Source organism: Rhizobium terrae, from assembly GCF_003425685.1.
GTDB lineage: Bacteria > Pseudomonadota > Alphaproteobacteria > Rhizobiales > Rhizobiaceae > Neorhizobium > Neorhizobium terrae.
Genome location: NZ_QJKM01000001.1, coordinates 285606 through 400948, shown reverse-complemented (window position 1 = coordinate 400948; position 115343 = coordinate 285606). Strand labels below are relative to the sequence as shown.

104 protein-coding genes, 1 pseudogene and 1 riboswitch (2 of these 106 cut by a window edge) are annotated in these 115343 nt (G+C 61.0%); of the genes and pseudogenes, 54 read left to right on the top strand and 51 right to left on the bottom strand.

The features are described from left to right. From tssF to tssA, 7 genes are all read right to left on the bottom strand, one after another. Positions 1 to 1290, bottom strand: the 5' portion of a protein-coding gene (tssF, locus tag DMO26_RS01740) for a type VI secretion system baseplate subunit TssF (RefSeq protein ID WP_117190282.1). The gene continues 492 nt to the left of window position 1, outside the view; 1290 of the gene's 1782 nt are visible here — the first part of the coding sequence; the start codon lies at positions 1288 to 1290; the stop codon falls past the left edge of the window. Continuing rightward, positions 1283 to 1792, bottom strand: a complete 510-nt coding sequence (gene tssE / locus DMO26_RS01735; protein ID WP_117190281.1) for a type VI secretion system baseplate subunit TssE — start codon at positions 1790 to 1792, stop codon at positions 1283 to 1285. The genes tssF and tssE overlap by 8 nt, the downstream gene beginning before the upstream one ends. Continuing rightward, positions 1785 to 2615 (bottom strand): type VI secretion system accessory protein TagJ, encoded by an 831-nt coding sequence (locus DMO26_RS01730; RefSeq protein ID WP_117190280.1) that lies wholly within the window; start codon positions 2613 to 2615, stop codon positions 1785 to 1787. The genes tssE and DMO26_RS01730 overlap by 8 nt, the downstream gene beginning before the upstream one ends. Next, the gene (gene tssC / locus DMO26_RS01725; protein WP_117190522.1) at positions 2612 to 4000 is read right to left on the bottom strand and encodes a type VI secretion system contractile sheath large subunit; all 1389 of its coding nucleotides are present in this window, start codon (positions 3998 to 4000) and stop codon (positions 2612 to 2614) included. Before tssC (DMO26_RS01725) ends, DMO26_RS01730 begins: the two co-directional genes overlap by 4 nt. 124 nt (positions 4001 to 4124) lie before the next feature. Beyond that, the gene (gene tssC / locus DMO26_RS01720; RefSeq protein WP_117190279.1) at positions 4125 to 5606 is read right to left on the bottom strand and encodes a type VI secretion system contractile sheath large subunit; all 1482 of its coding nucleotides are present in this window, start codon (positions 5604 to 5606) and stop codon (positions 4125 to 4127) included. Between the two features lie 123 nt (positions 5607 to 5729). Beyond that, positions 5730 to 6254 (bottom strand): type VI secretion system contractile sheath small subunit, encoded by a 525-nt coding sequence (gene tssB, locus DMO26_RS01715; RefSeq protein WP_117190278.1) that lies wholly within the window; start codon positions 6252 to 6254, stop codon positions 5730 to 5732. Positions 6255 to 6345: 91 nt separating this feature from the next. Continuing rightward, entirely contained in the window at positions 6346 to 7356 is a 1011-nt protein-coding gene (gene tssA, locus DMO26_RS01710) for a type VI secretion system protein TssA (RefSeq protein ID WP_404947005.1), read from the bottom strand. A gap of 287 nt (positions 7357 to 7643) precedes the next feature. Here tssA and tssH point away from each other — a divergent pair, with 287 nt between their 5' ends. From tssH to DMO26_RS01645, 13 genes are all read left to right on the top strand, one after another. Then, positions 7644 to 10424 carry a type VI secretion system ATPase TssH gene (tssH, locus tag DMO26_RS01705; protein ID WP_117190276.1) on the top strand — a complete coding sequence of 927 codons (2781 nt, stop codon included), beginning with the start codon at positions 7644 to 7646 and terminating at the stop codon, positions 10422 to 10424. 42 nt (positions 10425 to 10466) lie between these two features. After that, the gene (locus DMO26_RS01700; protein WP_117190275.1) at positions 10467 to 10943 is read left to right on the top strand and encodes an Hcp family type VI secretion system effector; all 477 of its coding nucleotides are present in this window, start codon (positions 10467 to 10469) and stop codon (positions 10941 to 10943) included. 150 nt (positions 10944 to 11093) lie between these two features. Continuing rightward, complete coding sequence (locus DMO26_RS01695) at positions 11094 to 12170, top strand: hypothetical protein (RefSeq protein WP_117190521.1); 1077 nt, start codon at positions 11094 to 11096, stop codon at positions 12168 to 12170. A gap of 10 nt (positions 12171 to 12180) precedes the next feature. After that, the gene (locus DMO26_RS01690) at positions 12181 to 13110 is read left to right on the top strand and encodes a hypothetical protein (protein WP_117190274.1); all 930 of its coding nucleotides are present in this window, start codon (positions 12181 to 12183) and stop codon (positions 13108 to 13110) included. A gap of 30 nt (positions 13111 to 13140) precedes the next feature. Continuing rightward, complete coding sequence (tssI, locus tag DMO26_RS01685) at positions 13141 to 15588, top strand: type VI secretion system tip protein TssI/VgrG (RefSeq protein WP_117190273.1); 2448 nt, start codon at positions 13141 to 13143, stop codon at positions 15586 to 15588. A 5-nt stretch (positions 15589 to 15593) separates the two neighbouring features. Beyond that, entirely contained in the window at positions 15594 to 16556 is a 963-nt protein-coding gene (locus DMO26_RS01680) for a DUF4123 domain-containing protein (protein ID WP_162894665.1), read from the top strand. Then, positions 16553 to 17317 carry a hypothetical protein gene (locus DMO26_RS01675; RefSeq protein WP_117190271.1) on the top strand — a complete coding sequence of 255 codons (765 nt, stop codon included), beginning with the start codon at positions 16553 to 16555 and terminating at the stop codon, positions 17315 to 17317. The genes DMO26_RS01680 and DMO26_RS01675 overlap by 4 nt, the downstream gene beginning before the upstream one ends. Continuing rightward, positions 17314 to 18348 (top strand): type VI immunity family protein, encoded by a 1035-nt coding sequence (locus DMO26_RS01670; protein ID WP_117190270.1) that lies wholly within the window; start codon positions 17314 to 17316, stop codon positions 18346 to 18348. The genes DMO26_RS01675 and DMO26_RS01670 overlap by 4 nt, the downstream gene beginning before the upstream one ends. Next, entirely contained in the window at positions 18345 to 19157 is an 813-nt protein-coding gene (locus tag DMO26_RS01665; protein ID WP_117190269.1) for a hypothetical protein, read from the top strand. The genes DMO26_RS01670 and DMO26_RS01665 overlap by 4 nt, the downstream gene beginning before the upstream one ends. A 25-nt stretch (positions 19158 to 19182) precedes the next feature. Further along, positions 19183 to 19485, top strand: coding sequence for a PAAR domain-containing protein (locus DMO26_RS01660; RefSeq protein WP_117190268.1), 303 nt, complete (start codon positions 19183 to 19185; stop codon positions 19483 to 19485). A 43-nt stretch (positions 19486 to 19528) separates the two neighbouring features. Next, the gene (locus DMO26_RS01655; protein WP_117190267.1) at positions 19529 to 20563 is read left to right on the top strand and encodes a DUF4123 domain-containing protein; all 1035 of its coding nucleotides are present in this window, start codon (positions 19529 to 19531) and stop codon (positions 20561 to 20563) included. Between the two features lies 1 nt (position 20564). Further along, positions 20565 to 21167, top strand: coding sequence for a hypothetical protein (locus tag DMO26_RS01650; RefSeq protein WP_117190266.1), 603 nt, complete (start codon positions 20565 to 20567; stop codon positions 21165 to 21167). A gap of 12 nt (positions 21168 to 21179) precedes the next feature. Next, entirely contained in the window at positions 21180 to 21785 is a 606-nt protein-coding gene (locus tag DMO26_RS01645) for a hypothetical protein (protein WP_117190265.1), read from the top strand. Positions 21786 to 21943: 158 nt separating this feature from the next. Here the strand turns inward: DMO26_RS01645 and DMO26_RS01640 are convergent, their stop codons facing one another. After that, a complete protein-coding gene (locus DMO26_RS01640; RefSeq protein WP_117190264.1) occupies positions 21944 to 22213 on the bottom strand; it encodes a hypothetical protein in 270 nt (89 codons plus the stop codon). 160 nt (positions 22214 to 22373) lie between these two features. Here DMO26_RS01640 and DMO26_RS01635 point away from each other — a divergent pair, with 160 nt between their 5' ends. From DMO26_RS01635 to DMO26_RS01620, 4 genes are all read left to right on the top strand, one after another. Continuing rightward, on the top strand, positions 22374 to 22682 hold the full coding sequence (locus DMO26_RS01635; protein WP_117190263.1) for a hypothetical protein: 309 nt from the start codon (positions 22374 to 22376) through the stop codon (positions 22680 to 22682). A gap of 270 nt (positions 22683 to 22952) precedes the next feature. Next, the gene (locus DMO26_RS01630) at positions 22953 to 23906 is read left to right on the top strand and encodes a helix-turn-helix domain-containing protein (protein WP_117190262.1); all 954 of its coding nucleotides are present in this window, start codon (positions 22953 to 22955) and stop codon (positions 23904 to 23906) included. A 133-nt stretch (positions 23907 to 24039) separates the two neighbouring features. Further along, on the top strand, positions 24040 to 25548 hold the full coding sequence (gene adh / locus DMO26_RS01625; RefSeq protein ID WP_117190261.1) for an aldehyde dehydrogenase: 1509 nt from the start codon (positions 24040 to 24042) through the stop codon (positions 25546 to 25548). 77 nt (positions 25549 to 25625) lie between these two features. Then, the gene (locus tag DMO26_RS01620; protein ID WP_117190260.1) at positions 25626 to 26009 is read left to right on the top strand and encodes a DUF779 domain-containing protein; all 384 of its coding nucleotides are present in this window, start codon (positions 25626 to 25628) and stop codon (positions 26007 to 26009) included. A 68-nt stretch (positions 26010 to 26077) separates the two neighbouring features. Here the strand turns inward: DMO26_RS01620 and DMO26_RS01615 are convergent, their stop codons facing one another. The 6 genes from DMO26_RS01615 to DMO26_RS01590 form a co-directional block, all read right to left on the bottom strand. After that, positions 26078 to 27277, bottom strand: coding sequence for an ABC transporter permease (locus DMO26_RS01615; RefSeq protein WP_117190259.1), 1200 nt, complete (start codon positions 27275 to 27277; stop codon positions 26078 to 26080). A 4-nt stretch (positions 27278 to 27281) separates the two neighbouring features. Continuing rightward, positions 27282 to 28427, bottom strand: a complete 1146-nt coding sequence (locus DMO26_RS01610) for an ABC transporter permease (RefSeq protein ID WP_117190258.1) — start codon at positions 28425 to 28427, stop codon at positions 27282 to 27284. Then, positions 28424 to 29134, bottom strand: coding sequence for an ABC transporter ATP-binding protein (locus tag DMO26_RS01605; protein ID WP_117190257.1), 711 nt, complete (start codon positions 29132 to 29134; stop codon positions 28424 to 28426). The genes DMO26_RS01610 and DMO26_RS01605 overlap by 4 nt, the downstream gene beginning before the upstream one ends. Further along, positions 29131 to 30204 (bottom strand): efflux RND transporter periplasmic adaptor subunit, encoded by a 1074-nt coding sequence (locus DMO26_RS01600; RefSeq protein WP_226951153.1) that lies wholly within the window; start codon positions 30202 to 30204, stop codon positions 29131 to 29133. The genes DMO26_RS01605 and DMO26_RS01600 overlap by 4 nt, the downstream gene beginning before the upstream one ends. A 101-nt stretch (positions 30205 to 30305) precedes the next feature. After that, complete coding sequence (locus DMO26_RS01595) at positions 30306 to 31490, bottom strand: GGDEF domain-containing protein (protein WP_117190256.1); 1185 nt, start codon at positions 31488 to 31490, stop codon at positions 30306 to 30308. Positions 31491 to 31631: 141 nt separating this feature from the next. After that, positions 31632 to 32552, bottom strand: a complete 921-nt coding sequence (locus tag DMO26_RS01590) for a LysR substrate-binding domain-containing protein (RefSeq protein WP_117190255.1) — start codon at positions 32550 to 32552, stop codon at positions 31632 to 31634. Positions 32553 to 32683: 131 nt separating this feature from the next. Between DMO26_RS01590 and DMO26_RS01585 the strand changes: the two genes are divergently transcribed. Genes DMO26_RS01585 through DMO26_RS01555 form a run of 7 tightly spaced genes read left to right on the top strand, consistent with a single transcriptional unit; the run spans position 32684 to position 40832 of the window. Next, positions 32684 to 34234, top strand: a complete 1551-nt coding sequence (locus DMO26_RS01585; RefSeq protein WP_117190254.1) for an ABC transporter substrate-binding protein — start codon at positions 32684 to 32686, stop codon at positions 34232 to 34234. A gap of 20 nt (positions 34235 to 34254) precedes the next feature. Beyond that, on the top strand, positions 34255 to 35136 hold the full coding sequence (locus tag DMO26_RS01580; protein WP_117190253.1) for a dihydrodipicolinate synthase family protein: 882 nt from the start codon (positions 34255 to 34257) through the stop codon (positions 35134 to 35136). A 38-nt stretch (positions 35137 to 35174) separates the two neighbouring features. Continuing rightward, positions 35175 to 36134 (top strand): nucleoside hydrolase, encoded by a 960-nt coding sequence (locus tag DMO26_RS01575; RefSeq protein ID WP_117190252.1) that lies wholly within the window; start codon positions 35175 to 35177, stop codon positions 36132 to 36134. After that, positions 36131 to 37105, top strand: coding sequence for a nucleoside hydrolase (locus tag DMO26_RS01570; RefSeq protein WP_117190251.1), 975 nt, complete (start codon positions 36131 to 36133; stop codon positions 37103 to 37105). Before DMO26_RS01575 ends, DMO26_RS01570 begins: the two co-directional genes overlap by 4 nt. Before the next feature lie 5 nt (positions 37106 to 37110). Beyond that, positions 37111 to 38085 (top strand): ABC transporter permease, encoded by a 975-nt coding sequence (locus DMO26_RS01565; protein WP_117190250.1) that lies wholly within the window; start codon positions 37111 to 37113, stop codon positions 38083 to 38085. Next, positions 38085 to 39023, top strand: coding sequence for an ABC transporter permease (locus DMO26_RS01560; protein WP_205421162.1), 939 nt, complete (start codon positions 38085 to 38087; stop codon positions 39021 to 39023). Before DMO26_RS01565 ends, DMO26_RS01560 begins: the two co-directional genes overlap by 1 nt. 3 nt (positions 39024 to 39026) lie before the next feature. Continuing rightward, positions 39027 to 40832, top strand: a complete 1806-nt coding sequence (locus DMO26_RS01555; RefSeq protein ID WP_117190249.1) for an ABC transporter ATP-binding protein — start codon at positions 39027 to 39029, stop codon at positions 40830 to 40832. Between the two features lie 81 nt (positions 40833 to 40913). On the opposite strand, the gene DMO26_RS01550 is transcribed toward DMO26_RS01555, so the two are convergent. Together DMO26_RS01550 and DMO26_RS01545 are read right to left on the bottom strand one after the other, a co-directional pair. Further along, the gene (locus tag DMO26_RS01550) at positions 40914 to 41843 is read right to left on the bottom strand and encodes a BKACE family enzyme (protein ID WP_117190248.1); all 930 of its coding nucleotides are present in this window, start codon (positions 41841 to 41843) and stop codon (positions 40914 to 40916) included. Between the two features lie 186 nt (positions 41844 to 42029). After that, positions 42030 to 42962, bottom strand: coding sequence for a DUF6282 family protein (locus DMO26_RS01545; protein WP_117190247.1), 933 nt, complete (start codon positions 42960 to 42962; stop codon positions 42030 to 42032). Between the two features lie 453 nt (positions 42963 to 43415). Here DMO26_RS01545 and DMO26_RS01540 point away from each other — a divergent pair, with 453 nt between their 5' ends. From DMO26_RS01540 to DMO26_RS01500, 9 genes are all read left to right on the top strand, one after another. Next, positions 43416 to 44198, top strand: a complete 783-nt coding sequence (locus tag DMO26_RS01540) for an IclR family transcriptional regulator (RefSeq protein WP_117190246.1) — start codon at positions 43416 to 43418, stop codon at positions 44196 to 44198. A gap of 131 nt (positions 44199 to 44329) precedes the next feature. Continuing rightward, positions 44330 to 45469, top strand: a complete 1140-nt coding sequence (locus DMO26_RS01535; RefSeq protein WP_117190245.1) for an ABC transporter substrate-binding protein — start codon at positions 44330 to 44332, stop codon at positions 45467 to 45469. Next, positions 45466 to 46194 carry an ABC transporter ATP-binding protein gene (locus tag DMO26_RS01530; protein ID WP_117190244.1) on the top strand — a complete coding sequence of 243 codons (729 nt, stop codon included), beginning with the start codon at positions 45466 to 45468 and terminating at the stop codon, positions 46192 to 46194. The genes DMO26_RS01535 and DMO26_RS01530 overlap by 4 nt, the downstream gene beginning before the upstream one ends. Continuing rightward, on the top strand, positions 46166 to 47152 hold the full coding sequence (locus tag DMO26_RS01525) for a branched-chain amino acid ABC transporter permease (protein ID WP_117190243.1): 987 nt from the start codon (positions 46166 to 46168) through the stop codon (positions 47150 to 47152). Before DMO26_RS01530 ends, DMO26_RS01525 begins: the two co-directional genes overlap by 29 nt. Positions 47153 to 47154: 2 nt before the next feature. Continuing rightward, entirely contained in the window at positions 47155 to 47928 is a 774-nt protein-coding gene (locus DMO26_RS01520) for an ABC transporter ATP-binding protein (protein WP_117190242.1), read from the top strand. Continuing rightward, on the top strand, positions 47921 to 48817 hold the full coding sequence (locus DMO26_RS01515; protein ID WP_117190241.1) for a branched-chain amino acid ABC transporter permease: 897 nt from the start codon (positions 47921 to 47923) through the stop codon (positions 48815 to 48817). The genes DMO26_RS01520 and DMO26_RS01515 overlap by 8 nt, the downstream gene beginning before the upstream one ends. Before the next feature lie 50 nt (positions 48818 to 48867). After that, positions 48868 to 49785, top strand: a complete 918-nt coding sequence (locus tag DMO26_RS01510) for a cupin domain-containing protein (protein WP_117190240.1) — start codon at positions 48868 to 48870, stop codon at positions 49783 to 49785. Beyond that, positions 49782 to 50531 carry an SDR family NAD(P)-dependent oxidoreductase gene (locus tag DMO26_RS01505; RefSeq protein ID WP_117190239.1) on the top strand — a complete coding sequence of 250 codons (750 nt, stop codon included), beginning with the start codon at positions 49782 to 49784 and terminating at the stop codon, positions 50529 to 50531. Before DMO26_RS01510 ends, DMO26_RS01505 begins: the two co-directional genes overlap by 4 nt. Positions 50532 to 50655: 124 nt before the next feature. Continuing rightward, positions 50656 to 50946 carry a hypothetical protein gene (locus DMO26_RS01500; RefSeq protein WP_117190238.1) on the top strand — a complete coding sequence of 97 codons (291 nt, stop codon included), beginning with the start codon at positions 50656 to 50658 and terminating at the stop codon, positions 50944 to 50946. 154 nt (positions 50947 to 51100) lie between these two features. On the opposite strand, the gene DMO26_RS01495 is transcribed toward DMO26_RS01500, so the two are convergent. From DMO26_RS01495 to DMO26_RS01470, 6 genes are all read right to left on the bottom strand, one after another. Then, positions 51101 to 51871 (bottom strand): ABC transporter permease, encoded by a 771-nt coding sequence (locus DMO26_RS01495; protein ID WP_117190237.1) that lies wholly within the window; start codon positions 51869 to 51871, stop codon positions 51101 to 51103. After that, positions 51871 to 52785, bottom strand: coding sequence for an ABC transporter permease (locus tag DMO26_RS01490; RefSeq protein ID WP_226951152.1), 915 nt, complete (start codon positions 52783 to 52785; stop codon positions 51871 to 51873). The genes DMO26_RS01495 and DMO26_RS01490 overlap by 1 nt, the downstream gene beginning before the upstream one ends. Beyond that, on the bottom strand, positions 52782 to 54287 hold the full coding sequence (locus DMO26_RS01485; RefSeq protein WP_117190236.1) for an ABC transporter substrate-binding protein: 1506 nt from the start codon (positions 54285 to 54287) through the stop codon (positions 52782 to 52784). Before DMO26_RS01485 ends, DMO26_RS01490 begins: the two co-directional genes overlap by 4 nt. A 10-nt stretch (positions 54288 to 54297) precedes the next feature. Then, complete coding sequence (locus DMO26_RS01480; RefSeq protein ID WP_117190517.1) at positions 54298 to 55089, bottom strand: (2Fe-2S) ferredoxin domain-containing protein; 792 nt, start codon at positions 55087 to 55089, stop codon at positions 54298 to 54300. 108 nt (positions 55090 to 55197) lie between these two features. Further along, positions 55198 to 55391, bottom strand: a riboswitch (cobalamin riboswitch). 43 nt (positions 55392 to 55434) lie between these two features. After that, entirely contained in the window at positions 55435 to 56640 is a 1206-nt protein-coding gene (gene zigA, locus DMO26_RS01475; RefSeq protein WP_162894664.1) for a zinc metallochaperone GTPase ZigA, read from the bottom strand. Between the two features lie 259 nt (positions 56641 to 56899). Then, positions 56900 to 57454, bottom strand: coding sequence for a DUF3299 domain-containing protein (locus DMO26_RS01470; protein WP_117190234.1), 555 nt, complete (start codon positions 57452 to 57454; stop codon positions 56900 to 56902). Between the two features lie 388 nt (positions 57455 to 57842). On the opposite strand from DMO26_RS01470, the gene DMO26_RS01465 reads away from it, so the two are divergent. Continuing rightward, complete coding sequence (locus DMO26_RS01465; RefSeq protein ID WP_117190233.1) at positions 57843 to 58796, top strand: formylglycine-generating enzyme family protein; 954 nt, start codon at positions 57843 to 57845, stop codon at positions 58794 to 58796. 262 nt (positions 58797 to 59058) lie between these two features. On the opposite strand, the gene DMO26_RS01460 is transcribed toward DMO26_RS01465, so the two are convergent. Next, positions 59059 to 59730 (bottom strand): SDR family oxidoreductase, encoded by a 672-nt coding sequence (locus tag DMO26_RS01460; protein ID WP_117190516.1) that lies wholly within the window; start codon positions 59728 to 59730, stop codon positions 59059 to 59061. A gap of 140 nt (positions 59731 to 59870) precedes the next feature. On the opposite strand from DMO26_RS01460, the gene DMO26_RS01455 reads away from it, so the two are divergent. Both DMO26_RS01455 and DMO26_RS01450 read left to right on the top strand, forming a co-directional pair. Next, entirely contained in the window at positions 59871 to 60878 is a 1008-nt protein-coding gene (locus DMO26_RS01455; RefSeq protein WP_226951151.1) for a LacI family DNA-binding transcriptional regulator, read from the top strand. 43 nt (positions 60879 to 60921) lie between these two features. Next, entirely contained in the window at positions 60922 to 62418 is a 1497-nt protein-coding gene (locus DMO26_RS01450) for a sulfatase family protein (RefSeq protein ID WP_117190514.1), read from the top strand. Positions 62419 to 62558: 140 nt separating this feature from the next. Here DMO26_RS01450 and DMO26_RS01445 read toward each other — a convergent pair whose 3' ends face one another. Continuing rightward, positions 62559 to 63596 carry a LacI family DNA-binding transcriptional regulator gene (locus DMO26_RS01445; protein WP_117190232.1) on the bottom strand — a complete coding sequence of 346 codons (1038 nt, stop codon included), beginning with the start codon at positions 63594 to 63596 and terminating at the stop codon, positions 62559 to 62561. A 155-nt stretch (positions 63597 to 63751) separates the two neighbouring features. On the opposite strand from DMO26_RS01445, the gene DMO26_RS01440 reads away from it, so the two are divergent. From DMO26_RS01440 to DMO26_RS01425, 4 genes are all read left to right on the top strand, one after another. After that, positions 63752 to 65188 (top strand): sulfatase family protein, encoded by a 1437-nt coding sequence (locus tag DMO26_RS01440; protein ID WP_117190231.1) that lies wholly within the window; start codon positions 63752 to 63754, stop codon positions 65186 to 65188. Between the two features lie 121 nt (positions 65189 to 65309). Next, entirely contained in the window at positions 65310 to 66044 is a 735-nt protein-coding gene (locus tag DMO26_RS01435; RefSeq protein ID WP_205421168.1) for an ABC transporter permease, read from the top strand. Then, positions 66041 to 66811: an ABC transporter ATP-binding protein gene (locus DMO26_RS01430; RefSeq protein WP_117190229.1), complete on the top strand. Its 771-nt coding sequence runs from the start codon at positions 66041 to 66043 to the stop codon at positions 66809 to 66811. Before DMO26_RS01435 ends, DMO26_RS01430 begins: the two co-directional genes overlap by 4 nt. Positions 66812 to 66872: 61 nt before the next feature. Further along, positions 66873 to 67829, top strand: a complete 957-nt coding sequence (locus tag DMO26_RS01425; RefSeq protein WP_162894679.1) for an aliphatic sulfonate ABC transporter substrate-binding protein — start codon at positions 66873 to 66875, stop codon at positions 67827 to 67829. Positions 67830 to 67861: 32 nt separating this feature from the next. Here the strand turns inward: DMO26_RS01425 and DMO26_RS01420 are convergent, their stop codons facing one another. Together DMO26_RS01420 and DMO26_RS01415 are read right to left on the bottom strand one after the other, a co-directional pair. Further along, positions 67862 to 69523, bottom strand: a complete 1662-nt coding sequence (locus DMO26_RS01420; RefSeq protein WP_117190228.1) for a glycoside hydrolase family 3 protein — start codon at positions 69521 to 69523, stop codon at positions 67862 to 67864. Positions 69524 to 69556: 33 nt separating this feature from the next. Then, positions 69557 to 71407 (bottom strand): sulfatase family protein, encoded by a 1851-nt coding sequence (locus DMO26_RS01415; protein WP_117190227.1) that lies wholly within the window; start codon positions 71405 to 71407, stop codon positions 69557 to 69559. A gap of 248 nt (positions 71408 to 71655) precedes the next feature. Here DMO26_RS01415 and DMO26_RS01410 point away from each other — a divergent pair, with 248 nt between their 5' ends. Beyond that, complete coding sequence (locus tag DMO26_RS01410; protein WP_117190512.1) at positions 71656 to 73164, top strand: ABC transporter substrate-binding protein; 1509 nt, start codon at positions 71656 to 71658, stop codon at positions 73162 to 73164. Positions 73165 to 73255: 91 nt separating this feature from the next. On the opposite strand, the gene DMO26_RS01405 is transcribed toward DMO26_RS01410, so the two are convergent. After that, the gene (locus tag DMO26_RS01405) at positions 73256 to 74185 is read right to left on the bottom strand and encodes a LysR family transcriptional regulator (RefSeq protein WP_226951150.1); all 930 of its coding nucleotides are present in this window, start codon (positions 74183 to 74185) and stop codon (positions 73256 to 73258) included. 187 nt (positions 74186 to 74372) lie between these two features. On the opposite strand from DMO26_RS01405, the gene DMO26_RS01400 reads away from it, so the two are divergent. The 7 genes from DMO26_RS01400 to DMO26_RS01370 all read left to right on the top strand — a co-directional run bounded on the left by DMO26_RS01400 (position 74373) and on the right by DMO26_RS01370 (position 84953). Then, complete coding sequence (locus DMO26_RS01400) at positions 74373 to 75311, top strand: ABC transporter permease (RefSeq protein ID WP_117190226.1); 939 nt, start codon at positions 74373 to 74375, stop codon at positions 75309 to 75311. Next, entirely contained in the window at positions 75311 to 77077 is a 1767-nt protein-coding gene (locus tag DMO26_RS01395) for a dipeptide/oligopeptide/nickel ABC transporter permease/ATP-binding protein (RefSeq protein ID WP_226951149.1), read from the top strand. The genes DMO26_RS01400 and DMO26_RS01395 overlap by 1 nt, the downstream gene beginning before the upstream one ends. Next, positions 77074 to 77892, top strand: a complete 819-nt coding sequence (locus DMO26_RS01390; RefSeq protein WP_117190225.1) for an ATP-binding cassette domain-containing protein — start codon at positions 77074 to 77076, stop codon at positions 77890 to 77892. Before DMO26_RS01395 ends, DMO26_RS01390 begins: the two co-directional genes overlap by 4 nt. Next, the gene (locus tag DMO26_RS01385) at positions 77893 to 79674 is read left to right on the top strand and encodes a sulfatase (RefSeq protein ID WP_117190224.1); all 1782 of its coding nucleotides are present in this window, start codon (positions 77893 to 77895) and stop codon (positions 79672 to 79674) included. 25 nt (positions 79675 to 79699) lie between these two features. Further along, positions 79700 to 81238, top strand: a complete 1539-nt coding sequence (locus DMO26_RS01380) for a sulfatase family protein (RefSeq protein WP_117190223.1) — start codon at positions 79700 to 79702, stop codon at positions 81236 to 81238. Positions 81239 to 81240: 2 nt separating this feature from the next. After that, entirely contained in the window at positions 81241 to 83715 is a 2475-nt protein-coding gene (locus DMO26_RS01375) for a beta-glucosidase (protein WP_404947002.1), read from the top strand. Positions 83716 to 83912: 197 nt separating this feature from the next. Further along, the gene (locus DMO26_RS01370; protein WP_226951148.1) at positions 83913 to 84953 is read left to right on the top strand and encodes a LacI family DNA-binding transcriptional regulator; all 1041 of its coding nucleotides are present in this window, start codon (positions 83913 to 83915) and stop codon (positions 84951 to 84953) included. A gap of 2 nt (positions 84954 to 84955) precedes the next feature. Here DMO26_RS01370 and DMO26_RS01365 read toward each other — a convergent pair whose 3' ends face one another. From DMO26_RS01365 to DMO26_RS01340, 6 genes are read right to left on the bottom strand one after another with little or no spacing between them, the layout of a single operon-like run. Next, entirely contained in the window at positions 84956 to 86014 is a 1059-nt protein-coding gene (locus tag DMO26_RS01365) for a carbohydrate ABC transporter permease (RefSeq protein ID WP_117190221.1), read from the bottom strand. A 2-nt stretch (positions 86015 to 86016) separates the two neighbouring features. Continuing rightward, positions 86017 to 87012 (bottom strand): carbohydrate ABC transporter permease, encoded by a 996-nt coding sequence (locus DMO26_RS01360; RefSeq protein ID WP_117190220.1) that lies wholly within the window; start codon positions 87010 to 87012, stop codon positions 86017 to 86019. Beyond that, a complete protein-coding gene (locus DMO26_RS01355; RefSeq protein WP_117190219.1) occupies positions 86999 to 88117 on the bottom strand; it encodes an ABC transporter ATP-binding protein in 1119 nt (372 codons plus the stop codon). The genes DMO26_RS01360 and DMO26_RS01355 overlap by 14 nt, the downstream gene beginning before the upstream one ends. 18 nt (positions 88118 to 88135) lie before the next feature. Further along, positions 88136 to 89470 (bottom strand): polygalacturonase PglB, encoded by a 1335-nt coding sequence (gene pglB, locus DMO26_RS01350; RefSeq protein WP_117190218.1) that lies wholly within the window; start codon positions 89468 to 89470, stop codon positions 88136 to 88138. Then, the gene (gene bglB, locus DMO26_RS01345) at positions 89467 to 90561 is read right to left on the bottom strand and encodes a beta-galactosidase BglB (protein WP_117190217.1); all 1095 of its coding nucleotides are present in this window, start codon (positions 90559 to 90561) and stop codon (positions 89467 to 89469) included. The genes pglB and bglB overlap by 4 nt, the downstream gene beginning before the upstream one ends. A gap of 15 nt (positions 90562 to 90576) precedes the next feature. Further along, a complete protein-coding gene (locus DMO26_RS01340) occupies positions 90577 to 93096 on the bottom strand; it encodes a hypothetical protein (RefSeq protein ID WP_117190216.1) in 2520 nt (839 codons plus the stop codon). A gap of 195 nt (positions 93097 to 93291) precedes the next feature. Here DMO26_RS01340 and DMO26_RS01335 point away from each other — a divergent pair, with 195 nt between their 5' ends. After that, positions 93292 to 94569, top strand: a complete 1278-nt coding sequence (locus DMO26_RS01335) for an ABC transporter substrate-binding protein (protein ID WP_117190215.1) — start codon at positions 93292 to 93294, stop codon at positions 94567 to 94569. A gap of 219 nt (positions 94570 to 94788) precedes the next feature. Here DMO26_RS01335 and DMO26_RS01330 read toward each other — a convergent pair whose 3' ends face one another. From DMO26_RS01330 to DMO26_RS01315, 4 genes are all read right to left on the bottom strand, one after another. Further along, the gene (locus DMO26_RS01330) at positions 94789 to 95550 is read right to left on the bottom strand and encodes an ABC transporter ATP-binding protein (protein ID WP_117190214.1); all 762 of its coding nucleotides are present in this window, start codon (positions 95548 to 95550) and stop codon (positions 94789 to 94791) included. Beyond that, complete coding sequence (locus DMO26_RS01325) at positions 95547 to 96587, bottom strand: FecCD family ABC transporter permease (protein WP_117190213.1); 1041 nt, start codon at positions 96585 to 96587, stop codon at positions 95547 to 95549. Before DMO26_RS01325 ends, DMO26_RS01330 begins: the two co-directional genes overlap by 4 nt. Beyond that, positions 96584 to 97606: an ABC transporter substrate-binding protein gene (locus DMO26_RS01320; RefSeq protein ID WP_117190212.1), complete on the bottom strand. Its 1023-nt coding sequence runs from the start codon at positions 97604 to 97606 to the stop codon at positions 96584 to 96586. Before DMO26_RS01320 ends, DMO26_RS01325 begins: the two co-directional genes overlap by 4 nt. Positions 97607 to 97762: 156 nt before the next feature. After that, positions 97763 to 98983, bottom strand: a complete 1221-nt coding sequence (locus DMO26_RS01315) for an NnrS family protein (protein ID WP_117190211.1) — start codon at positions 98981 to 98983, stop codon at positions 97763 to 97765. Between the two features lie 29 nt (positions 98984 to 99012). Between DMO26_RS01315 and DMO26_RS34275 the strand changes: the two genes are divergently transcribed. Further along, positions 99013 to 99210 (top strand): hypothetical protein, encoded by a 198-nt coding sequence (locus tag DMO26_RS34275; protein WP_226951174.1) that lies wholly within the window; start codon positions 99013 to 99015, stop codon positions 99208 to 99210. A gap of 123 nt (positions 99211 to 99333) precedes the next feature. On the opposite strand, the pseudogene DMO26_RS34270 reads toward DMO26_RS34275, so the two are convergent. The 4 genes and pseudogenes from DMO26_RS34270 to DMO26_RS01295 form a co-directional block, all read right to left on the bottom strand. Continuing rightward, positions 99334 to 99729, bottom strand: a pseudogene (locus DMO26_RS34270) (ATP-binding cassette domain-containing protein); the annotation flags it as partial. Then, complete coding sequence (locus DMO26_RS01305) at positions 99726 to 100529, bottom strand: ABC transporter permease (protein ID WP_117190209.1); 804 nt, start codon at positions 100527 to 100529, stop codon at positions 99726 to 99728. The gene DMO26_RS01305 and the pseudogene DMO26_RS34270, both read right to left, overlap by 4 nt. A 13-nt stretch (positions 100530 to 100542) precedes the next feature. Further along, positions 100543 to 101583: an ABC transporter substrate-binding protein gene (locus DMO26_RS01300; protein ID WP_205421161.1), complete on the bottom strand. Its 1041-nt coding sequence runs from the start codon at positions 101581 to 101583 to the stop codon at positions 100543 to 100545. Between the two features lie 467 nt (positions 101584 to 102050). Continuing rightward, positions 102051 to 102620, bottom strand: coding sequence for a TetR/AcrR family transcriptional regulator (locus tag DMO26_RS01295; RefSeq protein ID WP_226951147.1), 570 nt, complete (start codon positions 102618 to 102620; stop codon positions 102051 to 102053). Between the two features lie 117 nt (positions 102621 to 102737). On the opposite strand from DMO26_RS01295, the gene DMO26_RS01290 reads away from it, so the two are divergent. Next, the gene (locus tag DMO26_RS01290; protein ID WP_117190206.1) at positions 102738 to 103226 is read left to right on the top strand and encodes an anthrone oxygenase family protein; all 489 of its coding nucleotides are present in this window, start codon (positions 102738 to 102740) and stop codon (positions 103224 to 103226) included. Positions 103227 to 103423: 197 nt separating this feature from the next. On the opposite strand, the gene DMO26_RS01285 is transcribed toward DMO26_RS01290, so the two are convergent. Beyond that, positions 103424 to 103645, bottom strand: coding sequence for a hypothetical protein (locus DMO26_RS01285; RefSeq protein ID WP_117190205.1), 222 nt, complete (start codon positions 103643 to 103645; stop codon positions 103424 to 103426). Positions 103646 to 103815: 170 nt separating this feature from the next. On the opposite strand from DMO26_RS01285, the gene DMO26_RS01280 reads away from it, so the two are divergent. After that, entirely contained in the window at positions 103816 to 104100 is a 285-nt protein-coding gene (locus tag DMO26_RS01280; RefSeq protein WP_117190204.1) for a WGR domain-containing protein, read from the top strand. 59 nt (positions 104101 to 104159) lie between these two features. Next, positions 104160 to 104438: an HU family DNA-binding protein gene (locus DMO26_RS01275; protein ID WP_117190203.1), complete on the top strand. Its 279-nt coding sequence runs from the start codon at positions 104160 to 104162 to the stop codon at positions 104436 to 104438. Positions 104439 to 104562: 124 nt separating this feature from the next. Here DMO26_RS01275 and DMO26_RS01270 read toward each other — a convergent pair whose 3' ends face one another. The 8 genes from DMO26_RS01270 to DMO26_RS01235 form a co-directional block, all read right to left on the bottom strand. Continuing rightward, positions 104563 to 105552: a Bug family tripartite tricarboxylate transporter substrate binding protein gene (locus DMO26_RS01270; RefSeq protein WP_162894678.1), complete on the bottom strand. Its 990-nt coding sequence runs from the start codon at positions 105550 to 105552 to the stop codon at positions 104563 to 104565. 49 nt (positions 105553 to 105601) lie between these two features. Further along, a complete protein-coding gene (locus DMO26_RS01265) occupies positions 105602 to 106456 on the bottom strand; it encodes an amidohydrolase family protein (protein WP_117190201.1) in 855 nt (284 codons plus the stop codon). Beyond that, on the bottom strand, positions 106453 to 107142 hold the full coding sequence (locus DMO26_RS01260; protein WP_117190200.1) for a TetR/AcrR family transcriptional regulator: 690 nt from the start codon (positions 107140 to 107142) through the stop codon (positions 106453 to 106455). The genes DMO26_RS01265 and DMO26_RS01260 overlap by 4 nt, the downstream gene beginning before the upstream one ends. Positions 107143 to 107465: 323 nt before the next feature. After that, on the bottom strand, positions 107466 to 108530 hold the full coding sequence (locus DMO26_RS01255) for a DUF2218 domain-containing protein (protein WP_117190199.1): 1065 nt from the start codon (positions 108528 to 108530) through the stop codon (positions 107466 to 107468). Beyond that, a complete protein-coding gene (locus tag DMO26_RS01250) occupies positions 108527 to 109354 on the bottom strand; it encodes an ABC transporter ATP-binding protein (RefSeq protein WP_117190198.1) in 828 nt (275 codons plus the stop codon). Before DMO26_RS01250 ends, DMO26_RS01255 begins: the two co-directional genes overlap by 4 nt. Further along, on the bottom strand, positions 109351 to 110385 hold the full coding sequence (locus tag DMO26_RS01245; protein ID WP_117190197.1) for a FecCD family ABC transporter permease: 1035 nt from the start codon (positions 110383 to 110385) through the stop codon (positions 109351 to 109353). Before DMO26_RS01245 ends, DMO26_RS01250 begins: the two co-directional genes overlap by 4 nt. Positions 110386 to 110387: 2 nt before the next feature. After that, positions 110388 to 111431, bottom strand: a complete 1044-nt coding sequence (locus DMO26_RS01240) for a FecCD family ABC transporter permease (RefSeq protein ID WP_162894663.1) — start codon at positions 111429 to 111431, stop codon at positions 110388 to 110390. Beyond that, positions 111428 to 112426, bottom strand: a complete 999-nt coding sequence (locus DMO26_RS01235; RefSeq protein WP_117190195.1) for an iron-siderophore ABC transporter substrate-binding protein — start codon at positions 112424 to 112426, stop codon at positions 111428 to 111430. Before DMO26_RS01235 ends, DMO26_RS01240 begins: the two co-directional genes overlap by 4 nt. Before the next feature lie 327 nt (positions 112427 to 112753). Here DMO26_RS01235 and DMO26_RS01230 point away from each other — a divergent pair, with 327 nt between their 5' ends. After that, positions 112754 to 114904 carry a TonB-dependent siderophore receptor gene (locus tag DMO26_RS01230; RefSeq protein ID WP_117190194.1) on the top strand — a complete coding sequence of 717 codons (2151 nt, stop codon included), beginning with the start codon at positions 112754 to 112756 and terminating at the stop codon, positions 114902 to 114904. A 48-nt stretch (positions 114905 to 114952) separates the two neighbouring features. Here the strand turns inward: DMO26_RS01230 and DMO26_RS01225 are convergent, their stop codons facing one another. Further along, positions 114953 to 115343, bottom strand: the 3' end of a protein-coding gene (locus tag DMO26_RS01225; RefSeq protein WP_205421160.1) for a helix-turn-helix domain-containing protein. It continues 500 nt past the right edge of the window; 391 of the gene's 891 nt are visible here — the last part of the coding sequence; the start codon falls outside the window, past its right edge; it ends in the stop codon at positions 114953 to 114955.

The window sequence follows — 115343 nt, the reverse complement described above, 5'->3', positions numbered from 1 at the left end:
GCCGCCCCCGAAAGGCAATTGTTCGGGCAGATCGCGATTAAGGCAGAGCGTGTCGATGCTGGCGATCGCATCGATCCGCCCGGCAAAACGGCGCTGGCGATCGACAAAGGCGATTTCCATGTCGCTCGTCCGGTCCTCCTCGTCGAAACGTCGATAGGCCTGCCAATATGTCGAGCTTGCTCCTGCCCGCTGCGAGCGGCCAAAAAACGGTTGGCAGAACTCCTCCTGGCCGCGTGCGCCGGTCAGAAGGACCCGGTCGATCGAATAGATCTCGCGGGTTTTCTGCCGCCGTGCGTCCGGCAGCAGACGATATTCGGTGCGTGTGCCGTCCACCGCGATCGGCTCGCAGGTCTGGCGAAAGAGATTGACGACCGGCGTCGCATGAAGCGTGAAATCGCGCGCGGAAATCGTCCGTTCCAATTTCGCGTCCGTTTCCCTGAGATAGACGAAGATATCAAGCGTCTCTCCACGCCATGCATCCAGGCCCTCGATATCGAGGAACAGGAATTTTTGCGGCAGCGCGAAGAATTCCGTCAGCAGCCGGTAGCCGACAAAACTCGGTGCAGGATAGGGCAGCATGGCCTGTTCCGGTTCGAAGCCGACCGGCCGCAGGTTGCGCGCCGTCAGGAACACCGGCGCGCGATCGTCGGCATGTTTGGCGAGCGCTATGCCGAGCGTGTGGTTGGCCATGAGTTCGTAGATCGCCGCGGCCTGCTGCCACGGCGACGGGATGTGCAGGCGCAACCGCGAAACGCCGAGTTCCCCGAAGGGCTTGCGGGGGTCGAGCGGGCGGATCGACAGCCGCAGGCATCCGGCAGCGCCGGAATAGGGTGAGAGCGGCGCGTTGATCGGCTGACCGGAAAGTGCCGCTGCGGCGATTTCGAGCGGCGCCATCTCCACATCCTGCGTGGTGCGGAAACGGCAGGCTTCGCCGCCGACCGGCTCGGCAAGGATTTCCGTATGACGCGGGACCGTCTGGACCGCGGCGAGCGTCTCAGCCGGCTCGAAGCGCACGATGCTCATGGAGGGCAGCGGCGCCAGATAATGCGGATAAAGGGTTTCGAGCAGGCCATCCGTGAGTTCTGGAAATTCATCATCCAGCTTCTGGCGCACGCGCGCCGCCGAATAGGCAAAACTCTGGATGAGCCGCTCCACATGCGGATCGTCCGCCACGTCGCCGGTCATGCGCAGGCGCCCGGCGATCTTCGGGAAGGCATCCGCAAAGCGGGAGGCCCGGCGTCGCAGCGCCATAAGTTCGTCATTGTAGCGGTTGAGGAAACCTTCAGCCATGCGGCACCTCCACGAGAAACCGCTGGGTGGACGGATCGATGGTCGATTCGAAGCTGATCGGCGGCATTCCCTCATGCAGGCGGAAGGTCGCCTGGATGCGCATGCGCAATGCCCGCTCGGTCATCGTCCGGCTTTTGAGGATGGTCACCCGCACGTCGGAAAGCCGCGTTTCGAACAGCACGATCCGCCGCTCGATCGCCTGTGCCAGCCTCAGTTTCGCCTCGTCTGTCACCAGATTGGCCGAGACGATGCCATCGACGCCGTAGCTCACCAGCGCATCCTTCAACTCTGCGAGCACGGCCGGCGGCGCCGTCGGGCAACGGCGCGTATTGAGCAGCGCTTCGAGATCGCGGCGGATCGATTCGCGCACCTCCCGGACCTGATCGACGAGACTGGTCGGCGGATCGAAGGTCCGGTCCGGAGCCTCGTCGATCAGCCTGTCGAGGATCGACCGGGCGAGCACCCGATCGCGCGGCCGGTAGCGTTCGAGCGGGTCAGCCATGCACAACCTTTCTGTCGGCTACCGTTGCCGGCGTAGTTTCAAGGCTTTCCGTCTCATGCAGGGAGACCAGGCCGTCGCCGGCGAGGAAGCAGCGCTGGCCGCGACCGGTGGTGATGCCGGTCGGTTCGTCCACCCAATCGGTCTGGCGGCCGAGCCTCAGCATGGCGTCTTTTCCGGTGCCGGGATAGATCGCCGGCAGGAGCACCGGCGCGACGGCGCCGTCGAGCAGAGAGAGTTCGGCGCGGCGGAAGGCGAGATCGCGCGGCCGCGCGATCGGCTCGACGGCGAGTGCGGCGATCTTGGCGAAGTCGACCCAGAGATAGGCGCCGCCGGTCATGATCACTTCCAGGGCATGCGGCGTGCGGTCATCGAGGTCGCGGAAATCGGTGACCGGTCTGCCGTTCCAAAGCATCGGCCGCTCGCCGCGCAGATCTTCCAACTCTGCGAGGGCGGTTTTGGTACCGTCCAAATCGCCGCCGCGCTGCGCGATGCCGAGCCGGAGAGCAAGCTTATCGAGCGGGCTTGGTCCCTGGGGGAAGTCTGGCGCCGCGCCGCTTTCGAACCAGGCGTCGCGCGCCGCCATGCCCCGCAGTTCGTTGCGCAGAAGCGCGAAACCCATCGCCGCGTCCGGCGCAAAAGTCACTGCGAGGCTGCATTGGCTGTCGGCGCGCTCGTAGTCGCCGGCGAGCACGAGCAGATCGATGTAGAGGTGCCGCGCTCCCTGGTCCGACGGGTTGGATTTCAGATGTGCCCTGGCCTGCGCGAGCGCTTCGTCGAGGGCGTTGTCGCCGAGCAACGCGGCGATGCTTTCGGAAAGCGTCATGCGGACATCCTTTCGGGCAGGGCGGCGGGGCGGCTGACGATCTGGCCGGTCGTCGCCGTCTCGGCGACGAGGTGGAAGCTCGTGGATACATCGTCGAGCTGGAAATGCGGCTGCAGCCGCACGGTGCAGGAAAAGGCGCCCGGCTTGCCGGGGATCTCGTGAACACCGATGCCGGCCGAACGCAGCGGAAAGCGGGTACGCAGTGAAAGGTCGGCGTCGTCGTTGCCGAGCGTATAGCCGGTGAGCCAGGTCTCCAGCTTTCGCTCGATCGAGATCGCATCGGAAAGCTGACCGATCTCGTCGCGCATGATCACCTTTAGATAGTGGGCGAAGCGCGAGGCGCAGAGGACGTATTGCAGCATGGCGGCAAGCCGCGCGTTCTGCCGCGCCTGCTCGCTGGAATAATGCGCAGGGGCGTGCAGCGACTGGTTGGAATTGAAGATCGCCGAGGCCGACAGATAGGTGGTTGCGACCGGAATGAGCCCGAGATCGCAGAGTTGCTGCTCCTGCGCGCTGGTCAGACGGATTTCCACCGGCGCCTGGGCGGAAAGCCCGTTGCTTTCGGTGCCGAAGTCGTATGGGCGCAGTTCGGTTGTGCCAAGCATCCCGCCATCCACGGCATCTTGTGTGACGCCGCGGATATCGGCAAACCACCCGGACTCTATGAAATTGCGGATGACGATGGTGGCGAACGCAAAGGCGCCGTTACCCCAGAGAAGCGAGCTGCCGTCCGCGGCGATGCTCTCGCGGAAGGGAAACCCGTCGTCGCGACGTCGCGCAAAGGGTTCGAGGGGCGAGCGCATCAGGATGCGCGGCGCCACAAGCCCGAGAAAACGCGAATCCTCGCGGGCGCGAAGAGCGTTCCAGCGGATGCGCGCCGGATCACCGTCCAGCCAGGAGAAATCGTGGATGCGATTGAGCTCGCGAAAGTCTTCAAGCCCGATCGCCTGTGGCGAAGCACCGGCGACGAACGGGCAGAAGGCGGCTGCCGCGACCATGCCGACCTGCGAGAGCGTGCTGATCGCATCGCCTCCCGCCGGCTCTCCGGGCGAGAAGTGGTAGTCGCCGATCAGCAGCCCGTAAGGTTCGCCGCCCGGCATGCCGAACTCGCGACTATAGACCAGTTCGAAGAGATGGCTTTGATCGAAATCGGTGGCGCGTTCCATGTCCCTGGCGAGTTCGCGCCAGCTCAAACCGAGGAGTTTGATCTTCACTTCGCCGCTGCGGCCAGCCTGACGCAGCAGCATGGCAATACCCCGCCACCGCGCTTCCATGGCCTGGAAGTCGGGATGGTGGAGGATCGCGTTCACCTGGCGGTTCAGCGCCTCGTCTATCAGCGCGATCAAATGGTCCGCCCGGCGCCGCCATTCTGTGCTCGAACCCATCGTCATCCTGGTCTCGAATCCGGAGCAATTCCAGGAAAAGGACCTTGCGGCTTTCCGTCGGGAATTGCGTGAAACAAAAGCGAGAGGTCACGCGCGGCGCCGGTGCGCCGCGCGCGTGGTCACATCAGGATTTGGAGGGGATCCTTGCGACCATCCGCAGAGAGGTCGTCAGTTCCTCCATCTGCAGCCAGGGGCGCATCCAGGCCACCGCATTGTAGGCCCCCGGCTTGCCGGGGATTTCCTGCACGGTGACTTTGGCGTCGCGCAGCGGATATTTGGCACGCGATTCCTCGCCGGCCTGATCATTGGCGTTGACGTAGTTGGAGATCCATCGATTGAGCCAGATCTCGCAATCCTCGGCTTCCATGAAGGAGCCGATCTTGTCGCGGCCCATCACCTTCAGATAATGAGCAAAACGAGAAGTCGCCATCATATAGGGCAGACGGGCTGACACGGCTGCGTTCGCGGTCGCTTCCGGCCGGTCGTAGAGTTTCGGTTTGTGCGCCGTCTGCGCCCCGAAGAACACGGCATAATCGGTGTTCTTGTAGTGGCACAGCGGCAGGAAGCCGAGCTTGCCGAGTTCGGCATCGCGGCGGTCGGTGATGCCGACTTCCGTCGGGCACTTGAGGTCGAGATCGCCGTCGTCGCTGGAGAAGATGTGCATCGGCAGGCCTTCGACCTTACCGCCGTTCTCCGCCCCGCGGATCGCCGTGCACCAGCCGCTCTTGGCGAAAGCCTCGGTCAACCGCGTGCCCATGACATAGGCCGCGTTCATCCAGCAATAGCTGTCATGCGGCAGTTCGCCGGTCTTCGAACCGCCCGTCTCGTCGTAGTTGAATTCATCGATTGGGCTGGTCTTGGGGCCGTAGGGCATGCGGGCGAGAACCCTGGGCATGGCGAGTGCGACGAAGCGGGAATCGTCGCTGTCACGCAGACCGCGCCATTTGGCATATTCCACCGTTTCGAAGATCTTTTCGAGGTCTCGCGGCTTTGCGAGCTCGCGAAAATCTTCAAAGCCGAACATGCGCGGGCTGGCGGCCGAGATGAACGGCGCGAAGGCGGCAGCGGCGATCATCGAGATGCCTTGCAGCGTTTGCACGTCGTCGAAGGAATTGTCGAACTCGTAATCGCCGATCAACGCGCCCATCGGTTCGCCGCCGGGCGTGCCGAACTCGTCTTCATAGACCGACTTGAAGAGCCGCGACTGGTCGAATTCGACGGCCTTGGACAGGTCCTTCGAGATATCGCGCTTGGAGGCGTTGAGGACCCGGATCTTCAGATTGACGCTCGTCTCGGTATTCTTGACCAGATAGTTGAGGCCGCGCCAAGTGCCCTCGAGCTTGGTGAATTCCGGTGCCTGCATGATCGCGGCAAGCTGTCTGGAAATCGTCTTGTCGATTTCGGCGATGGCGTTGTTCAGGGTGATCGTCAGGTTGCGGTCATAGGTGACCGTGCCTTTCAAGGCCTGGTCGGTGAGGGTGCGCAGCAGGTCCTGCGCGCGATCGGGTTCGGTCTGGCGGGTTGCGGCGACGACCTTCGTCAAAAGGTCCTGATCGGCGGCGAAGCCAACGTCTTCCTTCGTCTGCAATTGGGTATCTGCGCTCATGGCTCAGTCCTTTTCCTCTTGAAGCCGCGGCGGGAAGGGCGAAAGCCTCGAAAATCCGTGGCTCGAACAAACAGATGGTCCAGAATTCCGGCGCGGATGTCTCGACCCGCACTCGCATGGCACTCAGTTGATCGTGTCTTTCTTCTCGGCCGCCCTGTCGCCCCCAAGCTGGGCGACGAGCTGCGAGAGGTCGGCCTTGTTCTGCAGGATGTCTTCGAGCAGGCGTTCCAGCTCCTCGGAACGGTCGGCCTTGCTCATCAGGTCGCGCAATTCGTTGCGAGCGTCGAGAAGAGCCTTCAGCGCCGGTACCTGATTGACGATCGCGCCGGGCTCGAAATCGTCCATGCTCTCGAATTTCAATGAAACCGGCAGCTCTGTTCCGTCGTTCTGCAATGTGTTCTCGACGGAAATCTCGAGGCCCGGCGTCATGCGGCGCATCACGTCGTCGAAATTGTCGCGGTCGATCTGGACGAACTTGCGTTCGCCGAAGGGTTTGAGGGGCTGGGTCGGATTGCCGGAGAAATCGCCGAGCACACCAACGACGAAGGGCAGTTCCTTCACCACCATCGCGCCTTCGGTTTCCACTTCATATTTGATGTGGACCCGCGGTTTGCGAACTCTTTCCAGTTTCTCATGCACACTTGCCATCGGGATTCTCCTTCATGCCATCGGCAGATTACGAATTCGGTCTGTTGCAGATCGCTGTCGGGCCGGTGCCCGCATGCGTGTTCAGATGTCTTCAGCCTCCCCTATCGCTTGAAGGCTGAATGCCGGCTGCCGTCAGCACCGCGTTGCGCATCTGCTGTTCGGGCAGGAGTTCGGCCAGAAGCTCGGAAAAATCCATGCGGCCGCGGCGCACCAGCGTTTCGATCGACATGGAGATGGGAGAATGGGGTTCGGTGCGGCGGAAATACCGCGCCACGGTGGCCAGAAGTTCGAACGCCTCCTCCCGTGACCGGATGGTTTCGGCAGTCACAGGCCGGGGACGCAGAGCCTCGGTCTCAGCCTCGTTCGCGTTGGCGGGGTGCAGATCCGGCTTATGCGGAGGCGGCAGTTCGGATGCCGGAACAGCCGCCTCGATACCTGCCAGAACACGGATGGCGGATGCCGCCTCCTGCAAAACACTGCGTGTATTCGAGCTTGGCGGTGCTTGATCGCCGCAACGGGCGTCAAGTATTGCGACCAAACGGTCAAAAGCGGCAATGCATTCCGTGAGTACCTTCAGGTGGCCTGACATCTGTGCGACACCCGCTTCCGTCGCCGCCTGCTGCAATGCCTCCCGCCTGTCGCCTTCGCCTGCCCGCTGGGAAAGCTGAAAATCCCAAAGCGAAAACTGGGCGAACTTTCCGCCGGGAATCAACGAAGTCAGGCGGATCGCCTGGATGATCGTCCCTTCGCCGCCAACCCCGTTCAGGCCAGCGAGCGGCGCAAACCGCTCTTCGAAATCATCGTCACCGATCGAGTGCAGAGAATCGAAATAGTTGTCTAAAAGCGACGCTGCGCCTTCATAGACGTCCCTCAATCCTTCAAACCCGCGAAGCCGCAGCTGAGCCTCCGCAAGCCAGGCCAATACTTCTATGTCCTTGCTCTTCGAAGAAAGAATCTGCAATCCAAGATTGTTGACATCCTGCCACGCAGGTGAAAGCCCAATAGTTTCACCCGGAACTATACCACGTTCGGCTGTTCGCGCGGCACTCCTTGCGTCTTTAATTCTATAGTATATTTCACGCAGTATAGTATTGTTGCGGATGTTTTCTCCGCACGGCTGATCTTTTTCGAATGGATCGGCGATCTGACGAAAATTCACGCTGACATGATCTCCAAATTTTAGAGCATAATTCCGCGATGCATCATCTTGTTGGCCTTATATTGGCTTGTCAACCTCGTTGGCAAGGTGACAGATTTGTGACGACTGTCAAATGCGACTAATTTCGAAATAGAGCGGATTTTTTTCTGGACAAGGGTAGATAACCGCCCTAGTTGTTGCCTCGCATCTCGAAGCGCACTGAATTTCGACGTAAAGACAGGAACTGCCGGATGTCGCACATCGATCTCAACCGTCTGATCAGAACGCTTGAGCCAAATCTGCGTGTCGGTCTTGAGACAGCCGCCTCGCTCGCCGCGCGCCATCAGCAGCCGGTCGTCGAGGTTGTCCACTGGCTGCGTTCGCTGCTCGACATCCCTGAATTTTCTGCCGTTTTCGAGGATCTCAAGGTCCCCTCGGAAGGGCTTCGCGTAGAACTCGACGCGGCGGTTGCAGATATCCGGCGGGAAGACGGCGCCTCGCTGGTCCTTTCCCAGAATCTGCTTTCGCTGGCCCGCGAGGCGTGGCTTGTCGCATCGCTACAATTCGGCCGCAGCACGGTGACTCTGGCTGATTTGCTTGTTGCACTAACGACCGATCAGGCCCTGCGCGCCGTGGCTCGCGGCATTGCGCCTTCACTGCGTGGCCTCGACCGGACACGTCTTGATGGCATGCTTGAAAAAGCAAGACCCGTTCAAACGGATAACCCTACGGAGCCGGCGTTTTCGAAGCCGGCTTTTTCAATGCGGGAAAACGAATTCCTGCGCCTCTACACCCGCGACATGACTGCGGATGCCCGGGCCGGGAAGGTCGATCCGGTCATCGGTCGCGATCGTGAATTGCGTCAGCTCGTCGATATTCTCATGCGGCGCCGGCAGAACAACCCGATCCTGGTCGGCGAGGCGGGCGTCGGCAAGACGGCGGTCGCCGAAGCACTCGCGCTGGAGATCGCCGCCGGAACCGTGCCCGAGCGACTGAGGCAGGTGAAACTGCTGCTGCTCGATCTGAGCCTGCTGCAGGCGGGAGCCGGCGTGAAAGGCGAGTTCGAGCGACGTTTGCATGGGGTCGTCGATGCGGTGAAGGCTTCGCCCGAACCGGTCATCCTGTTCATCGACGAGGCACATGGCTTGATCGGTGCCGGCGGACAGGCAGGGCAGGGCGATGCGGCGAATATTTTGAAGCCGGCTCTGGCGCGTGGCGAATTGCGCACGATCGCAGCTACGACCTGGAGCGAATATAAGCGTTTCATTGAGAAGGATGCGGCGCTCACCCGGCGATTCCAGGTGGTTCACGTGCCGGAGCCCGACGAGGAAACCGCCGTCCGCATGCTGCGCGGTGTCGCCGAAAGCCTGAAGGCGCACCATAAGGTGCGAATTCGCGACGAGGCGATCGTCGCCGCCGTCCGGCTGTCGGCCCGTTACCTGCCGGCAAGACAACTTCCCGATAAGGCGATCAGCTTGATCGATACCGCCGCGGCGGCCGTCGCACTGGCGCGACAAACAACGCCCGAGGCGCTGAAGCTGCTCGCCAGCGAACATGCACTCCTTGAAACCGAGGCGATGTGGCTGGCCGGAGAGCCGGAAACGCCGGAATCGGCCGCTCGACTTGCCGAGATCGTCCGAAGGCGGGAGGAGATCGGCACCGAGATCGAGGCACTCCGAGCCAAGTTCGATGATGAAATGCGGCTTGCGCGCGAAGCGGACCGACTGGAAGAGTTCTTCTCCCACGACAGCGCCGTCGCGCCCCTGGCGTCAGCAGGGAGCCCGGCCGACGGCACGAACGTCGCGTCGTTTCCGCCGCAGGCGATGACTATCGAGACCGCCCGGGCTGCCTTTGCGACCACCGAGCGAAGCCTTGTAGTGGTCGCCGGCGAGACACCGCTCCTGCCGCGTGTCGTCGACAGGGAGATCGTCGCGGCTATCGTCGCTCGCTGGACCGGCATTCCGGTCGGCAAGCTTTTGTCCGACCAGGTCGAGACGGTGAAGACGCTCGACACGCGGTTGAGGGAACGCGTGCTTGGCCAGGACGTCGCGATCGAGCGGATCGCGTCGGCCATGCGCGCCGCCCGCGCCGGGCTGTCCGATCCGCGCCGGCCGCCGGCCGTCTTCCTGCTCGTCGGCATGTCCGGCACCGGCAAGACCGAGACTGCATTGTCGCTTGCCGACCTGCTCTATGGGGGCAGCCAGTATCTGACTACCATCAACATGTCCGAGTTCAAGGAGGAGCATAAGATTTCCATGCTGCTCGGCTCGCCTCCCGGCTATGTGGGTTACGGTGAGGGCGGCGTCCTCACGGAGGCCGTGCGCCGCCGTCCCTACGGCGTGCTGCTGCTCGACGAGATCGACAAGGCCCACCCGGGCGTCCAGGAGATCTTCTACCAGGTGTTCGACAAGGGAACGCTCCGCGACGGCGAGGGGCGCGACATCGATTTCAAGAACACGACGATCTTCATGACCGCGAACACGGGCTCGGAACTCATCGCGGCTCTTGCCGCCGATCCCTATACGATGCCGGAAGGCGAAGCGCTCGAGGCGCTTCTGCTTCCGGAACTGCAGAAACATTTCAAGCCGGCCTTTCTCGGCCGCACCACCGTGCTGCCCTTCATGCCGCTTGGCCGCGAAACGCTCTCCGGCATCGTCGATATCCAGATCGGCCGCATCCGCGAGCGGGTCGGCGCGGCCTACGGTACGAGGCTCGCCCTGTCTTCCGAGGCGCGGGATGGGCTGATCTCGCGCGCGAAGGCGAGCGAAATGGGCGCCCGCGCCATCGAGGTCATGATCGCCCGCGACCTGCTGCCGGTGCTTTCGACCTTTTTCCTCGACGCCGTCGCGGAAGGTCGGAAAGTCTCTGCGGTCACCATCAGTTTTGACGGCCAACGCTTCGGCATCGATGCCGGGCAATTGCCGGCCCAACCTCAATTCGCCGAACCGGATCATAGCCGGCAGGTGGATGAAGAACCCTCGGGCAGCAAACGCACCCGGGGAGGAGCAAGACGAAAGGCAAATACGCCTTAGACGCAACTAGGCACTCAATCCGACAACAGGAGAGCTGATAGCATGCCGATTTATCTGCAGATCGACGGTATTCAGGGTGACGCAACCCATGAGCAGCATCGGAAGTGGATGGATATCGAAGCCATCCATTGGAACGTCTCCCGCAACATGAACACGTCTGCCGGTTCCGCGGCAAACCGTGAAGCTTCCGAGCCGACCATCTCGGAAGTCATCCTGACAAAGGTCAGCGACTCTTCGTCGACCAAACTTTTCCAGGAAGCGTGCTCCGGCCGCACCGGCAAGCGCACTGTTATCCATCTCGTGACGACCGGTAACCCGGGCGACACGTTTATCGAATATGCGCTCACCAACACCCTGATCGCCAGCTACTCGATCGATTCCAATGGGGATCGCCCGATCGAAACGATCAAGCTGAACTTCACCAAGATGGAAGTGAAGTACACGCCGTATGACGAGAATCATGCGCCGCAGTCGCCGATGATCGCGTCTTACGACCTTTCCACGGCCAAGGCCGCTTGAGGCTTCTCAATATCTGCGGTGCCGGCCTTTTTCGGCCGGCGCCGTTCTCGTGCATCGGGTCACCGTTTCTGCTTGCGCCTGCAGATGAGAAACGCGGTTTTCGCAAACGAGTTGAGAGAACTCTTTCGGCTTTGGACAATGGAGATGATCGTGCCGTCAGCAACCGAACGCCTGAACGATATTCTTCTGGAACTTCCCAAGTACAAGTCCCAATGGCAATTGAACGTCGCCAATCCTTATGTACGCGCCTACGATCTTGCTGTCGAGAATTTCAATCGCGAAACCAAGGCGCAAGCCGAGCGCAACCGACTGGCGGCGGAACTTTTCGTATTCGCCGCATCCATATTGACGGGCAGCGTGATGATGGCGGCGTTCGCGACGACCTCCGTGCGCGTGCTGGCGGGACGCGCGATGCTGAGCATGGTCTGCAACAATAACCTCAACCGCACCTTCGAATTGATGCATGTCGCCGCCAACAACAAGGTCTTGATGTTTGCGCTCGGCGGCATTCTGGACGAAGCCAAGAAACTTGCCAACAAGCAGGTGACGAGCGCGGCGAAGAGTCTCACGGGCAGTGCGCCGATTGCAGCATCTCCGACCGCCCTCAACTATATGACTCGTCTCGACGACTTCATAAATGCCAACCATATCTGCGTGCATAACTTCATCCAGGGCGTGCGGGACGACCAATCGATCAACGAAGCGAACAAATCGAAGCTTGCCGATCTTGCCCGCGGCATCCCGTTCTGCAATCCACCCGCGGGCCGGCGTGTCGATGAGCAGAAGCTGTCGCAGAAGATGGAACTTCTCTTCTACATGACAGCCGTGCTCGACTCCGACAAGCTGGTGACCTACGCGCCGGCAACCGGAGGAACTGTAGGGGGCATGGGCCGGGACGTGGAATACGGCAGGAAGGCGATTCCGCAGATGCCTCGCGCCGGCGACTATCCGAAAGAGATTGCTCCCAAGTTCGTGGGGCGTCCTTTCGTGCCCTATGATCCCGGCCAGCGCATCGAATACGACAATATCGGGTCCGGCATCCGTGATCGCATCAACACGCTCAGCATGCAGACCGGTAACGGGCGGTTCTATCCGGCGCAGAACTTTGCCGAGAAAATCCTGATCGACCCGACCAGCCACGTGCAGATGGTGAAGGCGGAACAGGTCATCAACCGTCTTACGAATGATGCTCGTCCCAGGCAGCTTACCGATGTCCGGATGATCTGAGGGGCTTTGGATGAAGTTGATCGGTTTTTCTTCGTCATCGGTTCGGGCTGACATCGCCTTGTGCCGCCTGCGCAGTATGGGCCTGGCCCTTGCCATGACGGCATCGGCGCCCGCCCTTGCATTGGCTTCCGCCGAGGTCGATGACGCTCTTCTTCAGATAGAGCAGGTCGGTCCACGTCTTTCGTCCATGCCGCTGGTGGCCGAAAATGTGGCGAAGGCCGCAGCCGATCGGGGAAATACCGAGGCTTCAAAGGCGGCCCCCCTGCTCGAACTGGCTGTCAGCGCTTCGTTCGACCCCAAGGACATGCGTGCCGAGATCTCGGATAGGCTGGCGGATATCGATGACGGGACCATCGATCCGGCGGCCTTGGTCAAGGTCGCTGCGGCTTTTGAAGACGGGCGCGAGAAGATCGCCAAGATGTATGAACGCCAGGACCAGGCTGCAGCGAAAGAGATAGAGGCTCGAGTCGCTAGCGCCGATGACGGTCCACGTATCGCCCGGCTGGCGGACCTGATGGCAGCACCGGAACTGGCTGCCGAGACAGCTCTGACGGCCCAGATCATGTACGTCTCGCTGGAGGTGGTTTCCGATGCCGACAGCGCCGAACTGACATCTGCATCTCAAGAGAAACTGAAGGCCGAGATGCGGAATGTGGTCGCATCCCTGCGGGGCAGAACCGAAAACGAAAAGCCGGTGCCCAAGGATGTCGCGCGGATGGAAGAACGGGCGCGACTGACCTTCATTCTCGCCACGCTGTCCACGGAAGATCTTTCAGCTCTCACCGACTTTTACCAAAGTGCAGAAGGTAAAGCAAAACGGCAGGCACTTATCGAAAGTTACAGGCAGGTATCCGACCAGGCCAATACCAAGATGCTTGGAGAGTATTTCTCGGCATTGGCGGATTACCTCAAAACTCATCCCCGACCGCAGCAGCAATAGTTGAGCGCTTCCAAGACGGGACTTTGACGTATGGACGATTTGCAATCCTTCGCCGCCGATTTTATCCAGGCGAGCCGCATTTTGAAGATCGTTTCGCCACTCGGCGAGGACCAGCTGCTGCCGGAGCGCGTGACGATCGAGGAAGGTGTTTCCTCGCTTTTCGAGATCAAGCTGTCGGCGCGAGCCAAGAAGCCGATCGTCAAGCCGGAAGAACTCATCGGCCGGCTGGTGGATGTTTCCGTCGAGGTCTTTCAGGGAGAAGGAGAGGGCGTGCGCCGTCCGTTCAACGGTCTGGTGACGGAGCTCAACGAAGGACCTCCGATCACCCGCGGCCTTCGGTCCTATTCGATGGTGCTGCGTCCTCAGATGTGGCTCCTGTCGCGTCGGACGGACTGCCGCATATGGATGGACAAGACGTCGATCGATATTGTCGAGACCCTTTTCTCAGAACATGGCATTCCCGCTCCCGACGTATCCGGCATCGTCACGCCTCCGCCGTCACAACACTATTCCGTGCAATGGAACGAAACGGATCTTGCCTATCTCACCCGCCGGTTCGAGGAGGATGGGCTTTTCTACTGGTTCTCCCACGAGGATGGAAAGCACAAGCTATACGTGGCCGACAGCGCCAGTTCCTGGCTCGGCGCGTCTCCCGCAGCGCAAGGGGAAGGTCGCGTGCGTCTGGCGCAAGGTTCTTCCGATCGCAATCATATCAACGAATGGAGCCGGCGGTATTCCTATGTGCCAGGCCAGCGGGCCGGCGCCGACTGGAATTTCGAGACGCCTCGCATGGTGCCGGGCACGACGACGCCCTCGCTGGTGCAACTGCCCGAGACGGCCAAGCGCGAGCTCTACGAATATCCAGCACGCATCTCCTCGGTCGCCGAGGCGGAGCGTGCCGAGAAGCTCCGCATGCAGGCGAGCGAAGCCGATCATGACCGGGTCTTCGGCGCTTCGACGTCCCGCATCCTGGAAGCGGGCCGCCGTTTCACGCCTTATGAAGTGGCCCATCCGGACCATGTCTACGAGGAGCACGTGATCGTCAAGGCGACCCACACGGTCGTCGACCGTTCCTATGAGACCAACTCCAACGAGCCGGAATTCCGCAACGAGTTCGAAGCGGTGCCGGCCCGCGTACCGTTGACCCCGCATCGCGGGACGAAGCGGCCGAGGATCGAGGGCACGCAGGTTGCGATCGTCGCCGGTCCGGCGGGAGAGGAGATTCATCCGGACCAGTACGGCCGCATCAAGCTGTGGTTCCCGTGGGATCGCAAGGCAAAGAAGGACGGATCGGACACTTGCTGGGTGCGTGTCGCGCAGAACTGGGCTGGCTCCACCTGGGGCGGCCAGGTCATCCCGCGCATCGGCATGGAAGTCATGGTCGCCTTCGTCGATGGCGATCCCGACCGGCCGCTCGTCACCGGCGTCGTGCCAAACCCGGCAAATTCCGTGCCTTATGACCTGCCGGCCAACAAGACGCGCATGGTCATGCGCTCGAACACCCATAAGGGGACCGGCTTCAACGAGATGTCGTTCGAGGACGATGCCGGCCGGGAGAACATGTTCTTCCATGCGCAGAAGGATCAGACGACCCGCGTGTTGAACGACAGGACGAAGCGGATCGACCGGCATGAGGTGGCGTCGATCGGCGCCAATCGTGCCGTCGAGGTCGGCGGCAACCAGAAGCACGAGATTGGCGGCTCGATGAACACGGTTGTCGGCGGCACCGGGCCGATGGCCATGGCGCTTATGGCAGCAGTGCAGGGACTTTCGGGGCAGACGGCAGGCCTGCTCTCCGCGGCAGGCCAGATCGCCGGAGGGGGCGGTCCGGGCCTTGCTGCGTTCGCCGGTACGGTTGCCTCCTCGGCGCTCGGTTTCCTGAGCGGCAGCGGTCTCGGCAGCCGCGAAGGTGTCGTCGCCGGTCCCAATCCACGTGCTGATGCAGGCACGGCTCTCGCCGGCTCCGGTACCGGCGTTGGAACGGATGCCTCCGGCCTGTTCCCGCTGCCGGGCATCATGAACACGATCGTCGGCTCGTTTCAGTCCACCAGCGTCGGCGTGGCCAAGGCCGAGCAGATCGGCATGAGCAAGGTGACCAATATCGGCCAGACGGAGATGATCAACGTCGGCAAGCAACAGAATGTCACGATCGGCGAGGAGCAGCATATCAGCGTCGGCGTCGCGCAAGGGACGACCGTCGGGGAGAAGATCACCGTCAATGTCGGCAAGCTCTACAATCTCGTCTCCGGTGAGAAATATCACGGCGAAGCGAAGGTCTGGGAGATTTATGGCGACGATTCAATTCTCCTATCCGCGCCCGGTGGCTATATCGAGATCAACAAGACCGGCATCCGGATCAGAGGTCTGAAGGTCGATATCGAAGGCAATCAGATCAACTTCAAACGCGGCGGCCCCGGCGAAGGCGCATCCTGCCTGAGGCAGATGGCGAAATCCTCCACACCATTCGTCAAGGGGTGACCACGGTGGCAGCCCCTGGTCATCTCAAACAGAGCCTGCTGGAATCCGGCAACCCGGTGCTTGCCGTGGTCGACGGCGCGCAGTTCGATGATCTGCCCCGGGACCTGCTGGGCATCGGTTTCTTTCATAAGGCCCTTTATCTGGATCGAGGCGACGGAAACCGTGATCGCGTGGCGACCGCGCCGCAGCTCGTGTGGCTCGATCGCCGAGCTGGCAACGGGCCCCCGGGCACTGTCGCAGTCGACGGGCCGCCGGATCCCCAGATCCTGCAACGCCTGCTGATGTTCGTCGGCGCGCGCCCGGCGGCCGTGTTCTGGGAATGTGAAGCAGGTGGAGAGGCACTTTATCGCCATCTGCGCGCCATCAACATGGTGCGCATTCCCAGGCACGCCATTCCGGAAAATCCGTTCGCGACCAGTGTGCCGGCAACGGAAACTCATGGTGCGGTGCTGTTTCGCCACGCCGACGCAAATGTCATGGCGCAGGTTCTTCCGGCACTGAATACGGTGCAGATCACACGGGTCCTGGGGCCGGCAAACGCGGTTCTTTTTGCGCCCGATGCCGATTGGACTGATGGCGCAAAGGCCATTGTTATCAATCGGCCCCGAAATCCGCCGCCGGTCCCAGCCGGCATGTTGCAGCTCGAAGACTGGAACATGTCGCTGATCGACGCGGCGCGCACGGCGATGATGCGCAAGCAAGCGATCGGCGAACTTGCCGACCGCGACCCCGACAAGAGCGTCAGGGTCGGCGAAGCCTTCGACCGGGCGTCGACCTATGGATTGGGGGCGAAGGATCACATCTGGAGCTTTATCGAACTTGATCTCCTCCATGGCCGGTCTTTCGAGCGAAGCCCGCGCTTTCGGGCGGTGCTTGAGCATCTCGAAGACGAACAGTTGACGCCCGCCGTGAAAATCCAGTGGGCCCAGCGGGAAACGACAGTGATCGCGAAGGGAGGAATGCAGTGACGACGGCTTGCGCCACGTGCCCCAGCGAGTGTGGAACCGGGCTGCCGAAGGCAAGGAACCCGGATCCGGTCAAGGCCGCGCTCTGCGTCATCTTCTGCGAGGTCCGCAAGGAATTCTGCGAAGGGAAGCACAAGGGCAAGAAGAAATCGGCAGTCGCCCAGGAAAAGGCCGGCAAATCTAACCTGTTGAAACGGGCGATCACCGGGAAATACGGAAAGGGAGCCGTGGCGGCGCTCGAAAAGATGCGGATGGTGCCGTTCAAGAATGCGCCCAAGCATTGGGGTAGATCGCCGATGTCGCGAAGCGCCATCAACCGGCATCTGAAGCCCCTGCGCGACCAGTTGATGAAGAAGGTCGGTCAGACCATCACCCGCAAGGCCGTGCAGAAGGCAGCGACCGGCTGGATGAAGCTCGTGCCGATCCTGAACGTCCTTTCGACGGCCTACGACGTCTACGACATCGCGACGACCGGTTATGACCTCTACAAATCGGTCAACGAAGCGCTGAACCGCTATCAGGGGGATGTCTACCGGGTCAGGCCGGACGTCGCCATCGAGGGCGCCGATGGAGCTTTGAAGGATATCTATGATTTCAAGTTCGACGGCGACCAATGGCAGCCGGGACAAACCGAACTTTATAACGAGGCGCTCGAACAATCGGGCAAATCGAATCCGAACGTCCAGCGTGATGGCGAAGTCAGCCAGAATACCTGTAAGTGTGATGGCAAGGCGAAAGCCGATGCCCTCCCGAATGTATCTTGAATGGTGATCTGATGTGGCAGGATGATCCTCTCTTTCACGACGGACTGGACGACAGCTGGAATATCGAGGCCTTTTCCACGCCGGCTTTCCGCTTATGCGGCATCGCGCCCGTGCGTCAGGCGCATCCTTTCGATCACATGGATGCCTATCGGGAACTGTTCGACATTTTCCGCCCGACGATCGAGCAGCGAGCCGAGCGTCTCTTGATGATCGAGAAGCCCGGCGCGCGCGAACGGCGCCGCAAGACGATCAAGCCGGAGGACTTCCAGCCCTTCGATCACATGAAGTCGGTCATTCCGAACGACGACGGGTTCTTCATCGGCTTCCAGTTCCAGTCGGGATCCGTTGATCTCGGGACGGGCGATGCAAGCGAGAACATCTTCGATCGCGGGCCGACGAAATTCCATTTCTGGGTCGGCGGCGTCATTCAACTGGATATAAGCGTTTCCGTCGAGGACTGGAAGGCAGGAGTGCTCGACGTCGAACGGCTGAAGGCGGTTCTGCTGCGGCTGCCGCTTGGCTCGGCAATGGGTGGCTATGGCCTTTCGCTTTCAGAGGATTTCGGCAATCAGAGCGGCGACAGACTGCTGCCGATCGCCCACAGATTTCCGGCACTCGACCTCTCGAAAATCCGTTATCGCGCATGGTCGGCAAATCGCGAACATGACCTCGGCACCTACTGGATCGCCGGCATCAACTGGCTGACATTCGTCGGAGAACCCTTTCTGGCGGCCTTGGGCGGCGCCGATGCGATCACCAGGGGTCTTCCTGCCGGTATCATCCTGCAGCAAAGCGAATGTGGCGTGCTCTTCCAGCTCGGCGATCGGCCGATAACCGGGGAGAAGGGGCAGGATGACGATCTGCTTCCGCTCTATCACGCGTTGGGAGAGCGGCTGAAGCCGAAGGACAACGGGCATCCAAGCGCAAAACACCCGCGCGTCGAGATTTTCGGACCGGAACTCGCGAAGGAAAGCCTGCTCTGGGAACGGCGCTTCTATGACGGCGATTGGTTCAAAGGGAGCGCTGCATGAGCCGAGAGCTACATTTCCCGGTGGAAATCAGATCGAATAGCGGAAAGCCCCGCCTGCGCGTCTCGATCGCGCCGGACTATTCCGCGGCAGATATGTTTCGCTCCGCCATTCCCGCGGACACCGTCCTGCCTGCGCTCGATATATTCGCCGCGATATCGGGAGAGGTGCCTGCGAGGGGAGGCGTGACGACATCCGGGAGCGAGATCGTTTTCGACCTGCCGTCTCACGTGGCGGCCGATGCCTGGAAGGTCGCCGTTCTCGTCAATCTGATCGACTATGCGACCGCCGCCGACGGCGATATGGAAACGCGCCTCGTGGACAAGGTGACCGTCGAAGCCTCGGCTCTGGGAAGCATCGACTTTCCCGCATTGCAAGCAGCACTCGAAGCCCGCAAGGAGGCCGCCCGCGAAGAGATGACGGCGCGCCTTCCGGCAGACATGGAGGTCCATCCCGATCTCGGCCGGATCTGGCCGGCGGATGCCGTCGAGTTCTTTATCAAGGTCGTGATGAAGTTCTCACGAACGCTCCAGGAAGCGGAGAAGGCGTCGGTGCACGCATCGCTGGAGAGCCTGGACAGCCTCGTCGCGTGGAGCGGTTTCGAGACGGAGCGTAATCCCGAGCAATGGCTTGAGAATTCCTGGGTGCCTTATCCGGTCGAGATCGCGGTGGAAGCCGCGACCGCCGAGTATAGCGTCGAAATGGCCCCGTCGGATATTTCGCTCGTCTTTGTTCTCTTCCGCGAGGCGTTGGAGAAATCGCTGGATGTCGACATCGCGGCCTGGGATTTCGAATTCCGGGAAGGATTTTGAATACGACAGGCCGAGGAGGTGAAAAATGCCAGGCAGTCCCGTCACTCTCAAGGGTCACATGCATGTCTGCCCGATGGTCGATCCGGGGCCCAAGCCGCATGTGGGCGGTCCAGTTTCGTCGACGGGCCAGAGCTTCGTGTGCGTCGAAGGCGTTCCGATCGCCACCGTCACGGACAAATGCACCTGCACGGGCGTGCTGACCACGGCCGGCATCACCGGCGGATCGTCGATCGCGAACATCAATGGAAAGAAGATCGCCAGGTTCGGAGATGCGTGCGAGCACGGCGGGCGGTTGGTGCAGGGCGTGGCCTGGCTGACCTTCGAATGAAATCGGGAAATCCATTCCAAACGGCGCGTCGGAAGGATGTTTCATGGACGTGACTGAGCAGCTGAAAAAAGCGTTGCTGTTATCCGACAGACCGCTGTTCGCCGTGCTGGACGGCGCGCAGTTCGAGGATTTGCCCGGTACTCTCTTCGGGGGCAACTTTGTTCATCGCGCGCTCTATCTGGATCGCGGTGACGGAAATCAGGAGCGGGTCGCCACCGCGCCCCAGCTGATCTGGCTCGATCGGCAGAGGACTGGCGGACCGGTCGCGGACGAAGAAGCGTCCGCTCCTCCAAACCCCGAGTTTGTCGAGAGATTGCTCGCTGTTATCGATGCCATGCCCGCTGCCGTATTCTGGCAGTGCAGCGCGGGCGGAGAGGTACTTTATCGCCATTTGCGGACGATCAACATGGTCCTGGTTCCTCACGATACCGAAACCGATCATGGCAGATCCTACGAGGCCTCGCCTCTGCCGCCCGAGGACAAGCCGGAAACGTCGGCCGAGCGATCCGATTACACTGCGGTCCTGTTTCGCCATGCCGACGCCAATGTGATGGCGCAGGTGCTGCCGTCGCTGAACCCGGCCCAGTTCTCAAGGCTGCTAGGCCCCGCGGACGCGTTGCTGTTTTCCCCCGATCCGATCTGGACCGAAGATGGCGGAATCAAAGGAGCCAAGCGGACGTCCGACCTGCCGGCCCCCCGATCGGGGATGTTGAGACTTGAAGACCATAACATCCGGGCGATCGGGGAGCGGCGGAATGCGGCGGCTGCCAACAAGGTCGCGGATTATTTGCGCAAGGTCGCACCCGCCCGTGTTTCCGAGATCGAAGACGATAAGCTCCGCCAGTTCGCTTCGCGCTCCATCCGCGAATCGAGCGGCTTCGGCGTGGAGACGGACGCCGGCCATTGCCGCTGGGCATACATGTCGCTGGTAACCTCCGGTCAACTGGGGCGCAATCCCGCGGTCCGCGAGGCGATGCAGGCCGATGCCCCCGGTTACAGCGCCGATATGCGCGTCGCCATGCTTATGCGGCATTCGTTGGCCGCCCTGAAGCAGCAAGCCATCCGGGAGGAACGGTAAGATGCCGCTCGCTGCCCTTCCCCTTATTCCGCCGGCTCTTGTCGCATTGGGCGAGGCGGCGCTGTTCGTCGGTTCCGCAGCCGCTGCGGCTTTCGGAATCCACTACGCGGTAAACGAGATGTCGCGGGCCGATAGTGAACCGGAGAATCGCCCCGCAACGAAAAGCACGGCGATTACCTGCGCCACATGCGCTCAAAATCCCTGTGCCCACCTGGCCTGTGGCGCTCCCGGCCCATATCGCGGCGGCGCTCATGGCTGCGTCGGCCTTCCGGAAAACAAGACGGGTACTTCGGGCACCATCCACAGCCATCACACGCCGGCCGATCATTACTCCCCGTTGCCGCGTCCCGTAGGTCCCGCAATCCAGATGGACGCCAACGACCACTATGCGACATCGTCTTACGGCAGTAAGGTTCACGGTGCGCCCTATGCCGTCCAACGGGGCATGCTTGCGCGCGGGCAGACGATGCAGGCAATCCTGATGGATGCGCAAGAGGTCAGAGCCATCGCCGCGCGCAGCGGAGACCCCACAAAATACGATGCTGCCATCCAGCAGATGCTTGCTTACGCAAACTGCCTGAGGCAACACGGTATCATCAGATAGAAGGTTAGTTCCATGGATAATGAATGGACGATCAGGCCGAAAATCGGATTTGGGCTCATTTCCTTCGGTATGACGGTCGAGGGCGTGGCGGGCGTGAGCTCGGTCTATGGTCCGCTTGATACGGTGACCGAGGATGCCGACCTGTCGGCGGGACTGGACGATACTTTCGCGCTCTTCAGCCAGTTCGCGACGGAAGAGGATCTCGCGGCTGTCAGAGCCGCGGTCGAGGAGAAGGCGGGCCAACAGGGACGGCAGGAAATCTACAATGGCGGACGTGTATTCGTCATGTACGAGGCGGGACGCGTGGCATCGGTCATGACGTCGGTCCGGGAGAACCGCACCAACCTCAACGACACTCTACTGTTCGATCTGCCGGCCGTTGACGCGCTGAAATTGCTTGAAAGAGCCAATGGCGCGCCCGGACGCTATCGCTCGACGGGTGCCGCCTTCGACAATATCGCGGTGACTACGGATGCATTCAGTATCGTGACGCGCGGCCAGGTCACACCGCTTGCCGCTTCCGACGAGCGTTTCGCGGAACGGACGATCGAGGCACAGGCTGATGCCTACAATCCGCCGGAAGAGGCAGAAAGCTGGATTATCCACTCCTTCCTGTAAAAACATAGGCGGTGGATTTCACGAGGCATTCGGCAGACGACCAGTCCGCCTGTTGTCGGTCCGGAATGTTGGAAAATGTGGCCGGTCCGGCCGGCAGGCTTACCGTACACGCCCGTTCCCTCTACACCATGCTCCGACGGGTGCGGAGGTCGTTGGATCTATTCGGAGGGCTTGTCGAAGCGCCGATCGATGTAGCTCATCCAGTCGCGCAGGTTCCCGAAGAGGACCGCCAGATCATATTTCCATTCGAGGAGGAGCAGGTTCCAGCTCATGCCTTCCGGAGCGGTGCCCCGTCGCGCGAGCTGTTCATAGAGGAAATCCATTTTCGCGGTGTGCGAGGAGAGGAGAGAGGGGCTGTTGTCAGCCCAAACATCTGCCGCGGAGGCAGCGCGGGGATTGGTGTCGAGAAGTTCTCTTGTGTCGATCATAACAAATCCTCCCTCGGATAGCAGGAACCGACAGGCGGTGAAGAGGCTGGCAAGCCCATCATCTCCACAATAACAATATATGTCGTGCGCCGATATAAATTCAAGAAAGCGGGCAGGCGATCGGCATGATAGGTTCCGATGGTTCTTTGCGGGGGTAGACATGGCCATTCTTACGACAGCCGCAGCGGTGATCGCTGTTCTGGGCGCGGTGCCGAATTTGCCGGGCATAAACGTTTCGGACATCGCCGAGCGACTCGATTGCACGAGTGCCGTTCGACAGGTCGTCCAGGAAACCGGCGGGCGGCTGCTCTCGGTTCGCAGCCATGGCGGTCAGTGCGTCATCAATATTCTCGTCCAGCGCGCCAATGAGCGGCCCCGCAAGATCATCATCCGGGCCGATCCCCGACAGGAACGCATGGCCGGCGACAGCCCTGCCGCGCCGGGATATTGGCGTGCCGAAGCTGGCTGATTCGAATCGATGCGCCGCCAATCGTGAAGGGTCCCTCCGGAGATCGACGAGCGAAAATCGATCTTCTCCCTGGCCTCCGCGATCGATGCAGCCGTTGCGCAGATCAAAGTGCCAGAAAGCGGATTCCTTTCTCTCATCCCGCCGATAACCGTGTTCAACGCCGGAAGCAGGGAACGGTCGATATTGCCGGATAAATATATCGAAGCCTGCGGATTGCAATGGAACGGTTTTTTAGCAAGAATTGAATTAGCATCCGTTGGGAGGAGCCCAATGCACGAACATTCCGCGCATGCGGATCAGGTCTATGCGTCCGCGCAGTCTGCCGCGGCGAGCTCGGCTGTCGTCGCATCCTGGCGCCGTTGCATGACGATGCATCGTCTGGCGCCCGAGGAAAAGCGGCTGCCCGTCCGCCTGACCGAGCAGGAATTCCGGGCTGCCCGCGAACAGTCGGAAAGGCTGGTCGCGGAAGCGGCCGACGAACTCGACCGCCTGTTTCTGACCATAGGCAAGGCTGGTTGCTGCCTGCTGCTGACCGATCGGGAAGGCATAGCGCTGGAACGGCGCGGCACGTCCGGCGACGACAAGGATTTCCGCGACCTGGGCCTATGGACCGGTACGGTCTGGACCGAGGCCAGCATAGGCACGAACGGTATCGGCACCGCCCTTGCAGACGAGCGGGCGGTCGCGATCATCCGCGACCAGCATTTCTTCTCGTCCAACATCGACCTGAGCTGCACCACGGCACCGATTCGCGATCATCGCGGCCGGCTCGCCGGCGCGCTCGACGTCTCCACCTGCCGGGAAGATATGACCGAGGTGACCCTGGCGATCCTCTCCCAGACCGTCAGGGAAGCGGCTGCGCGCATTGAGGTCAATCTCTTCCGAAGCGCATTTGCCGGTGCTCGTTTTGTAATGGTGCCTACCGAGACGGGAGCTACGTCGGCGTTACTCGCTGTCGACCGGAACGATATCGTGCTCGGGGCGACGCGGGCTGCGCGGCTGGCGCTGAGGCTGGATGACCAGTGCATAGCCGCAGGCATTCCGGCAGCCGATGCGCTGCAGGAGAACCGCGCCGGCAGCAGCGCGGATCTTCGGGAAGCCGAACGCGCCGCGCTTCTCCGCGCGCTGTCGCGCGCCAACGGCAATGTCTCGCAGGCCGCCGTGGCGCTTGGCATGAGCCGTGCCACGCTGCATCGCAAAATGAATAAGTTCGGTTTGCACTGACCGCCGGAAAGTGTCGCAAAGTTGCGACACTGTGCGCTGCGATATAGATCGGCGGCTCTGTCTTCGGCGTACGAATATGCGCACTTTCCTTCCCATCGGGTTTGCTCCGGAACTATATCCACGGGAGGATGACATGCTGCATCAGAAAATCATCGAATCGCCGTTCAAGCTGAAATACGGCAACTATATCGGAGGCGAGTGGCGCGAGCCTCTCGGCGGCAGGTATTTCGACAACCTGACGCCCGTGACCGGCGGCAAGATCTGCGAAATCCCCCGTTCCGACGAGCGGGATATCAATGCGGCGCTCGATGCCGCCCATGCCGCCAAGGACAAGTGGGGCAGGATGTCCGCCGCCGACCGCTCCAACATCCTCATGAAGATCGCCCAGCGGATGGAAGACAAGCTGGAAGTGCTCGCCCAGGCCGAGACCTGGGACAACGGCAAGCCGATCCGCGAGACCATGGCGGCGGATATTCCGCTCGCCATCGACCACTTCCGATATTTTGCTGCTTGCATCCGTGCCCAGGAAGGCTCGATCGGCGAGATCGACCACGATACCGTCGCCTATCACTTCCATGAGCCTCTCGGCGTCGTCGGTCAGATCATTCCATGGAATTTCCCGATCCTGATGGCGGCCTGGAAGCTGGCGCCGGCCCTTGCCGCCGGCAATTGCGTCGTCATCAAGCCGGCGGAGCAGACGCCTGCCTCGTTGCTCGTCTGGGCCGAGATCATCGGTGATCTCCTGCCCCCGGGCGTGCTCAACATCGTCAACGGCTTCGGCCTTGAAGCCGGCAAGCCGCTCGCCACCAGCAACCGCATCGCCAAGATCGCGTTCACCGGCGAGACGACGACCGGCCGGCTGATCATGCAATATGCCAGCCAGAACCTGATCCCCGTGACGCTGGAACTCGGCGGCAAGTCGCCGAACATTTTCTTTGCCGACGTGATGGCCGAGGATGACGATTTCCTCGACAAGGCGCTCGAAGGGTTTGCAATGTTCGCCCTGAACCAGGGCGAAGTCTGCACCTGCCCAAGCCGTGCGCTCGTTCAGGAATCGATCTACGATCGGTTCATGGAAAAGGCCGTCAAGCGCGTCGAGGCGATCCGCCAAGGCAATCCGCTCGACACGGAAACCATGATCGGCGCTCAGGCTTCCGGCGAACAGATGGAGAAGATCCTTTCCTACCTCGACATTGGCCGCCAGGAAGGTGCCGAGGTCCTGACCGGCGGGACGCGCAACGATCTCGGCGGCGAACTTTCGAACGGCTATTACATCAAGCCGACGATCTTCAAAGGCCACAACAAGATGCGCATCTTTCAGGAGGAGATTTTCGGGCCGGTGGTTTCGGTGACGACCTTCAAGGATGAGAAGGAAGCGCTCGAAATCGCCAACGACACGCTCTATGGCCTCGGAGCCGGTATATGGACCCGCGACGGCAACCGCGCCTACCGCTTCGGCCGGGAAATCCAGGCCGGCCGCGTGTGGACGAATTGCTACCATGCCTATCCGGCGCACGCCGCATTCGGCGGTTACAAGCAGTCCGGCATCGGCCGCGAGACGCACAAGATGATGCTCGATCACTACCAGCAGACCAAGAACATGCTGGTCAGCTACAGCCCCAAGGCACTCGGCTTCTTCTGATCGTCCAGCATACAAGCCGTGGAAGGCTCCCGGCGGCGACCGGGAGCTTTGACTATTGTGCCGAGGGGAGCAGGACCGTGGACGAAACGAATGGTGCATCTCGCGTTCTTGCGACCGAGAAGGCGCTCGAATTCATCCGGGAGATCCAAGCGGACCATCCCGACATCCTGTTTCATCAGTCGGGCGGCTGCTGCGACGGTTCTTCGCCGATGTGTTATCCGGCCGGCGAATTCATGGTGGGAGATCATGACGTGAAGCTCGGCGAGGTCGGCGGCGTGCCGGTCTATATCGGCGGCAGTCAGTTCGAAGCCTGGAAGCACACCCAGCTCATCATCGATGTCGTGCCCGGCCGCGGCGGAATGTTCTCGCTGGACAACGGGCGCGAGAAGAGGTTCCTCACCCGGTCGCGCCTCTTCGGCGGCGAAGCTGATATCGAATGCGCCCTATCCGCTCGTGATTGATATCGCCGCGGGCAGGGCGAGCGGCATCTGCCGAAGGGGTTCGGAGGTCGGCAGTCAGGGGGCGATTCTCATCCGCGTGACTGCAAGGCGGCGATCAGGGGAATCCGGGTCGCGGCAATAGCCGGCAGAGCTCCGCCGAGCGCACCGACCAAAAGACCGAGCAGAGCCGAATTTAACATGACGCCACCGGTTACCGTCAGCTGGAAGGCCATGGTCGCGTTGTTGGCGCCGATCGTGCTCGCCTGCCATCCGTTGAAGATCAGCCAGGCAAGGGCGAGGCCGCAAAGGACACCGACGGCTGCGATCAGCATCGCTTCAACCCAGGTTCCCAGAAATGCCGACAGTCGGCTGAAGCCAAGGGTGCGGACCGTTGCTATGTCGACAATCCGATCCGAGACCGAATTCATCATCGTGTTGAGGGCGCCGGCTGTTGCTCCAACGGCCATCAGAAGGGCAAGCGGCCATCCGAACAATCTGATCAAGTTCGCGGTGCGATCCGACTGCGCGGCATAGAGATCTGCTTCGGATACGCCGACCAGCGGTATCCCCGTGATGGTCGCGAGTTTGGCGCGCAGAACGGAAAGAGCTGCCGGCTCGGTCAGCCGGACCCGCAGGCTTTGAACCTGTCCCTGCCGGTCGAATGCCGCGCGCGTAGCATCGAAGTCGGCCCAGAGTTCGGATTCGAACGCGCTGCCCTGTGCCGAGAAATGCCCGACAACCGTCCATTCGCTTTCGCCCAAGCGAATGGTATCGCCCACATTGAAACCCAGTTCACGGGCCAGACGGTCGCCCACGACGATTTCGCGTGAGCCGGGCGTAAAGAGACGTCCGGCCGACAAGGAGATATTGTCTCGTATCCCGGGGCCGGCCGCCTCCATGCCGCGCAGGGCCAGTGTTCGATTTGTCCCCGCGTCACCGGATTTCACGTCGACCGCTACAACGATTTCGCGAGACGACCTGATCATGCCCGTGGCATCGCGGACGATCCCGATGTCACCTGTCATGGCGTTCAGAGTGCGGATGATCGAAGACGGCACTTCGGAGCCGGTCTCCTGATTGGTGCCTCCGCCGAGGACGACGCCGACGGTTTGCGACCCGGCGCTTTGCAAGGCCGTTTCGAACCCCTTGGCCATCGACAGGAAACCCGCCAGCACGCAGACCACAAGTGCCACGGAAAAGACCATCGACAGGGAAACGGAGATGCGGCGCGGCAAACTGAGCAGGCTCGCCGTGATCATGGCAAATGCCTGTTTTGTATTGGATGACATGGAACTACCTCGCTCTCAGGGCGGTGACGGCTGGTGTCTTGAGGGCATTGCGCGCAGGAAGCGCGCCGGTCGCGATGCCGAGGGCGATGATCATGATCATCGCGTTGAAAAAGAGCTCCATCGAGAGCACCAGACCCAGGGCGGGGCTGCTGAATGCAGCGAAAGCCATCGCGCCCGCAAGGCCGATGCCGCCTCCGACCGCAAAGATGAACAATGTCTCCCCGAGGATCAGGATCATGATCCTGAAGTCTGAGAATCCCAAGGTTTTCAGCACTCCGATCTCGAAATTGCGCTCGCGCACGGCAAAGACCATGGTGTTGACGATGATCATCAACAGCGTGATGAAGGCTGCGCCGACGACGAGGTTCACGATCAAGCCGATATCTGCGTACTGGCGCAGGAAAGCTTCGAGAAACTGTTTCTCGGATTGCGTTCGGGTGGGGGCGGCCGAGTTGGCGAACTGTTGGTCTATGCGGGCAGCCAGTTCACCGGCGGCAACATGTTGCTGCGGCCGCACGACGAAAGCATCCACCGTATCCTTGTGACGCGAACGCATCGCATTGACGTAATCGTATTGGGCAATCACGAAGTAGGTGTCCGTCGATGCGTTCTCACCTTCGAAAATGCCGGCAATGTCGAACGGCCAGTCGCGGCTGCCATCCTGTTTTTGAACGTCGAAGCTGGTTACGGTGATGCGCTGCCCGATTTTCCAGCCTTGCGCTTCGGCCAACGCCCGTCCAACCAGGACCTTGCCGCGGTTCTCGCTGAATCGCTCCATCAGCTGCGAAGTCAGGCCCAGTTCCTTGCCGTTGACGTCCATAAGTTGTCGAGGGTCAAAGGCGGAAACCGGGATGATGTTCTTTTCCACCGTTGCAAAGCCGCGCAAACGCGTCATATAGCCGACAGCCAGCACATCCGGCTCAGCCTTGATCCGGTTGATGTAGGATATCGGCAAGGGCTGCGTACGACCGGCCGCGCTCATGACGCCCAGTATGTTCTCGCTTGCTCCGGAGGCTCCCCCCTGGCTTCCGTTGACGAAGCTGGCGGTCAACCCGTAGATGAGGAAGGCGACGGTCACGCAGATGATCAGCAATGCCGTTCGCAGAGGCTTCCGCAAGGCATTTTTCCGGGCCATGCCGAAGAAGTTCATCGAGCTGCCCTCCGCTCCTCGGTGAAGATACCCTTGTCGAGGTGCAGCGTTCGGCTTGCATATTGTGCGGCCTGCGGGTCATGGGTAACCATCACTATGGTTTTTCCCATTTCCTTGTTCAGAACCCGCAGCATCCCCAGGATATCCTCGGCGGACTTGCGATCCAGATCTCCGGTCGGTTCGTCACACAAGAGCAGAGGGGGATCGGTCACGATGGCACGCGCGATACCGACGCGCTGCTGCTGTCCGCCCGACATGAGCTTCGGATGTTGATTTCCGCGGCCGGCAAGACCGACGAGATCGAGAACCTTCTCCACCCGAACCCGTCGTTCTTTTGAGGAGAGAGGCCGCAGCAGCAGAGGCAGCTCCACGTTTTCGGCAGCATTGAGCATCGGCAGCAGGTTGTAGAACTGGAAAACAATGCCCATGTTGCCGGCGCGCCAGGCGGTGCGGGCGGCCTCGCCCATCTGGTGGAGAAGACAGGTTCCGATGCACAGAGACCCGGAATCGGGCCGATCGATGCCTGCCAGCATACTGAGCAGGGTGGATTTGCCGGAACCGGAGGGACCCATGATGGCGACGAAGTCGCCACGTGGAATTTCGAGATCGAGATTCGAGAAAATCGGCACGGTTTCGCTACCAATCCTGTATCCCTTCCTGATTGCATTGAGAACGATGTAGGGGGACTGGGTGGAATCGTATGTCATTGACGGGCGTCTCCCGTTTGGACTGGAATTTGGATGCGAGCCGCCATGTTCGGGCGGACGTCCTTCGGTGGGTCGATCAGCGACAGGCGCAGGCTGATCGTGCCCTTTTCAGTGGAAACCACCGGCCCGAGCCGGAGGATCTCGATCGTGAATGGCTGATCGGGAAATGCGTCGAGCACAGCCTTGCCGTGCAGGCCGGCGCGAAGCGCCGCAAGATTTGTTTCCGCCACATCGGCATCGATGACGAGATTGTTCGTGTCGGTCAGGGTCAGCAGGCTTTCGTTCTCGCGAACGCTATCCAGGCGTGAGAGGACGGTGCCTCCGGCTCGCGCGTTGAGCTGCGTGATCGTCCCCGAAAACGGTGCCTTCACGATAAGCGCATCAACGCGCTCCTCGGCGACCCGGATTTCGAGATCGGCCTTTGCCAACTGCTGGCGCGCCTGGGCGACCGCGTTGGCGGCCTTGTCTCGTGCCGTAACGGCATCTTCCAGCTCTTGCCGGGAGACGACCTGTTTCATGGCCAGACCTTCGGCACGCCGGAGCAGGGCAGTGGATTGATCAAGCTCGATGCTTCTGGAGTCGAGCGTAAGCCCGGCCGAAACCCTTTCGGCTTGCGCCTTTTCAAGCGCGAATCGGGCGCTGACATCGTCCAGCATGACCAGGACGTCGCCTTTCCTCACGCGCTGCCCTACATCGACTTCAACCGATGTGATGCGCCCTTCATACCACGAAAATACGGGAACGGCCTGAAGTGCGATAACGTAGCCGGAACCCGCGACCTCCTTTGCCGGCATGGGGGAGGGCTTGCTTTCCGCGGTCTTTTCCGCCGTGGCCTTACTGGCGGCAGCTTCAGCCTCACGCGGGGGCGCCGGCACCGTTGCCCAGCGATCCAGAATGTCGGGCCGGAACGCTCTGACCGTCACGGTCGCGGCAAGCCCCAGCAGGACCAGGAAGAGCGCGAGGAAGATGAATCTCGTTCGCTTTGTCTTGTGCCCCGATGGTTGAGACGGAGGCTCCAACGCTAGCGATTTGAGCGTTTCTGCGAATTTACGGTCGTGTTCGTTGATCATGTTCATGCCTGCAGCACAAACCGATGCAGGCAGAAATTCGACCAGAAACATGTTCCAGGAAGTACTATATCCTGATTTGAGCCTTCCGACGGAGGCGTTTTTTACGCTACGCGTACAGTTGGCTCCGGCAAACTGGCGAGAGCCACGGTATTTCTGCCCAGACGCTTTGCGTCGTAGAGCGCTTCGTCGGCCTTTTGCAGCAATTTCTCAAGCGTGATCTCCGCGGGTATCGCCGAGGCGACGCCCAGGCTTGCCGTCACCCAGCTGTTGCCAAGCCCGCCGTGCGGAATATGGAGCCTTTCGATCGCAGCACGGATTCTCTCCGCCATCGCCAGCACCTGCATCGGGTCCAGTCCCGTCAAAAGCACCAGCATTTCCTCTCCGCCGAAACGGAACACGTACGATGTTTCGCTGACCGTATCGCGGATACATTGCGAGACGGCACGAATGCAGGCATCTCCTTCGAGATGGCCATGCACGTCATTGAACCGCTTGAAATGGTCGATATCGAGGAGAATGGCAGAGATTGTCATTTGGCGCGTCGTGCCACCCCAGAGGTTGCCGCTGATCCGCGTAAGCGAGCGCCGGTTCAATAGTCCCGTCAACTCGTCACGTTCTGCTTTGTCTTCAAGTTGCCGGCAAAGAAGGCTGGCCCGCAATTGGTTGAGGAAATTCTGCCGATCCGTCTTTTCCAGGAAGTAGGCGCTGACGGCCAGAAAGATCGACAGCATCGAATAGACTGTAATGATGCCGAAATAGGCGACCTGATCAAAGGCACCGGTGAGATATGTGGTCGTGAAATGCGAGGCGGAAGTCAGCGCAAGCCCTATCAGCACTGCGGGAAAGCGGGGCCGGAGCGACACCACGAAGTACAAGAAGGCAGCCGAGTTGTAGGTCTGGTAGACGAAAAGATAGTGGCTGGTGCTTCCTACAGCGGCGATCATCGGCAAGGTTACGCTCAGGACGGCAGCAGTTACCGTCAGGATGTCGTAAAACAGCGCGTTCGGCCAGCGGCGTACCATCACTATGCAGCTGAACACGAACGGCGTGAACATCAGGAACCGAACGACGACCAGTTCCGCGAGCACGTCCGGCACCATGGCGCTGTCGCAGAAATAGACCAGGTCGTAAATCAGCACACCGATCACGCACCAAATCGCGACGAGCCGCGCCCGCTCCGTCGCGTATTCCCTGAGAAACAAGGTTTCTATTTCAGGCGAGAAGCGTAGAAGACGAAAGCCACGCGAGAGCTGGCCCTCGACCTGGTCAAGCGTTACAAAGCTCACGGTCGATACTCCGACTGGAAAAAGATGGCGACAAATTAGCCGAGCAAGCTGAATATTCAGCTAAAGTCGGTTATCCGTCTGCCGCAGACGAGTTCCCGCGGGTCACGTTTACGATTGCCGGGAGCCATGGGTTCGATGCTTTCAAGGCGCAGATGGAGAGCCGGAGTCCTCTCCTGATACCTGTGTGTTCATGAGTGCCCTCACTTGATTGACGATGTCGTCCAGAACGGCAATACGCTGTCCCCCGGAAGGGCGAATGGCGAAATAGGAGACTTCTATCTTCGGTTCGAACGGAACGGCGATGATGTCGGCGCCGGCGGAGTGAAGGCTTGTGCGGTCGACGATGCCGATCCCCATTCCCGATGCCGCAAAGTAGCAGCAGTTCAGCATCGAGGTTTCCATCGTGCTGGCGGGCTGATGGTCCTCCTTGGAAAGGGCGCGGTCCAGCGCAAGCCTCAGCGGCGAATTGCGCCCCGGGATCAAAACGCGCTCATCCAGAAGGTCGGCGGGCGTGATGACTTTGCGGGACGCCAGCCGGTGGCCGGGCGCCATGGCGGCGACCGCATTGGAGCCGTGCAGCAGAACCGCACTCTTGTCCGCCATGCGCGGCGAACTGAAGACAAAGCCGAGGTCGTAGCGGTTCTTCTCGACCATGTCCCAGATATGACGGCTGTTCTCCACGTCGATCACCAGCGGGATGTCCAGCCGGCTGCCGACGACATCGATGATCGCCTGATGCAGATAGGGTCGGACCAGGGATGTGACGCTGGCTATCCTCAGCACGATGTTCTTGTGCCGCCGGATGTCGTCGGCCGCCTGGGCGATCTGGTCGAGACCGAGATAGAGCCGTTCGACCTCCCGGAAGAGCTGCGTCGCTTCCGTCGTCGGCACGAGGCGGATACCGATACGCTCGAAAAGCGTGATCTCGACGATCTCTTCGAGGTCGCGAATGAGGCGGCTGACGGCAGGCTGCGTGATGTTCATGGCATCGGCGGCAGCGGTTATGCCGCCGGTCATCATCACACTCCTGAACGCTTCGACCTGCCTTGGTTTCAATCGCATACGCATGCCTCCCATAACATTAGGGCATGAACTGAGTACAAAATGCAATTTTTCTTTTCCCGGCAGGGGCCCTAATGGCATTTGAAACCGCAGGGAGAGTGCGGATCTTGGAAACCCGGAGGAGCTCCATCATGAAATTCCTTACGATAGCAGCTGCATTGGCAGCGTCTGTTTTTGCCGTACCGTTTGCAGCTCACGCGAAAGACCTGACCGTCGGTCTGGCGGCGTCGACCACATCCATGGATCCGCAGTTCTATGTCGTCGGTCCAAACAGCGCGATGGCGCGCAACATCTTCGATGGCCTCGTCAATCAGGACGCCAAGCAGCGGATCCAGCCGGCGCTGGCCGTTTCCTGGAAGACGATCGACGACACGACCTGGGAATTCAAGCTGCGCCCGAACGTTAAGTTCCATGACGGCAGCGACTTTACCGCGGAGGACGTCGTTGCCAGCATCAAGCGCGTTCCGCTGGCTTCAAAGAATAGTCCCAGCTCGTTTGCCGCTTACGTGAAGGCCATTACCGAGATCACCGCCGCCGATCCGCTCACCGTCCGCATCAAGACCGACGGTCCGACGCCGCTATTGCTCAACAATCTCAGCCGCATTGCCATTCTGCCGGCCGAGATGGAAAAGACGACGACGGAAGAAATGAATTCCGGCAAGGGCGTCATCGGCACGGGTCCGTTCAAGTTCGTCTCCTGGACGCCAGACGACAATGTCGTAGTCGCCCGCAACGACAGCTACTGGGGTGAGAAGGCTGCCTGGGACAAGGTGACGTTCCGAGTATTCAAGAACAGCAGCGCCCGTGTCGCCGCCATGCTTTCCGGCGATGTCGACATGATCGAAAGCATACCCACCGCCGATACCCGCAAGCTCCAGGCATCCGACAAGCTCAAGGTCGTTAATGTGGCCGGTAACCGCATCATGTATCTTCACATGGACCAGGGTCGCGAGGAATCACCCTTTGCAAAGGGGCCGGATGGCAAGAACCCGCTCCGGAAGCCGCAGGTGCGCCGCGCGCTCTCGCTCTCGATCAATCGCGAAGCGTTGGTCGATCGCATCATGGATGGCCAGGGCGTGCCGGCCGGCCAGGTCGTTCCGGAAGGTTATTTCGGTTATGATCCTGCCATCAAGATCGATGCCTACGATCCGAACAAGGCCAAGCAGCTTTTAGCCGACGCCGGTTATCCGGATGGCTTCTCTCTGACTTTCCACGCCTCCAACGACCGCTACCCGAACGACTCCAAGATTGCACAGGCAATCGGCCAGTTCTTCAGCCGCATCGGCGTCAAGACGGAAGTTGCGACGCTGCCGGGCAGCGTCTATTTCACCCGTGCCTCCAATCTGGAGTTCAGCTTCATCATGGGCGGTGCGGCGGTCGAGACCGGCGAAGCCTCCGGCGTGCTCGGCCCCATTCTCGAAACCTATGGGGAAAAGGCGGGACAGGGCAACCGTGGCCGCTATTCCAATCCTGACTTCGACAAGGCGCTGAATGAGGCCCGCGGCATGCTCGACGATGCCAAGCGCGAGGCCCTCCTGAAGAAGGCAACCGAGATCGCCATGGCGGATCTCGGCGTCATTCCGGTCTTTTACCTGGCCAACACATGGGCGGTCAAAAACGACCTTGCCTATGAAGGCCGCTCCGATGCCTACACGCTTCCCTATTATGTGAAGCCGAACTGATCTGGAAGCGGTGATCCATCATGTCGTTCAGCGGTGTTTTTCCTTACCTCGTCTCGCCCATCGATCCGTCGGGCGCTGTGATGGAAGGCGTACTCGCCGATCTTGTGGATCACCTGATCGAGGCGGGCGTTCATGGTTTGACGCCCCTCGGCAGCACCGGTGAATTTGCCTATCTCTCCCAAGAGCAGCGGCGTCACGTCGTCGACGCGGTAATCTCGGCCAATCGTGGTCGGGTGCCCGTTGTCGCCGGCGTGGCGTCAACGTCGGTGAGTGATGCCGTCGCACAGACGGAATATATGGTCGCGGCGGGAGCCGATGGCATATTGGCAATTCTCGAAGCTTATTTTCCGGTGAGCGACGAAGGTGTCCAAGCGTATTTCACGGCGATTGCCAAGGCTGCCCAGGGGCGCCCGGTCGTGCTCTACACCAATCCTCAGTTCCAGCGTTCCGATCTCACTCTCCCGGTGATCGAGCGTCTGAGCCATGTTGAGAATATCCGCTATATCAAGGATGCATCGACAAATACCGGGCGCCTTCTCTCTATCATCGAGCGGACCCGCGGCCGGATGGAGGTCTTTTCCGCCTCCGCGCATATTCCGGTCTGCGTGATGATGATCGGCGGGGTCGGCTGGATGGCCGGTCCCGCCTGCATCGTGCCGCGTCAGAGCATTGCCCTTTACGAGGCAGCAAAGGCGGGCGACTGGGCAAAGGCGATGGAGCTGCAGCGTCCGCTTTGGCGCGTCAACGAGATTTTCGCGAAATATTCGATCGCCGCCTGCATCAAGATGGCGCTCGAACTCCAGGGTTTTCCGGTCGGTACGCCGATAGCGCCGCAGGTCCCGCTTGCCGAGGCGGCCCGCGCCGAGATCGGTGCCGTTCTACGGGACGTCGGCGCGCTCTGAACTCCGCGACCGACCGACAATTCAAAGGCAGTTTCGAAATGAGCTCAATACCGATCATCGTGGACTGCGATCCGGGGATCGATGACACCATCGCGCTTCTCACGGCTTTCGTGTCGCCGGAACTCGACATCCTGGGCATCACGCCCGTCTGCGGCAACCAGCCGCTGGAACGAACCGTGCGCAACGCCCTGCAGGTTTGCGAACTTGGACGAAGAACGGATATCCCGGTCCATGCCGGCTGTTTCCGGCCCATGCTGCGCGAGCCGATCTATGGTCAGTTCCATGGCCAGGCCGGGCTTGGCAATACGGTGCTGCCGGACCCGATAAAGACGGTCGAGCCGAAATCCGCCGTCGATTTTCTGATCGACACGTTGACCGTAGCGGCGGCCCTGCAGAAACGGATCACCATCTGTTGCCTTGGGCCGATGACCAATCTCGCGGTGGCGTTGCGGATGAACCCACAGATTTCTGAGGGCATCCAGCGTATTGTGATGATGGGCGGCGCCTATCGTGAGCCGGGCAACCGGACAATGACGGCCGAGTTCAACGTGCTGGCCGATCCACATGCCGCGCATGTCGTGTTTTCGAGCGGCATTCCGATCGTCGCTCTGGCACTCGATGCCACCCATCAGGTGATGCTGAAGCCGGAGCACGTCGCACAGTTTTCGAATGTCAGCGGCCGCATTTCTCAGACGCTCGCCGAACTCATGGCCTTCTGGGATCGCAACGATATGCGTCGCTACGGCTCGCGCGGCGGCCCCCTGCATGATCCGCTGGTGATCGCCTATCTTCTGGCGCCGCATCTGTTTACGACCGAACGCACCCGCGTCTTCGTCGAACACGAGAGCGAGCTTTGCATGGGGCAGACCATTGCCGACTGGTACGGCAAGAGCGGCCTTGAACCCAATGCAGATATCGTGACCAAGGTCGATGCGGAAGGCATCATCGCCTTCTTCCTCGATCGTCTTTCACGTTACGCCGAAAAGGCGGTCGCATGAGCCGCCAACGGGTCATCATCGATGCGGATCCCGGCTTGGACGACGCGGCGGCTATCCTCATGGCGCTCGCATCACCAGAGATCGACGTGCTCGGACTGTCGGTCGTCGCGGGAAATGTCCCCTTGCAGGATACGGTGGCGAACGCGTGCAAGGTCGTCGGCGTCTCCGGCCGCACCGATGTACCCGTCTACGCAGGCGCGGCCGGTCCCCTGGTCCGGGGTCAGGTGTTCGGCAAATATGCGAGGATCGGCGCGTTCAGCGATGACCTCGTCGCTCGCGGCGGCATCACGCCGTCGGAAGAAAACGCAGTGCGGTTCATTGTCAGGTCTGCGCGCGAAGCGGCCGGGGCCGGTGAGCCGATCACCATCTGCGCTATCGGGCCGATGACCAATCTGGCGCTTGCCCTCATCCAGCACCCTGATGTGGCGCGCGGCGTCCGTCAGATCGTGTCCATGGGCGGCGCCTTCACCGCGCTCGGCCATCGCACGCCCTGGGCCGAGTTCAACGTGCTCGCAGACCCGCATGCGGCAGAGATCGTCTATCGCTCTGGCGTCCCGATTGTTGTGATGCCGCTTGACATGACTTTCCAGGCGCTGTTCACGGCGGAACACTTCAGGAGCTTCGGCGATCGAGGCGGAGCCGCGGGCAGGGCGCTCTACAATCTCTTCTCGACTTTCGATCGCAGCGATATCACCCGCTTCGGACGGCCGGGCGGGCCGATCCATGACGCGACCACGATCGCGTGGCTGATCAGGCCGGATCTCTTCACGAGCCGCAAGGCAAGCGTCGGCACACAGCTCACCGGTCTCACGATGGGGTATACTTATGCCGACTTCTACCAAAAGATGGATCGCGAGCCGAACGCCACGGTGATTACCGATGTCGATGAAGCCGGATTCATCGATCTGCTGATCGAGCGCATCTCGCTTTATGGAAGCGTTGCGCCCAATCCCAAGTCGCCGAGAGGTTGAAAACTATGAGCGGTTATCTTTTGAGCCGGTCGATCCAGACGGTTCTGACGCTGTTGGTGATGTCGGTGTTGGTCTTTGCGGGCCTTTATCTTGTCGGCAATCCCGTCGATGTGCTCCTCAGCTCGACGGCTACCCCCACTGAACGACTGGAAGTCATCCGCTCCTTCGGACTCGACAAGCCCGTCTGGGAACAATACTGGCTGTTCCTGACGCGCGCCTTGTCCGGTGATCTCGGTAATTCCTTCGTGTTCAATCAGCCGGCATTGAAGTTGATCCTCAACCGCATGCCGGCGACGCTCGAACTCGCGTTCGTAGCGCTTGTCATCGGTCTCGTCTTCGGAATTCCGCTCGGCGTCTACGCCGGCCTGAAGCCGAAGAGCCTCGTCTCCAAGTCGGTGATGACATTCTCGATCCTTGGTTTCAGCCTGCCGACCTTCTGGATCGGGCTCGTAATGGTCATGCTGTTCAGCGTCCAGCTGGGATGGCTGCCGGCATCCGGACGCGGCGATACGGTGCCGGTCTTCGGCGTGCCCGTCAGCCTCTTCACGCTGGATGGCCTATCCCACCTTCTCCTGCCGGCGCTGAACCTGGCTTTGTTCAAGATCTCCCTGATCATCCGCCTCACGCGGGCCGGGGTGATCGAGACGATGCAGCTCGACTTCGTGCGTTTCGCCCGCGCCAAAGGCTTGCCAGAGCGCCGGATCGTGACGGTCCACGTGTTGAAGAACACGCTCATTCCGCTGATTACCGTCATCGGCCTCGAACTCGGTTCGCTGATCGCCTTTGCCGTCGTCACCGAGACGATCTTCGCCTGGCCCGGCATGGGCAAGCTCATTATCGACGCTATTGCCGTTCTCGATCGTCCCGTCATCCTCGCTTACCTGATGATCACCGTCGTTATGTTCAGCGTCATCAATCTGCTTGTCGACATTCTCTATTCGATCGTCGATCCGCGTGTTCGTCTTGAAGGGAATTCGTGATGACCAGGGACACAAATACCGCAGGTTCGATACATGTCGGCGGAGCAGACGTTCGGGCCCCCCGCTCGCGCTCGCCGTTCCGTCAGGTGATTTCCGCCCTCCTGCACGACAAGCTCGCGCTTGTCGGTATTTTGCTGGTGCTGGTCTTCATTCTGGCTGCTGTCCTGGCGCCCTTGATCGCGCCGCAGAACCCCTATGATCTCTCGCAGCTCGACATCCTCGACGGCCGCCTGCCGCCCGGGTCGCAGAGCATGAACGGGATGGTTTACCTAATCGGCACCGACCATCAGGGCCGCGATCTCCTGAGCGCCATCCTTTACGGACTGCGTACCAGTATCTTGGTCGGTATATCCAGCGCGGCGATCGCGCTTGTCATCGGGGCTTCTATCGGGCTGATGAGCGCTTATGCCGGAGGCCGTCTGGATGCCTTCCTGATGCGCGTCGTCGACATCCAGCTCAGCTTTCCGGCGATCCTGATCGCACTGATCTTCCTCGCCATCCTGGGGCAGGGGGTCGACAAGATCATCCTGGCGCTGATCGTGACCCAATGGGCCTATTATGCCCGCACGATCCGTGGTTCGGCGCTGGTGGAGCGAAAACGTGCTTATGTGGACGCGGCCCGCTCGATGGCACTTCCAGATCGGCGCATCCTCTTCAGGCACATCCTGCCGAACTGCCTGCCGCCACTGATCGTCGTCGCGACCATGCGGGTCGCCTATGCGATCATGCTCGAAGCGACGCTTTCCTTTCTCGGCATCGGCCTGCCGGTCACCGAGCCGTCGCTCGGTCTTCTGATCTCGAACGGGTTCGAATACCTGCTCTCCGGCGACTACTGGATCAGCTTCTTCCCCGGCCTCATTCTTCTGTTGCTCATCGTCGCCATCAACCTGATCGGCGACAGCCTGCGCGACATCCTCAATCCTCGGCGGGAAGGCTGAGCCATGGCGCATCCGATACTTTCCATTTCCAACCTCAATACGTCGTTTCGCGTCGGCGGCGAATGGCGAAACGTCGTGCGCGACGTCAGCTTCGACATCCGGCCGAAGGAGACGGTTACCGTGGTCGGCGAGTCTGGCTCCGGCAAGAGTGTCACGGCCATGTCGATCATGCGGCTTCTGCCGCCGGCCAGCTCGCGCGTCACCGGCCGTGTCGATTTCGAGGGAAAGAACCTCCTCGATCTGCCGCTGGACGCCATGCAGTCCATCCGGGGAAACCGCATCGGCATGATCTTCCAGGAACCGATGACGAGCCTCAATCCGGTCTTGAAGATCGGCAGGCAGATCACCGAGGTCCTGGTCCAGCATCGTGGAATGTCGCATACTGAGGCGGAAGCGGAAGCCGTGCGGCTTCTGGAAAAGGTCCGCATTCCGTCGGCGAAGTCCCGCCTCAACGAATATCCGATGAACTTCTCGGGCGGCATGCGGCAGCGCGTCGTCATTGCCATCGCGCTTGCCTGCGATCCGAAGCTGCTGATCGCCGACGAACCGACGACCGCGCTCGACGTCACCATCCAGGCTCAGATCCTCGAACTGATCAAGGCACTGCAGGAAGAGGAAGGCATGTCTGTCCTCTTCATCACCCATGACATGGGCGTGGTGGCGGAAATCTCCGACCGGACCGTGGTCATGTATCGAGGTGAAGCCGTCGAAACCGGCACGACACGCCAGATCTTCGCCGGGGCTAAGCATCCCTATACGCGCGCATTGCTTTCCGCAGTGCCGCAGCTCGGCTCGATGACCGGGCTCGACCGGCCTCTGCGCTTTCCGCAGGTCGATATGACGACCGGCGGCATCCAGCCCGTCAGGCCCACGGCGGATACGGTTAGGCGCGATGCCGCGCCGATCTTGAACGTCGACGGTCTGGTGACCCGCTTCGACATCAGGAGGGGTTTCCTGCGCAGGACGGTGGGTCGCATTCACGCCGTCGAGGGTGTTTCCCTGCAATTGCGACAGGGCGAAACGCTTTCGCTCGTCGGAGAATCCGGCTGCGGCAAGTCCACCGCCGGTCGCTCCATTATCCGGCTGACGGATGCAAAGTCCGGCACGATCGAGATCGACGGCAAGAACGTGCTCGAGGCCGGGCGTTCTCAACTGGCTGATATACGTCGGGAAGCGCAGATGATCTTCCAGGACCCCTTCGAAAGCCTCAACCCGCGCATCCGTATCGGTGATGCGATCGCCGAGCCGATTGTCATCCACGGGCTGGCCGATGCGGCCGAAGCGAAGGAGCGGGTGGCCGAATTGCTGGAGCGCGTCGGTCTTTCGGCTTCGATGGCGGATCGCTTCCCGCACGAGTTTTCTGGTGGTCAGCGGCAGCGCGTCTGTATAGCCCGAGCTCTTGCTCTGGAGCCGAAGCTGATCATCGCCGATGAATCGGTATCCGCGCTCGATGTTTCGGTCAAGGCACAGGTCATCAACCTGATGCTCGACCTGCAGGAGAAATACGGGCTCGGTTATCTCTTCATCAGCCACGACATGGCGGTGGTGGAACGGATCAGCCACCGCGTGGCGGTGATGTATCTTGGCGAGATCGTCGAGATGGGTCCGCGGCGGGCCGTTTTCGAAAACCCGCAGCACGATTATACGAAGCGCCTGATGGCGGCGGTACCGATCGCCGATCCCTCCCGCCGCCAGATGCGCCGGATTTCCAACGACGAGATCGGGAGCCCGTTCCGGCCCGTCGATTACGTGCCGCCGAAGCGCTCCTACCGGCAGGCGGGCGAAGGCCATTTCTTCCAGGTCGCCTGACGGAAAGGTCCCTGACGGAGCGATGCGTCGAGCCTCACTTCCGGTTCGACCGACGCCGATTGCGCCCGGATGTTCGCAGCCTCAGAACGCGACCTGGTCGCCGCCCTTGAGGTGGAGCATGGTGCGCGCCTCTTCGGGAGTTGCAATCTCGTAGCCCAGCCCTTCTATCAGGCTGCGTGCGACTGATACCTGCTGGGCATTGTTTTCGGCCAGTTTCCCCGGACCGATCCACAGGGAATCCTCCAGACCCACCCGGACATTGCCGCCCATGGCCACCGACATGGCCGCGATGCGCATCTGGTTGCGGCCGGCGCCAAGCACCGACCAGTTATAGGCGTCGCCGAAGAGACGGTCGGCCGTGCGTTTCATCATCATCACGTCTTCCGGATGGCTGCCGATGCCACCGAGCAGACCGAACACGCTCTGGATGAAGAACGGCGGCTTGACGAGGCCGCGATCGACGAAATGAGAAAGCGTATAAAGGTGGCCTATGTCGTAACATTCGATTTCGAAGCGGGTCCCATTGTCGGCGCAGGTCGTCAGGATCTTTTCGATATCGGCAAAAGTGTTTTTGAATATCCGTTCCCGGGAGCCTTCGAGGTAGGGTTTTTCCCAGTCGTATTTGAAATCATTGAAACGGTTCAGCATGGGAAATAGGCCGAAATTCATCGTCCCCATGTTGAGCGAGGCGACTTCAGGCTTGAAGGCCGCAACCGGCTTCAGTCGCTCGTCGACCGTCATCGTCGGCGCGCCGCCGGTGGTGATGTTGATGACCACGTCCGCCTTCTGCTTGATGACCTTGAGAAACGGTTCGAATGCTTCGAGGCTCTGGTCGGGTCGTCCGTCCTCGGCATTTCTGGCATGAAGATGAACGATGGCCGCACCCGCTTCGGCCGCGCCGATCGCGGCATCGGCAATCTCCTCGGCGGTGATTGGAATATGCGGCGACATGGACGGGGTGTGAATCGATCCCGTCAGGGCACAGGTTATAATGACTTTGCGGGCAGGCATGCGGTCTCCTCCAAATTCCCGAAATATTGCTGGTCTCAGGCGTTGCGCGTCCATGGTGCGTCATCGTGGAGAACAGGCGCCTTCTCCCAGCACGAAGCCTATTGAATATATTGCCAGATTCGTGCTCCAGCCAACGGGAAAGCCGGTAGATGCGACGGCACTGCCGATCGGCCCATTCCCGGCGGCTCAGGCTGCGAGGTTGAGCAGGCGTGCCGAATTATCCCCGATCAGCGTGCGGATGTCCTCGTGCGAAAACTGCATGTCCAGCAGCTCGCGGACGATCTGCCGGTAACCTTCGATCGGGCGGGGCGCGCCAAGCAGGCCGAGGTCCGAGCACAGGCAAGTCTTGTCAACGCCCGCGACTTCGATCAGGTGCTGCAGATAGCTCGGTTCATACTGATGTCCGGAGCCTTCGATGAACATGCAGATGGAGTGCTCCATATGGACGCCCATGGAGACAAGTTCCTTGATGTCCTCGTCCGAGCAGCCGACGATATAGGTCGGATGATTGACGAGCATCTTCCTTACTCCGCGTTTCTTCGCCTCCTCGAAAAGCTGAAAAAGTTCCGGGACGTCCAGATGTCCACCTGCAAGGATGATATCGCCCTCGGCGATCAGGTTGAGAACCTGTTTGGTGTCGTCAGTCAGCTTACCGTTGGCATCGAGCACGCTGAGCGGGCTCGGGTCGAGCATTTTCTGGGACGTCTTCGGAAAGCTTTTCGCCTCTGTCAGTCCTTTGCGAATGTGGTTGGCCGCCGAGAGGGTCGGCATCCAGACGATCTTGGCGCCGATCTTGATCGCATGGTCGACGGCGTAGGGATTGATGCCGCCGCTGGCGTTGTTGAGAGCCACGCCGGAGAACAACCGGACCCCCGTATCGGGATAGATGGTCTCCAGAACCCTGGCATGGGAAGTGCCGAGATAGAAATGATCTTTGTAGAGCAAGGCCCGAAAGCCCGCATCCGCCGCATCCTGCATCGCTTCACGGTGATCGAGAACGCGTGGCATGGCGGCGGGACCGCTGTGGCAGTGTAGATCCACCGCGCCTTTCAGAAGTTCCCTGACGTCAGCGTCTCGGGAATCGCCTGGGGTGGTAAGGGTCGATGTATTCGATGCCATTCCATTTCTCCTGATGTGATCCCGATCGGCCGAGCTCCGTCAAGCGGGCGCCAAATCCACGGTTATCGACCGGACGGGCGAGCAGCGGTCTATTGTCGATAGACATCCGTCGAGGGTGCATGACTGTCATCCATGACGACGAGGCTGAATTGCATGCCGCGGAATGCTCTGATCGACGAGGTGCAGAGGTCGTCATGAGAGACACATGGCTCGCATCCCGCAAATCGCTGGCGAATGCCGGAGGGGTGTGCTGTTGACATGGGCCTGGAGTCCTCTTAGTGTATCGCTGTTCAGAACAGCTTTCTGATTATTAAGATATCTACACTATCCCTCGAGGCATCTGTCAAGGGCGAAACTGTCGTGGCCCGGTGGCCGTGGCCGCAGGATGGCGCGCCATCCTGCGATCGCCATTGTGGGTGGTTCATCGGAAATGGGATCAAACGGGAGACGGGAATGCCGCGGATCGAAGGTAAGACGGGTGATGGGGTGCAGGCTGTCCAGCTTGCCTTGAGCATCATTGAGCATCTGGCGAAGGAGCGACACGCCGTAGGCGTCACCGCCCTCGCCCTCGCGCTCGGAACGACGAAAAGCCGCATCCATCGCCACCTGCAGACCCTGGTCCAGCAAGGTTATATCATTCAACCGAAGGACTCTGACCGTTATGAGAGCGGCCCTCGCCTTGTTGCCCTGGGACGGGCGGTCAGCGACAATCTGGATCTCGCCCATGTGGCTGCCGATCCGTTGCTCGAATTGCGAGATGCGCTCGGGCATTCTGCCGTCGTATCCCAGATTACGCCTGACGGAATGCGGGTCGTGGCCACGGTTCCGGGACGGTCGCCGATCGAGATCGGCGTGCGAGCCGGCTCCCTGCTGACGTTCAACAGTTCGGCGCAGGGCAAGGCGGCGCTCGCTTTCGTCTCTCCGGAATTTCGCGCCCGCGTGCTGCGCGGCAAACTCGAAATCTTCACGCCGCACACGATTATCAGTCCTGCCGTGCTGGCTGCCGAACTTGAGAAGATTCGCGTCCAGGGCTGGGCGACGGCGCCCAATCAGACGGGAATCGGACTGAATACCCTGGCTGCGCCGGTCTTCGATTCGGCTGGGGTAGTATGTGGCGCCGTCGGGATCGTCGATATGGTGCAGTTCATTGCGGAAGTGCCGTCCGAAGACCAGCGGGCGCGGACGATGGCGGCGGCCAGGCGTGTTTCGCAGGCGCTCGGATATGGGGGGCTCTAACGCCTTCGCGCTAATGGATTTCGCGGGCGCTTGACAACGGCAGGATGATCGGTAACCTTCTTATCGAAACAATGTTTCATAGATCAGAACAAGGCAAAATCTGATCTCGTTTCTTCAGGGAGGAGGAAGGAATGTATAAACGACGCCTGCTGATGGCGGCTGCCGTGGCCGCGGCTGCCATTTCCACCGAGGTCAGGGCGGAAGATGTTTTCAAGATCGGATCGTCGGTCGGCCTGACCGGCTATGCCGCTGTGATCGATCGTGCCTGGCGTGACGGGCTTGCCGTCGCAGCCGATGCGCTGAACGAGCGCGGTGGTCTTCTGGGCAAGAAGATCGAAGTCGTCGTCGAGGACAATCACTCGCAGCCGCAGGACGCGGTGGTCGGCTATCGCAAGATGATTTCCAGCGACAAGGTCAACCTGTTCGACAGCGGTTGCGTTTCGGCCGGCAATTTTGCCGCCGCGTCCTTCGTCGTTCAGGCGAGCCTGCCGATGTATCTTTGCTCGATCCTACCCCAGCGAGAGCAGGAGCAGGTGTGGGCATTCAGCTTCCTTGCTCCGCCGAAATTCGAGATCGAATCCCGCTACCGCTACCTCAAGGAAAAGACCAGCGTTCGCAAGATCGGCATCCTGTACGACCCGACGCCCTATGCGCTGATGATGAAGGGTCTCGGCGAACAGCTTGCCAAGGATTTCGGTCTCGAAGTCGTGGCGCAGGATACCTACAAGCCGGACGACGCGGACATGACCGTTCAGCTCGGGAGGATCAATGCGGCCGGCGGCGGCGCCGTCGTCAAGATCGGTCAGGGCGGCTCGACCGTTACCGCCGCCAAAAACATCAAGCAGCTCGGCCTCGACAAGATGCTGCTCCTGTCCAGCAATGACGACGGTTCGATCTTCAAGCAGGCCGGCGAAGTGCTTGGCGACCGCTTTCTCTTCGTTGCGCCACCGGTTCAGTTGCCGAAGCAGTTGAAGCCGGGCCCGACGAAGGATGCCGTCGATGCCTTCCTGAAATATTGGGCGCCGAAATATCCCGATCGCGATCCGACCAACGGTGCCCGCGCCTGGGACTCGATGATGGTGCTCGCCAAGGCGGCGGAAATTGCCAAGTCGACCGAGGGCAAGGCGATCCGGGACGCGACCGAAAAGGTTCCCGCTTATCAGGGCGCCTACGCGGTATTCAATTTTTCCGCCAAGCAGCATGTCGGCATCACGGAAAACCCGTTTTTGATCGGCAAGTTCGCCAATGGCGAGCTGGTGAGTGCCGAATGAGCGCGGAATCGCCCTCCCCAAGAGGCGTCCCTCTGCTCGAAGCAAGGGACGTCTCCGCCAGCTACGGGCATGTGCAGGCATTGAAACCTACCAGCCTGCACATCGCCGAAGGCGAGCTGGTGACGATCCTCGGGCCGAACGGTGCCGGAAAGACGACGCTCATGCGCGCACTCACGCGCCTGACGGCAAGCAAGGGCAGCGTCCTTTTCCGCGGCGAGGACATCAGCGGCCTCTCCACCCACAAGCTCGCACGCCGTGGCATCATCATGGTGCAGGAGGGCAGGGGGCTTTTCCCGCAGATGAGCGTGCGGGAAAACCTGATCATCGGCGGTTATCTGCATCCGGCAGACACCGAAGAGCAGATGGGGACAGTCTTCGATCTCTTCCCGCGCCTGCGGGAACGCGTCGATCAGCTGGCCGGCTCGCTCTCCGGCGGCGAGCAGCAGATGCTGGCGATCGGCCGGGCGCTGATGGCCAAGCCGCAGCTTCTCATGCTCGACGAGCCGTCGCTCGGTCTCGCGCCGCGTGCCGCATTCGAGATCCTCAATACTCTCCGCGAACTGAACCGCCGGGGCATCGGCATTCTCCTGGTCGAACAGAAGGCCCCGCTCGCGCTCAGGCTGGCGCAGCGCGTCTACGTCATATCGCTCGGCAAGATCGTCGCAGAACTCCAGACACACGAGATCAAATCGCATCATGACCTCGCACGCTACTATCTCCATTGAACCCGTGGGAGTCCGCTGGCAGTCGATGCTGCCGCCGCTCGCCGTGCTGGCCCTGGCCGGTTTGGGGCTCCTGTCGAGCGACTACGTCGTGACGGTGCTGGGCTTCGCGTTCATCTATGCGATATTCTGCACCGGCCTCAATTTCTTCATGGGTTATACCGGTCAGGCCTCGTTTGGACAGAGCGCTTTTGCAGCCATCGGTGGCTATGGAAGCGCGATCCTGTGCGCCGATTATGGCTGGGAGCCGCTGCTCGCGCTCCTCTTCACGATGGCGATTTCCGGCGTTGCGGCGGTCTTCGTCGGATACCCCACTCTGCGCCTTCGGGGCCACTATCTTGCCATGGCGACCTTCGCGCTCGGTCTTATCGTCTACGAGATCAGCATCGAATGGACGAGCCTCACTCAGGGATATATGGGATATTCGGGCGTGCCGCCTTTGGGTATCGCCGGGTTTGACCTCGTTACGGTGAAACAGCAGCTGGTGGCCCTGGCGGTTGTGGCCTTGTTTGGCGTATTCGTGGCCGCCCGCCTGCGGCAGTCGCGTTTCGGACGGGCTCTGGCATCGATCGCCGGCAGCGAGCCGGCGGCCCGCGCGCTCGGCGTGGATATCGCCCGCTACAAGCTCATCGCCTTCGTCATCGGCGCCCTCTATGCGTCCGCCGCGGGTTCGCTCTTTGCGCATTTCGTGGGCTTCATAAGCCCTGAAGTGTTCGGCGTGACGATGGTCGTGCAGAGTTTCGCGATGCTCTATCTCGGTGGCATCGGAACGATGTGGGGGCCGACGATCGGCGCCGTCATCGTGTCGGTCCTGCCGGAGGCACTGCGCGGCCTGAAGGAGATGCAGGACATCGCCTATACCGCCATTCTGATCTTTATCCTGATCTTCGCGCCCCGCGGTCTGGCCGGCTTGTCAGCCCTGTTCAAACGGGATCGCGCGCAGACGCGGGAGGGCGCGTAATCATGGCACTCCTTTCCGTTCGCGAAGAGACGATGCGCTTCGGCGGCCTGTTCGCCAATCAGTCCATATCTTTCGATGTCGAGGAAGGCGAGCTTTTAGCGGTAATCGGCCCGAACGGAGCCGGCAAGACCACGCTGTTCAACGTCATCTCCGGCTTCTTTCCCCCGACATCCGGTTCGATCCATTTTGATGGAGAGGATATTACGGGAGCCTCGGCGCATCACGTGGCGTCCTCCGGCCTCGTCCGGACCTATCAGCTCGTTCAGCTCTTCAAGCATCTGACCGTGGCCGAGAATGTCGAGATCGGCAGCCATCGGGTCACGCGGGGCAGCGTGTTTTCCGCCCTGTTCAGGCCCGAGTGGATGCGCCGGCAGGAAAAAGCCGTCTGCGAAGGTGCGCGTGAGCTGCTGCGCTTCGTCGGGCTGGAAGACCAGGCCGATGTGCAGGCCGACAAGCTGCCATATGGCCGCCAACGCTTGCTCGAGGTGGCGCGGGCGTTGGCGGCAAAGCCGCGGCTGCTGCTGCTGGACGAGCCGGCGGCCGGTCTCAATACGCAGGAAACGGAGGCGTTGGCGGAAGTCATCACGCGCATCCACCGCGCAGGCACGACCATCATCCTCATCGAGCATGACATGAGCCTGGTGATGAAGATCGCGCAGCGCATCGTCGTTTTGGATTTCGGAAAGAAGATCGCCGAAGGGACGCCGGAAGAGATCAAGGCTCACCCGGATGTCATAGCAGCCTACCTTGGCGGAACGGAGATGACCGATGCCTAATGCCGTCGAATTCCTGCAGAGCGTCGTCAACGGGATCGGCGTCGGCCTTATCTATGGCCTCGTCGGCATCGGCTTCTGCGTCATCTACAACGCCAGCGGTATCGTCAACTTTGCCCAGGGCGTCTTCGTCATGCTGGGAGGAATGGTATGCCAGGTCCTCCTGGCACAGCTCGGGATTCCGCTCGTGCTCGCGGTGGCCCTCACCATTCCGCTCGTCGCCATTTCCGGCATGATCATGGAACTGGCGATCGTGCGGCCGATGATGCATCGGGGCGCCACCCTTTTTGCGATCATCCTCGCAACGCTCGCTGCGCAGATCATGATCGAGCGCATCGTACTCCTCACGCTAGGCGACCGGCCGCGCACCTTTTCGGAATTCACCCCGGGCGGGCCGCTCAAGATCGGCGATGTGGCGATCGGCTACCAGCTCTTCTGGATCCTTGGCTGCGGGGCGTTTCTGGTCCTGCTCCTGTGGCTCTTCTTCACCCGCACACGCACCGGACGAGCCCTGCGCGCCTGCTCGCAGAACAGGGAAGCGGCCCAGCTTCTCGGCATCCCGGTCTCGCACATGATGCTCGTCGCATTTGCGTTGAGCGCAGCGCTCGGCGCGGTCGCCGGCATCCTCGTCACGCCGACGCAGTACACGGCCTACAATGTCGGCACGCCGTTCGGCGTCAACGGCTTCATTGCGGCGATCATCGGCGGGTTCGGGCGGGCCGGCGGGGCGCTGGCGGGGGGCCTGCTGCTCGGCGTGCTGCAGGCCCTGGCCATCGTGGCGCTGGGCGCGGGCTTCAAGAACGTCGCGGCGTTGAGCGTCTTGCTCGTCGTCCTGCTGCTCTTCCCGAACGGATTGTTCGCCGGCTTCGGCTCCAAGGCAAAAGCACATTGAAGGTAGCCAGGGCGCGTATCCCAGCGACCAGATGTAAAAAGGAATCGTCCATGTACAACAGCACCGATCCTCGCGCCTCGCTGGCCACCGCCAAGGCGGGGCCGGCCGCTACGGAATTCGCCGCTGCAGAATATTTGAGGTTCTATGAGATGGAACCTCAGGAAAACGACGCCAACGGCAGAACCTGGCTCGGGCGTGGGCAGAACTTCATCATAGCGCATACGGAAGCCATGCCGGGCGCTGCCTTCTCCAGAAAATCGCAGGCCGACGAATATGTCGTGCTCCTGCCCGACGCGAAGTCTTCGGCAACCATCGCCTGGAACGGACGGACGGAAGCCGTCTCCGGTTATTCGATCGCTTTCGTGCCGCCGGGCGACAGCACGGTCACAATGCCCGATGGAGGGCGCGTGGTCCGCATGTTCTCCACCCGCTCGGAGGATCTGGCCGCGGCCTGCGCGAATGCGGGCGCCTATGCCGCGCACCATCCCAATATTCCGCCCTTCCAGCCCTGGCCGACGCCGAAGGACGGATATCGCGTGCGGAGCTATTCGCTCGATGTGCCGGATGAACCGGGTCGCTTCGGCCGCATCTGGCGCTGCACCACATTCATGGTGAACGTCTTGCCGCAGGAAAGGGGACCGCGCGACATCACGAAATTGTCGCCGCATTACCACGACGATTTCGAGCAGTGCTCGCTGGTGCTTGAGGGTTCCTTCACCCACCACATCCGCTGGCCCTGGACGCCGAACCTGAATGCATGGCGCGCCGACGATCACGCGCTGTGTGCCTCGCCGTCGGTCACCGTCATCCCGCCACCGGCAATTCATACCTCGCGCGCCATGGAAGCGGGTGTGAATCAGCTGGTCGACATCTTCTCCCCACCCCGGTTCGATTTCTCCGAGAAACAAGGCTGGGTACTGAACGCCGACGACTATCCGATGCCTGGTGTTCCAGGAGCGGACAAGTGAGTGCGGTATCAGGGCTGGACGGTAAGGTCGTCCTCGTGACGGGTGGATCGCGGGGCATCGGTGCGGCGATTGCGCGCCGCTTCGCCGCGCTCGGCAGCCGCGTCGTCATCGCCTACAAATCCGATCACGAAACAGCGAGAAAGCTCGCGAATCAACTGGCAGGTCCGGACCGCAACAGCATCGCGGTGCGTGCCGACGTTGCCGATCCGGGTGCCGTCAACGCCCTGGTGGCGTCCGCCGTGCAGCAGTTCGGCGGGATTGATATCCTGGTGAACTGCGCGGCCATCGGTCCGTATCGCCCGCTCGGCAAGATGGACGCTTCCTTCGTCAGGCAGATATTGGATACCAACGTCATGGGCACCGTGCTCATGACCGAGGCAGTCCTGCGGCACCTGCCGTCGCCCGGCGGCCGTATCATCAATTTCTCCTCGGCGCTGGCATTCAGGCCGATCCCGACGAGTTCGGTCTATTCCGCATCCAAGGCCGCGGTGTCCACGCTGACCCATGCCTTCAGCAAGGAAGTCGGGCCGAAGGGCATCACGGTCAATGCCGTTGCACCCGGCGTGATCGAGACCGACATGACCACAAGGATACTGGCCGAAAGGGGAGACCAGATTTTGGCTGCAACGCCTCTCGCCCGGATCGGCCAACCGGACGATATTGCCGGCGTCGTAACCTTTCTGGCGTCGCCGGAGGCCGGCTGGATCACGGGCCGCACCATCATCGCCGATGGCGGGGTCACGTGACCATTACGGGGAATACATCGCAGTGACGTGGGCCGCGACGAGCTCTTCTATTCCCCGGCCAGCGTCACAACGAGTGATGGCATTGGTGACTATCGCTGAGATGACGGCCTAGGAATATATGGCAATGTGTGGCATTCGCGCCGCTGAATTCGTTCAAGAGCCGGAGCCGTCGTTCCAAACGGCGGCAGGACGCGCGAAAATCGCGCTTTGGAGCCGGGGGCGCGCGGTCATCTTGATCATGGACGGGCGGGAATACGAATTCCGCTTCGGCGCGACATTGACCGAGGCAGACGCGCTCGCGCTGCTGAGCGAACATGCCGTGCCGGTCGTGAGGGAGGATTTGGCCAGGACTGTGGTCTTCTCGATCGCCGCCGTCTGTCTGCTCGCGCTTATATTTCTGTACCTTCTCGCCTGAAACCATAGAGCGGAGGCGAGGGTAAATCGACCGATGAGCAGTCTTGCGCAATGAAAGTCACCGGCACGTCGCGCGGGAGAGCTTCCATGGCGGCGTTGTCGGCAAAAGCATTGACAAGGCGCTTGATGCAGGCGCCGCTCGATTGACTTGGCTCTCAGAGAACTCGGTCGCAATCTTCGAATGCGACGTTGATGCAGAGCGCCGTGGCGGCAATTGCCATCCCCGGCCAGACCATCAGCATTGGGCGGTCGAAGATGAATACGCGATATTCGAACAGCATCGAGCCCCAGTCAGGTTTCGACGGGTCCGCACCGAGTCCGATGAACGCGAGCGAGGCATAGGCAATGATCGCGAGGCCCACCTGGTTTCCCGTATAGGCCAATATCAACGGCAGTGTGTTGGGAAGAAGGTGCCGGGTGATCATGCCGGACGACGAGACGCCAAGGCTTCGTGTCGCGAGAATGAAAGGCTGGCCGAGCACGCGCTTGCTCAGCGAATGCGCGAGCAATGCATGCGGCCCGATGCCGGCAAGGCCGAGCGCCAGGCCCGCGCTCAAAGGCGAGAGGCCGAATATCGCCGCGGCCGAAAGGGCGACGACGAGCGTTGGCACCATGATGAAGAACTCGCAGCAGCGCAGGATCGTCGTCTCGCGCCAGCTTCCGAGGATTGCCGCGGCAGTGCCAAGGAAGGTGCCGGCCGTGAAACCGATGAAGCCGACCGAGAGGATGACCCAAGCGGTCCGCGAGCCGCCGGCCATGATGCGGGAGAGAAGGTCGCGCCCGAGATGGTCGGTTCCGAGAAGATGCTCCGCCGTCATGCCGGAATGACGAGCAAACATGTCCACGGCATCGGGATCATAGGGCTGCCAGAAGCCGCCAAGGATCAGGAAGACCGCGAGTGCCGCGGGCAGACAATAACGGAGCATCAGGCAAGCCGGGGATCGAGGAGGCGCATGGCGAGATAGGCGCCGCCGTTGACGATCAGCATCCAGACGGCGATCACCATGACATATGCCTGCAGCACCATCTGGTCGCGTGCGGCGATGCTCTGTACTAGAAACTGGCTGATGCCGGGCAGGCCGAAGAGGATCTCCATCGTCGCTGTGCTGCCGATCACCCAGCCTGCTTCCGAACGTACAGCGGCCAGCAAAGCATAGATTGCGCCGCGATGTCCGTGCCGCCAAAGCGCCTGTCTTTCCGACAGGCCCTTGGCAAGCGCCGTGCGAAAATGCGGCTGCGCGGCCGTTTCCGTCAGATCGCGGCGGTAGACCCGCGCGAGCACGGCGACCGAATGCAGGGCAACCAGCAGAACCGGCAGAACGATTGCCGTCCAATCGTTGGCGAACGGCCTGATCCAGCGCAGCTGAACCCCGAGTACCCAGTGCAGGACAAGTCCGAGCCAGAACCCCGGTACGGCCTGGACGAAGACCGAAAGTGCCCGGCTGAACCGGTCTGCCAGGCCCCTTGGATATGCCGCCGCGAAAAAACCGAGCGGGATTGCGAGGACGATGGCGAGCGCCAGCCCCGCCATGCCCAGCGAAAGCGAAACCGGCAGCCTCTCCACAAATTCCGCGATAACCGATTCTCCCGTCCGAAACGACCGGCCCCAATCGCCTGTCACGAAGTTCGCCAGCCAGCGGAAGTAGCGGGGTAACAGGGGCTGATCGAGCCCCCATTGCACCCGCAGTGCGGCGACGGTCTCGTCTGTTGCCGGCAGGTTCCAGACACGGATGGCAATCGAGACCGGATCGGCCGGCATCATGGTGATGATGGCGAAGGAAGCAAGCGAAACCGCGAACAGGCCCGTTAGCGACCGGATGCCGAACCGAACCAGATTCATCGCGCCTGCTTCGCCTCGCCGATGTCGGCGCGCAGGACGTGATAGTCGGACCCCCAGGGTTCGTAATTCCTGAGTCGCTTCGACATGCCGACATACCATACCGGCGAGACCAGGAAGGATGCCGGCGCATCGGCAAAGAGCTTCGCCTGCGCATCGAGCGCGATCGTCACGCGCTTGACCGGGTCGCCTTCGGTGGCGAAGCGGTCGAGGATCGCGTCGAATTCCGGTGACGCATATTTCGCATAATTGAGCGACGCGCCGCTGCGCAACATCGAATTCAGAAAGAAGGCCGGGTCGCCGCTCGGGGCGGTATGTTGAGCCCAGAGCGCGATGTCGAAATCGCCGGCCGAAGCGACCTGCTGGATGTTTTCGACCACCTGCGTGTCTGTCGCCACGCCTATCCTGGCGAGTTCCGCCTTCACGACGGGAAGCATGGTCACGAGATCGGGGCGCTGGGGATAGGTGATGGCGAGGAGGCGAAGCGGCTTGCCGTCCTTCTCGCGCATGCCGCTCGCGCCTTTCTTCCAGCCGGCCTCATCGAGCAGGGCTGCGGCTTTTGCAAGGTCGGTCGGTCGCGCCTCCTTGCCGGCAAATGGGAAATAGGCCGCGTATGCGCCGCTGGCCGGCTCGCCCCCATTGATCGCGGCGGCCAGTTCCCTGCGGTCGAAGGCGAGATCGAGCGCCCGGCGCACCTTGACGTCGCCAAGCAGCGGACGAGCGGTGTTGAGGAAAGCAAGATATTGATAGCCCACGGGGAAGGACTTGATCGTCAGGTCCGGACTGGCCTTGAGGCGGCTCACGACTTCCGACGGCAGGCCGAAAGCGAGGTCGAGTTCGCCGGATTCCAGCGCCAGCGTCATCGTCTGTGCATCGCCGAACTTGTGGAAGTTCACCGGCGAACGCTTGTCCACCCCCGGAAAACGAGCATTCGGTTCGAGCGTGATGGAAGCGTCTGTCTTGAAAGCTTCGATCCTGTAAGGTCCGGTAAAGACGGCATTGCCGTCGCTCGCCGGCTTGTAGGCGATCAGCGGCCATTCGGCGAAGAGCGCCTGGATGTAAGGAACCGGCTTTTCGGTCTTCACCTTGAGGATGAGGTCGTCGATTGCCTTGAAGGTCAGTTTGCCGCCGGTCGCGAGCGCAGCCTTGTTGTTGACGAAGGTATTTTCGAAACCGGCCGCCAGCGCCTTGGCGGCGACCGGCGTGCCGTCGGAGAACATGCGGCCGGGCTTCAGCGTGATCGTCCACGTGAGATCACCTGTGCGCTCCGCCTTTTCGGCAAGTTCGGGCACGAGCCTCCCGTCCTTGTCGACGGTGAAGAGATTTTCTCCGACGCCGTGGCTGACCAGCGCCCAACCGTTCGATCCCTTGGCTGGATCGGTCCCGCTGGTAATATAGGTGGCGCCGACGCGAAGCGGTTCGGCGGCGACGGCCGTTCCTGCGGCGGCTAGGGATGCGGCTGCAAGCCAGGCGCTTACCAGTTGCGACATGAATTTGGGCGGCAATTCTCTCTCCTCAGTTCTGTTTTGGTGGGGCGCGAAGCCGCTGCTTGCGGCCCGTCGGGTAATAGGCGAAGTCCTCGACGACATGGCCATCGAGGAGATGTCGGGTAATGATCCGGTCGACTGCTTCTTCGTTGACGCCGCCGTAGTAAGTGCCTTCGGGAAAGACCTGCAGGACGGGTGCCAGATTGCAGGGGCCGAGGCAGGTGGACTTGGCGGTCATGGTACCGTCGCCGGTTACTCGCAGCTTCCGGCGCTCCTGCTGGTTTCGCAGATGGTTCCAGATCACGTCCGCGCCAGCTGAATTGCAGGCGCCGCCGGCGCAGACGAGAACACGTCGCTTCTGAGGTGGAACGAGAGAGCCTTCAGCGATGGACGCCCTGCCAAGCGATACGTCGATTTCTTCTTGGGTTTCCAGTAGGTTGCGGATGAGCGGCATCATCAGGGCGCTGGAGGCGATATCCCTGGCGATCGACAGTGCCGGCCATTGTCGTTCTTCCGATGACTTCCAGCGCTTCAGCGATTTCGTCAGCCAGATATGAAAACTCGGCTCCATCGGCAGGACGAGAGGCACGATGACGATGCCGTCGAGGTTTTCGTCAAGCAGGGCGGACAGCGCTTCGCGAAGGGATGGCGTGCCTTGTTCGGTAAACGCGAAACGAACAACGGTCCCGGGCTGGAATGCCGTCACGAGATCCGCGAGCCGCTGCATCTGCAGATGCGGCGCGGCAGCGAAGGCGGACTTGGCGATCAGCAGGATCGCGCGCCTGAATGCGACGTCAGGAAGGTTACGGTCTGCGCTCACTGCCTCAATCTCGAAAATGCGAGGAGGCAGCAAAAATGACGGCGCACCCAGATCCGGAAAACCACCGGAAATCAATGCACCTTCATTCCTGTGGCACACCCCGACCACGGAATTCTCTTCTGTCAGGCAGGTCTCCTGGCTCGCGGGTCAAAGCCTTCATCGCCCGTCTTCCCGGCATTTCTGCCAGTGACATGTTGGACGAACGGCTCACCGCTCACAGTTGCGGGACAGCTCCGGTTTCGCACCGGATTCCCTCTTAGCTTCCGCCAACGACGGAAGAACCATGACGCCAGAGAACCTACACTGCCCATACCGGCTGTCAACCGGCCTCATTTTTTAAGGCTCTCATGCCGCCCGGCGGTCCCAGCTTGCGAAGGGATCGGGCAGGTTGCGCCATAGTTCAGGCATGAAGACGAGACTGTCGATCAGGCAGGTGTCCAGCTCCGCACGGATCTTTGCCTCGTCCATCGGGTCTGCGCCGATGAAGACGATCTCCTGCCTCCGGTCGCCCCAGATGGGATCGAGGTAGGGCTGCATCGTCTGCAGGAATTGCGGATCGCGCGGCCACTCTTGCTTCGGCACAGAGGACCACCAAAGCCCCATCCTGCCGGTGCGCACCAGAGCGCCCGCCTGGCTGATCTCGCCGACGTAATGCGGCCGCGTCGCCAGCCAGAAGAATCCTTTCGCTCGCACCACACCGGGCCAGGAGCGGTCGATAAACCGCTGAAAGCGCATGGGGTCGAAAGGTTGTTTCGCGCGGTAGACGAAGGAGCGAATACCATACTCCTCCGTTTCCGGCACATGGTCTTTGAAACCGTGCAGTTCCTTGAACCACAGGGGATGCGTCTCGGCCTTGGCGAATTCGAAGCGGCCGGTGCCGAGCACCTCCTTGAGCTCCACCCTGCCGAAGTCTGTCTCGATCAGCCTGGCATCCGGGTTGAGTGCGACGATAATCTTGCGCGCGGCATCCCGCTCGCTCGGTGTCGCCGTTTCGATTTTGTTCAGGACAACCACGTCGGCGAATTCGATTTGCTCGACCAGAAGATCGACCAGCGTCCGGTTGTCGCCGTCGCCCGCCGTTTCGCCGCGGTCGGCAAGGAATTCCGACGAGCCGTAATCCCTCAGCAGGTTGGCGGCGTCGACCACCGTCACCATGGTGTCAAGCTTTGCGACATCGGAGAGGCTTCGGCCGTTCTCATCACGAAAATCGAAGGTGGCCGCTACCGGCAAGGGTTCCGCAATGCCGGTCGATTCGATCAGCAGGTAGTCGAACCGGCCCTGTTCGGCGAGTGCCCGCACTTCCTGCAGGAGATCGTCGCGCAGCGTGCAGCAGATGCAGCCGTTGGTCATTTCGACGAGCTGTTCCTGTGTCCGTGACAGGTTTGCGCCGCCATCTCTGACCAGCGCCGCGTCGATGTTGACCTCGCTCATGTCGTTGACGATGAGCGCCACCCGCATCCCGTCGCGATTGGCAAGGATGTGGTTGAGGAGTGTCGTCTTGCCGGCACCGAGAAAGCCGGACAGGACCGTGACGGGAAGTTTTTTCATCATTCTCACCCAATCTAGATGACATAACATTACGAACGTAAATAGGTCGCCGCCTCATGCGATATGTTATTACGTAACACGCTATTTCGCGATTGTAATAACATTACATGTTCGGTCGCTGTCAATCCCCGAGGATGCGATGAGCCAAGCCGATCCGCGACTTCTTCGAGGTGATGCGTCGCGTTCGGCGAGGAGAGGCGGAGATGGCGGCCGCGCTTGCGTATCTCTCAGTGACACGCAGCTCTTCAAGAGCGAGGATCGATCAGCGGGACATGACGCCGAAGGGCGATATAGAGCGTAAATCCGGATCCACCGTGCCCGCAGCCCTGGCCACGTGACCGTGGCTCATGCTGTATCCGTAGTCGAGCACGCGCACGCCGTCCATGATAAAGAGCTGTACCTTATCCAAGCCAGGCCGCAGAGCGCCGGTCACGGTGATCGTCTCGTAGATCTTGGAGATACGAAAGGGCTCATCCGAGACGACATGAACCAACTGATTGGGCGGAGGAGGGGCGCTGTGGCTGCACGCCCCCGCCCAAGGAACCAGCATGAATTCGTAGACGAGATCACCGTCCTGGTCGATCGGGAGGATGAACCCGGTTAACGCAACGGTGCGTGTTTCGTCACGCCATGCAAGCGTTTCCCCCTGCAGACGGTTTGAAGCCATGCCGGGCAGGGGCAGGTCGGCATCGGATTGACCGGCAGGTCTAAGTGCATTCCATTGAATGAACTGCGGCCCCGCGAAGGTGTCTGATGCCGCACAGGCAAAGCCCGCCGCGATCGCTGCGGATTTCAGGAGGCGAAGCCAGACTCTCATCACTGCCTCTCCATGAGCTCGATACTCGAGTGAGCTTTTTCGCCCTCGGCGTCTGAATGTTACGCCCAAGACTGCTCGATCGTCAAAGCTGTCGTTCGGAGTGATGACAAATTTCTCGCCAGGCTTCACGGCACCTGTTTCCGTTTAAATATAGCGGGCGGAAATGCCGATCCTGCAGACCTTGCGCAACTCTCATGGAGGTATAAACGTCTTCCGCATCGAACCTGCGATCCACGGCCGCTTGCCGCGAAAGGGTTCGCGCGAGACGGGAGCCTTGGCACCCATGCCACGGGGCGGCACGTACACGTTCCGTCTCTAAATGCTCTCGGCAGCGGCAGGTAGTTCCGGAGGCGCGGTTCGGCGACATGAAGGATTTTGGATTGATAAGATGAGCGGATGCTGTTCGGCAGTCAGCCGAAACGATGGAAACGGGGGATCGGGCGAGGCTGCGGAGATTGTCTCGCGCGGCAGGGCCGGCGAGGTTATTGCGGTCACGGGTGGTGAGACCTTTGTCGGAACTCACGAACCGATTCTGACTGTCGATGGTGAAGGACCGGAGCGCCGGGTCACCGTCAACGATTTCTTCCTGGAGGCGGAAACCGTCACTGTCGCCCGCTTTGCCGAGTTCGTTGCTGCGACGGGCTATGTCACTGAATCGGAAAAATTCGGCTGCGCTGCGGTCTTTGCGGGCTTGCTACAGGACAGCAGGCTGATTGCCGAGAACGTTGCTCAAACACCTTGGTGGGCTCGGGTCGACGGAGCAGTCTGGAACATGCCGGAAGGCCCTGGAAGTTCGATCGAAAAACGCATGAGCCACCCGGTGACGCAGGTTTCGTGGAACGATGCCCTTGCCTTCGCGGCGTGGGTCGGCGGCCGTTTGCCGACCGAGGCGGAATGGGAGCACGCGGCACGCGGCGGCAACCGCCGGCGCCGTTATCCCTGGGGCGACGAGGAACCGACCGACGAAAACGTCTTCTGCAACATCTGGCAGGGCGGCTTCCCGCACCACAACACGCTGGCCGACGGTTTTTTCGGCACCGCGCCGGCACGCAGTTTCGCGCCGACCGACGACGGATTTTATAATCTCGCCGGCAATGTCTGGGAGTGGACGAGCGATCCATTCCGCATCCGCTCGCTGTCGCGTCCGGCAAAGATGCGCAACGAACAGTCGAAGAAGCATGCCGACAAGGTTCTCAAGGGCGGATCGTTCCTCTGCCACAAGAGTTACTGCTACCGCTACCGGATAGCGGCCCGCATGGGCCTATCGCCCGACAGCGCCTCCAGCAATACCGGCTTCCGCATCGCCTACGATGTCCGGCCGACAGAGCACGGAAGCGTTTGACGACCGTAGAAGAGCCAACGTAGGTGAAGACTGGCGCCTCCGGATCGGATCCAGCCAAGGCCAGCGATCTTCGTCCGTCAGCAGCATGCTCCGCGACATCTTCTCGACACCGGCATCAGGAGACAGCCCGTCGCCTTGGCGAATTGCGGGCCGCGCAATTCGGCCAGCCGCTTTCCGGTGGGACGACGTGCCGCATCCGCTTACACCATCACGACGACCGCCTAGGTTTTTCGTTCCGGCTCGCGATTTCCCCGGGCCGTGGTCACCATGGCAGGATCTGGCCATTGTAGTTGTAAAAAGCTCCCGTCTGGTGCGGGCCGGACTCTTCTATCACGCTGCGCATGCGCTCGACGCTCGCGGCAACCGATAGGCCGCTCTCTCCCGCGGCCGCGACCTTGCCGGGATGTATGCCGATGACGCAGATCTGCCGTGGCCCCAGATCAATCGCAAAATTCTTCATCACCATATTGAGGCCGGCCTTGCTGGAGCGGTAAGCATAGGAACTGCCTGTGTTGTTGAGGCTGATCGAGCCCATTCGGCTGGAAATGAATGCAATGACCTTCTGCTCGCTACGTGCCACGTGCTCGACGAATGCGTGGGATACCACGAAAGGAGCAATCAGGTTCACCTCCAGCATCCTGCGCCAGAGTTGAATATCCGTTTGCTGGAGGAGGTGGTGCGGGCCGGGAATGCCGGCGTTGTTGATGAGAATGTCGATTTTCTGCCCCTGGAGATCGCCGGCAAGCCGCAGGACGGCTTCTTCATCCGTCACGTCGAGCCTGACGATTTCCACATTCGAGCCGAATTGACGCCTGGCCGACAGCTGTTCCGGATGGAGGCAGGTCGCAATCACGCGATCGCCCTTGCTCGCATATTGTTGTGCGAATTCTTCGCCAAGGCCGCGGTCGCAGCCGGTAATCAATACGGTGGCCATGGATTGCTCGTTCGATTCGTATACATGCATTTGGTAACGGTTCCATTAATTCCGTCAAGGCGCAGTTTTTGTTGACTAATCAATGAAGAATCCTTAGATATTTTTGATGGAAGCGTTTTCATTTTTACTGGAGCGATACATTGAAGCAACCCATGTCGCGCCGCCCGAAAATGGCCGATGTCGCGCGCATGGCGGGCGTCTCGGTCACGACTGTTTCGCGCTCTTACAACGAGCCGGACGCGGTTTCGGAGAAGATCAGGTTACGGATCGCGGAGGCGGCACGCACGCTGGATTACGTCCCGAACGTGATGGCGGGCAGCCTCGCGGCAAAGCGCAGCAAGGCGGTCGCAGTCGTCGTGCCGACACTCAACAACTCTGTTTTTGCGCTGATGTTGGAGGAACTGAGCAAGGTCCTCAATCGCCAAGGTTATCAGGTCATGCTGGCGTCCAGCGACTATTCTGCGGAGCGCGAGGAGGAGCTTGTGAAATCGCTTCTCTCCTGGTCTCCGGCGGGCATCGTGCTGGTCGGTCGGCATCATTCGCGCGGCACGCTGCGGTTGCTGGTCGAAGATGGCCTGCCGGTGGTCGAGGTCGGCGAATATCTGCAAGGTGCGATCGACAGTAATATCGGCTTCTCGCATCGGGATGTCGGCCGCCACGTAGCAAGGCATTTCGCGAACCTCGGCGTGCGCAGTCTTGGGCTCGCACTCGTAGCTCTTCCCGGCGATCATCGGGCCGCTGATCGTGGCGCCGGATTTCGTGACGTTGCGCGGGAAGAGGGCCTTCACCTCGAAGAGTTCGTCCTGCCGGAACGGGCATCCTCGCGAGGAGGTGCCGCGGCGCTCGCCGACCTGATGCGTCGGGTCGCGCGTCCGCAGGCGATCTTTTTTTCGAACGACATGGTTTGTCTCGGAGCGCTCTTCGAGGCGGGTCGCCTCGGCATTCGCGTGCCGGAGGATCTGAAGCTCTGCGGTTATGGGGACTTCGATTTTGCAGCGACCTCGTCGCCATCCTTGAGTTCCATCCGCCCGCCGGATCGAGAAATCGGCGCGCAGGCCGGCTTGCTTCTGCTGGAAAGATTCCGGGGCGAGGGCGTCCCGGTATCGATCAATCTCGGCTTCGAACACATCGTGCGCGCTTCCGGCTAGATCGGGGCCCGATGTCCGAAGTCGTCAATTCATGGAGGAAAAGTTGGCAAAGCCCCAAAAGCGCCCGAACATCATTTTCGTCATAACGGACCAGCAGCGCTTCGACACGATCGCCGCGGGCGGCTTTCCTTACATGCAGACGCCGACCCTCGACCGCATGGTGAAGGAGGGGACTTATTTTCGCCAGACCTATGTGACCTCGCCGTCCTGCGCGCCGTCGCGTGCGAGCCTCTTCACCGGCGTTTATCCCCATACCAACGGCGTGTTCCGCAATGACGAACCCTGGGCGTTCAGCTGGGTCCAGCTGTTGGCGGAATCTGGTTATCGCTGCGTCAATATCGGCAAGATGCATACCTCGCCGTTTGAGGATTCCTTCGGCTTCCACGAGCGGCACGTGGTGGAGAACAAGGACCGTGCGACAGCCCGCCTGCCGTTCTTTCTCGATCATTGGGACAAGGCGATCTGGGCGCGCGGTTTCGAGAAGCCGAGCCGCGTCACCTATCGCCGGCGTGAGGATTATCGCTCCTCGCTCGGCGCGTTCGTATGGGAACTTCCCGAGGATCTGCATTCGGACAATTTCGTTCCCGAATTCGCGCAGATGTGGCTTGATTCGTATACGGGCAAGGAACCGTTCTTCCTGCAGGTCGGCATCCCCGGGCCGCATCCGCCCTACGATCCCACGCAAGAATATCTCGATCTTTACGCGGATGCCGAACTGCCTGAGGCGATTCTCAGCGACGAGGATATCGCCGCTCAGCCCGCCGCGCTCCGGAAGTTGCGCGAGCAGCATCTTGCCGTCGATCACGATGCGGTGGTCCATCTGCCCAATCCGACAAGGGAGCAACTTCGGCGCCAGCGGCAGCATTATTTCGCGAATGTCTCAATGATCGACGCCCAGATGGCAAAGCTCATCGCGGCGGTCGAACGGCGCGGCGTGCTCGAGGATACGATCATCATCTTCACCTCCGACCATGGCGACAGCCTGAACGATCACGGCCACAGCCAAAAATGGTCGATGTACGAGCAGAGCGTCCGTGTGCCGGCGATTGTCTGGTCGCCGGGCCGCGTGGCGGAGGGCAGGGTGGTCGACGACCTTGTCTCGCTGTTCGACTTCGCGCCCACCATCCTGGAACTCGCTGGCCTAAGCGTCCCGGCCTGGATGGAGGCCCAGTCGCTTGTGCCGTACCTAAACGGGGAGGAATGCAAACCGCGGAAATTCGTGTTCTCGGAGCATGCCGGCGACCGCATCTTCAACGGCACGGAATTCATGACGATGATCCGCAGCCAGCGTTACAAGCTCGTCCATTTCGTCGACAGCGAAGAGGGGCAGCTGTTCGATATGGACAATGATCCGAAGGAGATCGACAACCTCTGGGGCGATCCGGCTCACCAAGGGATCAAACAGGAACTCGTCAACGAAATCCTGAAATGGCGGATCAGAGGCTCGCTTCGGACGCAGGGCTGGACACTTGCGAGCGTCAAGCTCGGCGCCGGTTCCGGCCGCACGCCGGAAAGCGCAGCTCGCCAAGGAGGTGAATAGCGGGGATAGGCATTCCGCAGAGATGGCCTCATGCAAAAAAGAGGCCTATGTGAAAACCGGAGCCGTCATGCATGATACCTTCGATGCCGCCGGCAATTTCCAAAAAGTTTCGCGTGGAGATCCTGCGGGGCATCATGCTTTTATAATGTGCTGCGTTGCGTGCTTTCCCGCACGACGAGCTGCCAGTCCACAATAGTGATCCTCGGCTCGGAACCGTTGATGCGGGCGACGATGGCTTCGGCGGTCAGCTTGCCGATCCGTTCCCGGTCAGGACGTATCGTCGTCAGAGAAGGCGTGACGCAGCCGGCTGCTTCGTTGTCTCCGAAGGCAATCACGCCGATATCCTCCGGCACGCGCTTGCCGAGCTTTTTCAGTGCACGGAGAACCCCGAACGACACGACATCACTATTGCATGCAATCGCGTCGATTTCCGGGTGGTGTTCCAGGAGTTCGGTGGCCAGCCGTTCTCCAAGCTCGGGATTGCCGCCCTGTTGCGCAGTGTGCTTGGTGATCTCGGGAAGTCCTGCGGCTGCTGCTGCTGCTTCCAGCCCGCTCAGGCGTTTTTGCGCGCGCTTGTCGTTTTCGCGGACGCTGCCGAGAAAGGCGATCCGTCGATAGCCCTGGGCAATCAGGTGATCGGCCTGGGCGGCGCCGACCTGCGTGTGGTCGAAGCCGACCGCCGTGTCGATCACGTCGCCGCCGGTATCCCACATCTCGATGATCGGAATGCCCGACGCTTTCAGCAGCTCGACGACCTTGGGAGGATGGTCGACCCCGATGATGGCGACCGCAGCCGGCCGCCAGCTGAGGATCGAGCGGACAAGCCGCAGTTCCTGGTCGGCATTGTAGCGCGTATTCGCCAGCATGACCTGCAGATCGCGTTCCAGAAGCGCGGATTGCAGGGAGTCGATGATGCTGGCGAATTCCGAATAATAAAGCGATGTCACGACGACGCCGACGATATCTGATCGCGTGCCGGATAGCCCGCCGGCAAGCCGGTTCGGCACGTAATTGAGTTCTTCCATGGCCGCGTTGATGCGACGGCGAAGCTCGACGCGAACCGTGTTCGGCGCGCGCAAGGCCCGTGAAACGGTATTGACCGAAACGCCGACCCGCTCCGCAATCGAGGCGAGGGTCGGGACGTTGCGCGCTTCCTTGTCGATAATATCGATCGTCATTCGAATTCAAAAATCCATCTGGGTGATCGTTGCGTTAACGTTCACTTTGTGCCATCGTTTTAGTGGCGAGGCAAGCGAAAGACCCGGAACAACCCCTTTCTTTCGTTTGATGGATTGTGCAGGCCGGCAAACGGCGGCGCGGAGGAGCAGAACCTATGGCTGAAAGGCCAAACATCATTCTGATCATGACGGACCAGCAGCGATACGATTCCATAGCAGCGCTGGGATTTCCCTATGCCATGACCCCCAACATCGATGCGCTCGTCGAAAAGGGCGTGGCGCTGACCAACTGCCACATCACGGCGCCGAGCTGCGTGCCTTCGCGGGCAAGCCTTTTCACCGGCTACTATCCGCATACGACGGGCGTTCTCGCGAACGGCCAGAAATGGCAGCGGACCTGGGTCGAGCAACTGCGCGAGGCGGGCTATCGCTGCGTCAACGTCGGCAAGATGCACACCATTCCCTACAATTCGGATTCCGGCTTCCACGAGCGCTACGTGGTGGAGAACAAGGACCGTTATATGGAAGGGCGCTGGTATTTCGACGAATGGGACAAGGCGCTCGCCGCCAATGGCCTCGTCAAGCAGCAGCGCGAGCTCTATCGCAAGCTTGACGACTACCGGGATCGGCTCGGCTGCTTCGACTGGGATCTGCCCGAAGATCTTCACTCCGACGCCTTCGTCGGCAACATGGCGAAATGGTGGGTGAACACCTATCCGCCGACCGAACCGCTGTTCCTGCAGGTCGGTTTTCCGGGGCCGCATCCGCCGTTCGATCCGCCGGCGCGCTATACGGAACCCTACCTCAGGCGCAACGATCTGCCGCTGCCGAGGCCGACGAAGGAAGAACTGGACTCGCTTCACCAGGAACTGAAGGACAAACGCCAGCACGACGTCGAGGTCGACCACGACTCCGTCGTCTGGAGCCTCGATCCGACACCGGACCAGATGCAGCGGCTCTGGGCGCATTACCTCGGCAACGTCACGCTGATCGACGAGAAGGTCGGCGAACTGCTGGAAGCGCTCAAGGAGCGCGGCTATCTGGAAGACGCCATCGTCATCTTCACCTCCGATCACGGCGAATGCCTCGGCGAGCACGGGCTGATCCAGAAATGGTCTATGTACGACATCGTCACCCGGGTACCGACCGTCATCTGGTCCACGGCGAACCGGTTCGAGGGCGGACGTGCGATCGACGGGCTCTGCCAGCTCTTCGACCTTGGCCCGACCATTCTCGAATATGCCGGCATCACGCCACCGAAATCGTTCGAGGCGAAGAGCCTCAGGCCGGCGCTTGAAGGCAAGGACTGGACACCCCGCGCTCATGTGTTCTGCGAACAGATCGGCGACGTCGCGATGGCCGGCGGCGTCGAGTTCATGACGGGGGTCAGAAGCGACCGATGGAAGCTCGTCCACTTCAAGGGCTCGACCGACGGCCAGCTTTTCGATCTCGAAAACGATCCGAAGGAGGTGAAGAACCTCTGGAGCGATCCGCTTTATGCGGAACGGAAGCGCGAACTCCTGGACGTGATGCGCGACTGGCTGATCGAGTCCAACTTCAAGACGCGCGACGTCATGGCGGGTGTCCGATGAGACTGCAATTTCACCAATGCGGACACGCTTTCGCGAGGGAGGCATGACCTTGTCAGTTTCAACGACCGAGGAAAAACCCGAACCGGTATCGCGTCCATCGTTGTTGTCGCGCCCGGTGGGAATGCTGGCGGTCAACGTCACCGCCGTAGTGGCCGGCATCATCCTCTGGGCCGCGGTCACCTCGCAGGGCGTCGTCGGTCTGCCGACACCGCTCGCGGTCGCCCGGCAAGCGGTTATCCAAGCGCAAAACGGACTTCTCTGGTCCGATGCGCTGGCAAGCCTCGGCCGCGTCTTCACGGGCTTTGCACTCGGCATCGCCGTGGCGATCCCCATCGGTTTCCTGATGGGCTGGTATCGCATCGCCCGCGGCGTCATCGAACCTTACGTACAGTTCTTCCGCACCATCCCGCCGCTCGCCATTATTCCGCTGGCGATCGTCACCATGGGCATCGACGAGACGCCGAAGATCTTCGTCATCTTCCTGGCGTCGTTTCTTTCGAGCGTCGTGGCGACCTATCAGGGTGTAGTCAATGTGGACAAGACGTTGATCAATGCCGCCCGTGTCCTCGGAGCCAACGATTTCGTCATCTTCCGGCGTGTCATCGTGCCGGCGTCGCTACCCTATATCATGGTCGGAGGCCGTATCGGCCTCGGGTCGTCATGGGCGACCGTCGTCGCGGCCGAACTCATCGCGGCGCAATCCGGCCTCGGGTTCCGCATGCAGCAGGCCCAGCTCTATTACGATCTTCCGACTATCTTCGTCAGCCTCGTCGCGATCGGCGTTCTCGGCCTCGTCATGGACCGTATCGTCATGGCGCTCGATGGCGTGCTGACCGCCTGGCAGGAAAAACTATGAGCATCAAAATCTCGTTCCAGAACGTCGCGAAGACGTTCAATATTGCTGGCCAGACATCTTTCAATGCGCTCCAAGGCCTCAACCTCGATATCGAGGACGGCGAGTTCATCACGGTAGTCGGCCCGTCCGGCTGCGGCAAGTCGACGGCCATGAACATTGCGGCCGGCCTCACCAACCCATCATCCGGCCAGGTTCTGGTCGACAGCATCCCGGTCAAAGGCCCCGGTCCCGAGCGTGGCGTAATCTTCCAGCAATACGCACTCTTCCCGTGGCTGACAGTCCGTGAGAACGTCGAATTCGGCCTGCAGATCGCAGGCCATCCGAAGGCGGAACGCCGGAGGATCGCCGATCATTTCATCGGCCTCGTCGGCTTGAGCGACTTTGCGGAGTCCCTGCCGAAGACGCTGTCGGGCGGCATGAAGCAGCGTTGCGCGATCGCCCGTGCCTACGCCGTGAACCCGAAGATTTTGCTCATGGACGAGCCGTTCGGAGCACTGGATGCTTTGACCCGCGTCCAGCTTCAGGATCAGCTGCTCGCCACTTGGGAAGCGGAGCGGCGTACCGTCATGTTCATCACCCACGACGTCGACGAGGCGGTCTATCTCGCAAGCCGTGTCGTCGTCATGGCCGCCCGCCCGGGCCGGCTCCACAAGATCGTTCCGGTCGATCTGCCCTATCCGCGCACCGAGGAGATGCGTCTTTCGCCGGAATTTTCTGCATTGCGCAACGAGGTCTGGCGGTCGGTCTATCACCCCGCCGCGGCTTGAACGTTGCTGCCAAAATCGGCTGTTAAAAGGAGGAATGAACATGCTGACGAGACGTAACCTCATGAAGACGACAGCGGCCGTCGCGGGCGCGAGCGCGTTTTCGATCGGCGGAAAGGCGATCGCCCAATCCGCCGACATGACGATCGGCTACATCGCCGATTTCCCGAATGCCAGCGTGCTGGCGATCGCCCAGGATCAGAAGCTTTGGGAAGCCGAAGGCATTACGCCGTCGGTCAAGGTGTTCACCAACGGCCCGATCCAGATTCAGGCGATGGGCGCCGGCAGCCTGAATTTCGGAACGATCGGTCCAGGCGCCCTCTGGCTGCCCGCGAGCGGCCGCGCCAAGGTGATCGGCGTCAACGATATCGGCTTTTCCGACCGCGTCATCGTCCAGGGCAATATCGGCTCGATCAAGGATCTCAAGGGCAAGAAGGTCGGCGTTCCGCAGGGTACGTCCGGCGACATGATCCTGCGCATGGCGCTGACCAAGGCCGGCATGACGATCGGTGACATCCAAGTGGTGCCGATGGATCCGGCAACCGTGGTTTCCGCGTTCACCTCGAAGCAGATCGACGGTGCCGGCATCTGGTATCCGCTGATCGACACGATCAAGCCGCGTGTTCCGGATATGAAGGAACTCGCCTCCAATCAGGATTTCTATCCGCAGACTTCGTTCATCAACACCTTCGTCGCCCGCAACGAGATCGTTCAGCAGAATCCGGATCTCGTGAAGAAATTCCTTCGCGTCATGAAGAAGGCGATGGATTATCGCGCGGCCAATCTCGATCGTTCGATCCAGATCACCACGGCCTTCCTCAATGCGCCGGCGGATGCGACCGACAAGGTCGCCCGCAGCCGCAAGATGCTGACGAGCAAGGAGCTGGACGCCTTCACGAAGGATGGCACCGTCAACAAGTGGCTGAGCGACTTCAACAAGATGTTCCAGGAATTCGGAACGGTGAAGGACCCGCTGCCGCCCGAGCAGTTCTATACGGGCAACCTCTTCGTCAACGCCTGAGAAAATGCCGGCCGGTGGCAACGCCGGCCAATTCAAAATCGCGCATCGGGTGCACCGGCATAAGGGTCTATCGGGCTCTTGCGGTTCCACGGGGTTCGGCCCATCAGGGCCTCCAGTACGGCCTTCTGCATCGCTTCGTGGGTCGAATAGGCATTGATATAGGCGGGCATTCGCGGCGCGTCGTACAGATAATAGGGGAAGCCGAAGGAGATCATCACCGTCGGCAGCCCCGTCCACGGGCGCTTCATGGCCGCCCGGAAATCACCGTGGAGTGAGAGCCAGTCGAGGAAGATGCGCCCGCGCGTCAAAAGCGTTTCCTCGCCGAAGAGATAGAGCACAAGGTCTTGTCCCTCCGTATCGAGCGGTGTGCCGTAGCGATGAAGGGTGATCGCGAAGCCCTCGTTTTCGAGCATCGTCGGCAGTTCGAAATCCAGCCGGGCGCTTCGCATGGGCTCGACGATCCCGCCCGACACGACGAGGATGCGCCGGTGCTTCGCGGGGTCGAGGGGCAGGGTAGCGTGGCGATCCTTCACCAGTGTCGGGGCACGGGCGAAGGCATCTTCCGCCATCTTCTTTGCTGCTCTATCAACGATATAGGCCGGCATCCTGACGTCTTGATGCAGCCCAAGCGAGGCCTTCAGAGCGAGGACTCGGGTAACCGCATCGACAAAACGTTCCGCGGTAATGCGCCCGTCATGGACCGCATCGCGAACTGCGGCGATTTCCATCTCGGGATCCGAGGAGAAGAGCACCATGTCACAGCCGCTGGCGATGATCTCGACCTTTGCTTCACGTGCCGGCATGACGCTCGAAAGGCCCGCCATTTCACTCGCGTCGGAAACGATGAGGCCGTTGAAGCCAAGTTCGCCTCTCAGAAGATCGAGATTGAGGGCTTTCGAAACCGAAGCCGGCAGGTAGGCTTCTTCCTCGGCCTGCACGTCGCGTTCAAAGATGTAAGCCGGCAGCGCGATGTGGGCCGACATCACCGATTTGACGCCTTGATCGATGGCGGCCTTGTAAAGTTTTCCGAAGCTGGCGCGCCATTCTTTCATCGAGAGCGGGTTGATCGTCGTGACGAGATGCTGGTCGCGTTCGTCGTAACCCTCACCCGGCCAATGTTTGACCGTCGCCGCGAGGCCGAGGCGCTGGAAGACACGTATCTGCGCCAAGGCGTGGCGCTCGATGAGTGCCGGGTCGGAGCCAAATCCTCGGGTTGCGACGATCGGGCTGCGGAACGCCGCATTGATGTCGAGGACAGGGGTGAAGGACCAGTTGATACCGACGGAGCGGGCCTCGCGTGCCATGAGATCGGAGATCGCTTCGGTCAGCGAAACGTCGTCCACGGCCGCGAGGGCCAACGGGTTGGGAACGGCCGTGCCGAAGGGCAGGCTCATGCGCGAACCTTCGAGATCGGCAGATACCAGCATTGGCACGTTGGCCTCGGCCTGAAGTGCAGCCATATGCTCGCGTTCTCCCGCGCCGTCGGCGTTGAAGAAGCGGGTGATGCCGCCGGGCTTCAGATGCCGGATGCGGGCGATCTCCGTCTGCCTGTCGGTGCCGCGGGAGTTGAGATTGAAAAGCTGCGCGGCGCGGGCCGTTTCGTCGAGAGTCCGGAACATGCGCTCCACCCAGGCGACGGCCTCGCGGTCGAGATCGAAGGGAGCCTTTGTCAGATGATTCAGTATCAGTTGCATGATGTCTCCAATCGGACCGATATTCGGCGACGCTCAGCGGGAAATCGGATGCGGCTGCTGCTGGGTCGTGCTGGCTTTCTGCTTACCCATCTGCCCTTCGGCATCGAGCCTGCTCAGGTCAAAGATGATGTTGGTCGGCTTGTAGGTTCCATCCAGGCGTTGCGCCAAATAGTCGGATGACTGCCTGAGGTAGGTATCGTCATCGTCATGGAGCGCACGCACGTTGGCAAGCGAGATGTCGGGAAATGGCGGCAACCAGGTCAGGGCATCGAGCGCCTGCAACTTGATGCGCGGGTCGGATGCCGCGCGAAGGATCTGCGTTATCTCGCTCACCCAGTGACGGGCATCCCCGGCATGGCCAAGCGCCTCGGCAAGCGGGATGCAGACCTGCGGGTCCTTCTCATTCTCGTAGACGGTCTCAAGGCCATCCGGCAGCCGCTGTCCCGCAGAGGAAAGCATCAGCAGCCCTTTGGCGGCCCAATGACGCATCACCGGCGAAGAATGCGACAGCTTGCTCAGAAAGACCGGCGAATTCTTCTCCTTTCGGCCGGCGGCCGCGAGGGCAAGGTCCATGATCTCCGGGAGCGGGTAAAGGGTTTCATCCCGGCTCGCTTCCCATGTTTCCACCGGGCTGTGTTCCGGGATGAAGCCCGTGTCGCATATTGCATGCATATGCTCATCCAGCGCAGCGCGATGATCGTCGATCAGGGCTTTGTACGCCGGGTCATCGACGAGATTGATCGTGGCGTCGGGGTCGGATCGGAGATCATAGAATTCTTCGGTCGCCTTCTTCCGCCAGAACTGCTCCTGTGCAGGATTGAGAATGCCTGTCAGATGCGCCGTTTCATAGTCCTGGTAGTGCGCGCCGAGCCACTCGTAGGCGACATATTGCCCGAGCGGACGATGCGGCGTGTAGTTTCGAATATAGCGGTACCGCTCCGAGCGGACGGACCGGCTGAGGTCGTAACGTTCGCCCATCCGGTCGCGACCACTGAAGGCGTATTGCCGCGGAGCGGCCCTTGATCCCAGCAGCGGGACACCGTGCAGCCCTTCAGGCATGTCCAGATCGGCAATCGCGAGGAAACTGGGGAAGAGGTCTACCAGCGACGCCGGAGCGCTGACGCGCGTCCCAGGGGCATGTGGCGTCAGTTGGCGCCATTTGCGCGGAACGCGGATAATCAGGGGTACCCGGAGGCCTTCATCGTAGAGATAGCGCTTGGAGCGTGGCAGGGCGGAACCGTGGTCTGAAAAATAGAAGACGATGGTATCGTCAGCGAGGCCGTCGGCCTCGAGGTCGAAGAGATGCCGGCCCAATTCGGCATCCATGCGTGCGATGGCATTGTATTGCCGCGCCAGGCTCTGCCGCATGCCCGGGGTGTCGGGTACGTAGGATGGCAGGACGACGTCTTCGGGTCGTACGGCGCCAGGCTGGTCCTTGAAGGTGCAGGACTCGTGGGTAGTCATGCAATTGAATACGGCGAGGAAAGGTTTGCCGTCGGGTCGGTTGCGCCAATGGGCCGATCTGCCGGATTCGTCCCAGATCTCGGCCGGGTCGATATCGCAGTTATAGTGGGTCTTGGCATTGTTGGTGCAATAGTAGCCGGCTTTCCGCATTTCGGCGGGATATGTCAGGAACTCCCCCGGAAGCTGCGCCAAGGCCTGCATGTGCTGTGCTCTGGGGCAGCTTTCCGCGTGACGGCCTGTCAGAATGGCGAAGCGCGACGGGGCGCAGACAGGCGAGGTGCAGTTGGCGGTATCATAGACGACGCCGTCGTGTGCCAGCTGATCGAGATTGGGCGAATGCGCCAGGCGATCGCCATAGGCGCCGAGCCGGGGCGGACAATCCTCGCTTACGATGCACAAAATGTTCGGCCGGTCAGCCATCCCTCGTCCTCCGCCGTTCTTTGCCAATTCGATAACATCGCCAAAACGCGGCGAGGACTGACAAAAGACGCGCGAGCGATAAACAAAATGCATCATGGGCGGGGACGCGAGGTATGAGTTCGATCTATCGCTCAAGCGGTTCTTTGCATTTCTCGTTAATCGCGCCGAATGATATCCCGTGCATGGGAGAAATGCCGGTCGTGGGTTCGATGAAGGCCGCGGCCGAGCAGGACACCAAGGGAGGAAATATGCGTAGTATCGTGTTCGCGGCGGCTGCCGCGGCAATGGGTTTGGCTGCAGTGGTTTCGCCGGCCATGGGACAAGTCGCAAACGACGACAAGACACTGGCGATCGCGGCGATACTCGACAACAACAGTTTCGATCGCGCGCAGCTGATGATCGCCAATCAGATGCAGTTTTGGCAGCCCGTCCTGGACACGCTCCTGGTCATGCAGCCTGACGGCAAGGTTGTTCCCAATCTCGCGACGGCCTGGTCGTACAATAGCGACAACAGCGTCCTGACCTTGACGCTGCGCCAGGGGGTGAAGTTCACCGACGGCACACCCTTCGACGGCAATGCGGTCAAGGCCAATCTCGACTATCTCAAGAAGGGCGCCGGCCAGAACAGTTTCATGGCGGCACTGATTTCCGACGTGGAAGTGGTTTCCCCCACCGAGGTGCGCATCAACCTCAGCGAGCCGGACCCCAGCCTGATCGACAACCTGACCGTGGTCGGCGGCGCGATGGCCTCGCCGGCCAGCCTCGGCGTCAAGAGCTTCGCGAACAACCCTATCGGCTCGGGTCCCTATATCTATGATGCCTCGATTTCCGTTCCCGGCCGCCAATATGTCTATAACCGCAATCCCGATTATTGGAACTCGGGGGCCTTCCCCTTCGATCGCGTGACGATCACGCCGATCAATGATCAGGTCGCCCGCCTCAATGCTCTCAAATCGGGTCAGGTCGACGCCGGTCTCGGAGAGGCGCGAACCGTGGCGGACGCCGAGGCCAATGGCCTTGTCGTGCAGCGCAACGACGTCAATTGGCTGGGCTTCATCATTGCCGACCGCGAAGGCAAGATTGCGCCGCCGCTTGCCGACGTCCGCGTCCGCAAGGCCCTCAACATGGCCTTCGACAAGGCCTCGATCCTCAAATTCGTCGAGTTGGGCTATGGTCGCCTGAGCGATCAGATTTTCCCCACAGGCAGCAGCGCTTATGTGCCGGAACTCGATAAAGTCTATCCGTATGATCCGAAGGCTGCGCGCGCCCTTCTGGCGGACGCCGGATATGGCAAGGGATTTGCCTTGGTTCTTCCGGAGCTTGCCAATTTCGCCAGCTTCAATCCGATCGTCGAGAAGCAGCTCAAGGATATCGGCATAACGGTGCAATGGGAGAAGGTCGCGCCGAACGCGACCATACCTGAGCTGAGGTCCGGCCGTTATCCCGCTTATGTTTTCCAGTTCGGCTATCAGGGCTCCTGGACCGAATACCAGAAGTTCGGTTATCCGAATGCCGCGTGGAATACGTCCAAGGTCAAGGATCCTCAGTTCCTCAAGATGCTCGACGCAACGCAGCACGCAGTCGGCGACGCACAGATCAAGGGCTACAAGGATCTCAACCGTTATATGGTGGAAAATGCCTTTTTCGCACCTTGGTACAGGCGTGACACCATCTATCTGACGAACAAGCAGACAGTCGTGAAATTACATCCCACCAACGCGGTTCCACATATCCGCGATTTCTCGAAGGCGAAATGAGCCACCCTCCCGGCTCATGACCTTCATCGAATGGGCAGCCGGGCGGGGCTGCCCATTTTTTATCTCGCCCGATCCTGCGCCTGATCCGCAATTAGACAAGATCGAACTTGGCTCTGCACAGTTCGACCAGCGTCTTCATCGGGTCCCAGTCCTGTAGTTCCGTCCGAAAGATCATACCGATCTCCGCCGTGTTTCGTTTCAGGGGCAAGGGGACGGGAACGATGCGCGGTGCGGCGACGGCATGTACCGACAGCGCCGGGAGCACGCAAAGACAGTCGCTTTGCTGCAGGAGCGTCAGCACGGAAAGTAGATTTTGGCAGACAAAGCGGATATTCGGCAAACCACCGAGGTGTTCTGCAATCGTATGCTGCGTGATCTCCCGATAGGCCGGCAGTTCCGAGTAGACTATCCAAGGATAGTCCAGAAGACCGGAAGCCCAAATTTCGCCACGTCCCCACTGCGCGGCGAACAAAGGATGATCCTCCCGGGCCATGACATGGTTCGATACCTCAGTCAGCTTGACGCGGGCGAACCGCTGGCTGGTTCCCCCATCGTTGAAGACCCCGCCGAAGGCGACGTCCAACCGGCCTTCGTGCAGATCCTGCAGCGTTTTGCCGTAGATGGGTGTGGTAAATTCGATCAGCAGATGGGGAAAGCGCTTCTGCAACTGGCTGAGCACGCCCGACAAGACGCCCGAGCGCCACACCGGACCGCCTCCTATCCGCATCACGCCCTTTTCGTCCATCGTCTCTGCACGCAGTTCGTGTTCGGCGATTTCCCAGTAGCGCTCGATGCGGCTGGAAACGGACAGGACGCGTTCGCCGAAAGGCGTCGCCTTCACTCCACGCGCATGCCGTTCGACCAGCCGTTGCCCGAAATAGCCCTCCAACTGCGCGAGAGAGCGGGAAAGCGCCGGCTGGGTGATGTTGAGCTTTTCGGAGGCACGCCGAAGGCTGCCTTCCTGAAGGATGGTGCGAAGGCGGAAGAGATGGGTGATCTGGTCGAGCATGACGGTATGCACCTGAATTATCGCTGCTGATGTTTTTTGCATTATCGATGCATCGGTTCAACTGGTATCACTTCCGCGAGGATGCCCGACAAGGAAAATCACGGGTGGGACGTAAGGAGGAGACAACCATGGGATCTGCCGAAAGGCCGTATCCGCCAGCGCTGGCGACACATCACTTCCTTGACGGGAGGTGATTGCAATGCTCCGATATGTCTCGAAGCGTGTCCTTTCCAGTCTGATCCTGCTGGTGCTGGTGACGACGCTCACATTCGCGATGGTGTTCGGCGGGGCAGACAACGTGGCCCAGAACATCCTGGGCGAGAACGCCACCGACGCACAGATCGCTGCGCTGGAAACCAAGCTGGGCATCGACCGGCCGCTGTATGTGCAGTATGCCGATTGGGTTGTGCATGCGGTCGAGGGTGATTTCGGCCAGTCCTGGACAATGGGAGAGAGTGTCTCCCGAATCGTTTCCGGCCGCCTCATCGTGACGTTGTCCATGGTCACCGTGGCAGTCTTCACGATCGGTATCGTCGCGTCGCTTCTTGGCATTACCGCCGCCGTAAAAGGCGGTTGGGCCGATCGGGCGATCCAGGTCCTGAGCGTCGTCGGCTTTTCTCTGCCGAATTTCTGGCTCGGCCTCATCCTCGTCGTGGTCTTCGCGCTTAACCTCCGCTGGTTTCCGGCCACGGGCTACGTGGACTTTTCGACCTCTCCGATAGGCTGGGCGGCCGCGCTTACGCTGCCCGTGGCGGCGCTGGTGCTCTCGGGCATCGCCTCGGCCTCGCAGCAGGTGCGCGGCGCCATGATCGACGCGTTGCGACAGGACTATGTCCGCACCCTTCGCGCCGGGGGCATCAAGCCGTCATCCGTGCTGTTCCGGCATGCACTGCGCAATGCGATGCCGGCGGCGCTCACTGTCCTCTCCGTCCAGTTCATCGCCCTTCTGGGCGGGGCCGCCATCATCGAGCGCGTCTTCGCCATTCCGGGGCTTGGATCGGTCACCGTGCAGGCGGCGCTTTCCGGAGACGTGCCGGTGCTCATGGGTGTCGTGGTGACGATGATCATTCTGGTCGTGCTCGTGAATATCCTCATCGACCTCGCCAATGCCTGGGTCAATCCGAAGGTGAGGCTCTGATGATGTCCGCTGTTCAACAAAAATCCTCACCGTCGCTCTCCGGACGTTCCGGCCTGTTGCGCTCGATACTGACCAATCCGCTCGGGCTTATAGCCGCGACCCTCCTGGGGGCTGTTGTCCTCATCGCTATCTTCGCGCCGCTGATCGCGCCGTTCGCGCCCGACGATCTGCAGATATTCAAGGTCAACGCAGCGCCCGGAGACGGCTATCTGCTGGGCGGTGACGGCTCGGGGCGCGACATCTTCAGCCGTCTCGTCTATGGCGCACGCAATACCCTGATCGGTGCGTTGATCACGGTCAGCGTGTCGTCCGTGGTGGGCGTGACATCCGGTCTTTTCGCCGGTTATTTCGGCGGCCGGCGCGAGATCGTGATGAGTTGGATCTCGGATGGTCTGATGTCCCTTCCGTCGCTTATCGTCCTGCTCGCCTTCTACCAGTCGCTCGGCTCCTCCATCGAGATTTCCATGCTGGTTTTCGGGGTGATGCTGGCGCCGGGCTTTTATCGGCTGACGCGCAATCTTGTTAACGGGGTCAAGCACGAACTCTACGTCGATGCGGCGCGCGTCTCGGGCCTCTCCGATCTGCGCATCATCGTTGGGCACATCCTGCTGGTCATCCGCGCGCCGGTGATCATCCAGATCTCCGTCGTCGCGGGCATCTCGATCGTCATCCAGTCGGGCCTGCAGTTTCTCGGTCTGGGCGATACGTCCATTCCGACCTGGGGCGGAATGCTGCAGGACGCGTTCGCCAACATGTTCGTGGTGCCGACAGCGATCTTCTGGCCGGGCCTGGCCATTTCCGTGACCGTGGCCTCGCTGGTACTGCTTGCCAACGCCATCCGCGACCGGCTGCAACAGGGTAACCGGCCGGTGGCTGTGCCAAACATGCCAGTACTCGCCGTGAAGCCGGCCACTGTGACCGAACCGGTTGCCGAGGGTGTGTTGCTCGAGGTGCGCGATCTGGTGGTCGGCTATCCTGAAAAATCCGGCTGGACCGAAGTCGTCAAGGGCGTTTCGCTGACGCTGCGACGTGGCGAGGTGCTTGGCCTGGTCGGGGAAAGCGGTTCGGGCAAGACGCAGACGGCCTTCGCCATGCTCGGCCTGCTGTCCACCGGGGGGCGCATTCTCTCCGGCTCCATCTGGTTCGACAGCCGCGACATCGCCAATCTACCCGAGGAAGACATGCGAAAACTGCGCGGCAGGCGTATCGCATACGTGCCGCAGGAGCCGATGAGCAATCTCGATCCGGCCTTCCGCATCGGCTATCAGCTGACCGAACCGATGGTGACCGTGCTGGGCATCTCCAAGGCCGAGGCCAGGGAACGTGCACTCACACTGCTTGCGCGCGTCGGCATGCCCAATCCCTTGCGCACCTTCAACGCCTATCCGCACCAGATATCGGGCGGCATGGCGCAACGTGTCCTCATCGCGCGGGCCATCTCCTGCAATCCGGATCTGCTGATCGCAGACGAACCAACCACGGCCCTCGACGTCACGGTGCAGGCGGAAGTTCTGAATCTGCTGCGCGATCTTCAGGCGGAGATGAACATGTCGGTGATCCTCGTCACCCACAATTTCGGAGTGGTGGCAGACATCTGCCACCGGGTGTCGGTCATGAAGGACGGCAGGGTCGTGGAAACCAACGATGTCACGGAACTCTTCGCTGCACCCCGGCACGACTACACCAAGATGTTGCTCGGCGCCGTTCTCGACGACGTGACGCCGCGTGTCTATCAGCCTCGTTCCGGCAAGGGAGTTGCGGCATGACCGATGGCGTCATCGTCGAATGCATCGACGTGAACACCCATTTTGGAGCTCTTCACGTTCTCAAGAACATCAACCTCACCGTGCGCGCCGGCGAAACGGTGGGGCTGGTCGGGGAAAGCGGATCGGGCAAGACAACGTTGGGCCGCGCCATTCTCGGTATCGGCCCGGTCAGTTCGGGGCGCATTCTGTTCGAGGGGCAGGATATCGCCGGCATTCCGCCTCGCGACCGAAAGGGGAATGCAGCCGCCATTCAGGCGGTGTTTCAGGATCCCTATACCTCGCTTAATCCATCGATGACCATCGAAGACATTCTGACCGAGCCGATCATAGCGCGTCGTCAGGCAGGCAGGGCGGAGGCCTCGGCCAAAGTGCGCGCCCTGCTTGACCAGGTGGCGCTGCCCAGCGACGCCGCCTTCCGCTATCCGCGGGAATTCTCCGGCGGCCAGCGCCAGCGGATTGCCATCGCGCGAGCCCTGGCGCTCGAGCCGCACCTTATCGTCTGTGACGAGCCGGTTTCGGCGCTCGACCTTTCGACGCAGGCGCGCGTCCTCGATCTCTTTGTCGAGATTCAGGAACGCACTGGCGTCGCCTATCTTTTCGTCAGCCACGACCTTGCGGTCGTTCGCCATATCTCCCATCGCGTTGCAGTGATGCGCGGCGGCGAGATCGTCGAATTCGGCGACTGTGATCAGGTCACCGCCAAGCCGCAACACAGCTACACCAGACGGCTCCTGTTGGCTGCCCCGGTTGCGGATCCGGTACGCCAAGCCGAGCGCCGCGCGGCGTTTCACGCATTGGCAGTAGGGGAGCGATAAATGCGCGCGATCATCGTGATGTTCGACAGCCTTAACCGGCGCATGCTACCACCTTACGGCGATACGCGAACCCACGCGCCTAATTTCGCCCGGCTGGCCGCCCACGCCGTGACCTTCGATCGCTGCTATGCCGGCTCCATGCCTTGCATGCCGGCACGGCGGGAATTGCACACAGGGCGTCATAACTTCCTGCATCGGTCCTGGGGGCCGCTGGAACCTTTCGATGATTCCATGCCTGAAATCCTGGCGAGGAATGGCGTCTATACTCACCTCGTGACCGATCACCAGCACTATTGGGAGGATGGCGGTGCCACATACCACACCCGGTATTCGAGCCACGAATTCTTCCGTGGCCAGGAGGGTGACCTGTGGAAAGGGGTGGTTGCCGGAAATGACCGGGGCCGGCTGACCGACATCTTCTACCGCATGAGAAATCAGGACGGGATCAACCGGACCTATCTGGCCGAGGAGGCCGCTCATCCTCAGACCAAAACCTTCGAGGCGGGATTGGAGTTCATCAGCGCCAATGCCGGCGCCGACAACTGGATGCTCCAGCTCGAAACCTTCGATCCGCACGAGCCCTTCTTCAGCTACGAGCAATATCATCGTCTCTATCCCGAAGGAGAATTCGGCGGCAGTCCCGCCGATTTCGATTGGCCGCCCTATGCACGGGTCACCGAGTCCAAAGCCACGGCAGATCACGCGCGCCGCCGCTACCTTGCCCTCCTTTCGATGTGCGACCGCAATCTGGGTCGCGTTCTCGACCTTATGGATGAGCACGATCTGTGGAAGGACACGATGCTCATCGTCTGCACCGATCACGGGTACATGCTGGGCGAGCGCGGCTGGTGGGGTAAATCCGTCATGCCGTGGTACGACGAGACCATCCACACTCCCTTCTTCATCTGGGATCCGCGGGCGGGTATTGGCGGCGAGCGCCGCAAGGCATTGGTCCAGACCATCGACATCGCGCCGACGCTGCTCGACTTCTTCGGCCTGCCGCCGACAAGGGACATGCTTGGCCGGCCTCTTCGCGAGACCATCGAAACCGACCGGCCGGTGCGTGAGGCAGGTCTATTCGGCAATTTCGGCGGGCATGTGAGCGTCACCGACGGGCGCTACGTCTATATGCGGGCCTGTGTCGATCCGGCCAACAAGCCGCTTGTGGAGCACACGCTGATGCCCACCCACATGCGATCGCGCTTCGAGCCGTCCGAGTTCATCGGCGCCGAATTGATGTCGGGCTTCACCTTCACCAAAGGTGCGCCAGTCATGCGTATGCCGGGATGGACGATCCGTGGCCCGGCCGATTTCGGCACGCTGCTCTACGATCTGGAAACCGATCCCGGCCAGACCACCCCACTGTGCAATCCGATTCTGGAATTACGCATGGCGGAGATCCTCGTTCGGCTCATGCGGGAGAACGAGGCGCCGCCCAGCCAGTTCGAACGCCTGGGCCTGCCGGCCGACGACATGGTGACGGAGGCCCACCTGCTTGTCGAACGGCAATGGCCGCAGATCGTGCAGGGTCAAAGGCAGGCACCGACGGTCGCGGATTTTGCGCCTGATGCCGTTATCGCAACCGTATCGGTAAACGCCCTCCTGGCTGGAGACAGCACGCGTCATGTGATCGCGGATGTTCTCCCGGCACTGCGGGGCGGAAAGGTGCCGCCGATCTTCGATGACAAGACGCTCGTCGAAATTGCCGGGATAGTGCCCCATCTCGACAAGGATCGCCTGGATGCGCTGGAAGCCGCATTCCAGACGATGACCCCCGCCTGAACATTCGAACTTTCAAGAATCTGCCATGCGCCCGAACATTATTTTCATCATGAGCGACGATCACGCCGCCCGCGCGATCTCGGCTTACGGTGCCGGCCTGAACCATACGCCGAACCTCGACCGTCTGGCCAAGGAAGGCATGCGCCACGACGCCACCTACGTGACCAATTCCATCTGCACGCCCAGCCGTGCCGCAATCCTCACCGGTACCTACAATCACGTCAACTGCGTCACCACGCTGCATACGGAAATCGACAACCGTCTGCCCAATGTCGCCAAGCATCTGCGCAAGGGCGGATATCGCACCGGCATGTTCGGAAAGTGGCATATGGGGGAGGGGCCTGCGCACAACCCGACCGGCTTCGACGATTGGGCCGTGGTGCCGGGGCAAGGGGATTACTGGGACCCGAAATTCATTTTTCCCGAGGGGAGGCGGCGCATACCGGGCTACGCCACCGACATCATCACCGATCTTAGCCTGAAGTTTATCGATGACTCCGGGGACCAGCCGTTTTTTCTCATGTGCCATCACAAGGCGCCGCATCGCAATTTCGAGCCCCACCCGAAATACAGCCATCTCTGGTCCGACGAAAACATTCCGCTGCCCGAGACTTTCAATGACGATTACTCCAATCGCGCCGCAGCTGCGGCCGCGGCAAAGATGCGCATTCGGTCGGACATGAATTACGAGGATCTGGGGCTGGTGACACCCTCGGGACCGGCCTCCAGCGTCGGTCCCCTCATGCTCGATTATGTTCCCTGGATGCGCAAGGTGCCGGAATTGCAGCCCGGCGAGACCATCACGGTCATCTGCTCGGAAACCGGCCGGAACCACACTTTCGACGATCCGCAAGCCTTTGCGGAGTTCAAATACCAACGCTACATGAAGCGTTATCTGCGCACGGTACAGTCCATCGACGAGAGTGTGGGACGTCTGCTCGACTATCTCGACGAGAAGGGCCTCGCGGAGAATACGATCGTCTTCTACACCTCCGACCAAGGTTTCTTTCTCGGGGAGCATGGATGGTTCGACAAACGGTTCATGTACGAGGAATCGCTGCAGATGCCTTTTCTCGTGCGTTATCCTGCGGCCATCAGGCCCGGCTCGACGAGCAAGGACATGGCCTGCAACGTCGATTTCGCGCCGACCTTCCTGGACTATGCCGGCCTTCCCATTCCCAGTTACATGCAGGGCCGTTCCATGCGGTCCGTGCTGGAAAGCCGAACCCCGGAAGGTTGGCAGAACCTCACATACCATCGCTACTGGATGCACAATGACGACATCCATGAGGCCTGGGCACATTATGGCGTACGCGACGAGCGCTACAAGCTGATCTATTGGTACAATGACGACCTCGGTCAACTCGGCGCGCGTCCCAACGGGGCGCCTCCCGAATGGGAACTCTTCGATTGCGAAAAGGACCCGCACGAGCTGAACAACGTTGCCGACGATCCCGCCTATGCACCGGTCTTCAGGGACATGCTGGCCAAGCTAGACGCTAAAATGGCCGAGATCGGCGACTTGCCCGAACATGACAGCGCCTCTGTGCTGGCAGGATTGTGAGCATGACGAAAATGGACGAAACCCGTAAATCCATCGATGAACTTGTCGATTCAATGACATTGGAGGAGCAGGTGTCGCTGCTCTCCGGCGAGGATTTCTGGTCTCTTCCGGCGATAGAACGACTGAATGTCGGCAAGTTGCGCGTCACCGACGGCCCCAATGGAGCGCGGGGTGGCGGCGGTCTGCTCGGCGGGGTCAAGTCGGCATGTTTCCCGGTCGGAATCGCTCTCGGCGCCACCTGGAATGCCGAACTGCTCGCGGAGATCGGCGAAGCCCTTGCCGCCGAGGCCAAATCCAAGGGCGCGCATATGCTGCTTGCGCCGACCGTCAATATTCAGCGCTCGGTCACCAACGGCCGTAACTTCGAATGTTATTCGGAAGACCCGGTCCTGACCGCCGAACTCGCTTGCGCCTATGTCAGGGGCCTGCAGAGCCGGGGTATCTCGGCGACCGTCAAGCATTTCGCCGGGAATGAATCGGAAATCGAGCGCGCAACGATGAGTTCGGTCATCGACGAGCGCACGTTGCGCGAGGTTTATCTCGTCCCCTTCGAACGGGCGGTGAGGAAGGCGGGAGCGATGGGCGTCATGACTGCGTATAACCGACTCAACGGGACTTATGCCTCGGAACATAGCTGGCTGATCAGCGACGTGCTGCGCGGGGAATGGGGCTTCGAAGGCCTCGTCATGTCGGATTGGTTCGGATCCCACTCAACCGCGGAAACGGTCAATGCCGGGCTCGACCTCGAAATGCCCGGGCCGGCACGGGATCGCGGCGCCCGACTGGTGGCGGCGGTCGAAGCCGGTGAGGTATCGCGAGAAACTGTCCGTGCCCGTGTCCGCGCCATCCTGGCGGTGATGGAACGCACCGGTGCGCGCCGGGATCGTCGCGCGCACCAGGAAAGCGCCAACGATCGGCCCGAACATCGCGCGCTGATCCGCCGTGCCGGCGCCGAGGGCATGGTGCTTCTCAAGAACAACGACATTCTGCCCCTTGGGAGCGGGCGGCGGATCGCGGTCATCGGCCCCAACGCCAGAACGGCGCAGATCATGGGAGGTGGTTCGTCCCAGCTCAATCCCCACTACCGCGTCAGCCCCTGGGAGGGCCTTGCGTTCGCATTAGGAGAAGACGCGCTGAGCTACGCCGCCGGCTGTGGCAACTCCCGTTTCGCGCCATTGTTGCAGAGCGCATTGCAGGTCGAGTATTTTGCCAACCGTACGCTTTCCGGCGAGGTGGTCCATGTCGAGACCATGGATGCAGCCGAAGCCTTCTGGCTGGGAGAAGTCGCCCAGGGGAAGGTCGCGGATGACAATTTCTCCGCGCGTCTTCAAGCGGAGTTCCTGCCGGAAAAGGCCGGCATCTATCGGATCGGCATTATCTCGGCTGGTCTCTCCCGGGTCTATGTCGACGGCGCAATCGTTGCTGATGCCTGGAACGGCTGGGCGAGAGGCCGGACCTTCTTCGAGGAAGGGTGCGACGAGGTCGTCGGCGAGATCGCCCTTGAAGCCGGAAAGCCGGTCGAGATCATCATCGAATTCGCTGCGAAGGATCACGCGGTTCTTCGCTTTGCTGCCTTTCGCCTGGGGATTGGCCTGCCTCTGGGGAATGACGCCATTGCCGAAGCTGCCGATGCCGCCGCCCGTGCGGATGTTGCGGTGGTGTTTGTCGGCCGCAACGGCGAATGGGACACCGAGGGCAGCGACCTGCCCGACATCGGATTGCCCGGCCGGCAAGATGAACTGGTCAGCGCCGTTGCCCGCGCCAACAAAAATACGGTCGTGGTGCTGCAGACCGGCGGTCCGGTGGAGATGCCGTGGAGCGGGGAGGTGGCCGGCATCATCCAGGCCTGGTATCCCGGGCAGGAAACCGGCAATGCCATTGCCGACGTGCTTCTGGGCAAGTCGGAACCTGGCGGGCGTCTCCCTCAGACCTTTCCGGCCCGGTGGTCGGACAATCCCGCCTATAGTCAGGACCCACGCGTTTATCCGGGCGCCGGAGGCGAGGTCGAATATCGTGAAGGCCTGTTTGTCGGCTATCGCCATTACGACCGACACGGCATCGTGCCGCTTTTTCCCTTCGGGTTCGGCCTGAGCTATACCGAATTCGCACTGGAGAATCTTCTCGTAGACGCCGCGCGCTTCGATGTCGATGGATCAGTCACCGTAAGCCTCGACGTGCGCAACACCGGCGCGCGCTCCGGCTCCACGGTGGTCCAGCTTTACGTTGCACCGGAGGGTTCATCCGTCGCTCGTCCGGAGAAGGAGCTCAAAGCCTTTGCCAAAGTAGGATTGGAGGCCGGCGAGACGCGCCGTTTGATCCTGAGGCTTGATGCTCGAGACTTTGCTTACTTCGATGTGAGAAACCAGACCTGGGTGGTGACGCCCGGCGCATACCGCCTGCGGGTCGGCACGGATTCTGCGACAATCGTGATTGAAGGCAGGGTCGAGCGTGCAAGCCGGATTGAAATGAAACCCTGAGAGTTGAAGCTTTTCGGCCCACATTCTGCGGGCTTTGGACCGCAGCGGGCAAAAAGCAATGCGGGTAAGCCCAAACGTTGACCGCACCTATCTGGTAACCTGCTATTGATTTTATTAGGATTCGAGCGGCTATGTTCGGGTTACGCGCCAAATCGAAGATTCATATCCAGCGGTCGAGGCGGATTAAAGGGTCAGACGTGGAAGGAAAGATCAGCCTGAAGAACGTGGCGCAGGATGCCGGGGTCTCGCTCAGCACGGCGTCCCATGTTCTGAACGGCACGGCACCGATTTCTGTGGAAGTCCGAAACCGGGTGCTCAGCTCCGCGCGGCGGCTGGGTTACCTTGAGAAGCGCAAGAGCCGGGCGACCATCGCGACGTTGCGTACCATCCTGCTCGCCGTCACAAGCGATGCAGCGCCTCATAGCGACATCAATCTGGTCAGCTGGACGATGCTGAGCGGCCTGCGCCAGGAATGCGAGCGCCGCAGCATTCGTCTTGTCCCCTTCGTCAGCGGCGGAAATCGCATAGATGCTGCGGAAGTGCGCCGCATGGCGCAATCGGAAAATGTCGATGGCATCGTGATCCTCAACGATGATCGGCCTGAACTCATACGTGCGCTTGCGGCGTCCCGCACGCCGCTCGTCGTCCTCAACGGCGAGGATCCCTCGATGCTGGTGGATACCGTCACCGGCGAAAACCGTTTCGGGGCGCGCCAAGGGATCGAGCATCTGCTTTCCCTCGGCCACCGGCGGATTCTGCACCTGACCTGGAAGGGCAGGACCACCATTCGCCGGCGTTATGACGGTTATGCGGACGCGCATCTGGCGGCTGGTCTTTCCGTCTCGCCCGAGCTGATCGTCGAAGCGGAGGGATACGAGCCTCACCAAGGCGAGCAGGCCATGCGCGGACTGATTGCCGGTGATCCGAGCCTCCGCGGTGCCACCGCGATTTTCTGCGCCGCCGACAATCTGGCTTTGGGCTGTCTTCGCGCGCTTTCGTCCTCGGGCTTCAGAATACCGGAGGACATTTCGATCCTGGGATTCGACGACATCATGCCCGGAGAATTCACTTCTCCTCCATTGTCGACGATCCAGCTGCCGAGCGACCGGCTTGGCGGGGCAGCAGTCGGGCTGCTGGAGCAGCGGCTGATCGCAAACGATCCGCTGCGACCGGCGCACCGGCTCGAACTGGGTTGCAAGCTGGTGCTGCGGGGCAGCATAGCGCCGCCCCGGGACTGAACTCATTTCATGCCCGTGCCGGCAATGCCGGTGGTGATGTATTTCTGCAGGAACAGGAAGACGAGCGTTACCGGCAGCAGGCTGAGGAAGGTCATCGCGAGGATGTAGTGCCATTGCACCGAAAACTCGCCCTGGAACGCGTTGAGCCCCACCTGAAGGGTGAAGTTGTCGCGACTGCTGAGCACGATGAGCGGCCAGAGAAAGTCGTTCCAGCGCCAGAGGACCGAAAAGATCGCCAGGACCGCCAGCGCCGGCGCGGTGAGCGGCAGGATGATCCGCCAGAAGATCCGGAACTCGCTTGCTGCATCGACGCGTGCCGCTTCGATCAGTTCGTCCGGAATGGTCAGCATGTATTGGCGAAGCAGAAAGACGCCCGTCGGCGAGGCGACCGTCGGAATGATGATGCCCCACAGGTTGTCGACCAAGCCGACGCCCACGACGACCAGATAGGCGGGCACCATGACGACCGTCAGCGGGATCATCAGTGTCGAGATGATCAGCACGAAAATCGCCTTCTCTCCGCGGAAGCGATATTTCGAGAGGGCGAATGCGGCCAGCGCATTGACGATCAGGGTCAGCAGAGTCGCCACGAAGGTGACGAAGACGGAGTTCTTGAGAAAGGTGAGGAAGTCGAACCGCGTCAGCGGATCGGAATAGTTTTCCGTAGCGACCGTCAGCCGTTGAACGGCCGACATATCCCGCACATCGACGCTGACCGGCGGGCCAGGCTGTTTCGGATCGACCATCTGGGCCTTGAGCCCGATGCGGCGGACCATCGCCATCTCCCTCTGCTGGCCGTCGATCGTGACCTTCCAGAGACTGAGCGGTGCCTCATAGCCCGGAACCGTCTGCTGCACGGCGGCGCGGGGTAAAAACGTCGGAGGAAAACGCGTGATTTCCGCGGCCGGTTTCAGCGACGAAAGCCCAGCCCATACGACGGGGATGAGTACGGCAAGCGTGCCGCCGATCAGCCAGACCCATGACAGGACATCGGTGATGTCGATGCGCCCCTGCCGGCGGGTCCTCGTCACGAAGGCGATGGGATTGAGACCTGCGGACATGATCAGGACTCCATCTTGCGGCCGAGCCGCAGTTGCACGAGTGTCAGAGCGAGCAGCACGAGCCCCATGAGGACGGACGCCGCGGATGCAAGGCCGAACAGGCGCAGGTCGCTGCCGAAAGCCATCTGGTAGATATACTGGACGATGAAGCTGTTCGCCGTGCCGGGGCCGCCGCCATTGGTCAGCACCCAGGCTTCGTCGAATATCTGGACCGAGCGGATCATCAAGAGGATGAGCACGACCATGAGGTTGGGCCCAAGCAGCGGCAGGGTAATGCGCAACAGCGTCCGCCTCGGCGACGCCGCGTCGATGGCGGCTGCCTCATAGAGGTCCCTGGGAATCGCCTGCAGGCCGGCAAGCAAGATCAGCGTATAGAAACCCATATGAAACCACACCGACACGACCACAACGAAGAAACGCGACCAGCCCACTTCGAGAAGAAAGATTTCCGGCGGCACGCCGAGCATCTGCAGAAGCGCGTTCAGCAGTCCGTTGCGATCCAGGAACCATTTCCAGATGAGGCCGATGACGACAGGCGACAGAAGCACCGGGTAGAAGAAAATTGCCCGAAAGAACCCGCGCGCGGCAATCGCTCTGTTCAGGATCAGCGCCGTGACCAGCGCGACCAGAAGGGTTGCCGTGACATTGAAGGCGACGAACCACAGCGTGTTCCAGATGGCGGTCCAGAAGAGGGATTCCCGGCAGCTGCCCGGCCGCAGGTAGTCCTCGCATTCCAGAAGCTGGCGGAAGTTGTCGAACCCGACGAAAGGCCGATCCGAGACGAAAAGCTCCGTGCCGCCGGTGAATGCGTAGCCGACCGCGATCGCGATCGGCAGGAAGGTGAAGATTCCGAAGAGAACGAGGTTGGGAGCGAGGAACAGATAGGGCATGCGCTTTCTGCCCATCAGGCGTTCGAGGCCGTTGATAGGCGCCTCAACGATCCCCATGACGAGATCGAGCGCACGCTCGCCGATTTGCGGAAGCCTAAGCGTGCTCATGGGCCACACTCCGCTGTTCGACGGCTCGCGGCAGCGCCAGGCCGGTCTCCGGATCGAATACGTGCATCCGGCCGGCGGCAGGCGTGATGAACAATCTTTCGCCGGTTCCAGGGGCGAAGTGGCCAGTCCGATGAATGATGATCTGTTCGGTCTGTCCTTCCAGCGTCCCGTAGACGTAGGTCTCGGTGCCAAGGCTTTCGTAATATTGGGCTATGAAAGGCAAGCCTTTGTCTGCAAGCGTGAAATGGGCAGGCCGGACGCCAGCCAAAACCGCTTGGCCCATTTTGGTGGACGCGGGATCTATTTCGGCGGTCAGCGGAGAACCGAAGCCCGCATCGATCGTCACGCCGGCCTCGCCGATTGCCGCCACCTTGCCCTTCAGCATGTTCATGCGCGGTGAGCCCAGGAACCCGGCGACGAAAAGGTTTCGTGGATTGTCGAAGAGCTCGAGAGGCGAGCCGACCTGTTCGATCCGCCCGCCGTTCAGGACGACGATCTGGTCCGCCATGGTCATCGCCTCGACCTGGTCATGCGTCACATAGATCATCGTCGTCTTGATCTCGCGATGCAGGCGGGTGATTTCCGCACGCGTCTGCACACGCAATGCGGCGTCGAGATTGGACAAGGGTTCGTCGAACAGGAAGATATCCGGATTGCGCACGATCGCCCGCCCGATCGCCACACGCTGGCGCTGCCCCCCTGAAAGCTGGCGCGGCTTGCGGTCGAGATAAGGTTCGATCGCCAGCATGCGAGCCGCTTCCATGATGCGCGCGTCTATTTCGGAGCGTTTGAACCTCAGGTTTTCGAGCCCGAAGGCCAGGTTCTTGCGCACGCTCATGTGCGGATAAAGCGCATAGGACTGGAAGACCATGGCGATCTTTCGCTCTGCCGGCGAAAGCTGGACGACGTCGCGCCCGCCAATCTCGATGCCGCCTGCGCTGATATCCTCAAGTCCGGCGATGATCCTCAGCAACGTGGATTTGCCGCAGCCCGACGGTCCGACGAAGACGACAAACTTTCCATCCTCGATCGCGAGATTGATGTCATGCAGGACGGTCAGCGCACCGAACGCCTTGCTCACATTTTCCAGTTTGAGATTTCCCATTCCCTGCTCCCCTCAGGTTCAGTTCATTTGGTGGACGACCGCCTTTTCGTTCCAGCTATCGGGTAGCGGGTCCGGTCTTTCCACATGCAGCTCCTCGATCGTAATCTCCTCTATGCCGGCGGTGAACAGTGCGGGCATGCCGCCCGGATAGTCGACAAGTCCGATGACGCGGCCATCGGCATCTTTTGTCCAGGCGTTTGCCCGGCCCGCCGCATCCGCGCTCGGTGCGATGTCCGCGTAGGTCGGCCTCAGGTCGTAGCGACGCCCGGTGCCAAGCATGCCGGGTCTCTGTTGAAGGGTAAGGCGCGACAGACGAACGCCGTGGATGCCTGCGGCGGATGTCGAAACGAGCACGATTGCACCTTCCATGCCACCGTGGATGTCCTCGATGACGAGATTCCGTACGGCGCTCGCCTGCCGTTGCGGCGTGCGGTCGACGACCGTCACGGTCAATGCCTCGCCGGAACCCCAGAAGCCGTCGGGCGTCTCGTTGCAATCGACTTCGATATTGGAAAAACGAACGTTCGCGATGCGGCCGCCGTCCCTGGAAAACAGCCCGAGACCGCGGTTGGAATCACGGATCCGGCAATTCTCGAAGACGATATCGGTGAAGTCGCCATGCGATTCCGTCCCGATTTTCAGTGCGCAACTGCGGCTCGACACCTGGCAGCGGCGAACCACGATGTTGTCGCAGTCTCCGACCGGACGACCGTCCGGTGCGGCACTGGTCTTCAGACAGATGCCGTCGTCAGCCGTGGAGATGCTGCAATCCTCGACCGTCGCCCGCCGGCAGGCATCGAGGACGATGCCGTCCGTGTTGGGCATGCGGCGATTGTTGGAAACGGTCACCCGGCTGACATAGACGTCCTCGCAATTGACGAGATGGAGCGTCCACATCGGCGAATCCACGATTTCCAGCCGCTCCAGCCGGACGCCCCGGCAGGATTCGAAGACGACCACCCGCGGTCGCAGGGCGGCCGGGACGAACGTGCCCATCGCCTGATCATCGCCGGCAATGAAGTGCGCACCTCCGGCCTCGATCCGTCCCGGCCCAGTCAAGGCAATATCCGTGGCACCGCTCGCCACGATCATGGCGCGATCGGATTTCTCGGCAATGACCGAAACCGTTGTATCGCGGTAAACCTCGTAATCGGTGGCGGGCCGCAGGATCGCACCTTTCGCCAGATGAAGCTCCACGCGCGATTTCAGCCGGAGGCCGCGCGTCCGGTGGACACCTTCGGCGAGTTCCACGCAGCCGCCGCCGCGTGCCGCTACCTCCTCGATCGCCACTTGAATCCGGTCGGTCTCGTCTTCGCCTGTCGGTTCGATGAGGAGAGAAGGATATTTGCTCATGCCCGATCCTCTGTTTCGAGCAGGACTTCCGTCAGCAGAAGCATGGTCAGAGCCTGGCCATAGGGGGTCGGCAGGTTGGGTATCCGACGGTAGAAATCGAGATCGTGCCCCATCGGCGTGCCGTCGGAAACGCCCCGGACGACACCTTCGTCATCGATCCGGGAGAGGACGGCCGCCAATGCGCGTTCGGCGTGGACCTTGTCGGAGGCGTCGAGGATGCCCGCATCGGCACCTCGCAGGATGCCATAGGCGATGCCCGCCGTCGCCGATGTCTCGAGCGGAGAAGTCGGATCGTCGAGGAGCGTATGGAACATGCCGTCCGGGCGTTGCAGCTTCCGCAGCGAACGGACCTGGCTTGCAAGGACGTTCGAAAGGAAGCGCTTGTCCGTCATGCCAAGGTCTGGGACGAGTTCGAAAAGCTCGGGAATGGCGACGGTGATCCAGGCATTGCCCCGCGCCCAGAAGGCCCGAGCGAAGTTATGCCGGCCGTTGAAGGTCCAGCCATGATACCAGAGGCCTGTCACCGGATCGGACAGGTAGCGGGTGTGCACCATGAACTGGTAGACGGCCTCATCGATCCAGTCTGGACGGCGGCAGACAACGCCGGCACGCGCGAGGAACAGCGCGGCCATGAAAAGCGTATCGTCCCAAAGCTCGCCATCGTTCAGCCGCTCCTTCACGACATGCTGGAACCCGCCGTCCTCGGTCTTGGGAAGCTTGTGGACGAGCCAGTCCGCCCAGTCTTCCACCAGCGCGCGGAAATCCGGTCTGTCGACATGCTCGATCAGGATCGCGAGTGGCAACATCGGTGCCGTGCTGTTGATCTGCCGCGACGGCAGGCCCCGCTCGATCTGCCGGGCATACCAGTCCACCAAGTCGTCGATTGCGCGACGATCGTCGGTGGCAAGCGCACGCCGCAGGAAACCATAGAGACCGACCCCGACCTCCCAGTCCCATTCGTCGAACTGGATGCCTATACCGGCTTCTGTTCCAGCCAGGCCTTCCTTGATTCCCTTGAGTCGGCTGAAGGCGACGGCGACCTGATCGATCGTGTCTTGCAGGACCGGTTTGTCGAGAGTCATCGCATACATCGGCGTGAATGTCCTTTACGCATAGAAGGGAAGATCGGCGTCGCCGGCTGTCGCGCTGTCGTAGATCAGCGTCGGTACCGGCTGGGTGTGAGTGAAGGAATGCGGTTTGCCGCCCACGGTAAACTCGCCGGAGTACTGCAGCGAAAGCGTTTCCCGGTTCGGCGGCGTGAGCGTCAGAACCTTCCGGTCGGTATCAAAAATTATGGCGCTTGAACGGACACGTTCGGTAAAAGCCCGGAAAGCCGCTTCGTCACCGGCGCCGACAATCGCCACCCATCCCGTCACCGATCCGTAGGACCGGATCTCACGCTGCGCGGTGGCCCCGTCCTCGGCGAGTTCAAGCCCGTTGGTGGCGTAGAGGGCGGCAAAACCGCGTGCCGAACGGGTCACGAGCCAATTCGCGTCCAGAATGATCTCTTCGAGGCCATCGTAGCCGAGATAGGCATGCGTCCAGGGCAGACGTGCATCCTTGGTGTCGGCAATCAGCATTGCCACATCGCGATACTGCATCACGCGCGGCAGGATGCCGTTGCCGGCCCAGTAGGAGGGGCGCTGGGTACCCCAGGGATCGTCTTCGCCGGGATGATTGATCCAGAGCCGCGCCATGGGGTGGCCCGCCAACCGAATGTCCAGGACATGCTGCTGGTGGCCTTTCTGCCCCGTCTTGTGGTCGACGACGGTCGAAAGCTGCGAGGCCTCGGTCTTGAACAGGACAAGCTTGGCGGTCTCGACCCCCTGCACGTAGCGTGCTTCGATGCTTCGCCCGGACGCCAGCTTGGCAAGCTCCGAAAGATCGGCCGGCGGTTCGTAGGAGCCGGCGCAGAACATCGGCAGCGATGCGACGCCGCCGTTCATCCACCCCCTGCCGAATGCCACCTGCGCAAAAGGCGCTAGTTCCGTCAGAGGGCCCGCCCGCAGTTCCTTGTCATAGGCACGGCCCTGCGAGCCGGCTGGGACCCCTGCCAGGGTATGGAGCGCGATCATCCGGAAGATGAGATCCAGCTGATGGCGCGCCCGGGCGGCGATCTCCGGGGGAGCCCAGCGCTCCAGCGCAAGCAGCCCGATGAAGTCCACGGGATAATAGGCTGCCGAATTCCACTCGGCCAGGCCATGCTCCTCGACACTGTCGAACCAGCGATGCAGGCGCTCCGTCGCAAGCCGTGCCTGCTCGCGTCCCGTTCTCCCAGAAGCGGAAAACAGTGTGTCCGGCATCAATTGGCCGGCGATGAGCTGGCTGGTGTGGAAGCACAGGACGTGGTTTTCGCTCCAGAACCACATCACGTCATTGCCTGGCTCGTCGACCCAATAGCGGTAACCGGCGACGGACCTGCGTATCCTTCCGACGGTCCCATCGGAGAGAAGGTGCCTATAGTCTCCGAAAAGCCAGAGCAGCGGCACCATGACGAAGTCCGAACAATCCTCGCGCCGATCGATGCTGTCGAGTGTGGTCCGGATAATGCGCTCCATCACTTGGTCATCGACATTGCCGCTCGCGGCCATCGCCAGGACGCGGCCAATGCGTTCAGCGCCGAAACGGGCGCTGAACGCCAAAGCTTCCTGCTTGCGCTCGGAAAGGCTGGAAGCGGCCTCGCGGAGAGAGAGGCTGCTCATGAACGCCGCATCGATCTGACGCACGGCGGTTCCTGTGCCCGAGCCGATCTTCAGCCTGATGGCATGATATCCATCCGGCAGGCCGACGATGTTCTCGGCTCGTAGTCTCGTTTCATTCGCATGCAGGACGAGGCTGGCCGTTGCCAGAACCGCCCTGTCATGCCCGTGGCTGCAAACCTCGATATGTACAGGGAGGTCGGTTCCGGGCGGCCCGTCGAAAACGATCTCCAGCGGCCGGTCCACAAAAACGTCCGCGGCGGGGCGGATAGCCCTTGCCAAAAGTTCCAGTCGCCGGACTTTCCCGTGGTCCAGTGCCGCCGGCAGGACGACCGGCAAGGGCTCCTGATCCGCGAGTTCAAGCTCGAAGAACCAGATGGTGTCGCGCTCGGCGAGATCTTCGCTGAAGAGAACAATGTCGTTGCTGCCCGACCTCAATGACAGGATAACTTCGGTCTCGCTCTCTACGTTACGACGGAAAGGCTCGAAGCGGACCTGCTCTTCGCCATTCACCCAGATCCGGACGCCTCCGCATGTCCTCAGACGCATCGCTAGCCGTCGCGGCACGCTGCTATAGAATGTCGTGCGCAGCCAGCGGCTCACATGGGTCGGCACGTGCCAGAAACCGGTAAACTCCACCCGGCGGTTGGAACCGGGAAGATTGAGGAACGACACGTTCCAATCCGCCGGCGGCAGGATCTCTCGCCCCACCATGTCCGCCCAGAACGCCTTCCTGCATGGGAGGTCGCCCACATCCACGAAGCCGTTGATAAAGCGGTAGTTCACGCGGTCTTCCGCTTTCGCGGCCGCACCGGGGAAGTATTCCGCCCGCAAATCCGAGACAAGCCAGGCAGTCACCGTTTCGCCAGGTGCGACCAAATAGGTGGGGTCGGTCGCGTCAGTGCCGATGGAAGCCGTACCAACCATGGCCACCTTTCCAATGTAATGAAAATATTTTCATGAAATCTGCCGAAGACTCCCATTTTTCGACGCCCGCTCGCTTTTATACATCAAACAGCTTGATGTTTCGGCTGTCAACCGGCAAAAAATAGCATTCGAAAACGACAGAACAAGTCTTGGTCGTTTCGAATAATGAAAATCTTTTCATTGGGAGGATGAAAGATGCAAAAGTTTCTATCCAAGATAAGCGTGCTTGTAGTCTCGACTTTCGCTCTGTCGAGCACTGCAATGGCCGAACCGAAGGCGATTACCTTCCTGTTTACTGACGACGACCAGGGCTATGTCGAACGCATGGCCGCCTTGAGCAAGGAATTCGAGGCGTCGCACCCTGACATCAAGGTCAATTTTGTATCTTCCGGCTACGATGCGGTGGTGAAGCAGCTCCCGGTCCAGCTGGCGGCCGGCAAGGGGCCAGACCTTGCCAAGATCACGGATTGGCAGCTTGCACCCTATTATCTCGACATGCGTCCGTACATGAAGGACCCGGAAAGTTTCGCCAAGCTGCACGGGGACAGCCTCAACCAGTTGCGCCTGCCGAACATCAACGATCCCAAGTCGATCAACGGCTATGTAGCATCGCAGACGCTGAACCTGCCGTTCGTCAACAAGACCCTGTTCGAGCAGGCCGGGGAAAAGCTGCCCGGCCCGAAGGCGACGCTCAAGGAGATCGTCGAGGCGTCCGCCCGTGTCGCAAAGGCGACAGGCGCGCAGATACCCTTCACCATGGATCGGTCCGGCCACCGCTTCTCGGGCGGCGCCTATTCCTATGGCTCGGTCTATGTGAAGGACGGCAAATTCGATTTTCCGAATGCGGCCGCCCGCAAATATATCGCCGACCTCTATTCCTGGACCCGGAACGGCAGCTTCCCGAAGGAAATGTGGGGCGCGGCCGGCGGCTCCCAATACAAGAACATGGGCGATGAATTCGTCAACGGAAACGTCGTCACTTACCTCGCCGGCAACTGGATGGTGAACCCCTTCCAGAAGAAGATCAGGGACGCCTTCCAATGGACGGCGATCAACGCACCATGCGGCGATGCAGGTTGCTATGCGATGCCTGGAGCGACCGCGATCGTGGGCTTCAAGCGCACGGAGCATCCGGAAGCTGTTGCCCAGTTCATCGAGTTTCTCGGCTCTGAAAAGATCCAGCGCGAAATCGCCGAGACCTATGTCATTCTGACCGGGGCGGATATCAAGAATCCGCAATACAAGATCTCCAGCGACGACGCCAAGGCATCCATGGCGGTCTTCCTGGAAAACAAGAAGAACGTGCCGCAGGCCGCGCGCGATTTCGAACGCATGAAGGGCGGCACCGCGATCTATCAGCAGATCGTCCAACGGATGAGCCAACTCATTGTCGGCGAACTCAGCCTGGAAGAAACGTATAATAATCTTGCCGCCGATGTCGCCAAGATCAACGATTCACTCGCCGCAAAATAGGCGCCTGGACGTATCGGTGCACTTTTATGAAGCTCGGGAGATCTTTCAACGAAGGCTGGCGAGGCTCGAAACCTCGCCTCTTTTCTTGAGATTGCTCCCCTGTGAGATGGCGGTCATAGCCATTCAGTGCGCACTCTCGAAAAAGACTTCCGCAGGCCGCGCCAAGTCATATGCGTCATTCGCGTCCGTTTGTTAGGAGGCCATGTCAGATGGCAGATATTATCGCAAGTAATGAATATGCGGCCGCGCGTGATGCGGCGAAGTTTCGATCCTCGCCTCGACGGAAAAAACGTCTCTCAGCAAATCTTCCGTCATCACCTCGTCGGGCGTTCCGGCGGCGACGATCCCGCCCTGTCGCATGACGATCAGCCTGTCGCAGAACATGGCCGCGTGGTTGAGGTCGTGCAGAGCGATGATGCTGGTGAGAGGCAGGCCGGAGACGAGCCGCATCAGGCTGATCTGGTGCTGGATATCGAGATGGTTGGTCGGCTCGTCGAGGATGAGTTCCTTCGGCGATTGCGCCAAAGCACGGGCGATGTGCGCACGCTGTTTTTCGCCGCCGGACAGGCTCTGCCAGCGGTCGTTGCGTTTGCCGGTCATGCCGGCTCGTTCAAGGGCTTCCTCCACGGCGCGATCGTCGGTGAGCGTCCAGCCGGAAAACATCGAGCGGTGCGGGAAACGCCCGAGCTTGACCACGTCGACGACCCTGAGATTGGCGTTGGTCGTTGCATGCTGTTCGACAAAGGCCACGCGCTGCGCGATCGTGCGGCGCCCGATGGTTCCGATGTCCTTCTGGTCGAGCGTGATGCGGCCGGAATTCGGTCGTTTCAGGCCCGCGAGCAGCCGCAGCAGCGAGGTTTTGCCGGAGCCGTTCGGACCAAGCAGGCCAAGCATCTCACCCGGTTTCGCCTCGAAGGTAACTCCATCGAGGATGGTCTTCCTGCCTATTTTCCAGACGAGATTTTCGGCGTTGATGCTCATGACGCGCGCTGGAACCGATAGAGAATGACGGAGAAGAACGGTACGCCCACCAACGCCGTGACGACGCCGATCGGCAGGACCTGCTGAGGGATGAGAGCGCGCGAGGCAATGTCGGCAAGTACCATGAAGATGGCTCCCATGACGGCGCAGGCGGGAAGCAGCCGGATATGGAGTGGTCCGACGATAAAGCGCGCCGCATGTGGCACCACGAGGCCCACGAAACCAATCGATCCGACCATGCTGACGATCGTCGCAGTCATCATCGCGGTCAAGGCAAAAAGCACGATGCGCGCTCGTCCAACATTGACACCGAGCGAGGCGGCGGCTTCGTCGCCGAAGGCAAAGGCATCCAAAACCCTGGCGTAAAGAAGACAGGCGACAAGGCCGAAGCCGATGATTGCCGAGACCAGCATGAACTCCGGCCACCGGACACCGCCGAAGCTGCCAAGCAGCCAGAACATGACGTCCCGGGCCTGCTGCGCATTGCCGGATGTCGTCACGACGTAAGATGTGGCGGCATTGAATAGCTGAGAGGCGGCTACGCCGGCGAGGATCGTCCTGTCAGCACCGCCCCGCGTGCCGCTGGAAAGGAGGGCAACGAAGAAGAAGGCTGCGAATGCACCGGCAAAAGCTCCGGCCGACAGCGAGACAGTGCCGCTTCCAACACCGAGAATGACGATGGCGACGGCACCGGTGGAAGCCCCGGCGGAGATGCCGAGCACATACGGCTCCGCAAGGGGGTTGCGTAGCAGCGACTGCATGATGGCGCCCGAAAGTGCAAGACCCGCACCGCAGAAGGCCGCCACAAGGGCGCGGCTGAGACGATAGTCCCAGATCACGGTTTCGTGGATGCGATTGAGTTCGACCGCCGTCCATCCCAGCCTGTTGGTGACGGCAGCGAACGTCGTTGCGAGAGGGATGGGCAGATCACCTATCCCGACGCTGATGCCGACGGCGAGGCCGATCGCCGCGAGAGACGCCAGCAGGAGGGCGGAGAAGGCGGCAATCTGCTGGAGGGAACGGCTGGACGCAGTCACTTGATCAGACCGAGGACCCTCAGCTGTTCGGCCACCTGTTCCGCACCGTAGACGGTACGGATCGTCGGATTCATGGCTTGGCCGTCCATGATGACGATGGCCTTGTTCTTGACGGCGGGCATCTGGCTGACGGCCGGATCCGTGTTCAGGAACTTGATCTTGGCTTCCGGTTTGTCGAGTTCCCAGCGGTTGCGGTCGAGATTGGCGACAACGATGACATCCGGAGCGGCGGCTATGATGCCTTCCCAGCCAAGCGTCGGCCATTCCGCCTCGGCGGTGATCGCATTCCTGCCGCCGAGAAGATCGGCGATAAAGCCCGATGCGCCATTCTTCCCGCCGAGATAGGCATCGGCGGTTGGGGACGGGCTGGAGAACCAGAAGACGTAGGAGAGCTTCTTCCCGTCCTTAGACACGCCGGCGCGCAATGCCGCTTCCCGCTTCTTGAAGTCGGAGATCAGAACCTGGCCGCGGTCGGCGACGTCGAAGATCTGCGACAGCTCGTCGATTTCCTTGTAGAGCAGATCCATGCTCCACAACTGGTCACGACTGCCATATTGATCCTTTGCCTTCTCGGTGCTGAGGCAGGTGCTGGGCGAAATGTAGCTCGGAATACCGACCTTATCGAAATCCTCGCGCCTTGCGACCTTGCTGGTCGGGCCGATTAGGCTCGGAAGTGCTGCGGCGACGAAATCCGGGTTCTGCGCCAGGATCGATTCGAAAGTCGGGAATTCGACGGTCAGGAGCTTAACCTTCGCATTGGCTTCGGCCAGCTGCGGCAGAACCTTGCTCGGCCAGAAAGCGGTGCCCGCCATCTTATCCTCGAGGCCGAGCAGCAGCATGATCTCGGCGCTGTTCTGACCAAGCCCGATCGCCCGCTGCGGTGCCTTGTTGATGGTAACCTTGGCGCCGCAATTGTCGAGCGTGAGCGGATATTGCGTCGGCGCCGCTGAAGCTTGGGCTGCAGCAAAACTAAGCGCGGCTGAGAGGCCGGCGACAAGAAGAGGTCTGAAGGCAGACACTTTGACGTTCCTGATAATAGAGTTTCATTCGTGGTGCAGCGCCTATAACGTGGACGACCTCTTTGAACAAGACTGCACTTGTCAAGTATTTCCTGCGATCATCATCCCGTCGCGCTCGTCGAAGATGGCTGTGGGCAAACCTGCATTGCCCTGCGTTCAGCAGCTTTGGCCGTCGAGGGTCTTGGGAGACCATAGCAGAGGAAGGTAGGCCGCCAGCCAAAGCATGAGCGATCCGGTCCAGAAGGCGGCGGTCACTCCGTGCGGAACGCTGGACGGAAGAACATCTGGAAAGAATTCCGGGAATGTTCGCAGGAAAATAGCGACCAGCATGAACAGAAAAGCGAGTTTCGTTCGCGGCGAAAATATCAGCGGCCGACTCGTATGAAGCAGGCCTGCGATCGAAAATACGGCGAGGATCCCAATCCCCAGTCCACCCATCAGCATGAGGTGCAGACAGCCGATGAGGGAGAACGGCAGGCCGATCCACGACAGGCCGCCGAACAGAAGGCCGATACCTGCAAGGCCGCTGGATATCCACAGAGCGGCAATCTCGATTCGAGCGGTTTCCCTGCCGACGAAACCGTCCGCCACGCGATCCAGGAAGGCGGCGCCTGCGGCAAGCATCAGGTAACCCCTCACTGTTTCAGTTGCCCCGCACAGATATGCCGCCAACAGAAGTCCTACCAGTCCTGGGGCAAGGTTCACGCGGCCGGGGTGGGGCCGAAACGGTGACGTGGCTTCGCTCGGGTCCAGGATCAGGTTCGTCACGGGCACGGTGATGCGCGCCAGAGCAAGACCGAGCAGGCCGAGAAAGGCCAATGTCGCCATCCAGACCGCGCGTTCTCCGAGATCGAAGTCGTTTTGGAACAGGCTGAAGCGAAGCATCCCGCCGGCGGCGGCCAAAACGGCAAGGAAGGCGATGAAGCCCGTCAGTCCAGTGGTCCGGCGGCGCCATGACAGGAAGATCAGGTATGCGATCAAAAAGGCGAACCATGCCTGATCCGCAAGCGCTCCGATCGGAATCATCGCCGGAGCGCCCAAGAGGCCGGATATCCGCCCCACGCTCCACAAGAAGGCGAGGAGGATAAGCGGTCGGCCATGAAGACGAGGCGTATCGGTCCATTCGGGAAGCGCCGATGTGAGAAAGCCTATCAGGGCTGCACCGTACGAGCCGACGATCATCTCGTGGGCATGCCAGTGTGCTGGAACCGCTCCGCCGGAAAACGGGAGATCGAACTTCCAGAGCATGACCCAGAGCAGCGGCCACAGCGCCGCATGAAATGCGGCAAGCGGAAAGAACAGCCGGAGCCCCTCGTGCGAGGCCGCAGCAAGCCAGGTGCGCCGGGGCGCATGAACAGAAGACAGGTCGGACGTCACGGAAGGCTCCGCTCGTCGCAGTCATTGACATGGGCGAACAGGCGATCGCCGGCAAGGAATTCTACGGATGTTTCGAACACGAAACGGTCGTCCCGCTCTCCCGGTCGAGAAGGCACGATGCGGCTGCCGGCGATGCCACGGCCATTGCGATCGAGGACGAGAATGCGATGCGCGATCCGGACGGCTTCCGAGAGGTCATGGGTGATGAACAATCCGGAGAGGCCTGAATGCGCGACGGTGTCGACGACGATGTCTTGCATCCGCCGTTTGAGCGCGACATCAAGCGCCGAAAAGGGTTCGTCGAAGAAGATGAAGTCCGGTTCGGCGATGAGCGCACGTGCGATCGCCGCCCGCTGGCGCATTCCGCCCGACAGTTGCGCCGGGAATTTCTCCAGATCGCCGTATTCGAGCGCAACGCGGGAAGCAACGGCATGCAGTTTTCGCCGACGGGCATCGCCGCCGACGCGCTGGCCGGCAAGGCCCAGCCCGATGTTGTCGGCTGTGCGCTTCCACGGAAGAAGACGCGGTTCCTGAAAGATCACCGCGTGTCGTCGGTATCTGCGGTTTACCCGTCCCATCCGTGGTTCGACAAGGCCTGCTGCGATATGAGCCAGCGTGCTCTTTCCCGATCCGGACGGTCCCACCAGGGCGACGAGCTCTCCAGCCGAGATCCCCAGATCGATTCGCTCGAGCACTGTTCGACCGAGGAAGGCGTGGCCGACCTTATCTAGCTGCAGCAGCGTCATCGCCTTACTCCCCATGGCCGGGCCGCTTCGCGCCACGTCTCGATCTCCGCTCTCAACGGCTGAAGGAGGCCATATTCGACGGTAATCAGCGCGGTGACGGAAAGCAGTATCCAGGCGAGAGCTAGAGACACGTCCAGATTGGCGCGTGCGACTGCCAATTCCTCCCCGACCCCGCCCGCGTTGGCCAGCAGCTCGGCCATTATGGATGCCTTGAACGCAGTGCCGAGCGCCATCACGAGCGCTGGAAAGAGCGTATGCAGCATCTGCCGCATCCCGATGCGAAGCAGCCGCCTGATGGGGCCGAGACCCGCGGCGCGAGCCATGTCGTCAAGGCCTCGATCTCGTGTCGCAATGCCTTCCGCCGCCGCAATGAAGACGATCGGCAGACAGGCGACGGCAGCCGTGGCGGAAACCGTCCCGACGCCGTTGCCGAACCAGATCATCAGCAGGACGATCCAGGCGATGGGCGGCACGCCAAGCATCAGCGTGATTTGCGGACGCGCCAGCCGCATGATGGCGGGATGATAACCAGCCAATGTTCCCGCCATAGTTCCGATGCCTGCCGCAATGCCGAAACCGAGAAGGGCACGTCCTGCTGTCGCCCAAACGATCCGCCAGCTTTCCGGCTCCGCCAGGAGCGCGACCACGCTGGCGAAGGTTTCGGCCGGCGCCGGCAGGATGAAGCTGCCGTATGCCTCGTGCCCCGCCTGCCAGACTGCTGCAAATACGGAAAGGCCGGCGAGACCTGCCCATCCGGACCACACGAAACGACCCGTTCTCGCCAGGCGCGCGGTTGCCATCGACACCGCCAGCCTACAGGTACAGCGTTTCTGCCGGCATACGGCCGCCTATCATCTGCGGATTGGCGGCGCTGATTGCCTTGTAGAGGGCCTCCAGTTCCGGACGTGCGCTGCGCGCCCGAGTGGCGACGAGATTGGCATAGGGGATCGACTTCTCGATCACTTGCGGGGGAAGCTCCAGGGCGGGGGCAGCGTGCTTTGCTGCTTCGGCCGGATGGGCGATCACCGCTGCCGCCGCTTTTTCGATAGCCAGGAGCAATGGCTCGACCTTGTCCGGATATTCGTCGAGAAACGTTTGGCTGAAGGCGAGGCCGGCTTGCGGCATGAGAGGACCGAGGCCGGTAACCTTGCCCCATTCGGCCTGCATATCGATTGCACGATGGATCGTCTTGCCACCGGCAGCCGCCTTGAGGATTGCGGCCGTGGCGGCGGGTTCCGGAACGATGGCGAGATCGATACGTCCCGCAAGCAGCATCTGAATGGTCTCGGTCGGCGTGCCGGCCCGATCCACTGCCACATCGGTTCCCGCCCTCATGCCGTAATGGGCGAGGACCGCGTCGAAGACCAGTTCCGGCGTGTCGTTGGCGAACGGCACGGTGACCTTCCGTCCCTTCAAATCGGAAAACTGGCGAACCGCGGGATTGCTGGAAATCACGTAGAGAAGCCCGTTCGTCATGACGTTTGCGAGCTTCAACCCGAGGCCTTTGGTGTGAAGATTGGCAGCAGCCGTCACCGGCATGACCACGGCATGCATGGTCCGGGACGTCAGGCCGGCCCGCATTTCATCCGGCGTCCGCCAGACCTTGAACGACACTTTGTCGGCGATCCCGTTCAGAAAGCCCGCGCCTGCGGCATAGGCAAGCGTGACGGAAGGCCCGGCCGGAGGCCCGAACAGCTGCAAATCGGAAATGGCGGCGGCCCGGGCCTTGCCGATGAACGGCAGCGCAAGCCCTCCGGCCAGACCAACGCAGAGCGCACGACGGGTCAATCCCGGCCGGGAAGAGGGCGATTCCGCCGCCTTTGAACCCCGATCCAAAATGATGCTTCGGTTCACTTGTTTCCCTCCTTCTAGAGAAATCGACCTGCGCGATGACATGACGCAGCCTGTGGCGGTCGCCAGATCGCGACGGGTACGATGGCAAGGGCCGCTCCAGACGGTTGGTCGTAGCGGCAAAATCATGACTAACATTGTCATGATTACGAGGGAGGGCATCTCGCCTCTTTGCGCTGGATCAAATGAATCGGACAATTGGTTTTGGCGGAAGTTCTGCATTCGGGCCGCTTCAAAATTTGCACCCGACCTCAGCGTTTCCAGCGCGATCCCCAGTTCCATAAGCTATATTATCTGATTTTTGTGTGTAGAGGGGTGGGTTCAAGAATGAAGTGCGACTTGCGAATGATACCAGCGGGTTGCCACTCGCAAGGAAGACGCAATGGAACGCACCTCCTCCCATATCGATCTGGATGAACGACGCAATCGTGCCGAACGGAGAAGAGCCAATTTTGCATGCCGAATACGACCTACGTGCCGCAAAGCTTTCTGAATGCGCTGGCCGCGGCGGTGGCTCTTGAGCGGATATCCTCGTCGGAAGGCAGGGGCAGAGTTCCTATGACCCGCCTGGTCTGAAGATCGCCGATTAGCAGGCCGAGAAACCATTCCGTTGCCAGCCTCGCCGATGGCGCTGCCAGAACGCCTGTTGCGAGGCCGCGTGCGATCAATTTCTCGATCAGCGGAAACATGCAATCACGGCCACCGGCAGCAATCATCGTGCCTAGTTCACCACTTTCGTCTGAAGCAGCAGCCCTGTTCAAGGATATCGCTTTCTCGCCAAGCAGCATCGAGAGCAGGATCGGAGCCACATGCTCGAGGGTTGCCAGAGGATCGGCATCGTCTCTCACAGCCGCAGCGAGCGCCACCTTTGTCTCTCGGGCGTTGCTTTCGATCATTGTCTTGAAGAGACCGTTCTTGTCGCCGTACCAGCGATAGAGGGTTTCGTTGGACGCTTTTGCCGCTTTGGCAATGCCAAGCATGGACGTCCCACGATAGCCTCGCTCGTCCAAAAGCTTGTAGGCCACCTTCTCGATCTCCACGTGACGCTCCGCCCTAATGTCTTTCCGCATCGAAACCCTCAACGTCTTGACAGAAACCGTACACGCTTATACGTCTATATCAAGGCGTACACATCAATACGGCTATGGGGAAATGGAATGCCGAGGATCCTTTTAGGACTGTCCACGACGTCGATCGTTTTTTGCGGGGCAATTTTCGGGTTTTTCTACGCCTGGGTCTGTTCCACGATGTGGGGGCTCGACCGAGCAGATTCCCGCGTGGCGATCGCGGCCATGCAAGCGATGAATGCTTCTGTCCGCAACGTCGTGTTCTTTCCGGCATTCTTTCTGACGCCGGTTGTCCTCGGCGTCACTGCGGCTGCCGCATATTTCCGCGGCTACAATGTGCCCGCGTGCTGGTTCGCTGCAGCGGCGGTCGTCTATCTGGTCTTCGGACTGTTGCTCACGATGACGGTGAACGTACCGATGAACGAAGCTCTGGCTGCGACGACCGTTCCCCACGACGTCGAGACCGCACGGATTATCTGGCAGGATTATTCGCAACGATGGCAGTTCTGGAACCATGTAAGAGCGATGGCTTCAGGAATATCCTTGGCGTTTGCGTCCTTTGGATTAGCGAAATTATGATCGGGAACGGCAGGCCCGGATAACCGCGTCATATGCAGTTCTGAAATTCGCAACCAGAGCAAACAAGGCCAGCCGTCTGGTTCCGAGGACGGAAAGCTCGCCAAACGCCTTGCATCAACAGCGGTCGGATTACTTCTGAAATCATAGTAGGTACCGCCATCACCAAGATGACCGCGACTCCGAACCAGAAACCGCGGCTAGTCCTCGGATATTCCTTCCAGCAGGCCGTCGTAAACTTCCATCAGCGCTTTGGTGATCGCTTGGCCAAGGGCATTTCCTGCGGCACGCAGGTCATCCTCCGTGCCGTCCCGGGCGGCCTTGGCCAGTTCGAAACCCTGGTCGCTGACGATCTGTTTGGCGATCTCGATTGCCCAGAGCCCGAAATCACCCCTGTTGTCGATCTTGATTGTATCTTCCATCGTTCGTCCGTCTCTTGCCGAAAGGCGGTCTAACCCCTCCTCCCGGCAAATTCCAGTGCTGCCCAACTAATCCGTTACCGCAGCAATCCATCACCTCCGTGAATCGAAGGCCTCCAATCGATTCAAAACTCTCGTTGGACATGCCGGGGGCATCCGGAGACGATATCTCCATGGCTGATGACCCCTATCACTTCTACGCCCGGCGTATCGACAATGCCAGAAACATGGCGCGTTACTACATGCTTTCCATACAGCCGACATTGTTCGGCGAAATCGTGCTCATGCGTTGCTGGGGAAGGATCGGCAAGCGTGGTGGAGAAAAAAGCGAAGTCTTCGCGAGCGAACAGGAGGCTGCGGCACATTTCCTGAAGTTGGCGCGACGAAAGCATCAAAAAGGCTATAAACCGGTGGGAAATTGTGGAAAGGCCGGCAAACAGGCCCTTTCCGATAGTTAAACGCCGTGACAGCGGGGTTTTCCGGTGAAAGGATTCCTTGTGTTCAACGAGGAACGGTCATGACTACCACCAATGAAATCGCAGACAAGATTGCAGCCGATCACAGCCTGACCAAGGCGCAGGGCAAAGCTATCGTCGAAGCCGTGTTTGCGGCGATCACCGGGGCTGCGACCTCGGGCGCCGAAACGTCCATTCCGGGCTTCGGCAAGTTCAAGGTCAAGGATACGCCGGAGCGCGAAGCACGCAATCCGGCGACCGGCGCGACCATCAAGGTAGCAGCTGCAAAGAAGCTCACTTTCACGCCTGCCAAGGCCCTGAAGGACGCGCTGAACAAGTGATGAGGAAAAATAGCCCCGTTCCATGGGACGGGGCTATTCAATGACTCGGATCGCCGCCCTGACGGAGACAAGGGGCGCGCCGGTCAGCCTGTGCCAGCCCCGCGAACGCGCGAATTCATCCGGCTCATTGCTTGGGAATGCCGGCCTTCTGAATCACTGCCGACCATTTGGCGATATCGTCGGAAAGGCGCTTGCCGATTTCCTGAGGCGTGCTGGACCGGGCCTCGACACCGAGATCGGCGAAGCGCTTCTGCAATGCCGGATCGGCGAGAACCTCGACGAGAGCGGCGTTCAGCACCTTCACCGCTTCCGGCGGCGTGCCTTTCGGCGCAAAGATCGCATTCCACGACGTGACGTCGAAATCCTTGACGCCTTGCTCGGCCGCAGTCGGCACATTTGGCAGCAGGCTGGAGCGGACCGGACCGGACGAGGCGATGGCGATTGCCTGGTTCTGCTGCAAGGCAGCCTTCAGGGCAGTCTGGCTGTCGACGATGACGTCCAGCTCACCCCCGAGCAGCGCGACTTGAAGATCCGGCGTCGCCTTATAGGGAACGATCGTGAAATCCACGCCGGATGCCGACTTGAAGAGTTCGGCAGCCAGGTTCTGGCTGCTGCCGACATTGATCGTGCCCACATTCAATGCGCCCGGCTTGGCTTTGGCCGCTTCCAGGACATCCTTCAACGCGTTGAACTTGCCATTCGCCTTGGTGACGAACACGAAGTCGAAATAGGCGAGGCTCGATACCGGCACGAAGTCCTTGACGGGGTCGAACTGCAGGTTCTTGAACAACGGCACGCTGATTGCCGTGCCGTTCGAGAGAAGCGCCAGCGTGTAGCCATCGGCTTCCGCATTGAGCGCCGCGCGTGCTGCGGTCGCGCCGCCGGCGCCCGGCTGGTTCATGATGACGATCTGCCGCCCGAGCTTCTTGCCAAGCGATTCCGCCACCACGCGGGCGGTGATATCGGCAATGCCTCCCGGGCCGAAGGGCAGTACGAGCGTGATGTCGCGCGAGGGGTACTTCTCCTGAGCTGCCGCAGTGCCCGGCAGGGCGAGCGCCAACGCGACGGCAACGGAAGCCGTCAATGCGCCCCGGCGATGGACAAGCCCCGCCATCGCCTTCAATTTGTCGATCTTCATTTCATCCTCCTCCTTTGAGTTTGGTTCAAGCGTCGAAACCGTAAAGACGGGCGGGATTCTCCACGAGGAGGCGCCGCTGCTCCTCCGCCGTCAGCGAAAAGCGCGTGACGAGATCGACGAGATCAGCCTCGTCCACCGGCTCCTTGAGATTGGGATGCGGGAAATCGGTTCCCCAGAGCGTCCGCTCCGGGCTTGTTTCCACGAGCGCGCGCGCGAACGGGATCGCCGCATCGAAAGGAAAGCTCGAAATCCGCTCGGAACCGCAGACCTTGACCCAGCAGTTTTCCAGCCGCGCCAGTTCCAGCAAAGTCTGAAAGGCCGGCTGGCCGAGCCCCAGCGACGTATCGATCCGGCCCATGTGGTCGATCACGAAGGGGACAGGCAGGCGGCGGATCATCTCGGCGAGCGGCACGATATCCGCACCGTCGAGATGCAGCACGACATGCCAACCGAGATCCTTGATCCGGTCGATGACACGATCGAAAACAGCCATGTCAGGCGCGCCGCCGAGATGGCGCACGAAGTTGAAGCGCACGCCGCGCACGCCTCCCTCGTCGAGTGCCTGATAGGCGCGATCATCGAACGTATCGTCGACGATCGCCACTCCCCTGTAGCGATCCGGCCGCCAGGCGATGGCATCCAGCATGGCGCGGTTGTCGGCGCCATGGCAGCTTGCCTGCACGATCACCGCCCGACCGATCCCGAGCCGCTCGTGCAATGCCGCCAGCGCTTCCTTCGGAGCGTCCTCCGGCGTGTAGCGGCGGTTCGGCGCGTAGGGGAAGGTGTTGCCTGGGCCGAACACATGGCAATGAGCATCGCAGCTATTGATCGGCAGGGAAAAGGCCGGCTTGCGGCGATGTCGGGCATTCGTATCGTTCATGCGGTTTTTCCTTGAGCAGGCTCGGGTATATGGCTTCCGGCATCCACTTTCGCGGGTTCGACCGACAGGCTTCGGAAGCTGGCGTAGCTGGCCTTGACGATCTGGTCGGCGGCGGCCTCCCGGTCGTTTCCGTCGATCACTCCACCCGAAAGACGCGTGACGCGTTCGGGGTTGATGAGCGCATAGTAGAGCGAGCCGAGCAGGAACTGGCTGCGCCAGACAAGCCCCTCCAGCGGCGCGCCGGGCACGCATTCGGCAACGGCGTCGATGAAGGCGTGGCTCGTCTCGTCGAAGGCGTCGGCGATGATCGCCCGCGCATCCGAATTGCCTTCTGCCGAAAGCACCGCGCGCATGCGGGTGAACTCCGCTCCCCCGCCATCCCCCTCCGATGAAGAGATGAAGGCCGGCACCACATAGGCCCGGAGGATCGCCATCAGCCGTTCCTCCGGATTGCTGATGCGGCGCGCCTCGCCCAGCAGTTCCCGGCGGCGGGCATTCATCGGTTTCGTGTGACGGTCGTAGATCTCCCTCAGCAGATTTGCCTTGGAGCCGAAGTGATAGGTGATGCTGCCGACATTCGCCCCCGCCGCCTTGGCAATGTCCCGCAGCGACACGGCGTTATAGCCACTGAGGGCAAACAGCGTGACAGCGCTTTTCAGGAGGGTGTCGCGGATGCTCGGTCGCATAATTTATTTGTTCGATTGATTATATCATTTGTACATATGTACAAATTGAAGATGAGTCAATCGCAGCTTCCGCGGTCAAGGTGATTGCCGCAACGTCAGCCTGGATGCGCGATGATTGATTTAAACGACCGCCCTCGCCTGGTTCATGGCCGATTCCGCCATGCCCGCGACAGCGCGACCTGCCGAAATGGCGCCGGCATTTCGATGGTATTCTAGAAGACACCTCGTAGTCGGACGGAAGCCGCCGTCAGACCACGAGCTTAACGGATACCTTGCTTGACCGGAGCAGGATCAGGATGCGCCAGTAAAGGTGCAGTCCGGCTTCAGGTGGGGTCTCGCTCCCAATACCAGGCCACATACATGTTCTTTCGGCTGTGCCCCCGGCTTTTCAGGAACGCCCGGGCTGAACGTACGTCTTCCTTTTCGCAGGCGATCCACACGAAGGTTTCTTCCTCCATGGAGGAAATGGCTTTCCTGGCTTCTTCCGCAAGAATACTCTTCAGGCCGGCCGGATATGCCTTTCGGTGCAGCCAGCGGACGTCGAGCGACCCCACGGATGGAAGAGGTTGCTCTTCCGCCGCATCCAGCACCTCGATGATTGCCTGCATCCGCGTGTCCGACGGCATTTCGGCGGCGATCCGCGCAATGGCGGGAAGCGCGCTTTCGTCTCCCACGAAAAGGATGGACTTTGCCGCAGGAAGGCCCCCGCCCCCTGGTCCGAGCAGCGCTGCCAGCTGGCCGGGCTGCGCATCGCGGGCAAAATCGGCTCCGGGCGTTCGGACGCCGGAGGCGGGGTGCTGCAGGAAATCGATCCACAGTTCCCCTCGCTCGACGTCGACGGCGCGGATCGTATAGATCCGAACCAGAAGCTCGTCCTCGCCCTCCGGCCATGCGACACGGCCGTCCGCGCGAAAGCCCGGCCACACCGGATGCCTGCCCTTCGGAGGAACAAGGAGGCGAACATGCAGGTCACCGCCGACAAACGGCGTGACATCGGCACAGCTGAACTTTACGCGGCGCATATGCGGTGTCACATCCTCGGCGGAAACGACCGTGACCTCGTGAATGTTCGGCAGCACGGAGAGCGGTGCCGGTTCGGACCAGCTCAATTCGAACGGCTCTTCTCCGGCAAAATAGAAGAGATGCTCCGCGATGCTCGTGCGGCTCATCTGCAATGCTTTTTCCGAAGGGCAGGCCAGTTCTATCAGGAGCTTGCGATCCTGCACGCGAATGCTTGCGGTGCCGGCCTTGCTCTTCAGCAGGGCGAAATCTTCCGTCCGCTGCACGTCGGCATGCTCGACGAAATGTTCGCAGATCTCATCGAGCATGCTTCCGGCATCCTTCGGAAGTGCGATGCCCGAAAGCGTGAATTGCTGAACTGCGTTCATGGCCGGTTCTCCGTAAAATCCTGTGACGTCGTCATCCGATGCCGGCCGATCGGGAGCATCATCGGCCGGCCGGAGGTGGGATCGGCAATGATGCGGCTTTCGAGACCGAAGACTTGCCGTACGTTCTCTTCGGTCAGCACTTCTTCCGGTCTCCCGGAGACGTGCACCCTCCCCTCAGTCATCGCGACGAGGTGATCCGCATAGCGCGCCGCAAGGTTGAGATCATGCAATACCATGACGACGGTGGTTCCCCGGTCGTGATTGAGGTCGGTCAGCAGATCCAGCACTTCCACCTGATGGCTGATGTCGAGAAATGTCGTCGGCTCGTCCAGGAGAAGGATTTCCGTCTGCTGTGCCAGAGCCATGGCGATCCAGACCCGCTGGCGCTGCCCGCCGGAAAGCTCGTCCACCGGCCTTTCGGCGAGGTCTTCGGTCTTGGTCGCCGTAAGCGCGCCCGCCACGGCCTCGTCGTCCTTGCGTGACCAGCGCGAAAAGAGACCCTGGTGCGGATGCCGCCCGCGGCTGACAAGATCGGCGACGGTGATGCCTTCGGGCGCGATCGGCGATTGGGGCAGCAGGCCCAAAGTCCGGGCGAGTTCCCTGGGGGGCGTGCGGTGGATCGACTTGCCGTCCAGAAGCACGTGCCCTGTAGTGGGAGGGAGCAGTCGCGACAGGGCGCGCAGAAGCGTGGACTTGCCGCAGGCATTGGCGCCGACGATCACAGTGATCTTGCCGGGCGGAACCGCAAGGTCGAGCTGATGGAGAATTTCGGCGTCACCGTATCCGGCAGAGAGCTGCTTCGCGATGAGCGAATGGACCGTCATAACGAACCTCCGGTCCGGTTGACGCGGACGATCAGGAAAATCAGATAGGGAGCTCCCAGGGCGCCGGTCACCACGCCGACCGGATAGCGGCTTGGCAGGAGGAATTGACCGGCATAATCGCCTGCGAGCACCAGCGTCGCACCGATCAGGGCCGAGGGTATCAGCAGCGAACCGCTATTTCCCACGATGCGGGCGGCGATCGGCCCGGACAGGAAGGCAACAAAAGCGATCGGCCCCGTCACCGCCGTAGCAGATGCGATCATGCCGACCGCAGCGACGATGATCATCACGCGCGTGGCCGAGACCCTCACGCCTAGCGCCGAAGCGGTGTCGTCACCCAGCCGAAGCGCTTCCAGATCGCGTGAACGGCTCAGCAGAAGTCCGCCGAAGACGATGAGCGCCACGAGAAGTGGTGCCGCCTGGCCAAGCTGCGCGCCGTTGACGCTCCCTGTCAGCCAGCGGATCGCCTCCTGCAGATTCCAGGCCGGCGCCTGAGAAAGAACATAGGCGATGAAACTCTCCAGCATGGCGGATACGCCGATGCCGACGAGGATGAGCCGCGTTCCCGCGGCGCCGTTTTTGGATGAAAGGCCATAAACCATGAGCGCAACACCCAGGCCGGCGATGACGGCGAAGACCGAGACGGCCGGGCCTTTCATCGACAGCACGACGATCGCGAATACGGCCGCGGCGCTCGCACCGGAACTGATGCCGATGATGTCGGGGCTCGCAAGCGGATTGCGGAGCATGATCTGGAAGGCCACTCCGCCGAGCCCGAAGCTCAAGCCCGCGATGATCGAAAGAACGGCCCGCGGCAGTCGCAGCTGCCCCACGGTAAAGGTCGCCCCCTGGACATTCTCGCCAAGCAGCACACGCAGCACATCGCCCGGCGGCGTGAAGGATTGCCCGAGCGACAGCGTCAGCGCGAAGATCACGACGATCAGAACAAGCAGCACGGCAATCACAGCGAGGTGCCTGCGTGCGCGGCGCCGGCGGCCGTCGACAATGAGATGAAGAGTGGGAGACAACATTGTCACAACTCGCGAACCCGCTGGCGCCGGACGATCCAGATGAAGAACGGCGCGCCCACAAGGGCGGTGACGATGCCGACGTCGAGTTCGGCCGGCCTGGCTATGATGCGCCCGACGATATCGGCAGCCAGCAGCAGGCAGGCTCCCCCCAACGCGGAAAACGGCAGGAGCCAGCGATGGTCGACACCGACCAGCAGGCGGCAGAGATGTGGCACGACCAGCCCCAGAAAGCCGATAGGCCCGCAAACCGCGGTGGTCGCGCCGCACAGCAGGATCGCGCCAAGCGCGGCCACGGCGCGGGCAACGGCGACGCGCTCGCCGAGCCCGGCCGCGAGCTCGTCACCCAAAGCCAGCGAGTTCAGCTTTTTGGCTGAGAGAAGGCTGATTGCAAAACCGGCTGCAAGAAACGGCAGGACCGGAAGGATGCGTTCGAAGGTCGCGCCGCCGACACCGCCGATCTGCCAGGAACGAATGCCGCCCGCAATATCGGCGCGCGGCAGCACAACCGCGATCACCATCGAGGAGAAGGCAACCGACGTCGCGGCTCCGGCGAGCGCCAGCTTGAGCGGCGTGGCGCCGCCACGCCCCAGGGAGCCGATGGTATAGACGAAAACCGCCGCGCAACCTGCGCCTGCGATCGCCGTCCAGATATAGGCTTCGGCCGAAGCGATATCGAACCACGCAACGCCGACGACGACGGCGAGCGACGCCCCCATGTTCACCCCGAGAATGCCCGGATCGGCGAGAGGATTGCGGGTCACGCCCTGCATGATCGCTCCGGCAAGCCCGAGTGCCGCCCCAGCCAACCCTGCGAGCGCCGTCCTTGGAATACGGACGTTCACCGCTGCCTGGCCGATGCTGTCCAATTGCCCGGCAAGCCCTGCAACAACGTCCGTCAGGGCGACGTCACGCGTGCCGATCATGATCGATAGCGCGCATAACAGGAAGAGAAGCGAGGCCATCCCCGCCAGCCAGAGGCTCCGGGTTCGGTTCGACCGCGCCGGGACGAACCATCGCGGGGATGATTTGAGGTTTTCAGCGATCATCTGGACTTTCTGGCGGCATTGCCAAGCAGGGCGACGTAATCCTTGAGGACCCAGGAGATCGAAAGCGGTGTCGGATTTGCCGCCGTACCGACCGGATTTCCGCCGAGCAGGACGAGCGCCCCCTTCGATACGGCGGGCATCCTGGCCATGAGCGGGTTCCTGGCCAATGCATCGAGCAGTTTCTGGTTGCCGTAGGTGACGACGATGTCGACGTCGTCAAAGGCATCGATCCGCTCTGCGCTGATGGAGCCGGAGAATTTTCCGGGAGTCGATGCCTCGACGACGCTCTTGGGCGACTTCAAACCGAGATCCGCAAAGAATTTCACGCGGGTGTCGTTGGTCGTGTAGAAATTGACGATGCTGAGGTCCGATGCACTGAGATGGGTGATGAACATCGCCGACTTGTCCTTGAGTTCGGGATGTCCGGCGATCGTTGCAGTGATGTCGGCCTCGATCTTCGCGATCAATGCCTCGCCCTCGGCGGCCATACCCAGCCCGGCGCTGTTGAGGCGGATCATTTCGCGCCAGTCGGTCGACCAGGGCGCTTGCGGATAAGCGACGACAGGAGCAATCCGGCTCAGCGTATCGTAATCCGCCTGGCTGAGACCCGAATAGGCGGCCAGAATCACATCGGGACGGGTTGCTGCGACCGCTTCGAAGTCGATGCCGTCCCCCTCATCGAAAAGCACCGGCTTGCCAGCCTTGAGCTGGGCCAGCTTTTCAGCCACCCAGGGCAGCAGGCCATCGCCATCATCGTCGCCGAAATTGGCTTTCGCGAAGCCGACCGGCACCACACCCAGCGCCAAAGGAACTTCATGATTTGCCCAAGCAACCGTCGCGACGCGCTCCGGCTTCTTCACGATGACGGTCGTTCCGAACGCATGCCTGACGGTGACCGGATAGGCCGTGCTCTCATCTGCCAGCGCACTGCCCGATGCAGCCATCCAGACGCCTGTCACCACGACGGCCAGTAGCGAATGCAAGAACCGAAACATTGTGCACACTCCGCCTAACGTTTAAGTGGACTTCCACTTTCAGGTTAAAGCGCGTGCGTCAACGGTTAAGCGGTGGCGACGGGCGGGGCCGGTGAGATTTCCATGGGATCGTACAAAACTCCGGAAATCTACAATACTGGATAAGACTACTCAAGTTAGTAACCGTGACGGGGACATCGACGAGACCATGACGGCTGCCGGATGCGGGGACATCTTCCGAACATTTCGGATTGCCGAGTGCTGCTTGGCGCGTTCCCGGCAGCGGCATGTGCCCGGAACCTCCCGCCGGGTGCCAGCCATGGTGAAAATCAGTTCTGGAACGCGAATATGAAAATCGAAACAACTGGCCGTCGCGCGCATCGGACCCGCCTTCGCTGGCGCAACGCCGTCCTTCTCGGCTGCACGGCGCTTGGCGCTCTTTCTCCGGCGGTCTCCTTTGCCCAGGACGCCGACAGTTCCTCCACCACGCTGGCGCCGATCGTGCTTGATGCCAATGGTTCGGCCGGCGTCCTCGATACGAGCAACGACTCGAAGTCGATCGTCGCGACCGAGACCACGGGCGTCGGCAAGATGCCGAGCGATGTCCTGACGACGCCGGCTTCGGTTTCCGTCGTCACCGCCAAGGAAATCGAGGAGCGCGGTGCAAACAGCATCGAGCAGGTGGTGCAGTATACCGCCGGCGTGGTCACCGATTACTACGGTTCGGACGATCGCTACGACTATTTCAAGATCCGCGGCTTCTCCCCCTTCACTTATCGCGACGGTCTGGCCATCGGCCGAAGCTGGGGCGGGCTTCTGGAAGAGCCTTATGCCTTTGAGCGCATCGAGATACTGAAAGGTGCCAATTCCACCGGCTTCGGGGTTTCCGATCCGGGCGGTTCGGTGAACTACGTGACGAAACTGCCGAAAAGCGAACGTTTCGGTGAGGTCTATGGCACCGGCGGGTCGTTCGCTCACAAGGAGGCAGGCTTCGATTTCGGCGACAACATCACCGAAGACGATACGCTTTCCTACCGCCTGACCGGCAAGTTTCAGCGGTCGGATGCCGAATATGATTACTCGCAGGACGACGAGAACTTCATCATGGGCGGCATCACCTGGCGCCCCACGGACGCGACCAGCCTCTCCTTCGTGTTCGATCACCTGGACCGGGATGGCACGCCGAGTGGCGGCGGTCATCCGAGGTTCACGAATCTCGACAGGGACCAGTTCTTCGGCGAGCCGAACTACAATTACAATACGGCGAACCGGAACACCTACAGCCTCATTTTCGATCATGACTTCGGAAGCGGCCTGACCTTCAATGCCAGCGCCCGCTACAGCAAGACCGATACCGGATTCGGCTATGCCTACATCTGGGATGCGCTGGGTGCCAGCGACCCGGCGGATAGCCTGATCGACCGCTCCTATTTCGGTAGCGACAAGACCATCGAGCAGTTCATCGTCGATGCGCACCTGATCTACGAAACGAACTTCAACGACGTCGAAAGCCGCACGCTTTTGGGCATCGAGTACAACAAGCTCGATTCGGACAACGACACCTATTATGCGGCTGCACCGGACATCGATTGGCAGAGCCCCATCTATTCCGGCGGGCCGGGAGCGCTCGCGCCCTACAACACCGTAGAAAGCAACCAGAAGACCCATGCCGTCTATTTCCAGGAGGACCTGACGTTCTTCGACAAGCTGACGGTCAGCGTCGGCCTGCGCAACGACTGGTTCGACCTCAAGGAAGTCGGCGACAATGCTTTTACCGGCCCGTTTAGCGGCGAATCCGATATCAGCAAGTTCAGCAAGCGCTTTGGGGTGAGCTACAAGATCACCGACGAACTTGCCGCCTTTGCGAGCTATGCCGAATCCGTCGCGCCGCCGAGCGCAGGCGTCGAGCCGACGATCGGCACGCAGTATGAAGTCGGCGTCAAGTATCGGCCCGAAGCCTTCCCGGCCCTGTTCAGTGCGTCGGTCTACGATCTCACGATGGAGAACATCACGACCTACGAGGCTCCCACCTACTTGCCGGCGACGGTTGAAAAGGTCCGGCATCGGGGCATTGATATCGAGGCTAAGGCGGAGGTGATGGATAACATCAACCTGATCGCGGCCTATTCCTACATAGACTCGAATATCGTTGAGAATGGCGTCACCTACGACGGCAAGCGGTTTGCCCAGGTGCCGGAACACACAGCTTCGATTTGGGGCACTTACACGCTGGCAGGCAATGGCAGTCGCGGCGACATGACCTTCGGCTTGGGCGCTCGTTATATCGGCCCCTATTATTTCGACAACGCCAATACCCGGAAATCGGATGGCGCCGTCGTCTTCGATGCAGCCTTCACCTACAAGATCCAGGAACATACGACGCTGCAGGTTAACGCCACCAACCTGTTTGACGAGAAGCATATCGCCAACGACGACGGCGGTGCGTATTACTACAATCCTGGCCGGGCAATCATGGCGACGCTGCGCCAGACCTGGTGACAAGCCTGTCCCACCCGACGCGCGCGACGGCGGGTGGGACTTTTTCGGTCAGTGCGTCTGCTGCATGCGCCGCCATGCGGCAGGCGTAGCGCCGACGATCTGGCGGAAAACCTTGGTCAGATGCGCCTGATCGGAAAAACCGAGCTGGGCGGCGATGTCCGCGACGGTGAGGTCGCTGTCGATCAAAAACTTCTTCGCCAGGTCGATGCGCTTTCCAAGCTGCCATTGCAGCGGCGTCTTGCCCGTCGTCTGCTTGAAGACATTGGAAAACCAGCTCTCCGACAGGCCGACTGTCGCGGCCATGTCGGCTACCGTCAAACGGCAGTCGCTGAGCCCATCGATGCGCGAGTTCAGCTTGTTCATCTGCGCCTGCGTCAGCCTGCCGTTGACCTGTTCGGTGCCCTGTTCCGGAATATCGAGAAGACCGGTCACGATGCTG

Excerpts from the sequence above, each read along its gene's own strand:
- DMO26_RS01610 (WP_117190258.1), bottom strand. The coding sequence starts at position 28,427 with ATGAACTTCTTCGGCATGGCCCGGAAAAATGCCTTGCGGAAGCCTCTG.
- DMO26_RS01635 (WP_117190263.1), top strand. The coding sequence starts at position 22,374 with ATGGCCATTCTTACGACAGCCGCAGCGGTGATCGCTGTTCTGGGCGCG.
- DMO26_RS01690 (WP_117190274.1), top strand. The coding sequence starts at position 12,181 with ATGAAGTTGATCGGTTTTTCTTCGTCATCGGTTCGGGCTGACATCGCC.
- DMO26_RS01520 (WP_117190242.1), top strand. The coding sequence starts at position 47,155 with ATGGCACTCCTTTCCGTTCGCGAAGAGACGATGCGCTTCGGCGGCCTG.
- DMO26_RS01430 (WP_117190229.1), top strand. The coding sequence starts at position 66,041 with ATGAGCATCAAAATCTCGTTCCAGAACGTCGCGAAGACGTTCAATATT.
- DMO26_RS01575 (WP_117190252.1), top strand. The coding sequence starts at position 35,175 with ATGAGCTCAATACCGATCATCGTGGACTGCGATCCGGGGATCGATGAC.
- DMO26_RS01540 (WP_117190246.1), top strand. The coding sequence starts at position 43,416 with ATGCCGCGGATCGAAGGTAAGACGGGTGATGGGGTGCAGGCTGTCCAG.
- DMO26_RS01465 (WP_117190233.1), top strand. The coding sequence starts at position 57,843 with ATGAGCGGATGCTGTTCGGCAGTCAGCCGAAACGATGGAAACGGGGGA.
- DMO26_RS01280 (WP_117190204.1), top strand. The coding sequence starts at position 103,816 with ATGGCTGATGACCCCTATCACTTCTACGCCCGGCGTATCGACAATGCC.
- DMO26_RS01495 (WP_117190237.1), bottom strand. The coding sequence starts at position 51,871 with ATGCTCCGTTATTGTCTGCCCGCGGCACTCGCGGTCTTCCTGATCCTT.
- DMO26_RS01660 (WP_117190268.1), top strand. The coding sequence starts at position 19,183 with ATGCCAGGCAGTCCCGTCACTCTCAAGGGTCACATGCATGTCTGCCCG.
- DMO26_RS01655 (WP_117190267.1), top strand. The coding sequence starts at position 19,529 with ATGGACGTGACTGAGCAGCTGAAAAAAGCGTTGCTGTTATCCGACAGA.
- DMO26_RS01385 (WP_117190224.1), top strand. The coding sequence starts at position 77,893 with ATGCGCGCGATCATCGTGATGTTCGACAGCCTTAACCGGCGCATGCTA.
- DMO26_RS01535 (WP_117190245.1), top strand. The coding sequence starts at position 44,330 with ATGTATAAACGACGCCTGCTGATGGCGGCTGCCGTGGCCGCGGCTGCC.
- DMO26_RS01585 (WP_117190254.1), top strand. The coding sequence starts at position 32,684 with ATGAAATTCCTTACGATAGCAGCTGCATTGGCAGCGTCTGTTTTTGCC.
- DMO26_RS01700 (WP_117190275.1), top strand. The coding sequence starts at position 10,467 with ATGCCGATTTATCTGCAGATCGACGGTATTCAGGGTGACGCAACCCAT.
- DMO26_RS01615 (WP_117190259.1), bottom strand. The coding sequence starts at position 27,277 with ATGTCATCCAATACAAAACAGGCATTTGCCATGATCACGGCGAGCCTG.
- DMO26_RS01570 (WP_117190251.1), top strand. The coding sequence starts at position 36,131 with ATGAGCCGCCAACGGGTCATCATCGATGCGGATCCCGGCTTGGACGAC.
- adh (WP_117190261.1), top strand. The coding sequence starts at position 24,040 with ATGCTGCATCAGAAAATCATCGAATCGCCGTTCAAGCTGAAATACGGC.
- DMO26_RS01230 (WP_117190194.1), top strand. The coding sequence starts at position 112,754 with ATGAAAATCGAAACAACTGGCCGTCGCGCGCATCGGACCCGCCTTCGC.
- tssH (WP_117190276.1), top strand. The coding sequence starts at position 7,644 with ATGTCGCACATCGATCTCAACCGTCTGATCAGAACGCTTGAGCCAAAT.
- tssI (WP_117190273.1), top strand. The coding sequence starts at position 13,141 with ATGGACGATTTGCAATCCTTCGCCGCCGATTTTATCCAGGCGAGCCGC.
- DMO26_RS01730 (WP_117190280.1), bottom strand. The coding sequence starts at position 2,615 with ATGACGCTTTCCGAAAGCATCGCCGCGTTGCTCGGCGACAACGCCCTC.
- DMO26_RS01600 (WP_226951153.1), bottom strand. The coding sequence starts at position 30,204 with ATGATCAACGAACACGACCGTAAATTCGCAGAAACGCTCAAATCGCTA.
- DMO26_RS01550 (WP_117190248.1), bottom strand. The coding sequence starts at position 41,843 with ATGCCTGCCCGCAAAGTCATTATAACCTGTGCCCTGACGGGATCGATT.
- DMO26_RS01490 (WP_226951152.1), bottom strand. The coding sequence starts at position 52,785 with ATGAATCTGGTTCGGTTCGGCATCCGGTCGCTAACGGGCCTGTTCGCG.
- DMO26_RS01555 (WP_117190249.1), top strand. The coding sequence starts at position 39,027 with ATGGCGCATCCGATACTTTCCATTTCCAACCTCAATACGTCGTTTCGC.
- DMO26_RS01410 (WP_117190512.1), top strand. The coding sequence starts at position 71,656 with ATGCGTAGTATCGTGTTCGCGGCGGCTGCCGCGGCAATGGGTTTGGCT.
- DMO26_RS01645 (WP_117190265.1), top strand. The coding sequence starts at position 21,180 with ATGGATAATGAATGGACGATCAGGCCGAAAATCGGATTTGGGCTCATT.
- DMO26_RS01400 (WP_117190226.1), top strand. The coding sequence starts at position 74,373 with ATGCTCCGATATGTCTCGAAGCGTGTCCTTTCCAGTCTGATCCTGCTG.
- DMO26_RS01415 (WP_117190227.1), bottom strand. The coding sequence starts at position 71,407 with ATGGCTGACCGGCCGAACATTTTGTGCATCGTAAGCGAGGATTGTCCG.
- DMO26_RS01375 (WP_404947002.1), top strand. The coding sequence starts at position 81,241 with ATGACGAAAATGGACGAAACCCGTAAATCCATCGATGAACTTGTCGAT.
- DMO26_RS01460 (WP_117190516.1), bottom strand. The coding sequence starts at position 59,730 with ATGGCCACCGTATTGATTACCGGCTGCGACCGCGGCCTTGGCGAAGAA.
- DMO26_RS01525 (WP_117190243.1), top strand. The coding sequence starts at position 46,166 with ATGACCTCGCACGCTACTATCTCCATTGAACCCGTGGGAGTCCGCTGG.
- DMO26_RS01305 (WP_117190209.1), bottom strand. The coding sequence starts at position 100,529 with ATGGCAACCGCGCGCCTGGCGAGAACGGGTCGTTTCGTGTGGTCCGGA.
- DMO26_RS01255 (WP_117190199.1), bottom strand. The coding sequence starts at position 108,530 with ATGAACGCAGTTCAGCAATTCACGCTTTCGGGCATCGCACTTCCGAAG.
- tssC (WP_117190522.1), bottom strand. The coding sequence starts at position 4,000 with ATGGGTTCGAGCACAGAATGGCGGCGCCGGGCGGACCATTTGATCGCG.
- DMO26_RS01445 (WP_117190232.1), bottom strand. The coding sequence starts at position 63,596 with ATGACGATCGATATTATCGACAAGGAAGCGCGCAACGTCCCGACCCTC.
- DMO26_RS01240 (WP_162894663.1), bottom strand. The coding sequence starts at position 111,431 with ATGATCGCTGAAAACCTCAAATCATCCCCGCGATGGTTCGTCCCGGCG.
- DMO26_RS01360 (WP_117190220.1), bottom strand. The coding sequence starts at position 87,012 with ATGAGCACGCTTAGGCTTCCGCAAATCGGCGAGCGTGCGCTCGATCTC.
- DMO26_RS01260 (WP_117190200.1), bottom strand. The coding sequence starts at position 107,142 with ATGCGACCGAGCATCCGCGACACCCTCCTGAAAAGCGCTGTCACGCTG.
- DMO26_RS01440 (WP_117190231.1), top strand. The coding sequence starts at position 63,752 with ATGGCTGAAAGGCCAAACATCATTCTGATCATGACGGACCAGCAGCGA.
- DMO26_RS34275 (WP_226951174.1), top strand. The coding sequence starts at position 99,013 with ATGGGCGAACAGGCGATCGCCGGCAAGGAATTCTACGGATGTTTCGAA.
- DMO26_RS01380 (WP_117190223.1), top strand. The coding sequence starts at position 79,700 with ATGCGCCCGAACATTATTTTCATCATGAGCGACGATCACGCCGCCCGC.
- DMO26_RS01250 (WP_117190198.1), bottom strand. The coding sequence starts at position 109,354 with ATGACGGTCCATTCGCTCATCGCGAAGCAGCTCTCTGCCGGATACGGT.
- DMO26_RS01530 (WP_117190244.1), top strand. The coding sequence starts at position 45,466 with ATGAGCGCGGAATCGCCCTCCCCAAGAGGCGTCCCTCTGCTCGAAGCA.
- DMO26_RS01235 (WP_117190195.1), bottom strand. The coding sequence starts at position 112,426 with ATGTTTCGGTTCTTGCATTCGCTACTGGCCGTCGTGGTGACAGGCGTC.
- DMO26_RS01285 (WP_117190205.1), bottom strand. The coding sequence starts at position 103,645 with ATGGAAGATACAATCAAGATCGACAACAGGGGTGATTTCGGGCTCTGG.
- DMO26_RS01560 (WP_205421162.1), top strand. The coding sequence starts at position 38,085 with ATGACCAGGGACACAAATACCGCAGGTTCGATACATGTCGGCGGAGCA.
- tssC (WP_117190279.1), bottom strand. The coding sequence starts at position 5,606 with ATGAGCGCAGATACCCAATTGCAGACGAAGGAAGACGTTGGCTTCGCC.
- DMO26_RS01335 (WP_117190215.1), top strand. The coding sequence starts at position 93,292 with ATGCAAAAGTTTCTATCCAAGATAAGCGTGCTTGTAGTCTCGACTTTC.
- tssE (WP_117190281.1), bottom strand. The coding sequence starts at position 1,792 with ATGGCTGACCCGCTCGAACGCTACCGGCCGCGCGATCGGGTGCTCGCC.
- DMO26_RS01330 (WP_117190214.1), bottom strand. The coding sequence starts at position 95,550 with ATGAGCATCAACGCCGAAAATCTCGTCTGGAAAATAGGCAGGAAGACC.
- DMO26_RS01395 (WP_226951149.1), top strand. The coding sequence starts at position 75,311 with ATGATGTCCGCTGTTCAACAAAAATCCTCACCGTCGCTCTCCGGACGT.
- DMO26_RS01435 (WP_205421168.1), top strand. The coding sequence starts at position 65,310 with ATGCTGGCGGTCAACGTCACCGCCGTAGTGGCCGGCATCATCCTCTGG.
- zigA (WP_162894664.1), bottom strand. The coding sequence starts at position 56,640 with ATGATGAAAAAACTTCCCGTCACGGTCCTGTCCGGCTTTCTCGGTGCC.
- DMO26_RS01510 (WP_117190240.1), top strand. The coding sequence starts at position 48,868 with ATGTACAACAGCACCGATCCTCGCGCCTCGCTGGCCACCGCCAAGGCG.
- DMO26_RS01270 (WP_162894678.1), bottom strand. The coding sequence starts at position 105,552 with ATGGCGGGGCTTGTCCATCGCCGGGGCGCATTGACGGCTTCCGTTGCC.
- DMO26_RS01640 (WP_117190264.1), bottom strand. The coding sequence starts at position 22,213 with ATGATCGACACAAGAGAACTTCTCGACACCAATCCCCGCGCTGCCTCC.
- DMO26_RS01590 (WP_117190255.1), bottom strand. The coding sequence starts at position 32,552 with ATGCGATTGAAACCAAGGCAGGTCGAAGCGTTCAGGAGTGTGATGATG.
- DMO26_RS01650 (WP_117190266.1), top strand. The coding sequence starts at position 20,565 with ATGCCGCTCGCTGCCCTTCCCCTTATTCCGCCGGCTCTTGTCGCATTG.
- tssB (WP_117190278.1), bottom strand. The coding sequence starts at position 6,254 with ATGGCAAGTGTGCATGAGAAACTGGAAAGAGTTCGCAAACCGCGGGTC.
- DMO26_RS01365 (WP_117190221.1), bottom strand. The coding sequence starts at position 86,014 with ATGTCCGCAGGTCTCAATCCCATCGCCTTCGTGACGAGGACCCGCCGG.
- DMO26_RS01265 (WP_117190201.1), bottom strand. The coding sequence starts at position 106,456 with ATGAACGATACGAATGCCCGACATCGCCGCAAGCCGGCCTTTTCCCTG.
- DMO26_RS01340 (WP_117190216.1), bottom strand. The coding sequence starts at position 93,096 with ATGGTTGGTACGGCTTCCATCGGCACTGACGCGACCGACCCCACCTAT.
- DMO26_RS01565 (WP_117190250.1), top strand. The coding sequence starts at position 37,111 with ATGAGCGGTTATCTTTTGAGCCGGTCGATCCAGACGGTTCTGACGCTG.
- DMO26_RS01545 (WP_117190247.1), bottom strand. The coding sequence starts at position 42,962 with ATGGCATCGAATACATCGACCCTTACCACCCCAGGCGATTCCCGAGAC.
- DMO26_RS01665 (WP_117190269.1), top strand. The coding sequence starts at position 18,345 with ATGAGCCGAGAGCTACATTTCCCGGTGGAAATCAGATCGAATAGCGGA.
- bglB (WP_117190217.1), bottom strand. The coding sequence starts at position 90,561 with ATGTATGCGATGACTCTCGACAAACCGGTCCTGCAAGACACGATCGAT.
- DMO26_RS01275 (WP_117190203.1), top strand. The coding sequence starts at position 104,160 with ATGACTACCACCAATGAAATCGCAGACAAGATTGCAGCCGATCACAGC.
- pglB (WP_117190218.1), bottom strand. The coding sequence starts at position 89,470 with ATGAGCAAATATCCTTCTCTCCTCATCGAACCGACAGGCGAAGACGAG.
- DMO26_RS01290 (WP_117190206.1), top strand. The coding sequence starts at position 102,738 with ATGCCGAGGATCCTTTTAGGACTGTCCACGACGTCGATCGTTTTTTGC.
- DMO26_RS01500 (WP_117190238.1), top strand. The coding sequence starts at position 50,656 with ATGTGTGGCATTCGCGCCGCTGAATTCGTTCAAGAGCCGGAGCCGTCG.
- DMO26_RS01515 (WP_117190241.1), top strand. The coding sequence starts at position 47,921 with ATGCCTAATGCCGTCGAATTCCTGCAGAGCGTCGTCAACGGGATCGGC.
- DMO26_RS01470 (WP_117190234.1), bottom strand. The coding sequence starts at position 57,454 with ATGAGAGTCTGGCTTCGCCTCCTGAAATCCGCAGCGATCGCGGCGGGC.
- DMO26_RS01355 (WP_117190219.1), bottom strand. The coding sequence starts at position 88,117 with ATGGGAAATCTCAAACTGGAAAATGTGAGCAAGGCGTTCGGTGCGCTG.
- DMO26_RS01605 (WP_117190257.1), bottom strand. The coding sequence starts at position 29,134 with ATGACATACGATTCCACCCAGTCCCCCTACATCGTTCTCAATGCAATC.
- DMO26_RS01630 (WP_117190262.1), top strand. The coding sequence starts at position 22,953 with ATGCACGAACATTCCGCGCATGCGGATCAGGTCTATGCGTCCGCGCAG.
- DMO26_RS01420 (WP_117190228.1), bottom strand. The coding sequence starts at position 69,523 with ATGCAACTGATACTGAATCATCTGACAAAGGCTCCCTTCGATCTCGAC.
- DMO26_RS01580 (WP_117190253.1), top strand. The coding sequence starts at position 34,255 with ATGTCGTTCAGCGGTGTTTTTCCTTACCTCGTCTCGCCCATCGATCCG.
- DMO26_RS01245 (WP_117190197.1), bottom strand. The coding sequence starts at position 110,385 with ATGTTGTCTCCCACTCTTCATCTCATTGTCGACGGCCGCCGGCGCCGC.
- DMO26_RS01425 (WP_162894679.1), top strand. The coding sequence starts at position 66,873 with ATGAAGACGACAGCGGCCGTCGCGGGCGCGAGCGCGTTTTCGATCGGC.
- DMO26_RS01390 (WP_117190225.1), top strand. The coding sequence starts at position 77,074 with ATGACCGATGGCGTCATCGTCGAATGCATCGACGTGAACACCCATTTT.